The organism is Variovorax sp., assembly GCF_965279555.1.
Taxonomy (GTDB): Bacteria; Pseudomonadota; Gammaproteobacteria; order Burkholderiales; family Burkholderiaceae_C; genus Variovorax.
Genome location: NZ_OZ257247.1, coordinates 1,949,439 through 2,057,050 on the forward strand (window position 1 = coordinate 1,949,439; position 107,612 = coordinate 2,057,050).

At 66.8% G+C, this 107,612-nt stretch carries 110 protein-coding genes, 2 tRNA genes and 1 riboswitch (1 of these 113 only partly in view); of the genes, 55 read left to right on the forward strand and 57 right to left on the reverse strand.

Annotation, left to right across the window (positions count from 1 at the left end):
- On the reverse strand, positions 1–468 hold the beginning of the coding sequence (locus tag ACQY8B_RS09430) for a GNAT family N-acetyltransferase (protein ID WP_422086457.1). Its footprint begins 687 nt before the window's first position; the window shows 468 of its 1,155 coding nt (coding positions 1–468); the start codon lies at positions 466–468; its stop codon lies off the left edge, out of view.
- A 20-nt stretch (positions 469–488) separates the two neighbouring features.
- On the opposite strand from ACQY8B_RS09430, the gene ACQY8B_RS09435 reads away from it, so the two are divergent.
- Positions 489–2,186: an NAD+ synthase gene (locus tag ACQY8B_RS09435; RefSeq protein WP_422086458.1), complete on the forward strand. Its 1,698-nt coding sequence runs from the start codon at positions 489–491 to the stop codon at positions 2,184–2,186.
- Positions 2,183–2,521: a P-II family nitrogen regulator gene (locus ACQY8B_RS09440; RefSeq protein WP_106934316.1), complete on the forward strand. Its 339-nt coding sequence runs from the start codon at positions 2,183–2,185 to the stop codon at positions 2,519–2,521. The genes ACQY8B_RS09435 and ACQY8B_RS09440 overlap by 4 nt, the downstream gene beginning before the upstream one ends.
- A 47-nt stretch (positions 2,522–2,568) precedes the next feature.
- On the opposite strand, the gene ACQY8B_RS09445 is transcribed toward ACQY8B_RS09440, so the two are convergent.
- The 6 genes from ACQY8B_RS09445 to ACQY8B_RS09470 all read right to left on the reverse strand — a co-directional run bounded on the left by ACQY8B_RS09445 (position 2,569) and on the right by ACQY8B_RS09470 (position 5,999).
- The gene (locus tag ACQY8B_RS09445) at positions 2,569–3,159 is read right to left on the reverse strand and encodes a TIGR00730 family Rossman fold protein (protein WP_422086459.1); all 591 of its coding nucleotides are present in this window, start codon (positions 3,157–3,159) and stop codon (positions 2,569–2,571) included.
- A 31-nt stretch (positions 3,160–3,190) separates the two neighbouring features.
- Positions 3,191–3,598 (reverse strand): diacylglycerol kinase, encoded by a 408-nt coding sequence (locus ACQY8B_RS09450; RefSeq protein ID WP_422086460.1) that lies wholly within the window; start codon positions 3,596–3,598, stop codon positions 3,191–3,193.
- Entirely contained in the window at positions 3,595–4,161 is a 567-nt protein-coding gene (locus ACQY8B_RS09455) for an RDD family protein (protein WP_422086461.1), read from the reverse strand. The genes ACQY8B_RS09450 and ACQY8B_RS09455 overlap by 4 nt, the downstream gene beginning before the upstream one ends.
- Before the next feature lie 14 nt (positions 4,162–4,175).
- On the reverse strand, positions 4,176–4,820 hold the full coding sequence (locus ACQY8B_RS09460; protein WP_422086462.1) for a DUF3106 domain-containing protein: 645 nt from the start codon (positions 4,818–4,820) through the stop codon (positions 4,176–4,178).
- Positions 4,821–5,013: 193 nt separating this feature from the next.
- A complete protein-coding gene (locus tag ACQY8B_RS09465; RefSeq protein ID WP_422086463.1) occupies positions 5,014–5,436 on the reverse strand; it encodes a DUF3619 family protein in 423 nt (140 codons plus the stop codon).
- Positions 5,433–5,999, reverse strand: coding sequence for an RNA polymerase sigma factor (locus ACQY8B_RS09470; RefSeq protein ID WP_422086464.1), 567 nt, complete (start codon positions 5,997–5,999; stop codon positions 5,433–5,435). The genes ACQY8B_RS09465 and ACQY8B_RS09470 overlap by 4 nt, the downstream gene beginning before the upstream one ends.
- Before the next feature lie 281 nt (positions 6,000–6,280).
- On the opposite strand from ACQY8B_RS09470, the gene ACQY8B_RS09475 reads away from it, so the two are divergent.
- From ACQY8B_RS09475 to ACQY8B_RS09505, 7 genes are all read left to right on the forward strand, one after another.
- The gene (locus ACQY8B_RS09475) at positions 6,281–8,065 is read left to right on the forward strand and encodes an acetolactate synthase 3 catalytic subunit (protein ID WP_422086465.1); all 1,785 of its coding nucleotides are present in this window, start codon (positions 6,281–6,283) and stop codon (positions 8,063–8,065) included.
- Positions 8,066–8,169: 104 nt separating this feature from the next.
- Complete coding sequence (gene ilvN / locus ACQY8B_RS09480) at positions 8,170–8,661, forward strand: acetolactate synthase small subunit (protein ID WP_081266310.1); 492 nt, start codon at positions 8,170–8,172, stop codon at positions 8,659–8,661.
- A gap of 53 nt (positions 8,662–8,714) precedes the next feature.
- The gene (locus ACQY8B_RS09485) at positions 8,715–8,978 is read left to right on the forward strand and encodes a DUF4282 domain-containing protein (protein WP_081266311.1); all 264 of its coding nucleotides are present in this window, start codon (positions 8,715–8,717) and stop codon (positions 8,976–8,978) included.
- A 53-nt stretch (positions 8,979–9,031) separates the two neighbouring features.
- On the forward strand, positions 9,032–10,048 hold the full coding sequence (gene ilvC, locus ACQY8B_RS09490) for a ketol-acid reductoisomerase (protein WP_081266312.1): 1,017 nt from the start codon (positions 9,032–9,034) through the stop codon (positions 10,046–10,048).
- Between the two features lie 183 nt (positions 10,049–10,231).
- Positions 10,232–11,056 (forward strand): CDP-diacylglycerol--serine O-phosphatidyltransferase, encoded by an 825-nt coding sequence (gene pssA, locus ACQY8B_RS09495; protein WP_081266313.1) that lies wholly within the window; start codon positions 10,232–10,234, stop codon positions 11,054–11,056.
- A gap of 212 nt (positions 11,057–11,268) precedes the next feature.
- The gene (gene leuA, locus ACQY8B_RS09500; protein ID WP_422086466.1) at positions 11,269–12,972 is read left to right on the forward strand and encodes a 2-isopropylmalate synthase; all 1,704 of its coding nucleotides are present in this window, start codon (positions 11,269–11,271) and stop codon (positions 12,970–12,972) included.
- Positions 12,973–13,030: 58 nt separating this feature from the next.
- Positions 13,031–14,569 carry a 2-isopropylmalate synthase gene (locus ACQY8B_RS09505; RefSeq protein WP_422086467.1) on the forward strand — a complete coding sequence of 513 codons (1,539 nt, stop codon included), beginning with the start codon at positions 13,031–13,033 and terminating at the stop codon, positions 14,567–14,569.
- Here ACQY8B_RS09505 and ACQY8B_RS09510 read toward each other — a convergent pair.
- Positions 14,566–14,868 (reverse strand): hypothetical protein, encoded by a 303-nt coding sequence (locus ACQY8B_RS09510; protein ID WP_428745011.1) that lies wholly within the window; start codon positions 14,866–14,868, stop codon positions 14,566–14,568. The genes ACQY8B_RS09505 and ACQY8B_RS09510 overlap by 4 nt on opposite strands.
- On the opposite strand from ACQY8B_RS09510, the gene ACQY8B_RS09515 reads away from it, so the two are divergent.
- Complete coding sequence (locus ACQY8B_RS09515) at positions 14,852–15,898, forward strand: serine hydrolase (protein ID WP_422086468.1); 1,047 nt, start codon at positions 14,852–14,854, stop codon at positions 15,896–15,898. The two genes, ACQY8B_RS09510 and ACQY8B_RS09515, sit on opposite strands and share 17 nt — an antisense overlap.
- 74 nt (positions 15,899–15,972) lie before the next feature.
- Here ACQY8B_RS09515 and ACQY8B_RS09520 read toward each other — a convergent pair whose 3' ends face one another.
- The 3 genes from ACQY8B_RS09520 to aat are packed head-to-tail and all read right to left on the reverse strand — an operon-like array spanning position 15,973 to position 18,335.
- Entirely contained in the window at positions 15,973–16,794 is an 822-nt protein-coding gene (locus ACQY8B_RS09520; RefSeq protein ID WP_422086469.1) for an IclR family transcriptional regulator, read from the reverse strand.
- Positions 16,795–16,824: 30 nt separating this feature from the next.
- Entirely contained in the window at positions 16,825–17,574 is a 750-nt protein-coding gene (locus tag ACQY8B_RS09525; RefSeq protein ID WP_422086470.1) for an arginyltransferase, read from the reverse strand.
- Complete coding sequence (aat, locus tag ACQY8B_RS09530; protein ID WP_422086471.1) at positions 17,571–18,335, reverse strand: leucyl/phenylalanyl-tRNA--protein transferase; 765 nt, start codon at positions 18,333–18,335, stop codon at positions 17,571–17,573. The genes ACQY8B_RS09525 and aat overlap by 4 nt, the downstream gene beginning before the upstream one ends.
- Positions 18,336–18,569: 234 nt before the next feature.
- Here aat and ACQY8B_RS09535 point away from each other — a divergent pair, with 234 nt between their 5' ends.
- From ACQY8B_RS09535 to ACQY8B_RS09545, 3 genes are read left to right on the forward strand one after another with little or no spacing between them, the layout of a single operon-like run.
- The gene (locus ACQY8B_RS09535; protein ID WP_422086472.1) at positions 18,570–20,900 is read left to right on the forward strand and encodes a xanthine dehydrogenase family protein molybdopterin-binding subunit; all 2,331 of its coding nucleotides are present in this window, start codon (positions 18,570–18,572) and stop codon (positions 20,898–20,900) included.
- A 34-nt stretch (positions 20,901–20,934) separates the two neighbouring features.
- The gene (locus ACQY8B_RS09540) at positions 20,935–21,834 is read left to right on the forward strand and encodes a helix-turn-helix domain-containing protein (protein WP_422086473.1); all 900 of its coding nucleotides are present in this window, start codon (positions 20,935–20,937) and stop codon (positions 21,832–21,834) included.
- A gap of 13 nt (positions 21,835–21,847) precedes the next feature.
- Entirely contained in the window at positions 21,848–22,252 is a 405-nt protein-coding gene (locus ACQY8B_RS09545; RefSeq protein ID WP_422086474.1) for an SRPBCC family protein, read from the forward strand.
- On the opposite strand, the gene pobA is transcribed toward ACQY8B_RS09545, so the two are convergent.
- Positions 22,249–23,430, reverse strand: a complete 1,182-nt coding sequence (gene pobA, locus ACQY8B_RS09550) for a 4-hydroxybenzoate 3-monooxygenase (RefSeq protein WP_422086475.1) — start codon at positions 23,428–23,430, stop codon at positions 22,249–22,251. The two genes, ACQY8B_RS09545 and pobA, sit on opposite strands and share 4 nt — an antisense overlap.
- Positions 23,431–23,572: 142 nt before the next feature.
- On the opposite strand from pobA, the gene ACQY8B_RS09555 reads away from it, so the two are divergent.
- The 5 genes from ACQY8B_RS09555 (at position 23,573) to ACQY8B_RS09575 (ending at position 28,346) form a co-directional block, all read left to right on the forward strand.
- On the forward strand, positions 23,573–24,343 hold the full coding sequence (locus ACQY8B_RS09555; protein WP_422086476.1) for an IclR family transcriptional regulator domain-containing protein: 771 nt from the start codon (positions 23,573–23,575) through the stop codon (positions 24,341–24,343).
- Between the two features lie 65 nt (positions 24,344–24,408).
- On the forward strand, positions 24,409–25,068 hold the full coding sequence (locus ACQY8B_RS09560; RefSeq protein WP_237674498.1) for a response regulator: 660 nt from the start codon (positions 24,409–24,411) through the stop codon (positions 25,066–25,068).
- A complete protein-coding gene (locus ACQY8B_RS09565; RefSeq protein WP_422086477.1) occupies positions 25,065–26,393 on the forward strand; it encodes an ATP-binding protein in 1,329 nt (442 codons plus the stop codon). The genes ACQY8B_RS09560 and ACQY8B_RS09565 overlap by 4 nt, the downstream gene beginning before the upstream one ends.
- A 100-nt stretch (positions 26,394–26,493) precedes the next feature.
- On the forward strand, positions 26,494–27,981 hold the full coding sequence (locus ACQY8B_RS09570) for a DegQ family serine endoprotease (protein WP_422086478.1): 1,488 nt from the start codon (positions 26,494–26,496) through the stop codon (positions 27,979–27,981).
- A gap of 23 nt (positions 27,982–28,004) precedes the next feature.
- The gene (locus ACQY8B_RS09575) at positions 28,005–28,346 is read left to right on the forward strand and encodes a hypothetical protein (protein WP_422086479.1); all 342 of its coding nucleotides are present in this window, start codon (positions 28,005–28,007) and stop codon (positions 28,344–28,346) included.
- Between the two features lie 6 nt (positions 28,347–28,352).
- Here the strand turns inward: ACQY8B_RS09575 and ACQY8B_RS09580 are convergent, their stop codons facing one another.
- The 5 genes from ACQY8B_RS09580 to ACQY8B_RS09600 form a co-directional block, all read right to left on the reverse strand.
- Positions 28,353–30,215 (reverse strand): ATP-binding protein, encoded by a 1,863-nt coding sequence (locus tag ACQY8B_RS09580; RefSeq protein ID WP_428745012.1) that lies wholly within the window; start codon positions 30,213–30,215, stop codon positions 28,353–28,355.
- A 1-nt stretch (position 30,216) separates the two neighbouring features.
- The gene (locus tag ACQY8B_RS09585; protein ID WP_422086481.1) at positions 30,217–30,903 is read right to left on the reverse strand and encodes a response regulator transcription factor; all 687 of its coding nucleotides are present in this window, start codon (positions 30,901–30,903) and stop codon (positions 30,217–30,219) included.
- A complete protein-coding gene (locus ACQY8B_RS09590; protein WP_422086482.1) occupies positions 30,900–31,877 on the reverse strand; it encodes an alkaline phosphatase D family protein in 978 nt (325 codons plus the stop codon). The genes ACQY8B_RS09585 and ACQY8B_RS09590 overlap by 4 nt, the downstream gene beginning before the upstream one ends.
- A 147-nt stretch (positions 31,878–32,024) precedes the next feature.
- Positions 32,025–32,924: a CsgG/HfaB family protein gene (locus ACQY8B_RS09595; protein WP_422086483.1), complete on the reverse strand. Its 900-nt coding sequence runs from the start codon at positions 32,922–32,924 to the stop codon at positions 32,025–32,027.
- A gap of 306 nt (positions 32,925–33,230) precedes the next feature.
- The gene (locus ACQY8B_RS09600; protein ID WP_422086484.1) at positions 33,231–33,632 is read right to left on the reverse strand and encodes a GreA/GreB family elongation factor; all 402 of its coding nucleotides are present in this window, start codon (positions 33,630–33,632) and stop codon (positions 33,231–33,233) included.
- A gap of 355 nt (positions 33,633–33,987) precedes the next feature.
- On the opposite strand from ACQY8B_RS09600, the gene ACQY8B_RS09605 reads away from it, so the two are divergent.
- Positions 33,988–34,305 (forward strand): YnfA family protein, encoded by a 318-nt coding sequence (locus tag ACQY8B_RS09605; RefSeq protein ID WP_081266380.1) that lies wholly within the window; start codon positions 33,988–33,990, stop codon positions 34,303–34,305.
- A 5-nt stretch (positions 34,306–34,310) separates the two neighbouring features.
- Here ACQY8B_RS09605 and ACQY8B_RS09610 read toward each other — a convergent pair whose 3' ends face one another.
- The 8 genes from ACQY8B_RS09610 to ACQY8B_RS09645 all read right to left on the reverse strand — a co-directional run bounded on the left by ACQY8B_RS09610 (position 34,311) and on the right by ACQY8B_RS09645 (position 40,910).
- Positions 34,311–35,174 (reverse strand): AraC family transcriptional regulator, encoded by an 864-nt coding sequence (locus tag ACQY8B_RS09610; protein WP_422086485.1) that lies wholly within the window; start codon positions 35,172–35,174, stop codon positions 34,311–34,313.
- A gap of 133 nt (positions 35,175–35,307) precedes the next feature.
- Positions 35,308–35,383, reverse strand: a tRNA-Asn gene (locus ACQY8B_RS09615).
- Positions 35,384–35,535: 152 nt separating this feature from the next.
- Positions 35,536–35,611 (reverse strand) — tRNA-Asn (locus tag ACQY8B_RS09620).
- Positions 35,612–35,694: 83 nt separating this feature from the next.
- Positions 35,695–37,848, reverse strand: coding sequence for a TonB-dependent siderophore receptor (locus tag ACQY8B_RS09625; protein WP_422086486.1), 2,154 nt, complete (start codon positions 37,846–37,848; stop codon positions 35,695–35,697).
- A 5-nt stretch (positions 37,849–37,853) separates the two neighbouring features.
- Positions 37,854–38,795: a thiamine phosphate synthase gene (thiE, locus tag ACQY8B_RS09630; protein WP_422086487.1), complete on the reverse strand. Its 942-nt coding sequence runs from the start codon at positions 38,793–38,795 to the stop codon at positions 37,854–37,856.
- On the reverse strand, positions 38,792–39,607 hold the full coding sequence (locus ACQY8B_RS09635; protein ID WP_422086488.1) for a thiazole synthase: 816 nt from the start codon (positions 39,605–39,607) through the stop codon (positions 38,792–38,794). The genes thiE and ACQY8B_RS09635 overlap by 4 nt, the downstream gene beginning before the upstream one ends.
- A gap of 17 nt (positions 39,608–39,624) precedes the next feature.
- Positions 39,625–39,822, reverse strand: a complete 198-nt coding sequence (thiS, locus tag ACQY8B_RS09640) for a sulfur carrier protein ThiS (protein WP_422086489.1) — start codon at positions 39,820–39,822, stop codon at positions 39,625–39,627.
- Positions 39,819–40,910 (reverse strand): FAD-dependent oxidoreductase, encoded by a 1,092-nt coding sequence (locus tag ACQY8B_RS09645; protein ID WP_422086490.1) that lies wholly within the window; start codon positions 40,908–40,910, stop codon positions 39,819–39,821. The genes thiS and ACQY8B_RS09645 overlap by 4 nt, the downstream gene beginning before the upstream one ends.
- 44 nt (positions 40,911–40,954) lie before the next feature.
- Between ACQY8B_RS09645 and thiD the strand changes: the two genes are divergently transcribed.
- A complete protein-coding gene (gene thiD, locus ACQY8B_RS09650; protein ID WP_422086491.1) occupies positions 40,955–41,803 on the forward strand; it encodes a bifunctional hydroxymethylpyrimidine kinase/phosphomethylpyrimidine kinase in 849 nt (282 codons plus the stop codon).
- Here thiD and ACQY8B_RS09655 read toward each other — a convergent pair.
- Positions 41,748–43,064 (reverse strand): purine-cytosine permease family protein, encoded by a 1,317-nt coding sequence (locus ACQY8B_RS09655; RefSeq protein WP_422086492.1) that lies wholly within the window; start codon positions 43,062–43,064, stop codon positions 41,748–41,750. The genes thiD and ACQY8B_RS09655 overlap by 56 nt on opposite strands.
- A gap of 76 nt (positions 43,065–43,140) precedes the next feature.
- A riboswitch (TPP riboswitch) is annotated at positions 43,141–43,241 on the reverse strand.
- A gap of 222 nt (positions 43,242–43,463) precedes the next feature.
- On the opposite strand from ACQY8B_RS09655, the gene ACQY8B_RS09660 reads away from it, so the two are divergent.
- The gene (locus ACQY8B_RS09660; RefSeq protein WP_422086493.1) at positions 43,464–45,359 is read left to right on the forward strand and encodes an adenylate/guanylate cyclase domain-containing protein; all 1,896 of its coding nucleotides are present in this window, start codon (positions 43,464–43,466) and stop codon (positions 45,357–45,359) included.
- Here the strand turns inward: ACQY8B_RS09660 and ACQY8B_RS09665 are convergent.
- A complete protein-coding gene (locus ACQY8B_RS09665) occupies positions 45,343–46,080 on the reverse strand; it encodes a TetR/AcrR family transcriptional regulator (protein WP_422086494.1) in 738 nt (245 codons plus the stop codon). The genes ACQY8B_RS09660 and ACQY8B_RS09665 overlap by 17 nt on opposite strands.
- Positions 46,081–46,177: 97 nt before the next feature.
- Here ACQY8B_RS09665 and ACQY8B_RS09670 point away from each other — a divergent pair, with 97 nt between their 5' ends.
- Entirely contained in the window at positions 46,178–47,482 is a 1,305-nt protein-coding gene (locus ACQY8B_RS09670; RefSeq protein WP_422086495.1) for an aspartate aminotransferase family protein, read from the forward strand.
- Here ACQY8B_RS09670 and ACQY8B_RS09675 read toward each other — a convergent pair.
- From ACQY8B_RS09675 to ACQY8B_RS09705, 7 genes are all read right to left on the reverse strand, one after another.
- Positions 47,479–48,555, reverse strand: a complete 1,077-nt coding sequence (locus ACQY8B_RS09675; protein ID WP_422086496.1) for an NAD(P)/FAD-dependent oxidoreductase — start codon at positions 48,553–48,555, stop codon at positions 47,479–47,481. The genes ACQY8B_RS09670 and ACQY8B_RS09675 overlap by 4 nt on opposite strands.
- Entirely contained in the window at positions 48,513–48,842 is a 330-nt protein-coding gene (gene fdxA, locus ACQY8B_RS09680; RefSeq protein ID WP_093123335.1) for a ferredoxin FdxA, read from the reverse strand. The genes ACQY8B_RS09675 and fdxA overlap by 43 nt, the downstream gene beginning before the upstream one ends.
- Before the next feature lie 42 nt (positions 48,843–48,884).
- A complete protein-coding gene (locus ACQY8B_RS09685) occupies positions 48,885–50,225 on the reverse strand; it encodes a sulfate adenylyltransferase subunit 1 (protein ID WP_422086497.1) in 1,341 nt (446 codons plus the stop codon).
- Positions 50,226–50,341: 116 nt separating this feature from the next.
- Positions 50,342–51,283 carry a sulfate adenylyltransferase subunit CysD gene (cysD, locus tag ACQY8B_RS09690; protein ID WP_422086498.1) on the reverse strand — a complete coding sequence of 314 codons (942 nt, stop codon included), beginning with the start codon at positions 51,281–51,283 and terminating at the stop codon, positions 50,342–50,344.
- Between the two features lie 51 nt (positions 51,284–51,334).
- Positions 51,335–51,967: a phosphoadenosine phosphosulfate reductase family protein gene (locus tag ACQY8B_RS09695; RefSeq protein WP_422086499.1), complete on the reverse strand. Its 633-nt coding sequence runs from the start codon at positions 51,965–51,967 to the stop codon at positions 51,335–51,337.
- Between the two features lie 20 nt (positions 51,968–51,987).
- The gene (locus ACQY8B_RS09700; RefSeq protein WP_422086500.1) at positions 51,988–52,383 is read right to left on the reverse strand and encodes a DUF934 domain-containing protein; all 396 of its coding nucleotides are present in this window, start codon (positions 52,381–52,383) and stop codon (positions 51,988–51,990) included.
- Between the two features lie 55 nt (positions 52,384–52,438).
- Positions 52,439–54,244, reverse strand: a complete 1,806-nt coding sequence (locus tag ACQY8B_RS09705; RefSeq protein ID WP_422086501.1) for a nitrite/sulfite reductase — start codon at positions 54,242–54,244, stop codon at positions 52,439–52,441.
- A gap of 313 nt (positions 54,245–54,557) precedes the next feature.
- Here ACQY8B_RS09705 and ACQY8B_RS09710 point away from each other — a divergent pair, with 313 nt between their 5' ends.
- The gene (locus ACQY8B_RS09710; RefSeq protein ID WP_422086502.1) at positions 54,558–55,124 is read left to right on the forward strand and encodes a DUF3237 domain-containing protein; all 567 of its coding nucleotides are present in this window, start codon (positions 54,558–54,560) and stop codon (positions 55,122–55,124) included.
- On the opposite strand, the gene ACQY8B_RS09715 is transcribed toward ACQY8B_RS09710, so the two are convergent.
- The 8 genes from ACQY8B_RS09715 to ACQY8B_RS09750 all read right to left on the reverse strand — a co-directional run bounded on the left by ACQY8B_RS09715 (position 55,121) and on the right by ACQY8B_RS09750 (position 64,680).
- Positions 55,121–55,939, reverse strand: a complete 819-nt coding sequence (locus tag ACQY8B_RS09715) for a M55 family metallopeptidase (protein WP_422086503.1) — start codon at positions 55,937–55,939, stop codon at positions 55,121–55,123. The genes ACQY8B_RS09710 and ACQY8B_RS09715 overlap by 4 nt on opposite strands.
- Before the next feature lie 19 nt (positions 55,940–55,958).
- Entirely contained in the window at positions 55,959–57,032 is a 1,074-nt protein-coding gene (locus tag ACQY8B_RS09720; protein WP_422086504.1) for a P1 family peptidase, read from the reverse strand.
- A 34-nt stretch (positions 57,033–57,066) separates the two neighbouring features.
- Positions 57,067–57,996, reverse strand: coding sequence for a glutathione ABC transporter permease GsiD (gene gsiD, locus ACQY8B_RS09725; protein ID WP_422086505.1), 930 nt, complete (start codon positions 57,994–57,996; stop codon positions 57,067–57,069).
- A gap of 10 nt (positions 57,997–58,006) precedes the next feature.
- Positions 58,007–58,927 carry a glutathione ABC transporter permease GsiC gene (gsiC, locus tag ACQY8B_RS09730; protein ID WP_422086506.1) on the reverse strand — a complete coding sequence of 307 codons (921 nt, stop codon included), beginning with the start codon at positions 58,925–58,927 and terminating at the stop codon, positions 58,007–58,009.
- A gap of 80 nt (positions 58,928–59,007) precedes the next feature.
- Positions 59,008–60,561, reverse strand: coding sequence for a glutathione ABC transporter substrate-binding protein GsiB (gene gsiB / locus ACQY8B_RS09735; RefSeq protein ID WP_422086507.1), 1,554 nt, complete (start codon positions 60,559–60,561; stop codon positions 59,008–59,010).
- A gap of 131 nt (positions 60,562–60,692) precedes the next feature.
- The gene (locus ACQY8B_RS09740; RefSeq protein ID WP_106934348.1) at positions 60,693–62,570 is read right to left on the reverse strand and encodes a dipeptide ABC transporter ATP-binding protein; all 1,878 of its coding nucleotides are present in this window, start codon (positions 62,568–62,570) and stop codon (positions 60,693–60,695) included.
- A 158-nt stretch (positions 62,571–62,728) separates the two neighbouring features.
- A complete protein-coding gene (locus tag ACQY8B_RS09745; RefSeq protein WP_422086508.1) occupies positions 62,729–63,703 on the reverse strand; it encodes an isoaspartyl peptidase/L-asparaginase family protein in 975 nt (324 codons plus the stop codon).
- The gene (locus tag ACQY8B_RS09750; RefSeq protein ID WP_422086509.1) at positions 63,700–64,680 is read right to left on the reverse strand and encodes a MurR/RpiR family transcriptional regulator; all 981 of its coding nucleotides are present in this window, start codon (positions 64,678–64,680) and stop codon (positions 63,700–63,702) included. Before ACQY8B_RS09750 ends, ACQY8B_RS09745 begins: the two co-directional genes overlap by 4 nt.
- A 208-nt stretch (positions 64,681–64,888) precedes the next feature.
- Here ACQY8B_RS09750 and ACQY8B_RS09755 point away from each other — a divergent pair, with 208 nt between their 5' ends.
- Positions 64,889–66,046 (forward strand): acyltransferase family protein, encoded by a 1,158-nt coding sequence (locus ACQY8B_RS09755; RefSeq protein WP_422086510.1) that lies wholly within the window; start codon positions 64,889–64,891, stop codon positions 66,044–66,046.
- A 51-nt stretch (positions 66,047–66,097) separates the two neighbouring features.
- Here ACQY8B_RS09755 and ACQY8B_RS09760 read toward each other — a convergent pair whose 3' ends face one another.
- Positions 66,098–66,970, reverse strand: a complete 873-nt coding sequence (locus ACQY8B_RS09760) for a class I SAM-dependent methyltransferase (protein WP_422086511.1) — start codon at positions 66,968–66,970, stop codon at positions 66,098–66,100.
- Positions 66,971–67,043: 73 nt separating this feature from the next.
- Between ACQY8B_RS09760 and ACQY8B_RS09765 the strand changes: the two genes are divergently transcribed.
- Positions 67,044–67,517, forward strand: coding sequence for a helix-turn-helix domain-containing protein (locus tag ACQY8B_RS09765; protein WP_422086512.1), 474 nt, complete (start codon positions 67,044–67,046; stop codon positions 67,515–67,517).
- On the opposite strand, the gene ACQY8B_RS09770 is transcribed toward ACQY8B_RS09765, so the two are convergent.
- The 3 genes from ACQY8B_RS09770 to ACQY8B_RS09780 form a co-directional block, all read right to left on the reverse strand.
- Positions 67,495–67,947 carry a GNAT family N-acetyltransferase gene (locus ACQY8B_RS09770; protein ID WP_422086513.1) on the reverse strand — a complete coding sequence of 151 codons (453 nt, stop codon included), beginning with the start codon at positions 67,945–67,947 and terminating at the stop codon, positions 67,495–67,497. The genes ACQY8B_RS09765 and ACQY8B_RS09770 overlap by 23 nt on opposite strands.
- 9 nt (positions 67,948–67,956) lie before the next feature.
- Positions 67,957–68,880, reverse strand: coding sequence for a methylglyoxal synthase (locus ACQY8B_RS09775; RefSeq protein WP_422086514.1), 924 nt, complete (start codon positions 68,878–68,880; stop codon positions 67,957–67,959).
- Positions 68,881–69,010: 130 nt separating this feature from the next.
- The gene (locus tag ACQY8B_RS09780) at positions 69,011–69,904 is read right to left on the reverse strand and encodes a LysR substrate-binding domain-containing protein (RefSeq protein ID WP_422086515.1); all 894 of its coding nucleotides are present in this window, start codon (positions 69,902–69,904) and stop codon (positions 69,011–69,013) included.
- 56 nt (positions 69,905–69,960) lie between these two features.
- Between ACQY8B_RS09780 and ACQY8B_RS09785 the strand changes: the two genes are divergently transcribed.
- The gene (locus ACQY8B_RS09785; RefSeq protein WP_422086516.1) at positions 69,961–71,133 is read left to right on the forward strand and encodes an NAD(P)/FAD-dependent oxidoreductase; all 1,173 of its coding nucleotides are present in this window, start codon (positions 69,961–69,963) and stop codon (positions 71,131–71,133) included.
- Between the two features lie 10 nt (positions 71,134–71,143).
- Here the strand turns inward: ACQY8B_RS09785 and ACQY8B_RS09790 are convergent, their stop codons facing one another.
- Positions 71,144–72,481: a DUF3443 family protein gene (locus tag ACQY8B_RS09790; RefSeq protein WP_428745013.1), complete on the reverse strand. Its 1,338-nt coding sequence runs from the start codon at positions 72,479–72,481 to the stop codon at positions 71,144–71,146.
- A 34-nt stretch (positions 72,482–72,515) separates the two neighbouring features.
- A complete protein-coding gene (locus tag ACQY8B_RS09795; protein ID WP_422086518.1) occupies positions 72,516–73,076 on the reverse strand; it encodes a DUF2844 domain-containing protein in 561 nt (186 codons plus the stop codon).
- Between the two features lie 173 nt (positions 73,077–73,249).
- Here ACQY8B_RS09795 and ACQY8B_RS09800 point away from each other — a divergent pair, with 173 nt between their 5' ends.
- Genes ACQY8B_RS09800 through ACQY8B_RS09825 form a run of 6 tightly spaced genes read left to right on the forward strand, consistent with a single transcriptional unit; the run spans position 73,250 to position 79,110 of the window.
- Positions 73,250–74,287: a class I fructose-bisphosphate aldolase gene (locus ACQY8B_RS09800; protein WP_422086519.1), complete on the forward strand. Its 1,038-nt coding sequence runs from the start codon at positions 73,250–73,252 to the stop codon at positions 74,285–74,287.
- Positions 74,288–74,341: 54 nt separating this feature from the next.
- Positions 74,342–75,640: an acetyl-CoA hydrolase/transferase family protein gene (locus ACQY8B_RS09805; RefSeq protein ID WP_422086520.1), complete on the forward strand. Its 1,299-nt coding sequence runs from the start codon at positions 74,342–74,344 to the stop codon at positions 75,638–75,640.
- A gap of 34 nt (positions 75,641–75,674) precedes the next feature.
- Complete coding sequence (locus tag ACQY8B_RS09810) at positions 75,675–76,895, forward strand: helix-turn-helix domain-containing protein (RefSeq protein WP_422086521.1); 1,221 nt, start codon at positions 75,675–75,677, stop codon at positions 76,893–76,895.
- A gap of 43 nt (positions 76,896–76,938) precedes the next feature.
- Entirely contained in the window at positions 76,939–77,604 is a 666-nt protein-coding gene (locus tag ACQY8B_RS09815) for a hypothetical protein (RefSeq protein ID WP_422086522.1), read from the forward strand.
- A gap of 38 nt (positions 77,605–77,642) precedes the next feature.
- The gene (locus ACQY8B_RS09820) at positions 77,643–78,434 is read left to right on the forward strand and encodes a DUF899 domain-containing protein (protein WP_422086523.1); all 792 of its coding nucleotides are present in this window, start codon (positions 77,643–77,645) and stop codon (positions 78,432–78,434) included.
- A gap of 31 nt (positions 78,435–78,465) precedes the next feature.
- Entirely contained in the window at positions 78,466–79,110 is a 645-nt protein-coding gene (locus tag ACQY8B_RS09825) for a hypothetical protein (RefSeq protein WP_422086524.1), read from the forward strand.
- On the opposite strand, the gene msrA is transcribed toward ACQY8B_RS09825, so the two are convergent.
- The 4 genes from msrA to ACQY8B_RS09845 form a co-directional block, all read right to left on the reverse strand.
- Positions 79,107–79,808: a peptide-methionine (S)-S-oxide reductase MsrA gene (msrA, locus tag ACQY8B_RS09830; protein WP_422086525.1), complete on the reverse strand. Its 702-nt coding sequence runs from the start codon at positions 79,806–79,808 to the stop codon at positions 79,107–79,109. The genes ACQY8B_RS09825 and msrA overlap by 4 nt on opposite strands.
- A 102-nt stretch (positions 79,809–79,910) precedes the next feature.
- Positions 79,911–80,207 carry a pentapeptide MXKDX repeat protein gene (locus tag ACQY8B_RS09835; RefSeq protein WP_422086526.1) on the reverse strand — a complete coding sequence of 99 codons (297 nt, stop codon included), beginning with the start codon at positions 80,205–80,207 and terminating at the stop codon, positions 79,911–79,913.
- 104 nt (positions 80,208–80,311) lie between these two features.
- Positions 80,312–81,103 carry a molybdopterin-binding protein gene (locus ACQY8B_RS09840; RefSeq protein WP_422086527.1) on the reverse strand — a complete coding sequence of 264 codons (792 nt, stop codon included), beginning with the start codon at positions 81,101–81,103 and terminating at the stop codon, positions 80,312–80,314.
- 7 nt (positions 81,104–81,110) lie between these two features.
- Positions 81,111–81,758 (reverse strand): cytochrome b/b6 domain-containing protein, encoded by a 648-nt coding sequence (locus ACQY8B_RS09845; protein ID WP_422086528.1) that lies wholly within the window; start codon positions 81,756–81,758, stop codon positions 81,111–81,113.
- 98 nt (positions 81,759–81,856) lie between these two features.
- Here ACQY8B_RS09845 and ACQY8B_RS09850 point away from each other — a divergent pair, with 98 nt between their 5' ends.
- The 3 genes from ACQY8B_RS09850 (at position 81,857) to ACQY8B_RS09860 (ending at position 85,100) form a co-directional block, all read left to right on the forward strand.
- Positions 81,857–82,582: a response regulator transcription factor gene (locus ACQY8B_RS09850; RefSeq protein WP_422086529.1), complete on the forward strand. Its 726-nt coding sequence runs from the start codon at positions 81,857–81,859 to the stop codon at positions 82,580–82,582.
- Complete coding sequence (locus ACQY8B_RS09855; protein WP_422086530.1) at positions 82,579–84,078, forward strand: HAMP domain-containing sensor histidine kinase; 1,500 nt, start codon at positions 82,579–82,581, stop codon at positions 84,076–84,078. The genes ACQY8B_RS09850 and ACQY8B_RS09855 overlap by 4 nt, the downstream gene beginning before the upstream one ends.
- Positions 84,079–84,155: 77 nt before the next feature.
- Positions 84,156–85,100 (forward strand): crotonase/enoyl-CoA hydratase family protein, encoded by a 945-nt coding sequence (locus tag ACQY8B_RS09860; protein ID WP_422086531.1) that lies wholly within the window; start codon positions 84,156–84,158, stop codon positions 85,098–85,100.
- Positions 85,101–85,122: 22 nt separating this feature from the next.
- Here ACQY8B_RS09860 and ACQY8B_RS09865 read toward each other — a convergent pair whose 3' ends face one another.
- Both ACQY8B_RS09865 and ACQY8B_RS09870 read right to left on the reverse strand, forming a co-directional pair.
- Positions 85,123–86,655 (reverse strand): alpha/beta hydrolase family protein, encoded by a 1,533-nt coding sequence (locus tag ACQY8B_RS09865; protein WP_422086532.1) that lies wholly within the window; start codon positions 86,653–86,655, stop codon positions 85,123–85,125.
- 196 nt (positions 86,656–86,851) lie between these two features.
- On the reverse strand, positions 86,852–87,751 hold the full coding sequence (locus ACQY8B_RS09870; RefSeq protein ID WP_422086533.1) for a transglutaminase family protein: 900 nt from the start codon (positions 87,749–87,751) through the stop codon (positions 86,852–86,854).
- Positions 87,752–87,874: 123 nt separating this feature from the next.
- Between ACQY8B_RS09870 and ACQY8B_RS09875 the strand changes: the two genes are divergently transcribed.
- Positions 87,875–88,207, forward strand: a complete 333-nt coding sequence (locus ACQY8B_RS09875; protein WP_422086534.1) for an antibiotic biosynthesis monooxygenase family protein — start codon at positions 87,875–87,877, stop codon at positions 88,205–88,207.
- A gap of 22 nt (positions 88,208–88,229) precedes the next feature.
- Here the strand turns inward: ACQY8B_RS09875 and mnmC are convergent, their stop codons facing one another.
- Positions 88,230–90,071 carry an FAD-dependent 5-carboxymethylaminomethyl-2-thiouridine(34) oxidoreductase MnmC gene (mnmC, locus tag ACQY8B_RS09880; RefSeq protein WP_422086535.1) on the reverse strand — a complete coding sequence of 614 codons (1,842 nt, stop codon included), beginning with the start codon at positions 90,069–90,071 and terminating at the stop codon, positions 88,230–88,232.
- Positions 90,072–90,191: 120 nt separating this feature from the next.
- The gene (locus ACQY8B_RS09885) at positions 90,192–90,464 is read right to left on the reverse strand and encodes an oxidative damage protection protein (RefSeq protein ID WP_012748083.1); all 273 of its coding nucleotides are present in this window, start codon (positions 90,462–90,464) and stop codon (positions 90,192–90,194) included.
- Between the two features lie 137 nt (positions 90,465–90,601).
- Between ACQY8B_RS09885 and ACQY8B_RS09890 the strand changes: the two genes are divergently transcribed.
- The 19 genes from ACQY8B_RS09890 to ACQY8B_RS09980 all read left to right on the forward strand — a co-directional run bounded on the left by ACQY8B_RS09890 (position 90,602) and on the right by ACQY8B_RS09980 (position 106,627).
- Positions 90,602–91,654: a sulfate ABC transporter substrate-binding protein gene (locus tag ACQY8B_RS09890; RefSeq protein ID WP_422086536.1), complete on the forward strand. Its 1,053-nt coding sequence runs from the start codon at positions 90,602–90,604 to the stop codon at positions 91,652–91,654.
- Between the two features lie 128 nt (positions 91,655–91,782).
- Positions 91,783–92,367 (forward strand): NADPH-dependent FMN reductase, encoded by a 585-nt coding sequence (gene ssuE / locus ACQY8B_RS09895; protein WP_422086537.1) that lies wholly within the window; start codon positions 91,783–91,785, stop codon positions 92,365–92,367.
- Between the two features lie 123 nt (positions 92,368–92,490).
- Positions 92,491–92,628 carry a hypothetical protein gene (locus ACQY8B_RS09900; RefSeq protein WP_422086538.1) on the forward strand — a complete coding sequence of 46 codons (138 nt, stop codon included), beginning with the start codon at positions 92,491–92,493 and terminating at the stop codon, positions 92,626–92,628.
- Positions 92,629–92,659: 31 nt separating this feature from the next.
- On the forward strand, positions 92,660–93,616 hold the full coding sequence (locus ACQY8B_RS09905; protein ID WP_422086539.1) for a sulfonate ABC transporter substrate-binding protein: 957 nt from the start codon (positions 92,660–92,662) through the stop codon (positions 93,614–93,616).
- Positions 93,616–94,785, forward strand: coding sequence for an FMNH2-dependent alkanesulfonate monooxygenase (gene ssuD, locus ACQY8B_RS09910; RefSeq protein WP_422086540.1), 1,170 nt, complete (start codon positions 93,616–93,618; stop codon positions 94,783–94,785). Before ACQY8B_RS09905 ends, ssuD begins: the two co-directional genes overlap by 1 nt.
- A 13-nt stretch (positions 94,786–94,798) precedes the next feature.
- Positions 94,799–95,644 carry an aliphatic sulfonate ABC transporter permease SsuC gene (gene ssuC, locus ACQY8B_RS09915; protein ID WP_422086541.1) on the forward strand — a complete coding sequence of 282 codons (846 nt, stop codon included), beginning with the start codon at positions 94,799–94,801 and terminating at the stop codon, positions 95,642–95,644.
- 10 nt (positions 95,645–95,654) lie between these two features.
- Positions 95,655–96,629 (forward strand): aliphatic sulfonate ABC transporter substrate-binding protein, encoded by a 975-nt coding sequence (locus tag ACQY8B_RS09920; RefSeq protein WP_422086542.1) that lies wholly within the window; start codon positions 95,655–95,657, stop codon positions 96,627–96,629.
- A 5-nt stretch (positions 96,630–96,634) separates the two neighbouring features.
- Positions 96,635–97,477 (forward strand): ATP-binding cassette domain-containing protein, encoded by an 843-nt coding sequence (locus ACQY8B_RS09925; protein ID WP_422086543.1) that lies wholly within the window; start codon positions 96,635–96,637, stop codon positions 97,475–97,477.
- A gap of 38 nt (positions 97,478–97,515) precedes the next feature.
- Positions 97,516–98,823 carry an O-acetylhomoserine aminocarboxypropyltransferase/cysteine synthase family protein gene (locus ACQY8B_RS09930; RefSeq protein WP_422086544.1) on the forward strand — a complete coding sequence of 436 codons (1,308 nt, stop codon included), beginning with the start codon at positions 97,516–97,518 and terminating at the stop codon, positions 98,821–98,823.
- Positions 98,820–99,416, forward strand: coding sequence for a malonic semialdehyde reductase (locus tag ACQY8B_RS09935; RefSeq protein ID WP_422086545.1), 597 nt, complete (start codon positions 98,820–98,822; stop codon positions 99,414–99,416). The genes ACQY8B_RS09930 and ACQY8B_RS09935 overlap by 4 nt, the downstream gene beginning before the upstream one ends.
- 75 nt (positions 99,417–99,491) lie before the next feature.
- On the forward strand, positions 99,492–99,707 hold the full coding sequence (locus tag ACQY8B_RS09940) for a TOBE domain-containing protein (protein WP_007829250.1): 216 nt from the start codon (positions 99,492–99,494) through the stop codon (positions 99,705–99,707).
- A gap of 280 nt (positions 99,708–99,987) precedes the next feature.
- The gene (locus tag ACQY8B_RS09945) at positions 99,988–100,653 is read left to right on the forward strand and encodes an N-acetylmuramoyl-L-alanine amidase (protein WP_422086546.1); all 666 of its coding nucleotides are present in this window, start codon (positions 99,988–99,990) and stop codon (positions 100,651–100,653) included.
- Positions 100,650–101,204, forward strand: coding sequence for a hypothetical protein (locus ACQY8B_RS09950; RefSeq protein WP_422086547.1), 555 nt, complete (start codon positions 100,650–100,652; stop codon positions 101,202–101,204). Before ACQY8B_RS09945 ends, ACQY8B_RS09950 begins: the two co-directional genes overlap by 4 nt.
- Positions 101,205–101,247: 43 nt before the next feature.
- The gene (locus ACQY8B_RS09955; protein ID WP_422086548.1) at positions 101,248–101,811 is read left to right on the forward strand and encodes a hypothetical protein; all 564 of its coding nucleotides are present in this window, start codon (positions 101,248–101,250) and stop codon (positions 101,809–101,811) included.
- Positions 101,812–102,016: 205 nt separating this feature from the next.
- Positions 102,017–102,502: a rhodanese-like domain-containing protein gene (locus ACQY8B_RS09960; RefSeq protein WP_422086549.1), complete on the forward strand. Its 486-nt coding sequence runs from the start codon at positions 102,017–102,019 to the stop codon at positions 102,500–102,502.
- A gap of 42 nt (positions 102,503–102,544) precedes the next feature.
- On the forward strand, positions 102,545–103,462 hold the full coding sequence (epsC, locus tag ACQY8B_RS09965; RefSeq protein ID WP_422086550.1) for a serine O-acetyltransferase EpsC: 918 nt from the start codon (positions 102,545–102,547) through the stop codon (positions 103,460–103,462).
- Positions 103,459–103,728, forward strand: coding sequence for a helix-turn-helix domain-containing protein (locus ACQY8B_RS09970; RefSeq protein ID WP_422086551.1), 270 nt, complete (start codon positions 103,459–103,461; stop codon positions 103,726–103,728). Before epsC ends, ACQY8B_RS09970 begins: the two co-directional genes overlap by 4 nt.
- Positions 103,729–103,792: 64 nt before the next feature.
- Complete coding sequence (locus ACQY8B_RS09975) at positions 103,793–104,725, forward strand: family 2A encapsulin nanocompartment shell protein (protein WP_106934382.1); 933 nt, start codon at positions 103,793–103,795, stop codon at positions 104,723–104,725.
- 66 nt (positions 104,726–104,791) lie between these two features.
- On the forward strand, positions 104,792–106,627 hold the full coding sequence (locus ACQY8B_RS09980; RefSeq protein ID WP_422089171.1) for a family 2A encapsulin nanocompartment cargo protein cysteine desulfurase: 1,836 nt from the start codon (positions 104,792–104,794) through the stop codon (positions 106,625–106,627).
- On the opposite strand, the gene ACQY8B_RS09985 is transcribed toward ACQY8B_RS09980, so the two are convergent.
- On the reverse strand, positions 106,600–107,577 hold the full coding sequence (locus ACQY8B_RS09985; RefSeq protein WP_422086552.1) for an alpha/beta hydrolase family protein: 978 nt from the start codon (positions 107,575–107,577) through the stop codon (positions 106,600–106,602). The genes ACQY8B_RS09980 and ACQY8B_RS09985 overlap by 28 nt on opposite strands.
- Positions 107,578–107,612: the final 35 nt, after the last annotated feature.

The window sequence follows — 107,612 nt, forward strand, 5'->3', positions numbered from 1 at the left end:
GGCGATGTCTTCGTCGGCACCGAACAGCAGGTGCAGCGACGAAAGTTCTTCCTGCTTGCACAGGGCCACCAGGCCCTGCACCAGCAAGGTGCGGCTTTGCGCGTCCCGGGCCAGCAGGCGCGTGCCGGGCACGGGCGTGAAGGGCACCGCGACCACGGCCTTCGGGTAGTAGGCGAGCCCATGCTGCTCGTAGGCGTTGGCCCAGGCCCAGTCGAAGACGTACTCGCCGTAGGAATGGTCCTTGATGTAGAGCGGGCATGCGGCCTGCAACTGCTTGCCGCGCCACAGCGTGACGAACTGCGGCATCCAGCCGCTCGCAGGCGTGGCGCTGCCGCTTTCATGCAGAGCCGAGAGGTATTCGTGGCGCATGAAAGGCGAAGGCTCTGCCTCTGTGGCGAGCAACGCGTTCCATGCCTGCGGGCTCACGTCCGACGGCGACGACAGAACCCGAATGACATAATCGTTCAAGCCTTTTTCTTCCTTCTGTAATGACGCTCAAGCTCGCCATCGCGCAACTCAATTTTGTGGTGGGCGACCTCGCCGGCAACGCGAAAAAGATCGTCGATGCCGCGCGCGAAGCCTATTCGCAAGGCGCGCGCCTGCTGCTGACGCCCGAACTCTCAATCGCCGGTTATGCGGCAGAAGACCTGTTCCTGCGGCCCGCCTTCACTCAAGCCTGCGATGATGCCGTGAAAGGCATTGCCGCCGCTCTGGCCGACCTCAAAGACATGGTCGTGGTGGTGGGGCATCCGACCGGCGGCAGCCTGCGCAGCCGCTCGGTGGCGGTGCAGCTTCGCCACAACGCGGCCAGCGTCATCAAGGAAGGCCGCATCCTCGAGACATACGCCAAGCGCGAACTGCCCAACTACCAGGTGTTCGACGAGCGCCGCTACTTCACGCCGGGGCAGGATACCTGCGTGTTCGAGGCGGGCGGCGTCTCGGTCGGCCTGCTCATCTGCGAGGACGCCTGGTTCGACCAGCCGGCCGAACTGGCCCGAGAAAGTGGCGCCGAGGTGCTGGCGGTGATCAACGCCTCGCCATACCACGTGGGCAAGGAAGGCGAGCGCGTGGCACGCATGGCGGACCGGGCGCGTGCCGTAGGGCTGCCGCTGGTCTATGCGCACCTGGTGGGCGGGCAGGACGAAGTGGTGTTCGACGGGGCTTCCTTCGCGCTGCAGGCCGACGGTACCGCGGCGATGCAGGCCGAGAGCTTTCGGGAAAAGCTGGTCTTCGCCCAGCTCGAACGTTCGCCGCAGGGTGGCGTGGGCTTCGTTGCCGAGCCGGGGGGCATTGCCGCGCCGCGCGACGCCGAGGCGCAACTCTGGGACGCACTGGTGCTCGGCGTGCGCGACTACGTCGGCAAGAACGGCTTTCCGGGCGCCATCCTGGGGCTTTCGGGCGGCATCGACTCCGCCCTGGTGCTCGCCATCGCGGTCGACGCACTGGGCAAGGACAAGGTGCGCGCGGTCATGATGCCTTCGCCTTACACCGCCGACATCAGCTGGATCGATGCGCGCGACATGGCCGGCCGGCTGGGCGTGCGCTACGACGAAATCTCGATCAGGCACACCTTCGAGTCCTTCAAGGACGCCCTGGCCGAGGAGTTCAAGGGCAAGCCCGAGGACACGGCTGAAGAGAACATCCAGGCCCGCATCCGCGGCACGCTGCTGATGGGGCTGTCGAACAAGTTCGGCTCCATCGTGCTCACCACCGGGAACAAGAGCGAAATGGCCACCGGCTATTGCACGCTCTATGGCGACATGGCGGGCGGTTTCGCGGTCATCAAGGACCTGCTGAAGACCACGGTGTTCGCGCTGGCGCGCTGGCGCAATGCCCACGACCCCTGCGGCACCGGCGCCGAGCCCATTCCCGAGCGGATCATCACGCGCCCCCCCAGCGCCGAACTGCGGCCCGACCAGACCGATCAGGACAGCCTCCCGCCCTACGACATCCTCGACGGCATCCTGGCACGCTACATGCAGGACGACGAAGGCATCGACGAGATCATCGCTGCCGGCTACGAGCGCGCGGTGGTCGAGCGGGTTGCGCGGCTCATCAGGATCAACGAATACAAGCGGCGCCAGGCGCCGGTAGGCATTCGGGTCACCCATCGAAGCTTCGGCAAGGATTGGCGTTACCCTATCACCAGCAAATTCAACGAAACCGCCGGAGCACGAAAACCATGAAGCAGATCACCGCCATCGTCAAACCCTTCAAGCTCGAGGACGTGCGCGAGGCCTTGGCCGAAGTGGGCGTTACCGGCCTGACAGTCACCGAGGTCAAGGGCTTTGGCCGCCAGAAGGGGCACACCGAGCTGTACCGCGGCGCCGAGTACGTGGTCGACTTCCTGCCCAAGATGAAGGTCGAAGTGGTCGTCAACGAGGCCGATGTGGAGCGCTGCATCGAGGCCATCGTCAATTCCGCGCGCACCGGGAAGATCGGCGACGGCAAGATTTTCGTCACCGAGGTGGAGCGCATCGTGCGCATCCGTACGGGCGAAGAGAACGAAAACGCGGTCTGAAGCAAAAAAGCCTCCGGTAGCGGAGGCTTTTTGCAGATGGACGGGCGTCAGAGGTTTTCCGACAGCCTGTCTTCCCGCGGGTGGAGTGGCACTTCGGCGCGCAACGCGGCCAGAAGCTCGGGCACCTCGGTGCCGGTGCGGATCAGCTCCATTTGCCACTCGCCCATGAAGCCTTCGCGCACGCTGTGGGCCAGGAAGGCCAGCAGGCCGTCGTAGTAGCCGGCGGTGTTCAGGATGCCGGTCGGCTTGTCGTGGTAGCCAAGCTGGCGCCAGGTCCAGATCTCGAACAGTTCCTCGAAGGTGCCGATACCGCCCGGGAGAGCGACGAAGGCGTCGGCGCGTTCCCCCATCATGGCCTTGCGTTCGTGCATGGTGTCGACCACATGCAGTTCATCGCACAGCGAGTTCGCCAGTTCCTTGTCGACCAGCGCCTTGGGGATGATGCCGACCACGCGGCCGCCGGCCAGTCGGGTGGCCTCGGCCACCGTGCCCATCAGCCCGGTGCGACCGCCGCCGTAGACCAATTGGCCGCCGTGCTTGCCGATCCACTGACCGACCGCTTGCGCGGCCTGGGAAAACTCGGGGCGCTCGCCGGGACGCGAGCCGCAATACACACAGATCGAAAATTCAGGATTCATCCTGCCATCATGCCGCAGCCGGCATGCCTTCTCATGACAGGAAGCGCTGCCACAGCGCGGCGGCCCAGATGCCGCCGCAGAGCGTGAGCGACAGCAGCACGGCGGCGCTGCCCATGTCCTTGGCGCGCTTGGACAGGTCGTGCCATTCAGGGCCGATGCGGTCGATTGCGGCTTCGACGGCGGTGTTGAGCAGTTCAACGATCATCACCAGGAGAGCGCTGCCCGCGAGCAGGGCCACTTCGACCCAGCTGCGGCCGAGCCAGAAAGCCGCCGGGATCATGACGATCGACAGGATGGCTTCCTGGCGGAAGGCGGGCTCGCTCCAGCCGGCGCGCAGGCCGTGCAGCGAGATGAGCGTGGCATGCCATACGCGCTCGAAGCCCTTGCGGGCCTTCTGCGGGTTGACGGCGGGATCGGGAAGATTGGGCAAGGCACTCATCGGCGACTCATCGGCTTGGAGGTGATGAGCCGCGTACCGGCCCAGGCGTCGTGCCAGAACTGGCGGTCGGGGTGAAAACGTGCAAGCAGGGCCCAGACGGCAACCCAGCCGAAGATCAGGAGGGTCGATTCGCCGCCCGAGAGCTTGAAAGGGGCAAGGGCGGCCAGCGGCGGCAGGAACCAGATCCAGCTCAGCAGGTAACGTGCAAGCGCTCGGCGCTGGCTGATGGGCCGGCCTTGCAGATCGACGATGCGGATGTTCCAGGTTTTCATGGCGAGCGTCTGGCCCTTGGTCCAGAACCAGACGAAGTACACGCCAAAAACGACGAAGAGGAAAGCCTGGAACAGGTGGCGCCGCGAATCCATGGCGTCGCGCATCTGCCCCAGCGTGCTGAAGAGCCAGCCCGAGACAAACACCACCGCGAACAGCAGCATGCCTTCATAAAGCCAGCAGGCCATCCGGCGCCACAGGCCGGGCACTGTAGAGACGGGAGCGCTGCTTGCTGGTGAGACGGGCGAGGCCGGGTGATCGGATCCCGAGACTTCGGGAGTACTGGAAACCATCGAGGCCCTTGTGGTCAGGGAGAGGTGGTGGCCGGTTCGGCCGTGGCCGACGAGGGCGCCGGCACTTGTGCTTCAGCCGGTACTGGCGGCGCCGAGATGCTGGCGGGCGGCGGCGCTGCTGGGGTGACCACGACAGCCGGCGTTGTCGAAGGCGAGCGTTCCGGTGGGGTGGCGACCAGGAGTGTAGCGGGGGGCGACGGCGGGGCAGGCGGCGGCGTCAGCAGGATCCTCGGCGTGTGCTGCACGCCGGGCGTGACCGCAGGTACGGGCACGAGCTTCTGCGAGGAAACAGGCCTCACCGGGATGGCGGCACCACGGGGCTTGGTGGGAGCGCGTTCGGCCAGCTTTCGCTTTTCTTCCTCGCTCAGGGCTTGGTACTGCTCCCACTTGGCCTTGCGCTCGTCAGCCGGAATGCGCTTGACCTCCGCAAAGTTCAGGCGAGCCTGAGTACGTTGCTGGTTGCTCAGCGCGGCCCATTCGATCATGCGGCTGTGCAGGGTCGTCTTGTCCTCGGCCGACATTTCCGCGTAATTGCGCGACAGCGCCAGCCATTTGCGCTTTTGCCCGGTGTTCAGGGTGTTCCAGTGGGGGCCGAGCGGCGCGAGGGCCTGTTGCTGCCCCGGGGTGAGTTCGCTCCAGAGCGGCTTGGTCGTCGACACGGCCTTGGGGCTGCTGACACCTGCGATGTTTGCGGCGGTCTCTGCACGGGGCTGTGCGCCGGCAGTCGTCAGGCCAAAGGCCGCGACCGCAAGCGCACTCGCCCAAACGACCGCGCCCGCCTGAAGCGGGCGCAGCGGGCGGGAGGAGTTCGCGCTAGGAGAAGGGCGGCGTCGCATTCGGTCAGTGAAAAGTTCAGTCGGAGGCGCTGTCGGCCTTCAGGAATTGAGCAAAACCGGGGTCGGTATAGGCGGCGGGCGGCAGGTCGCCGGTGAGCAGTGCGGAATCGACTTCGGCGAGTTCGCTGGCGCGGTCGTCGTCCTGCATCACGCTGATGGTGATGAGGCCGGCCACGAGTGCAATGAGCGGCACCACCGAGCCGATGCGGGTCCACCAGCTGCCACCCAGTATTGCCGTGTGGCCCGACTGCACCACCACGGGCGCCGCCCGCAGTTGCGGGGGCAGCTTGCGCGCAGCCACGGCCTGCGCACGAGCCACGCGGAGCCGTTCGCCAATGTCGTGCGACAGTTCCTTGTTGCCGGCCGAAAGGCGTGCAGCAAGGCGCTGTCCGAACTCGTCTTCGGCGGCGAATGAGGAGGGTGAAACCTTAGTATTCATAGCGATATTCCCTTGGCCTTGAGCGCTTTGCTCAGAGCGTGAACGGCTCGCGAGCAATGGGTTTTGACGCTGCCTTCGGAACAGCCCATCGCTGCGGCCGTCTCCGCGACGTCCATTTCCTCCCAGTAACGCATCAGGAAAGCCTCGCGTTGACGGCCCGGCAATGCCGCGATCTGTTCCTCGATCTCGTGAAAGACCTGGGCGCGGCGGGTAGTGTCTTCGGCGCTCTCCGTTTCCCTAGAGTCGGTCGGCGAGACGAAGTTCTCCAGCAGGTCGAAATCGCCGTCGTCGTCGACCGAGTCGAAGTCGCTGAGGTTCGAGAACAGGGCGCGGCGGGTCTTCTGGCGCCGGAACCAGTCGAGCGTGCAGTTCGACAGGATGCGCTGGAACAGCATCGGCAGTTCGTCGGCCGGCTTGTCGCCGTAGTGCTGCGCCAGCTTCATCATGCTGTCCTGCACGATATCGAGCGCCGCTTCTTCATCCCGCACGTGATAGACCGAGCGCTTGAAAGCGCGTCGTTCGACGCTTTTCAGGAAGTCGGAGAGTTCTAGTTCAGTGGCCAAGCGAGAGGGGGGCGCAGGTCGCGCCGCGTGGGAAGAGGGGTCTAGCGATCGCGTATGTTTACCGCCGCGGATTATGCCTTTGTCGCTTTACACAAGTGCTGAAGCGAATCTGAACGCCCGGAAATGTCATAATCCGCGCTGCAAGTCAAAAGGCAAACGGGTCACGGTCCGGCGGAACATCAGTCCGCTCATGGCTTTGGCCTCAAGTCCTGGCGCGGCCTCACAAGGGTTGGCAAGGGGCACCCAAGGTATTTCGTTCCCGAAATAAACAAAGGTTGATCATGGAAATCTCCAAGGCGGAAATCCTCTCCGCTGCCGCCGCGTCCTCGAACGCCGGCAACGCCACGCAAGAACTCATGGGCGCTGAAGTGCTGGTCAAGGCACTGCAGGCCGAAGGCGTGCAATACGTCTGGGGTTACCCCGGTGGCGCCGTTCTCTACATCTACGACGCGTTCTACAAGCAGGACACCATCCAGCACGTTCTGGTGCGTCACGAGCAGGCAGCCGTGCACGCGGCTGACGGCTATGCGCGCGCGACCGGCGAAGTCGGCGTGGCGCTGGTCACTTCCGGCCCGGGGCTGACCAACGCGGTTACCGGCATTGCCACGGCGTACATGGACTCGATCCCGATGGTGATCATTTCGGGCCAGGTGCCGACGGCCGCCATCGGCCTCGACGCCTTCCAGGAATGCGACACGGTCGGCATCACCCGCCCCATCGTCAAGCACAACTTCCTCGTCAAGGATCCCAAGGATCTGGCCATGACGATGAAGAAGGCCTTCCACATCGCACGCAGCGGCCGTCCGGGTCCGGTGGTGGTGGACGTGCCGAAGGACGTTTCCTTCAAGAAGGTTCCCTACGCAGGCTATCCCGACAAGGTCGAGATGCGCTCGTACAACCCGGTGCGCAAGGGCCACGGCGGCCAGATCCGCAAGGCGCTGCAGTTGCTGCTGGCCGCCAAGCGCCCATACATCTACACCGGTGGCGGCGTGCTGCTGGGCAACGCCACCAACGAACTGCGCACGCTGGTCGACATGCTCGGCTACCCGGTCACGAACACGCTGATGGGCCTGGGCGCCTATCCGGCCAGCGACCGCAAGTTCCTCGGCATGCTGGGCATGCACGGCACCATCGAAGCTAACAATGCGATGCAGAACTGCGACGTGCTGCTGGCGGTGGGCGCGCGCTTCGACGACCGCGTCATCGGCAATCCCAAGCACTTCGCACAGAACGAACGCAAGATCATCCACATCGACATCGACCCGTCGAGCATCTCCAAGCGCGTGAAGGTCGACATCCCGATCGTCGGCGACGTGAAAGACGTGCTCACCGAGCTGATCTCGATGATCCGCGAGAGCACCGCCAAGCCCGACGCCGGTGCGCTGGCCGACTGGTGGAAGACCATCGAGGCCTGGCGCTCGCGCGACTGCCTCAAGTACGACCGTGGCAACAAGGACGTGATCAAGCCGCAGTACGTGGTCGAGACCCTCTGGAACATGACCAAGGACGCCGACGCGTACATCACGTCGGACGTGGGCCAGCACCAGATGTGGGCCGCCCAGTACTACCGCTTCGACGAGCCGCGCCGCTGGATCAACTCCGGCGGCCTGGGCACCATGGGCGTTGGCATTCCCTACGCCATGGGCATCAAGCTCGCCAAGCCCGATTCGGAAGTGTTCACCATCACCGGCGAAGGCTCGGTGCAGATGTGCATCCAGGAACTCTCCACCTGCCTGCAATACAACACGCCGATCAAGATCTGCTCGCTCAACAACCGCTACCTGGGCATGGTGCGCCAGTGGCAGGAGATCGAATACTCCGGCCGCTACAGCCACAGCTACATGGATGCACTGCCGAACTTCGTGAAGCTCGCCGAGGCCTATGGCCACGTCGGCATGCTGATCGAGCGTCCACAAGACGTGGAGCCCGCGCTGCGCGAGGCACGCAAGCTCAAGGACCGCACGGTGTTCATGGACTTCCGCACCGACCCCACCGAAAACGTGTTCCCGATGGTGAAGGCCGGCATGGGCATCACCGAAATGCTGCTGGGTTCCGAAGATCTCTGATCCGCGGAACATTCGCTCAACTCTTTACTGACGAATCTATTGCCCGCCGAGCCCGCGCATTACCGTGCGCGGGGGAGGGCGGCGAAAAGAGGAGTCATGCAAACATGAAACACATCATTGCAGTGCTGCTGGAAAACGAGCCGGGTGCTCTTTCCCGCGTGGTGGGTCTTTTCTCGGCCCGTGGCTACAACATCGAATCGCTGACAGTCGCGCCGACCGAGGACTCGAGCCTCTCGCGCATGACCATCGTCACGACCGGCTCCGACGACGTGATCGAGCAGATCACCAAGCACCTGAACCGCCTGATCGAAGTAGTGAAGGTCGTCGACCTGACCGAAGGCGCCTACACCGAGCGCGAGCTCATGATGGTGAAGGTGCGCGCGGTCGGCAAGGAGCGCGAGGAAATGATGCGCATGGCGGAAATTTTCCGTGGCCGCATCATCGACGTGACCGACAAGAGCTACACCATCGAACTCACCGGCGACCACGGCAAGAACGACGCTTTCCTCGAAGCGATCGAGCGTAGCGCTATCCTCGAAACTGTCCGCACCGGTGCCAGCGGCATCGGGCGCGGTGAGCGCATCCTGCGCGTGTAGGGGGTGCAGATCCCCTCAGTTTCATCGTTTCATCGACACACGAGGAGAACGTGATGCAAGACTTGCTGGGATTCGACAAGATGGTGACGCCCATCATCATCCGGATACTGTATTTCCTTGGATTGCTGGCCGTGCTCGCAATGACCGCCACGGCGCTGTTCCAGGGACGCATCCTGGTCGCCATCGGGGTCCTGGTTTTCGGCGCGATCATCGTTCGCGTCTACAGCGAATTGCTGATCCTGCTGTTCCGCATTCACGACAACCTCGTGTCCATCAATCAGCAAATGAAGGCCCGGAATACTTCCGGCCCACTGTGAGTGAACGCATCCCCGCTGTTGGGAGTGCTTGAGATTAAATAGGAAAGACGCATATGAAGGTTTATTACGACAAGGACGCGGACCTCAGCCTCATCAAGGGCAAGACGGTCGCCATCATCGGTTACGGCTCGCAAGGCCATGCGCACGCGCAGAACCTGAACGACAGCGGCGTCAAGGTCGTGGTCGGCCTGCGCAAGGGCGGCGCCTCGTGGCCCAAGGTCGAAAAGGCCGGCCTGAAGGTCGCTGAAGTCGCCGACGCCGTGAAGGCCGCCGACGTCGTCATGATCCTGCTGCCCGACGAGCAGATCGCGAACGTCTACAAGAACGACGTGGCCCCGAACATCAAGGAAGGCGCTTCGCTGGTCTTCGCGCACGGCTTCAACGTGCACTACGGCTTCGTGCAGCCGCGCGCCGACCTCGACGTGTGGATGGTCGCTCCCAAGGCCCCTGGCCACACCGTGCGCAGCACGTACACCCAAGGCGGCGGCGTGCCCCACCTCGTGGCCGTGCACCAGGACAAGACCGGCAAGGCGCGCGACCTCGCGCTGAGCTACGCCACCGCCAACGGCGGCGGCAAGGCCGGCATCATCGAGACCAACTTCCGCGAAGAAACCGAGACCGACCTGTTCGGCGAACAAGCGGTTCTGTGCGGCGGTACCGTCGAGCTGATCAAGGCCGGTTTCGAAACGCTGGTGGAAGCCGGCTACGCGCCCGAAATGGCGTACTTCGAATGCCTGCACGAACTCAAGCTGATCGTCGACCTGATCTATGAAGGCGGCATCGCCAACATGAACTACTCGATCTCGAACAACGCCGAATACGGCGAGTACGTTACCGGCCCGCGCGTCGTGACCGAAGAGACCAAGAAGGTCATGAAGCAAGTGCTGAAGGACATCCAGACCGGCGAATACGCCAAGAGCTTCGTGCTGGAAAACGCTGCCGGCGCTCCCACGCTGATCAGCCGTCGTCGCCTGAACGCAGAGCACCAGATCGAAGTCGTCGGCGAAAAGCTGCGCGCGATGATGCCCTGGATCAAGAAGAACAAGCTGGTCGACCAGACCCGCAACTGATCTTCCAGTTGAAGGGCGCTTCGGCGCCTTTTCCCGAGGGCCACCCGTCGCGGTGGCCCTTTTGTTTGAAGGGGGTCGAAGATGTCCCCTGAACTACACTGCGAGCCATGCGATTCACAGATCAAGATGCTATCGATTGGATAGCTGTACGTGGCGTGCCCATGAGGGACGGAGGCAATTTCAATGCATGACGATACGGTTCCCGACGACGTGCAACCGCGCAAACGCCGCAAGGGCATCTACATACTGCCGAACCTGTTCACGCTGGCGGCGTTGTTCGGCGGTTTCTATTCGGTCGTCATGGCCATGAACGCGCGCTTCGATCTTGCGGCGCTCGGCGTGTTCGCCGCGATGGTGCTCGACAGCCTCGACGGTCGCGTGGCCCGCATGACCAACACGCAGAGCGCATTCGGCGAGCAGATGGATTCGCTGTCCGACATGGTGTCGTTCGGCGCCGCGCCCGCTCTCATCGCTTATGAATGGTCGCTCAAGGGGTTGGGGCGCTGGGGCTGGATTGCCGCCTTCGTGTATTGCGCCTGCGCGGCGCTGCGGCTGGCGCGCTTCAACGTGAACACCGGCGTGGTCGACAAGCGCTGGTTTCAGGGGCTGCCGTCGCCGGCGGCGGCGGCACTGGTGGCCGGCTTCATCTGGCTGGTGAACGAATGGGGCAAGCGCGGCGGCGACGTGCTGTACCTTTCATGGACGCAGATCACCTGGGTCACTTTCGCGTTCACGCTGTATGCGGGTCTGACAATGGTCACGAACGCGCCGTTCTACAGCTTCAAGGACATCCAGATGAAGAAGAGCGTGCCCTTCGTGGTGATCGTGCTCATCGCGCTGGGCATTGCGGTCATCAACATCAATCCGCCGACAGTGCTCTTCGGCCTGTTCGTCGCCTATGGCCTGAGCGGCTACGTCGTGTATGCCTGGCGCAAGGCCAAGGGCCAGCCGGCAAGCGTGATCAGCACCTCTACCGAAGAGCCCGACGAGCGCGGACTGCATAACTGAGGCTCGGGCAGGCCTTCACAGGCCCGCGAAGGCTGTGCTACATTCGTAACCCTCATGACCAAGATTTCGCTGCTGGCTCTACTAGCCCTCCCTCACGGGCGGAGACGGTAGCGCACGCGCAAATCCCTCACCACGGCCCGTTCGCACCAGCAACGGGCCGTTTGTTTTTTTGGGGTTGCTGGTCGATTACCAACCATCACAGAGAAATCGACATGCTCAAGCAACCTCAAAGCAAATATCGCGCATTCGCCCCGATCGGCCTCAAGGACCGTACCTGGCCCGATGCCGTGCTGACCAAGGCGCCCATCTGGCTGTCGACCGACCTTCGTGATGGCAACCAGGCGCTGGTCGAGCCCATGGACATCGCGCGCAAGATGCGCATGTTCGAAACCCTCGTGGCCATCGGCTTCAAGGAAATCGAAGTCGGTTTCCCCTCGGCATCGCAGATCGAATTCGACTTCGTGCGCAAGCTCATCGAGGAAGACCGCATTCCCGAAGACGTGACAATCCAGGTGCTGACGCAGGCACGCGACCACCTCATTGCACGTACCTTCGAGTCGCTGCAAGGCGCGCCGCGCGCCATCGTTCACCTCTACAACGCCGTGGCCCCGGTGATGCGCCGCGTGGTGCTCGGCATGAACGAAGACCAGATCGTCGAGCTCGCGACCACACACGCGCGCATGTTCAACGAGTTCGCGGCGAAGCAGCCGAACACCCAGTGGACCTTCCAGTATTCGCCCGAAATGTTCTCGGGCACCGACGTGGCGTTTTCCAAGCGCGTGGTCGATGCGGTAACGGAAGTATGGGCACCTACGCCGCAGCGCAAGTGCATCGTCAACCTGCCGACCACGGTCGAGCATTCCACGCCGAACATCTTCGCGGACATGATCGAGTGGATGCACCGCAACCTCGCGCGCCGCGATTCGATCGTGCTGTGCGTGCATCCGCACAACGACCGCGGCACCGGTACCGCGGCCGGTGAGCTGGCCCTGATGGCCGGCGCCGAGCGGATCGAAGGCTGTCTCTTCGGCAACGGCGAGCGCACCGGCAACCTCGACCTCGTGAACGTCGCGCTCAACCTCTACACCCAAGGCGTTTCTCCGGAACTCGATTTCTCGAACATCGACGAGATCCGCGCCACGGTGGAGCACTGCAACCAGATCCCCGTGCATCCGCGCCACCCTTACGTCGGCGACCTGGTCTACACCTCGTTCTCCGGCTCGCATCAGGACGCGATCAAGAAGGCCTTCGCGGCGCGCAAGGAAGGCGACATCTGGGACATGCCTTACCTCCCCATCGATCCGAAGGACGTGGGCCGCAGCTACGAAGCCGTGATCCGCGTGAACAGCCAGTCCGGCAAGGGCGGCATGGCCTATCTGCTCGAGAGCGAATACGGCATCGAAATGCCGCGCCGCCTGCAGATGGAGTTCATGCAGGTCGTGCAGCGCGTGATGGACGTGGCCGGCAAGGAGCTCACCGCGGCCGACCTCTGGGACCTGTTCGTGCGCGAATACGGTATCGAGACGGCGCAATCGCTGCAGCATCGTGTGATCGAGGAAGAAGGCGAGGGCGCCAGCGCTTCCGTGGTCCTGCGCGGCGATCTGCCGTGGGACGGCGAAGTGCATGCCGTCGAGGGCCGCGGCAACGGCCCGATCGACGCCTTCACGCAGGCACTGAGCAAGGCCACCGGCCACACGGTGCGCGTGATGGACTACCACCAGCATGCGATTGGCGCCGGCGCCGATGCGAAGTCGGTGGCCTACCTGGAACTGCGCGTGGATGAAAGCCAGACGCTGTTCGGCGTGGGCATCGACGCGAACGTGATCTCCGCATCGCTGAAAGCGATTGTTTCGGGTGTCCAGCGTTCGCGGGCCCGGGGCGCGCACAGCGCACAATCGGTGGTTGAAATCGCCTGACGTCGCGCGCGGATCCGCGCAGTGCTCGGCAGGTGGTCGCGAACCAAGGAGAACCACGATGACCGAGCAACTCATAATTTTCGACACCACCTTGCGCGACGGCGAGCAATCGCCGGGCGCCTCGATGACGCGCGACGAGAAGATGCGCATCGCCAAGCTGCTGGAGCGGCTGAAGGTCGACGTCATCGAGGCCGGCTTTCCCGCCAGTTCGAACGGCGATTTCGAGGCCGTGAAGGCGATTGCCAACACGATCAAGGACTCGACGGTGTGCGGCCTGTCGCGCGCCAACGACCGCGACATCGCACGCGCCGCCGAGGCCCTGAAGGGCGCAGCCCGCGGGCGCATCCATACCTTCATCGCGACCTCGCCGCTTCACATGGAAAAGAAGCTGCGCATGTCGCCCGACGAGGTGCACGAGCAGGCCAGGCTGGCGGTGCGCTTCGCACGCAACCAGATCGGCGACGTCGAATTCAGCCCTGAAGACGGCTACCGCAGCGACCCGGACTTCCTGTGCCGCGTGCTCGAGACCGTCATCAACGAAGGCGCGACCACCATCAACGTGCCCGACACCGTCGGCTACGCCATTCCCGAGCTCTACGGCAACTTCATCAAGATGCTGCGCGAGCGCGTGCCCAACAGCGACAAGGCCATCTGGTCGGTGCATTGCCACAACGACCTCGGCATGGCCGTGGCCAACTCGCTGGCCGGTGTGAAGATCGGCGGTGCGCGCCAGGTGGAGTGCACGATCAACGGGCTGGGCGAGCGCGCCGGCAACTGCTCGCTCGAGGAAGTGGTCATGGCGGTCAAGACCCGCAAGGACTATTTCGGCCTCGACCTGCGCATCGATACCCAGCACATCGTGGCCGCGAGCCGCATGGTGAGCCAGACCACCGGCTTCGTGGTACAGCCCAACAAGGCGGTGGTGGGCGCCAATGCCTTCGCGCATGCTTCGGGCATTCACCAGGACGGCGTGCTCAAGGCCCGCGACACCTACGAAATCATGCGTGCCGAGGACGTCGGCTGGACGGCCAACAAGATCGTGCTGGGCAAGCTCAGCGGCCGCAATGCCTTCAAGCAGCGACTGCAGGAACTGGGCGTGGCCATGGAGAGCGAAGGCGAGATCAACGCCGCCTTCCTGCGCTTCAAGGAACTGGCCGATCGCAAATCCGAAATTTTCGACGAAGACATCCTCGCGCTCGTCAGCGCGGAGGAGGTCTCGAACGTTGGTGAGCGGTTTGCTTTCGTTTCTCTCTCCCAGCACAGCGAAACCGGCGAACGCCCCCAGGCCAAGGTCGTTTTCACCGTTCAGGGCAAGGAAGTGACCGGCGAATCCGACGGGAATGGCCCGGTCGATGCTTCTTTGAAGGCGATCGAGTCCCACGTCAAGAGTGGCGCCGAGATGGTTCTTTACTCTGTAAACGCCATCAGCGGCTCGACGGAAAGCCAGGGAGAAGTTACAGTCCGGTTACAAAACGCAGGGCGGGTGGTCAACGGTGTGGGCGCAGACCCGGACATCGTGGTCGCTTCGGCAAAGGCTTATTTGAGTGCGCTCAACAAGTTACAGAGCCAAGCTGAGAGAGTTGCGGCACAAGGTTAGGTTTTCAGGCGATCCTTGGTATTCGATTGAAGAAGAGGATGCAAGTAACTGATATTGCGTGTCTTTTTTGATTTCGATACACTGCGGTCCTCGTTTGTCGCCGCTGGAGATTTATTAATGCCTGAAGCCCGTCTCCGCCGAGTTTCCAGCCAGCGGTTTCTACCCGCATTCAAATTCATCGCCGTCGCGTTTTGCGCCACGGCGTTTTTGCTGCCTGGCGCCCAGGCCGCGAAAAAAGAAAAGCCCGTTGCCGCCAGGACAGCCGCCGCCAAGAAGGGCGTGGTGCCGGTCGAGGTCAAGCGCACCGCGTCGTCCAAGACGGCTCGCGGCGCCGCCGTCGCCAGTCGCGGCGGCCGGGCCGAGAAGAACGAAAAAGTAGAAAAGGTCGTTCGTGGTGGCCGCAATGTGGTTGCTACCCTTCACAAGAAGAACGGCAAGACCGTGGTGGCCGTCCAGCGCCGCTCGGTGGTTCGTGTCGAACAGCCTGCGCGCCAGTCCTTCGGTCAGATGGCAGGCCTGCACGGCACCGAAGATTCGCTCGACCTGAAGTCGAGCGTCGCGCTCGTGATCGACCAGGACACCCACGAAGTGCTGTTCAGCAAGAATGACCATGCCGTGCTGCCGATCGCATCGCTCACCAAGCTGATGACCGGCCTGCTCATCAGCGAGGCGCACCTGCCGAATGAAGAGCTCATCACCATCACCCAGGACGATGTCGACACCGAAAAGCGCAGCAGCTCGCGCCTGACTGTCGGCACGACGCTGTCGCGCGGCGAACTGCTGCACCTGGCGCTGATGTCGAGCGAAAACCGTGCGGCGCACGCGCTGGGCCGTACCTATCCGGGCGGTCTGTCGACCTTCGTGAGCATCATGAACGCCAAGGCCAAGATGCTCGGCATGAAGGACACGCGCTACGTGGAGCCCACGGGCCTGTCGAGCCGCAACCAGTCCAGCGCGCAAGACCTGGCGCTGCTCGTCAATGCAGCCTATTCCGATGCCACGGTGCGTTCGCTCTCGACTTCGCCCGAATACCAGGTGGAGGTGGGCAACCGCGTGCTGCAGTTCAACACCACCAACCGCCTCGTGAAGAGCCCCGATTGGGAAATCGGCGTGCAGAAGACCGGCTACATCTCCGAGGCCGGCCAGTGCCTCGTGATGCAGGCCAAGGTGGCCGGGCGCAAGCTGATCATGGTGTTCCTGGATTCGGCCGGCAAGTTCAGCCGTATCGCCGACGCAGAGCGCGTTCGCCGCTGGGTCGAGGCCACGCACTCGATCTCCGGCACGCCGGCCGCGTCTTCGCGCAACGTGGGCTATCAGGTCGCTGGCTGATATCTCGCCAGCCGCTCCAATGAAAACAGGCCCCAAAAGGGGCCTGTTTGCTTTGGGGCCTTGGCCCTGCCGGGTCAGGCGCCGACCGAGGGGCCGCCGTTTGCCGGAGTTGCCGCGACCCCGTCCTTGAACCCCAGTGCCCCCGAGATCTCGTTGGCCGTGGCCTGCAGCTTGGGCAGCCAGCCTTCGTCCAGCCGATCGGCCGGGGCCGAGATTGACAGGCCCGCCACCAGCTTGCCCTGGTCGTCGTAGATACCGGCAGCCATGCAGCGCACGCCCAGTTCCAGTTCTTCGTTGTCGCGGGCGATGCCGTACTGGCGTGCCTTCGACAGCTCGCGCTCGAGCGCGGGCAACTGGGTGATGCTGTTGCGCGTATGGCCGGCCAGCCCGGTACGGGTGGCGTAGCTGCGCACCCGCTGCGGATCGTCGGCCGCCAGGAACAACTTGCCGGTGGAGGTGAGGTGCAGGGCGGCGCGGCCGCCGATGGCGCGCACCACCTGCATGCCCGAGCGTTCGCTGTACGAGCGCTCGATGTACACGATCTCGTCGCCCTGGCGCATGCTCAGGTTGACCGGCTGCTGCGTGAGCTTGTGCAGCTCGCGCATAGGCCCCAGCGCTGCGTCGCGCACGTTGAGCCGGCCCTTGACCAGGTTGCCCAGTTCCAGCAGGCGCATGCCGAGCCGGTAGCTGCCGGCCTCGGGCCGGTCGACGAAGCGGCCGACGGCCAGGTCGTTGAGGATGCGGTGCGTGGTCGACGGGTGAAGACCGGTCTTTTCGCTGATCTCCTTCAGCGAGATCGCCTCTTCGCGGGATGCCAGGACATCGATCAGCGCGAACATGCGCTCGATCACCTGGATCACGGGAACGGCGGGAATGTCTGATTGGTTTTTTCTCATGGCGCTATGCGGTGATGACCGGGCGCCATTTTACCTTGTGAAATCGTCGGGCGCTTGCCAGCGACCGTCCACCAGCACTTCGTGCGGGGAAAAGCGCGCCTTGTAGTTCATTTTCGGGCTGTGCTCGATCCAGTAGCCCAGGTACACGTGCGGCAGGCCCAGCTTGCGGGCCTGCTCGATCTGCCAGAGCACGCTGTAGGTGCCGTAGCCGGCGCTGGTGTCGGGCTCGTAGAAGGTGTAGACGGCCGAGATGCCGTCATTCAGCACGTCGAGGATCGACACCATCTTGAGAGAGCCGGCGCTGCCGTCGGGCAGCGTTTCGCGAAATTCCACCAGCCGCGAGTTGACCCTGCTCTGCAGCAGGAACTGGGTGTACTGGTCGATGCTGTCGTGGTCCATGCCGCCGCCGGCATGGCGGCCGTTCTGGTAGCGAAGGTAGAGCTGGTAGTGCTCCGGCACGAAACAGAGCTTCAGCACGCGCGCCTGCAGGTCGGCATGCTGTTTCACCGCGCGCCGCTGGCTGCGCGTGGGATGGAAGCTGTTAGCCAGCACCCGCAGCGGAATGCACGCGCGGCAGCCGTCGCAGTAGGGGCGGTAGGTGAACATGCCGCTGCGCCGGAAGCCGCTGAGCACCAGGTCGGAGTAGGCGTCGTTGTGGATCAGGTGGCTGGGCGTGGCCACCTGCGAGCGGGCCTGGCGATCCGGCAGGTAACTGCAGGGATAGGGCGCCGTCGCGTAGAACTGCAGGGTGTGAAGCGGAAGGTCCTTGAGGTGCGTCACGTCGTCACATCGGGAGAATGAGGTCGCGCGGAAAGGAGTTCGGTCCAGTATACGGGCTCGAAACGCCACTGTGGCCCCTCTTCCTGCCGGGCCTGGGCCACGTGCGCGACAAAGCGGCTGCGCGGCATTTCGCGGGCGCCGAGGCTCGCGAGGTGGGCCGTGTTCTGCTGGCAGTCGATCATGCGCACGCCGGAACGCCTGCAAAGCGACACCAGCGCCGCCAGCGCGATCTTCGATGCGTCGGGCCGGCGGGTGAACATCGACTCGCCGAACACCGCGCGGCCCAGCGCCACGCAATAGAGGCCGCCCGCCAGCTTGCCGTCGATCCAGGTCTCGACACTGTGGGTGTGGCCGGCGCGGTGCAAGTCCGTATAGGCCCTCACCATGTCCGGAACGATCCACGTGCCCGACTGGCCCACCCGTGGCGAGCGCGAGCAGGCCTCGATGACGGCGCTGAAGTCATGGTCGATGCGCACCTCGCAGCCGGGCGTTTCCGCAAAGCGCGCCAGGGTCTTGCGCAGCGATCGGTGCAGCTTGAAGTCAGCTACCTGGAGCACCATGCGCGGGTCGGGGCTCCACCAGAGGATCGGCTGGTCTTCGCTGAACCACGGGAAGACGCAACTGCCGTAAGCCTGCATCAGAGTATCGACATCAAGCGCCCCGCCGGCCGCGAGCAGGCCGGGCACCGGGTCGCCGACGCCCCATGCCGATGCAGGATCGGGCAGCGCGTCTCCGGGTTCGAGCCAAGGCAGTTGTTGCATGTTCACAGGTATACACGGCTTATCGAAAACCAAATCCAGTTGAGGGAAAATTGCGTACGTCCCAGGTCTGCCCATCAGGCAGAGGCCCGGGACGCAGCGACCACTGGCACGACACACCCACAAGACCCGTCGAAGACCATATAGTGCACAGCTTGCATCCGCCACGGTACACCCTGGTACCAGCGGATCCGGCTGGCAACTGTTTTGCGCCGGGATCAGCACAAGAGGACCACGTTGACCACTGAATCCAATCCCACACGCTTCGGCAGCGGCCAGGCGGTGCGCAGACTCGAAGACGAAAGCCTGCTGGCCGGGGCCGGACGCTATACCGACGACGTCACGTTGCCGGGCCAGGCGCACCTTGTCTTCCTGAGGTCTTCCTATCCCCACGCACGCATACTTTCCGTGGACACCAGCACAGCAGCTGCGATGCCCGGCGTGCTGCGCGTGATCACCGGGGCCGACATGGCGCAGGCCGGCGTCAAGCCGATGCCTGGCGCCGCGGGCTTCAAGCGCGCGGACGGCAGCGACAGCGCCAGCCCGCCGCGCTACGCAATGGCGCATGAACGTACGCGCTTCGTCGGCGAAGCCGTGGCGCTGGTGGTGGCCGAAACCTTGCAGCAGGCGCGCGACGCCTGCGAAGCCATCATGGTCGACTACGAAGACCTGCCGATGGTGGTCGACCTCGCCAGTGCCACCGCCGAAGACGCGCCGCAGCTGTGCGAAGAGGCCTCCGGCAACATCGCCGCCGAAATGCGCCACGGCAGCAGCGAGGCCGCCACCGCCGCCTTTGCCAAGGCCAGCCATGTGGTGGCGCTCGACGTGAACAACCAGCGCGTGGTCGCGTTGACCATCGAGCCGCGTTCCGTGCTCGCCGCGCAAGACGCCGACACGGGCCGCCTCACCATCCGCATGAGCACGCAGATGCCTTCCGGCGTTCGCGATTCGCTGTGCGCGGCCATCGGCCTGCCCAAGGAAAAGGTGCGCGTGGTCGTGGGTGATGTCGGCGGCGGCTTCGGCATGAAGACCGGCGCCTACCCTGAAGACATCGCGGTCGCGTATGCCGCGCTTCAGGTCCGTCGTCCGGTGAAATGGGTGGCGGACCGCAGCGAAGAGTTCCTGTCGAGCGCGCACGGCCGCGACATCGAGGCCCGCGCCGAAATGGCGCTGGACGCCGACGGCAAGATCCTGGCGCTGCGCATCAAGACACTTGCCAACGTGGGCGCCTATGCCACCGGCACGGGCGTTGCCATCCAGCTGCTCATCGGCCCCTGGGTGCAGACCAGCGTCTACGACATCCAGACCATCGACTTCCATTTCAAGGCGGTGCTCACCAACACGGCGCCCACCGGGGCCTACCGCGGTGCGGGCCGTCCCGAGGCCATCTTCACCATCGAGCGGCTGATGGACGAGGCCGCGCGCCAGACCGGCATCGACCGCATCGCGCTGCGCCGGCGCAACTTCATCCGCCCCGAGCAGATGCCGTACAAGAACCCGATGGCGCAGACCTACGACACCGGCAACTTCGAGTCGGTGATGGACCAGGCGCTGGTGCTGGCCGACTGGCAGGGCTTCGAGGGCCGCGCCGCCGTCTCCGCCAGCCAGGGCAAGCATCGCGGCCTGGGCATTGCCACTTTCCTCGAATGGACGGGCGGCAATGTGTTCGAGGAGCGCGTCACCGTTTCCGTGCAGGCCGAGGGCGTGATCGAAGTCTTCTCCGCCGTCAACGCGATGGGGCAGGGCATCGCCACCTCGCTCGCGCAACTGGCCGTGGACGCATTTGGCGTGCCCATCGACAAGGTGCGCGTGGTGCTCGGCGACACCGATCGCGGCGACGGCTTCGGCAGCGCCGGTTCGCGCTCGCTGTTCACTGGCGGCTCTGCCGTGCGCATCGGCGCGGAACGCACCATCGACAAGGCGCGTGAACTCGCGGCGCAGGAGTTCGAGGCTGCCGTCGACGACATCATCTACACGCGCGGTGTCTTCATGGTGGCCGGCACCGACCTGGAGCTCGACCTGTTCACGCTCGCCAGCAAGCAGCCCGAGCGCGAGATCTTCGTCGACTCCACCAGCACCGTGGCCGGCCCGACCTGGCCCAACGGCTGCCACATCTGCGAGATCGAGATCGATCCGCCCACGGGCGAGATCAGCGTGGTGGCCTACAGCTCCGTCAACGACGTGGGCCGCGTCATCAACCCGATGATCGTGCGCGGCCAGCTCGAAGGCGGAGCGGTGCAGGGCATCGGGCAGGCGCTCTACGAGCAGGTGGTGTACGACCACGACACCGGCCAGCCCGTCACCGGCAGCCTGATGGACTACGCCGCGCCGCGTGCAGACATCGTCGACACCATGTTCAACATGGAAATGGACGAATCCACACCCTGCAAGAACAACCCGCTGGGCGTGAAGGGCGTGGGGGAGCTGGGCACCATCGGCGCCACGCCGGCCATCGTGAATGCGGTGGCCGACGCCTTCGCACGCAACGGCCTCGCCACCCGTGCGCCGCGGCTGCACATGCCGCTGAGCCCTGCACGTGTCTGGCAGGCGATGCAAACGGTCGATTAAGCAATCGTTTCCGTGGGACAGAAAGGCGCCTGCCATGCTCGTCACCACGGAAGTGCAGACCGACGCTATTGGCATCGCCAGCTACAGCTGCGACGCAGGGCCTGACGCGCAGCCCTTTGCCGAACTGCACGAGGGTTACTCGGTCTCGTACGTGCGCAAGGGCAGCTTCGGCTACCGCACGCGCGGCCGGGCCTACGAACTGGTGACCGGCTCGGTGCTGGTCGGTCGCCCCGGCGACGAATACGTCTGCACGCACGACAACCATGTGTGCGGCGACGAGTGCCTCGCGTTCCACCTGTCGCCCGGCTTCGTCGACCTGATCGGCGGAGATTCGAATGCCTGGCGCGCCGGCGGCCTGCCTCCGCTGGCCGAGCTCATGGTGATCGGCGAACTGGCCCAGGCCGCGGCCGAGGGGCAGGGCGATGCGGGCCTGGACGAATTGGGCATGTGGTTCGCAAGCCGTTTCGTCGAGGTCGTGTCCGGGCGCCGGAAGTCCGCGCCGCCGTCCACGGCTGCGGCGCGAGACCGCCGTCGCGCGGTCGATGCCGCGGTGTGGATCGACGCCAACTCCCGGCACGACATCGGCCTCGACGGTGCGGCGGCCGAGGCCGGATTGAGCTCCTTCCACTTCCTGCGGCTGTTCTCCCAGGTGCTGGGCGTCACGCCGCACCAGTACCTCGTGCGCTCGCGGCTGCGCCGTGCCGCGCGCCTGCTGGCCGAAGATGATGGCCGGCCCGTGACCGAGGTCGCGCTCGACGTGGGCTTTGCAGATCTCAGCAATTTCGTGCGCACCTTCCACCGCGCGGCCGGCGTGTCGCCCAGCGGCTTTCGCAAGGCGGCACGCGGCGATCGCAAGATTTTCCAAGACCGCATCGCAGCGCTTCTCGATGATGAGCGCCTGATCCAGCCATCGGGCCGGATCGCGTCACTTTGAAGCGAGGCAAGGCATGGCCACCATCTGCAAGGAATTCATCGTCGAGGCGGACGCCGCCCGTGTGTGGGACGCGCTGCGCGACTTCAACGCGGTGCACGTGCGGCTTGCACCGGGCTTTCTCGGCGGCTGCACTATTGACGCTGACGGCGCCCGCGTGCTGACGTTCGCCAACGGTCTCGTGGCGCGCGAGGTGCTGGTGGGCATCGACGACACGCGCCGCCGTCTCGCCTATACCGTCGCCGGCGGCAAGGCCAGCCATCATCACGCATCGGCGCAGGTGTTCGCGGAAGGTTCGGGGCGCTCTCGCTTCGTGTGGATCACCGATGTGCTGCCCGATGCCATGGCTGCCTACATCGAGCCGATGATGGTGCAGGGCGCCGCCGCGATGAAGGCGGCGCTCGAAGGGCGCACCGACTAGAAGTCTTCCAGCGGCAGGCCGACGTAGTTCTCCGCCAGCGAGGTGGAAGCCGCGTGCGAGTGCACCAGGTAGTCGAGTTCCGCTTCCTGGATCTTCTGGCCGAAGGCGCCCGTTTCGGGAAAGCGGTGCATCAGCGAGGTGAACCACCACGAGAAGCGCTCGGCCTTCCACACGCGGCGCAGGCACAGGTCCGAGTAGCGGTCGAGCGCGGAGGCCGACTTCTCGCTGTAGAAGATTTCCAGCGCGCGCGACAGGTAGCCCACGTCGGCCGTCGCGAGGTTCAGGCCCTTGGCGCCGGTCGGCGGCACGATGTGCGCCGCGTCGCCCGCCAGGAACAGCGAGCCGAAGCGCATCGGCTCGGCAACGAAGCTGCGCAGCGGCGCAATGCTCTTCTCGATGGACGGGCCGGTCACCAGCCGTTCGCGCGCCTCGGGGTCCAGGCGTGCGCCCAGTTCGTTCCAGAAGGCCTCGTCGCTCCAGTTTTCCACGCGCTCCTCGGTGGGCACCTGCACGTAGTAGCGGCTGCGCGTGGCGCTGCGCATGCTGCACAGCGCGAAGCCGCGCTCGGTGTTCGCATAGATGAGCTCGTGCGACACCGGCGGCACGTCGGCCAGCACGCCGAGCCAGCCGAAGGGATAGATCTTTTCGTAGGTCTGGATCGCATCGGGCGGCACGCTCGCGCGGCTCACGCCGTGGTAGCCGTCGCAGCCGGCGATGAAGTCGCACTCGATCTCGTGCGTCTGGCCGTCCTTCTCGTAGCGCACGAGCGGCTTGTTCGAGTCGAAGTCATGCAGGCTGACGTTGGCCGCGCTGTAGATGGTCTTCAGGCCTTCGGCTTCGCGTGCTTCCATGAGGTCGCGCGTGACCTCGGTCTGGCCGTACACCGTGACCTGCTTGCCGCCCGTGAAGCCGTGCATGTCGATGCGATGGCGCGCGCCCTTGAAGAGCAGCTCGATGCCTTCGTGCGGCAGGCCTTCGGCCTTGGCGCGAGCGTCGACGCCGGCGCGCGCCAGCAGATCCATCGTGACCTGTTCGAGCACGCCGGCGCGGATGCGCCCGAGCACGTAGTCGCCGCTCTGGCGTTCGACGATGACGTTGTCGATGCCTGCCTTGTGCAGAAGCTGACCGAGCAGAAGGCCGGCGGGGCCGGCGCCGATGATCGCGACCTGGGTGCGCATGTTCGTGTCTCCGAGATGGTTTCGTGGAGCGTAGGGCGCGGTCGCCCGTCTGTGGCGCCGGCGCGAGATGCTCTGTGCGATCATGCGAACGCGTGCGCGATGATCGCGCAACACTTCGACCAAACGACGACCCCGACGACGAATGACCATTGCCAGAGCCGACTTCATCGAGGGCATCGCCAAGGGAATGGCGGTGCTCGAGAGCTTCGACACCGAGCGCCAGCGGCTCAACGCCACGCTGGCCGCGGAGCGCGCCGGCCTCACCCGCGCCGCGGCCCGCCGCCACCTGCTGACGCTGGCGCACCTGGGCTACCTGGAAACCGACGGCAGCTATTTCTGGATGGCGCCGAAGGTGCTGCGCTTCTCGGGCAGCTACCTCGCGTCATCGCGGCTGCCGCGCGCCCTGCAGCCCACGCTGAACCGGCTGGCGGCACAGACGGGCGAGTCTTTCTCGGCGGTGGTGCTCGACGGCGAGGAGGTGGTCATCGTTGCGCGCAGTGGCAGCTACGGCACGCCGACGCGCGTGCTGGCCTACGGCCTGCACCTGGGCGCACGGCTGCCGGCCCATGCCACATCGACCGGCCGCGTGCTGCTGGCCGCGATGGCGCCCACCGTGTTCACGCAATGGCTCAAGGGCCGCCACCTGGCGCGGCTAACACCCCACACCGTGACCCAGGCGCGCGGCCTGCGCCAGCTGGTTGCCCGTGCCCGCAAGGACGACTATTGTTTTGCCAGCGAGGAACACGAACTGGGCGTGCAGGCGCTGGCGGTACCGCTGCGCGACATGCAGGGCCACACGGTGGCGGCGCTGAACATGGTGCTGTCGGGCACGCGCTACCAGGAAGAAGCACTGCAGCGCGAAATGCTGCCGCTATTGTTCGAGGCAGCGCGGGAAGTACGTTCGTTGCTGTGACGCTCCCCCCGATCTGAACTTTAGCGAAGGCCCGCGCCTCGAATCCCCGAAACGGACACACAACCATGCGACTCCTCCTCCTCGAAGACGACGTGATGATCGGCGAAGCCGTGCTCGACCTGTTGCGTGCCGAGCAGTACGCGGTGGACTGGGTGAAAGACGGCGAGGCCGCGGAGTCGGCGCTGCGTACCCAGCAGTACGACCTGGTGATGCTCGACCTGGGCGTGCCGCGCCGCGACGGGCTAGAGGTGCTGCGCAACCTGCGCGCGCGCAAGCAGCGCATGCCTGTGCTGATTGCCACCGCGCGCGACTCGGTGCAGCAGCGCATCGAAGGCCTCGACGCCGGCGCCGACGACTACGTGCTCAAGCCCTACGACCTCGAAGAGCTGCTGGCCCGCATCCGCGCCTTGCTGCGCCGCGCGGCGGGCCGCGCCGAGCCGGTGTACGAACACATGGGCGTGAGCATCAACCCGGCCACGCGCGAGGTCTCGGTGGCCGGCCAGCCGGTTGTGCTGTCGGCCCGCGAATGGGCCGTGCTGGAGCCGCTGCTCGCACGGCCCGGCATGGTGCTGTCGCGTGCCCAGCTCGAGGAAAAACTCTACAGCTGGAAAGACGAGATCAGCAGCAATGCCGTGGAGGTGTACGTGCACGGCCTGCGCAAGAAGCTGGGTGCCGAGTTGATCCGCAACGTGCGCGGCGTAGGCTACATGGTGCCGAAGGTATGAGGCGCAGGCTGACCGGTTCCCTGCGCGCGCGGCTGCTGTGGTTCCTGCTCGCGGCCATCGTACTGGCGGCGAGTGCGCAGGCGCTGGTGGCCTACCGCACGGTGCTTGCCGAAGCCGACGACATCTTCGACTACCACATGCAGCAGATGGCGATGTCGCTGCGCGCCGGCCTGCCGCCGAGCGCCACGGTCGGCGGCATCGGAACTGGCGAGCAGAACTTCGACTTCGTGGTGCAGGTGTGGACCGCCGACGGCGTGCGCATCTTCGAATCCGCCGAAGAGGCGGCACTGCCGCAACTCGCCGTGCTTGGCTTTGCCGACGTGCATGCGCGCGGCACCACGTACCGTGTGTTCTCGATGCAGACGCGCGGGTTGGTGATCCAGGTGGCGCAGGACATGGCGGCGCGGCGGCACATGGCCGGCTCGCTCGCGTTGCGGACCATCGCGCCGGTGGCATTGATGGCGCCGCTGCTGATGCTGGTTGTGTGGTGGGTGGTGAGCCGCTCGCTCGCGCCGGTGGCGCGCGTGCGCAAGCAGGTGGCCTCGCGCCAGGCCGACGACCTGTCGCCGGTGAGCGAGGAAGGCCTGCCGGAAGAAGTGCGCCCGCTCGTGCAGGAGCTGAACCTGCTGTTCGACCGGGTGCGCCACGCCTTCGATGCGCAGAAGCACTTCGTCGCCGATGCCGCGCATGAACTGCGTTCGCCGCTGGCCGCCTTGAAGCTGCAAGTGCAGGGGCTGCAGCGCGCGCCCGACGATGCTTCCCGCGACCTGGCCGTGAGCCGGCTGGTGGCGGGCATCGACCGCGCCACGCGCCTCGTCGAGCAGATGCTCGCTCTGGCGCGCCACGAGGCCAGCATGGCCGCAGGCGCCACGCCGGAGCCGGTCGATCTTTCCGAGGTGGCGCGGCTCGCGGTGTCCGACGCGGTGGCCGCCGCGCAGGCGCGCGGCATCGACATCGGCATCACGCACGCCGACGCCGCGGTCGTCAGCGGCCAGTCGGAGGCGCTGCGCATGCTGCTGCGCAACCTGCTGGAGAACGCCGTCAAGTACACGCCCGTCGAGGGCCGCGTCGACATTGCCATCGCCAGGCGCGACGACGCCGTCGAACTCAGCGTCGACGACAGCGGCCCCGGGCTGCCCGAGACGGAGCGGGAACGCGTGCTCGACCGCTTCTACCGCTCGGGTGAGACACAGGCGCCCGGCAGCGGCCTGGGCCTGGCCATCGTCAAGTCGATCGCCGAGCTGCACGGCGCGACGGTGGCGCTCGACGCCTCGCCCAGCCTGGGCGGCCTGCGGGTGCTGGTGCGCTTTCCGGCTCACGCCTGAGCCCTTCCTTGCGGGGAGCGTCGTTTAAGCGGTGCTTAAGTCAGGGCGGCGACATTCCTTTCATCGTGTTGCGTGCATACGCCTTGAAAGGAACCGACAAATGAACTCCCGTCTGACTTCGCCCCGCGCCCTGGTGATTGCCTTGGCGACCGCGGGTGTGATCGGTGCCGTCGGTGCCGGTGCCTACACCAGCGCTCGCGCCGTGGGCGCACCGGCCACCACCAACGCAGTCGCCACGGCGCCCGCGGCCATGGTCACGCTGCCCGATTTCTCGACCATCACCTCGCGCGACGGCCCGGCCGTGGTCAACATCAGCGTGACGGGCACCATGAAGGCGTCTGATGACGAGGCCGCGGCCGAGATCCAGGGCATCGACCCCGATGACCCGATGTTCCAGTTCTTCCGCCGCTTCCAGGGCCAGATGAACCCGCGCGGCCAGCAGCAGCAACGCGACGTGCCGATGCGTGCGCAGGGCTCGGGCTTCATCGTCGACCCGAGCGGCATCATCATCACGAACGCGCACGTCGTGAAGGACGCGAAGGAAGTCACCGTCAAGCTGACCGACCGCCGCGAGTACCGCGCCAAGGTGCTGGGCTCCGACGCCAAGACCGACATCGCGGTGCTGAAGATCGACGCCAAGAACCTGCCGGTGCTCGCACTGGGCAACACCAAGGACCTGAAGGTCGGCGAATGGGTGCTGGCCATCGGCTCGCCCTTCGGCTTCGAGAACACGGTGACGGCCGGCGTGGTGAGCGCGAAGGGGCGCACGCTGCCCGACGACAGCTACGTGCCGTTCATCCAGACCGACGTGGCGGTGAACCCCGGCAATTCGGGCGGCCCGCTGCTCAACACGCGCGGCGAAGTGGTCGGCATCAACTCGCAGATCTACAGCCGCAGCGGCGGCTACCAGGGCCTGTCGTTCGCGATTCCGATCGACGTGGCGATCCAGGTGAAGGACCAGATCGTCGCGACCGGCAAGGCCACGCACGGCCGGCTCGGCGTGGCGGTGCAGGAAGTGAACCAGGCCTTTGCCGATTCGTTCAAGCTCGACAAGCCCGAAGGCGCGCTGGTCTCGAACATCGAGAAGGGCGGCCCTGGCGACAAGGCCGGCCTGAAGGCGGGCGACGTGATCCGCAAGGTCGACGGCCAGCCGATCGTTTCGTCGGGCGACCTGCCCGCGGTGATCGGCCAGCAGGCCCCGGGCAAGAATGTCACGCTCGAAGTGTGGCGCCAGGGCGAACGCCAGGAACTGCAGGCCAAGCTCGGCGACGCGAGCGACAAGCCGGCGAAGGTCGCCAAGGCCGATGCCGACGTGGGGCAGGGCAAGCTGGGGCTGGCGCTGCGTCCGCTGCAGCCGCAGGAAAAGCGCGAGGCCTCGGTCGACAACGGCCTGCTGATCGAAGACGCCGCCGGCCCCTCGGCCCTGGCGGGCGTGCAGGCTGGTGACGTGCTGCTGGCCATCAACGGCACGCCGGCGCAGAGTGTGGAGCAGGTGCGCGAGGTGGTGGCCAAGGCCACCAACAAGTCGGTGGCGCTGCTGATCCAGCGCGGCGAAGACAAGATCTTCGTGCCCGTTCGCATCGGCTGAACGGCCTCGAAGGCGACGGCTGGATGACGCCGCCCGGAAAGCCGCCGCGAGAAGTGGGCGATGGGCGCGCGACGGGCGGTGGCCTGTCGGCGCACATCCTGCCCACGTCGGCCACGATGATCGGCGTGTGCATGACGGTGATGTCGATCGGGCACCTCGGGCCGCGCGACGACATGCGGCTGCTCATCGACCGCCTGCTGGCCGTGGACGCGCTGGTCTTCCTGGCCAGCGCGTTGCTGTCTTTCATCTCGATGCGTTCGCGCGGCTCCGGCGCCCGGCTGGAGAGCTGGGGCGAGGCCGTGTTCATTGCCGGCCTTGCGCTGCTGGCGCTCGGCGCGGTCACGCTGGCGTTCGCGCTTCGCTGAGGCAGCTCAGGCCAGCGTGCAGGGCCAGTCCATCAGCACGCGGGTTCCCCCGGTGCGCTCGTCCGCGGTTTCTATCTGCAGCTTGGCGCCTATCGACTGGGCGCGCGCCCGCATGTTCGAGATGCCGTGCCCCGGCGGCCGGCCGCTGTCCGGCGTCTTGGGCAGGCCCCGGCCGTTGTCGGTGAGCATGATGCGCACCAGTGGCGGTGTCTCTCCGCCGTGCCAGCTCGCATGCATCACGATGCGCGTGGCCGACGCATGCTTCAGCACATTGGTGAAGGCTTCGAGCAGGATGCGCTGCAACTGCAGCGCGGCCTGCGCGGCGAAGGGGGCCATGGGCGGAATCACGGCCACGTCCCATGCCAGTTCGATGCCGGCCGCATCCAGCCGCGGCTGCAGCCGGTAGCGCAGCGTGGCCAGCACGGTGGGCAGGTCGTCGTGGGTGGGTTGCAGGGAGTCGACGGCCATGCGCATCTCGTCGAGCGCGAGCTTCACATGCTCCTCGACCACTTTGCGATCAGGCGCGGGCTGCGTCACCACGTTGAGCAGGCCGACCAGCTGCGAGCCCACGCCGTCGTGGATCTCCCGCATGATGCGCTGGCGCTCCAGCAGCACGGCCTGCTCCTGCTGCTGCTGGCGCAGCGTGTCGAAGGCGCCGCGCAACTGCGCCTCGCGTTCGTCGATGCGGGCCGCGAGATTGGCGTTGAGCGCCCTGTAGTCGGCCACGGTGCGGCTGTAGCGCTCGACCACCAGGCCGGCCAGGATCATCACGAAGAAGAACATCGCGTGCGCGGTCAGCGTGTAGTCGGCGCCGCCGAACAGCCCCATGCGCACCAGCAGCAGGTCGTGCGCGCCGGCCAGAATGGCGAGTGAGCCCGCCGCCATCAAGACCTTCGCGATGCGGCGGCGCTCCACCAGCGCGCCGTACACCACATAGGGCAGGCAGACGATGCTCGTCAGCTGCAGGATGACGAGGCCGCCGGTCCAAAGCTTCGGCAGCGCGAAGGCGAAAGAGGCGCAGGCCAGCGTGACCGTGGTTGCCAGCGCGGTGTAGATCGCACGCACCAGCCACGGCGGATTGCGCTCCAGCACCAGCAGCACGAAGCGGGCGATGAGTCCGATGTGGCACGCATAGCAGACCGCGACCACTGCGCCCCACAGCGGCCAGGGCACCGGCACTTCGGGCCAGACACGGTCGAGGTTGCGCGCCACGCCCGAGAGCGCGGCCAGCGCGAAGCAGCCGTAGAGCGCGTCGCGCTGGCGCAGCCACAGCCCGCCGGCCATGCCGCCCATCAGCAGCAGGCTGACCGCATAGACGATGGCCGAGGTGTTGCGCCAGTTCTGCTGTGCGCGGTAGATGGGCGCGAGCGCCGCCTCGGTGCCGTATTGCACGGTGGCCAGCCCCGCCCCGCGCTGTCGCTGGATGGTGGTACGCACGACCAGCACCTGCGGCTGGCCTTCGCGGTGCAGCGCCGCCGCGACATGCACCAGGTGGTTGCCCTTGGAGGCCTCGTAGCCGGGGTCGCCCAGCGTGCCGTAGCTGGCCACCAGCGCATCGTTGAAAGACACGGCCACCTGGTTGCCCACGCCTGTCATCAGCAGCGCCGAAGGGGCGCCCGCCGGCACGGCGGCGGCGGGAAGCTCCATGCGGTAACTGGCCTTGCCGCCGCGCCCGGGAAACTCGTGGTCCCAGCGAAAGGGCAGCGGCACGCGGCGTATCTGCGGCGGCAGGCCTTCGGGCTCGAGAGTCGCTTCGACGAAGCCGACCTCCATCGGATCGGCGGTTGCCGCGTGGGCGTGGAGCGCCGCCGCGAGCAGCGGCAGGCACAGCACCGCCAGCAGCCAGCGGTGCATCCTCCGGGCGATCACGCTAGGGAAGCCAGCCGAGGTTGCGCGCCTCGAATACCGCTTCCGATTTGTTGTGCACATCCAGCTTGCCGTAGATATTGCGGATATGGGTTTGGACCGTCGACGCCGAGACTCCCATCTGCGTGCCGACTTCGACATAGGTGAAACCACGAGAGACGAGGTCGAGCACCTCGAACTCGCGCGGCGACAGGCGCTCAGGGCGGATGCTGCCACCGAAGGGCGAGGGGGCGGCCAGCTTGGCCGGGGCCGCGGTGCCGGCGCGGGCCTGCCAGCGTCGCAGCAACTGCCGCGCGATCACCGGAGACATGGGCGAGCCGCCCGCGCGCAGGTGGCGGATGTGGGTGGCCAGTTCCGTCTCGGTGCCGTCCTTCAGCAGATAGCCGCTGGCGCCGGCCTCGAAGGCCTGCACCATGTTGGCCTCGTCGCCGAAGATCGACAACACCATCACCGCACAGGCCGGCTGCATGGAGCGGCACTGGCTGATCACTTGCAGCCCGGGGTGGTCTGGCAGGCCGAGGTCCACCAGCAGCACGTCGATGGGGTTGTCGTTCAGCCACGCGAGGATGTCGGCTGCATTGGAAGCACTGAAGGCCAGGCTCAGCGACGGGTCAGCGTCGACGACACGCGCGATGCGCTCGCGCATGCCGGTGTCGTCCTCGACCAGGGCAACCTGCGTTGCCTGCGTCATGCGCCAGCCTGCTGCGTCACCCAGCGCCAGGTCTTGCGGTCGATGGTTTGCGGCAGGGTGGCCGGGTCTTTCTGGAAGACCTGCACGGTGATGCGGTCGGCATCGATGTCCAGCAGGCCCCAGTTGCATTGCAATGCGCCCAGCGTGACCAATGTGCATATCGCCGCGCCTGATGCGGTGGCCTCGAACAGCAGCCGTCCGCGTTCGGTAGGGTACTGGGTGATCTTGTTGTGGTGGACGTCGCCGCTCAGGATGAGGATGCGGTACTTGTCGGCCAGCGCCAGCAGGCGTTCGTGTTCCGCGGCGCAGCCGAGCCAGGTTTCGCCGCTGTTGGCCTCGAACACCACGCCCGAGGCCAGCAGGTGAACCGTATCGGACGATGCGCTCGCGCAGGCCGCCTCGAAGTCGTCGAGTTGCTTGCTGCCCATCAGCGCCTTGCGGCCACGCGACGACTTGAAGCTGCGGCCGTCGGTGAGGTGGAGCAGCACGTCATTGGCAAGCGGCACGTTGCTGTAGCCGGGCGGCGGCACGTCGGCGGCCCATGGCGGCGGCACCTGGGGAAAGCTGCCGGGCGCGAACCGGGCGGCCAGTGCCTTGCGATAGCGCGCGAACACCGCACGCGTCGGCGCCAGCAGGTGGCTGTACTGCGGCTGTCCCTCGATCTGCGCGCCGCATGAGCCGTTCCAGAGAAAGTCGTGGTCGTCCCAGATGGCGTGCGTGCGCAGCGTGGGGCTCTTCACGAGCGCGGAGAAACCGGGGTGGCTGACCTGCTTGTAGAGGCGCCGATGCGCATGCAGGGCGAAGGTGTTGGCGTCCATTGCCTGGATGGCGGCGGTGCTCTGGCCGTCCGCATCGTAGTAGGCCGAATCGCCCAGAAGCACCAGTTCGTCGCATTGAGCCTGTGCAATCTGGTCCCACACCGGCTGGTCGGGGAAGCTGTACGCGCTCATGCAGGACGTGAAGGCGATGCGCATGGTGAAGAGAAACCCTCGGAGGCTGTTTTCGAATCACGCCGAGGGTATGGGGCGGGGGTGCCCCTGCACATCCTATATACGGGGGAGGCGCGACGCGGCTTTTGCCGGCTGGTTGTGCGGTGCCTGAAACCGCGCGCGCCTGACCCGTTACTTGCTGCGGCGTCGCGTGGACGCCGGCTTCTCGGCGGGCACATAGGTCTGCGACGGTGCCGCGCCGCCGTCCACCCCCAGGCGGCCACCACCGCCGAGGCCCTGGCCGCGCACCGTCTGCGCCTTGTAGTTGCGCAGCGAGCGAACCATCTGGTTGAAGGCGTCCATGAACGCTGCGGCAATCACCTTGCCTTGGGGCGTGCGCGTGTAGCCGCCGATGCCGCCGGCGGCAGAAAGGCCGCTCAGGTTGCCGAAGCCGCCGAAGTCGGTCTTGGAGGCGCTGCCTTCCGCGGCCGCGACCTGCACGCCGGAGCGGTTGTCGATGAGGGTCAGCAGCGCGCTGGCTTCCTTGGTCTGCATGCTTGCGCCGAGCTGCGCAATGGCGCGGCCACGGCCACCGCCCACCAGGCCGCCGAGCGCACCGCCCAGGCCGCCCGCGTCGCTGTTGCTGAACACGATTTCAGGCGACAGGCCGTAGTCGGAAGCGACCATCTGGCCGCGGCCGAAGTTGCTGCCGCCGCGCATTTCGCCCGACTGCTGCAGCGCGCGTTCACGCGTCATTGCGTTCATGCCGGCCGCGCCGCGCTCGACCACGATGAAGCAGTTCGATTGCTGCACCAGCAGGCGCAGCAGGTTGGCGGTGGGCGGCAGCTTGTATTCGCCCGTGAGCACCGTGTACCAGCCCGCGCTCTGGTTCTCGATCAGCGAGACCGTGCCCAGCGGGGAGTCGCAGCGCTCGAGCTGGCTGCTTTCGCCGGATGTCGCGCCGCCCGCGGCGCTGCCGGTGGCCACGGTCTTGGCCGACTGGCTGCCCATTTGCATGTCCATGGTCTGGCAACCCGAAAGGGCCAGCAGGCCGGCGAGTGCGCTTGCGAGAGAAAGTTTGGAAAAAGCCATGTCCCGATCTGTCAAGTGAAAACAAAGCAGCGCGCCCGGGGAGGCGCCACCTGTCTCAATCGAAGATGGGGACCGCATGGCCTGTTGTGACCTCCCTGCTCGTCGCGCCAGCGACCGCGCGACGATACGGGCCGACCGGTAGGCACACCAGTGCCAAAAGTCATGTGTATGCGTGCGCGTTGCTTCCCGCCGCAGCGCCGGAAGAAGAGGGCTGCGGCTGGCAAAGCGGGGGCGATTATTACTCGGTAAACGTTTTAAAACAGACGGCCTGGCGATAGTTTTGACCAATTGGTCTGCGCGGGCGCATCAGGCCAGATAGTTGCCGTTTGCTTCAGGCTGGAACAGCACAGACACCACGCGCGCAGCGCCTTCCGCACCGTTGGGCATGTGCCAGCGTGCGAGCGCGCCGGCACGCTGGCCGAGTAGCCCGATGCCGACGGGCGACAGCACCGATACGCAGCCCGTGCCGGGCTGTGCGTCGCCGGGGTAGCAGAGGGTGATCTTCTGCGTCTGGCGGGTGGCCGGGTCTTCGATTTCGACCTGGGAGTTCATCGTGACGATGTCCGCGGGCACGTCACGTGAGGGCAGGATTTCTGCCGTGTCGAGCAAGTCGGACAACGCCGGCGGGATGGCGCCTCCAGCCAGTTTGCCGAGGCGGACGAAGTCGAGTTCGGTGAGCGTGCGCTCTCCGTGAATGGTTGCAGGCATGAAGCACTCCAGTTGAATGCGACACCGCCCATTGCCGTGGAAGAGCAGGCGAAGTCGCTACCGCGCGGCGTGGTGCCCGGCGGTCAATGGTTCGCGCATCAAGAAAGAAGGTAGCGGACCGCCGGGCTCAGGAAAGTGCGGAGGTGCGTCGCAAGACCGTCGTGATCGCCGCAACGACGACGCCTGCGCCACGGCCAGCCGCTGCCTGGGGCAGGGCTGCGCGCGCAGTGCGGTTGCGGGACATGGACGAGGGGGCCATCGACCGAGTGTAGGTGCGAGGGTGGCCGCCATCAAGCGAATGGCCTCACGTGCCTTGCCGTTAAGGGTGGACATGGCTGCTATGCACAATCGCGCGATGCGCACTTTTCTTCTGTTCGTCGCGACGGCTCTCGCGGAAATCATCGGCTGCTATCTGCCTTATCTGTGGCTCAAGCAAGACCGCTCGGCATGGCTGCTGGTGCCTGCGGCGATCAGTCTCGCGGCCTTCGCATGGCTGCTCACCTTGCATGAAACGGCGGCGGGCCGCGTATACGCGGCCTACGGCGGCGTGTACATCGGCGTGGCCATCGCGTGGCTGTGGGCGGTCGACGGCATCCGGCCGAGTGCGTGGGATATCGCCGGTGTCGCGGTGTGTCTCGCAGGCATGGGGCTCATCGCGTTCCAGCCGAGGTAGGCCGCCTACGACGAGTTCGTTTGGCGAATCGGAATCAGCAGATCGGTGCGCAACTCGGCTTGCTGCACCGTGCGCGGCGAATTCAGGTAGTGCTCCAGCGTGGGCCGGTCGTCGGGCTCGTAGCCGCTGCCCGGCAGCCATCGCGCGTAGAGCGATTGCACGGCGGCATTGATGCGCGCATAAGGGCCGGCCAGGCGATGCACGGCGTAGCAGCCGCCCGGGATGTCGAGCAACTCGACGCCTGAGTCATCCTCCGGCCAAGGGTCGGGAGACGCAAAGGCTGCGTAATACCTGAAGCCGTCGATGTCCTCGGGGGCGCTGAAGGACGCGCCCCAGTGCTCTGACAGCACCCGTGTGCCTGCCTGAAGGCGCAGCCGCCGATGTGTGTGGGGAATGGTCGCGAACGATCCCTGGTGCCGCAGCGCATGCAGCCGCTGCGCGGGGCGTTCGACGATCCGCACGGCGGGTGGCGCGCCCCTGTCGTTGCCGGCCTGCGGCATTGCGTCGACATCGAGCACCGCGCGGACCATCTGCCGCTGGAACTCGCGCGGCGACTGGCCGGTGAACTGCCCGAAGGCGCGCGTGAAGGCCTGTGGGCTCTCGTAGCCCACCGCTAGCGCAACCTGCGTGATGCTCTGGTCGCCGGCTTCGAGCAGTTGCGTCGCGAGCGCGAGCCGCACACGGCGGACCGTGGCGGCCACGGTCTCGCCGGCCACGCTGGCGTAGACGCGATGGAAATGAAAGGGTGAGAAGTGCGCGAGCCGCGCGAGGTCTTCGAGCCGGTGATCGGCCATCGGGTCCGCGACGATGGCCGTGACCGCGCGTGCCACGCGGGCCCGGTAGTCCTGCTCGGTTCGACGGCTTTCCATGCGCGTCAGTGTGCGCCCTTTGCGGGCTGCGTACTTAGCTGGCTTTGCTGAAGTCGCGAGCTTGCACGCCGCCAAAGAAAAAGCCCGCTGTTCGTGAAAACAGCGGGCTTCTCAGAGGCCTTGCGGCTTGATTTGGCTCCTCGACCTGGGCTCGAACCAGGGACCTACGGATTAACAGTCCGGCGCTCTACCAACTGAGCTATCGAGGAACAAGCCTTAAATTATATGCAATGGATTTGCCGATTTTGACTGTGACAGCCTGATTTTTTTATGGTCGATGCATCGACGCCAACAAGGCCCAAATGAAAATGCCCCGCTACTTTATGAGTAGCAGGGCATCCAGTTGCCTTGCGGCTTGTTTTGGCTCCTCGACCTGGGCTCGAACCAGGGACCTACGGATTAACAGTCCGGCGCTCTACCAACTGAGCTATCGAGGAACAAGCCTTAGATTATAGCGTGATTTTTTGTGCCTTCTCAACCGCGCATATCTTCATCGATAAATTTGTGAGGCTCACCACACTCACAACGCGATGCTTACGCCAAGACGCAGCGTGCGCGGCGCACCGGGAAACAGATACACGTGGCTGAACTGGTACGGCGACTCCTTCCAGTAGCGACGGTCGAACAGGTTGTCGACAGCGAGCGTCCAGCTTGTGTTCACGCCACGCAGCCTGGTGTCGTAGCGCAGCACCGCATCGACCCGCGTCCACGAGGGCAGGGTGATCGATCCATCGGGAAGCACGTTGCGCCGGCCTTCGTACGAAAGCTGGCCTGCGATCTCCAGCCCCGGCACCGACGCGACGCGATACGCGGCCTGTGCACGCAGCACTTCCTTGGGCACGTTCGTCGGCGACTGTCCGTTGAGCGCCGGGTTCTCGGTGCTGCCGCGCCGCTTGGCGTCGATCACCGCGATGCTGCCGCCGAGGCGCCACGGCCCCTGGTTCCATTGCGCGCCGGCCTCCAGCCCGCGATGCACTGCGCGCCCGTCGTTGCGCACTTCGCAGTAGCCGCTGCACAGGTCGAGGTTGGTCGTCGGCCGCGAGATGTCGAACCACGCGACTTGCCAGTTGAACGCATCGTTGCCGCCCTTCAGGCCCAGTTCCCACTGGCGCGAGGTCAGCGCGGGCAGGGCCTGCCCCGCGTTGATGTACTGCGAGATCCTGTTCGGCACGACCTGCGATTCCACGCCCTTGCCCCAGCTCGCATAAGCCAGCAAGCCCGGCTGAATGGCGTAGCTCGCGGCGATCCAGGGCGTGGTCACGTCCTGCTTGTAGCCGGTGGGGTTCGAGCCGTCGTTGCCGATGCTGCTGCGGTCGAGCCGCGTGTGGCGCACGCCGAGCCAGGTGGTGAAGCGGTCGTTCCAGCGGATGGCGTCCTGCACCGACAGCTCGGTCGAGCGTTCGTCGCGGTTGGTCTGCGGCGTGGTGGCGTCGGGGTTGGCCGGCACCATGGCCGTGCCCCAGATGTTGCCGGTGCCCGCGTAGTTGTAGGCCTGGTCCTGGAAGCGGTTGCGCACGCGGCTTTGCAGCAGGCCGAAGCCCAGCTCGTGCTTCACGCTGCCCGTCGTCACGTTGCCCTTGAGGCTCAGGCTGCCGGCGGTCTGCGTGCGGCGCTCGTTGTCGCTGCGGAAGTCGTAGACGTCGAAGGTGCCATCGGAGCAGTAGCGGTCGTAGTTGCCCTCGGCGCTGCAGCCGAAGGCGTAGGCCAGTCGGTCGTCGCTCTTCAGGCGCTGCTGGCCGATCTGCGCGCTCCAGCGCCAGTCGTTGTTGATTGCCTGGCTGAAGCGCACCGTGCCCGTCAGCGCCTTGAACACCGACGGCTGCGACCACGGCTGGTTGTTGAGGTTGATGCGCGGATCGACCGGCCTGGGCAGCACGCTGCCGAGCAGGCTGTAGCCGGCCTGGCTCGGCTGCGTCTTGCGGCTTTGCTCGATCTCGAATTCCAGCACCGAGTCGCGCGTGATGCGCCAGTCGGCCGCGAGCGAGAACAGGTTGCGGTTGCCGTCGAGGTCGTGCGTGATCGGCTTGAGGTTTTCGCTCGCCACGTTGATGCGGTAGCCGAACTCGCGGTTCTCGCCCAAGCGCCCGCCCAGGTCGATGGCGCCCAGCAGGCTGCCGCGGCTGGTGGTCTCGATGCGCACCGTGCGCAGGTCCTGCTCGGTAGGCCGCTTGACGACGTAGTTGACCAGCCCGCCTGGTGCACTGGTGCCGGCCTGGATGCCGCTGGTGCCGCGCAGGATCTCGACGCGCTCCTTGTTGTCGAGCGGGATCGACGTCTCGGCGCTGATCGGCAGGCCTTCGCGCCGGTAGTTGAAGCGGTTGTCGAGCACGAAGCCGCGCACCGTCAGGTAGTCCCAGTAGCCGGCGGAGTTGTAGGCGTCGGTGACAGAGGCGTCGAACTGCGTGAGGTCCGCGAGCCGGCGCGCGCCGCTGGCTCGCAACTGCTGGCTGTCGATCACCGTGGCCGAGAGCGGCAGTTCGCGCAGCGGCACGTCGCCGAAGCCGCTGATGTCGGCTTGCGGCGCGGCAGTGCTTTCGTTGACGGTGACTTCGCGCAATGCGGCCTGCTGCGCCTGAGCGCCGCAAGCAGCGGTGACGAGAACGACCGCCAGCGCACGCGAGACGGGCGAAAGCTGCCATGCGGAAGAAGAAAGAGGGGGCTTGGGTTGGTTCATTCTGTTCAGTTGCCGACGGCGTTGCTGTTCATCGCCGCCATCCATTGCCTGGCCGTGGCCTCGGGGTCTTCGGCCGCGACCAGGGCGCGCACCACGGCGACGGAGCCGACGCCCGTGGCCAGCACTTCGGGCAGGCGCACCGCGTCGATGCCGCCGATGCCCACTTGCGGATAGCCGCGCAGCAATCGTGCATAGGCGGCGAGGCGAGCCACGCCTTGCGGCGCGGTCGCCATCTTCTTGAGCGTGGTCGGGTAGACGGCGCCCATCGCGATGTAGCTCGGGCTCACCTTGTCGGCGCGCACCATCTCGGCATAACCGTGCGTGCTGACGCCGAGCCGCGCGCCCGAAGCACGCAGCTGCGCCAGCTGATCGGGCGAGAGTGCGTCGAGGTCTTCCTGGCCCAGATGGATGCCGTAGGCGCCCGCCGCGATGGCGACCTGCCAATGGTCGTTGATGAAGAGCAGCGCATCGGTGCCGCGCACTGCTTCGACGGCTGCCTGCACTTCGCGCTCTATGGCCGCCGCGTCGTCCGACTTGAAGCGCAGCTGCACAGTCGGTACGCCGGCGCGCGCCATGCGCCCGACCCATTGCGCATCGGGCAGCACGGCGTAGAGGCCGAGGCGTTCGGGGCAGGGTGGAAAGGCATCGTCGCGCGCGGCCGGCGGGAACGGGCGCATGCCGAAGTCGGCGGGTGCATCGGGCCACAGCGCGGCGTCGAAGTTGCTCAGGCGCAGTGTCTGTGCGCGCCAGGCGTGGGCGAGGCATTCGGCGTCGATCTCGATGAAGCCCAGTGCCGAGCAAGCCTGCTTGGCGCCGCGGTACACCGGGTCGTCCGACGAGAAAACCGGCGCGCTCACGGGCGCGGCGGTGATGGCGCCGAAGCGCAAGCCGTGGGCCGCGACGATGGCTTGCGCGATGGCGCGGGCGTCGTTGATTGCTGCTGTCATGGTGCGTGATGCCAGAAGGGCGTGCCGAGCACCGGCGTACTGGGTTGCGCCGCGTCTTGCGCGGCCATTGCGCCGGCGCGATGTGCGGTGCGGCCGGCCTGCACCGCGTCGGCAAATGCGCCGGCCATGGCCACCGGGTCTTGCGCCAGTGCAACGGCCGTGTTGAGCAGCACGCCGTCGTAGCCCCATTCCATCACCTGGCAGGCATGCGAAGGCAGGCCGAGGCCCGCGTCGACCAGCATCGGCACCTTCAGCCGGTCGCGCAGCACCTGCAGCGCATAGGGGTTGACCGGTCCGCGGCCGGTGCCGATGGGCGCGGCCCACGGCATCACGGCCTGGCAGCCCACGTCGACCAGCCGCTGGCACAGCACCAGGTCTTCGGTGCAATAGGGCAGCACCTTGAAGCCGTCGCGAATCAGCTGCGAGGCCGCGTCGACGAGATTCAGGGTGTCGGGCTGCAGCGTGTAGTCGTCGCCGATCAGTTCGAGCTTGATCCAGGGCGTGTCGAACAGCTCGCGCGCCATCTGCGCGGTGGCGACCACCTCTTGCACGCTGTGGCAGCCGGCAGTATTGGGCAGCACCGGCACCCCGAGGCGGCGCAGCAGTTCCCAGAAGCCGTTGCCGAGGTCGCTGTTGCCCGAGCCCTGGCTGGCGGTCTGCCGGCGCAGCGAGGCTGTGAGCATCGCGGGCCGGGCGCGCTTCACCGCGGCTTCGAGCAGGTCGGGCGAGGGGTAGCGCGCGGTGCCCAGCAGCAGGCGGCTCTGGAAGGTTTCGCCGTAGAGAACCAGCGGGTCGTCGTGGGTGGTGTTCATCTTGTCGTCTCCATCATTCAGCCGCCCGTCACGGGGCGGATCACTTCGATGCGGTCGTCGAGCTGCAGCGCGCGCGCGGCGTATGCGGAGCGCGGCACGAACTCGCGGTTCACCGCCACTGCGAACGGCGGCGTGGCGTCCAGCGCGGCCAGCGCATCGGTCAGCGTGGCATGGTCGGGCAGGGTGAAGGGCTTGTCGTTGATCAGGATGTTCATGCGTGTGAGGTCTCCATGCCGAAGCTTTCCGCAAGCGTCGAGCGGCCGTGCGCAAGCAGTTCCATCGCGGCGTCGAGCAGCGCGGGCGCGATCATGAAACCGTGGCGGTAGAGCCCGTTGATGCGCAGCACACGCGGCTGCGGCTGCTCGATGGCGGGCAGGTTGTCGGGCAGCGTGGGCCGGCACTGCGTGGCGATTTCGACGATGCGCGCCTCGGCAAAGCCGCTGTGCACCGCATACGCGGCGCTCAGCAGTTCCAGCGTGGAGCGCACGCTGGCGGGCGACATGTCGTCCGATTCGATCTCGGTCGCGCCGATCACGAACAGGTTGCCCGGCTTGGGCGCGATGTAGAGCGGGTAGCGCGGATGCACCAGGCGCGTGGGCCGCTGCAGCGTCACTTCGGGGGCGTGCACCCGAATGACTTCTCCGCGCACGCCGCGCAGCGCATTCCTTTGGGGCCGGGCACCCAGGCCCCGGCAGTCGATCACCCGGTCGGGCTGGCCCGCTGTGCCGGGCGTGAAGTCCGAAGGTGCGCGCGCCGAATGCCAGTGCAGCGTCACGCCGGGGCTGGCTTGCAGCGTGGCAAGCAGGGACGCGAGCAGCGCGCGGTTGTCGAGCTGGCCTTCGCCCGGCAGGAACAGGCCCTGCGCGAACCGCTGGCCGAGCGAGGGCTCAAGTGCGGTGATCGCCTTGCCGTCGAGTGTTTGCATCGGCGCAAGCTCAGGCACCTGCGTGCCGGTGCTGGCGAGCACGCGCGCCAGGCGTGCGGCTTCTGCGGCGTCCTGCCGGTGCCAGAGAACCAGCGTGCCTTCGCGCTGGAAGAACACGGGCTGCGCCAGCGTCGCCAGCAGCGCGGGCCAGCGCGACAGCGCGTGCTGCCCCATGCGCACGACCGACACCGGCGCTACCGCCGATTCGGCCAACGGCGCGAGCATGGCGGCGGCCACGCGTGCGGCAGCGCCTTCTGCATCGGGGCCGCCCGCTTCGAACAGGCCGACCTTGCAGCCCGCCTGCGCGAGCGTGACGGCCATCAGCCGGCCCATCAGGCCCGCGCCAAGGATGGCGGCGGATTGAAAAGGAAGGCTCATGGTCTCGCTCCTTCCGACCTTCGATACCGCCGATAATTTTCGGCATGACCCAAGCACCCACCCAGCGCTACGCACGCGTGCTCTCCATTGCCGGTTCCGACAGCGGCGGCGGCGCCGGCATCCAGGCCGACCTCAAGACCTTCGCGGCGCTCGGCTGCTATGGCATGACCGCCATCACCGCGCTCACCGCGCAGAACACGCTCGGCGTCTCGGGCATTCACGGTGTTCCGCCCGACTTTCTCAAGGCGCAGATACAGGCCGTGGTGGAAGACATCGGCGTCGATGCCGTCAAGCTCGGCATGCTGCACGCGCCCGAGGTGGTGGAGGTGGTGGCCTGGGCCATCGACCGCTACCAGCTCAGGAACGTGGTGCTCGACCCCGTGATGGTCGCGACCAGCGGCGACCGACTGATCGCGGCCGAGACGGTGCAGGTGCTGGTGCGCGAACTGTTCCCGCGCGCGCTGGTGGTCACGCCCAACCTCGACGAAGCCGCGTTGCTCATCGGCCACCCCATCGACGGTATCGATGCGCTCGACAGCGCTGCCGACGAACTGCTGGCGCTCGGCGCGAAGGCCGTGCTGCTCAAGGGCGGCCATCTGCCGGGCGACGACGTGGTCGACGTGCTGCTGCGGTCCGGCGGCGAGCGCACGCGGCTGGCTTCGAAGCGCATCGACAGCCCCAACCTGCACGGCACCGGCTGCACGCTGTCGTCCGCCATCGCCGCGCACCTGGCGTTGGGCGCGGCGCTGCCGGAGGCTGTCGAGCGGGCGCGTGCGTACATCCTTGGCGCGATGGCCGCCGGGGCGGATGTGAAGATCGGCGCGGGTCATGGTCCTCTCAACCACGGCTTTGCGCCAGTGCCGACGCACCGCTTTGCGCTGAAGGCCGGCTGAGCCACGCGAGCGCGAAGGTCGCGGCCAGCGTCGGCAGCGCTGAGCCGAACTGCGGCGCCCACTTGGCCAGCGCGTGATACGCGGCAATGCCCGCGATCCAGATCAGCGCCGCGCCGAAATCGATCTTCCGCGCACCGCCGGCCGACACGGACTGCCCGCTGCCAAGCCGCCCGATGATCACGCCGTAGAGCGGCACGAACACCGAGCTCAACAGCAGCAGGAAGGGCTCCAGCGTGTGCATCGGCAGCACCAGTGCAAAGCCGATGCACAGCGCGGCCAGCAGCAGGCCCCAGCGCTTCACGCTCCAGCGCGGCAGCAGGCTGTGCGTGGACACCGAACCCGAGTAGAGGTCGCCGTAGGCGTTGTCGAGTTCGTCGATCAGGATCAGGCCCAGCGCCAGCAGGCCGCCTTGCGCGAGCAGCAGCGCCGTGACCAGCTCGGTGCCCGGCTCGGCCACGCTCACCACCATCACGCCGAGCGCATAGCACCAGATGTTGGCCAGCGCATAGCCGAGCCAGGTGCCGCTGAAGGCGCTCCCCAGGCCCCGGGTGCCGCGCTTGCCGTGACGTGCGTAGTCGGCCACCAGCGGCAGCCATGACACCGGCATCGCGATCACCAGGTCCAGCGCGCCGAACATGCCCATGCTGCCGTCGCCCGGTCGCGCCCAGAAGGCGTCGAGTCCCTTGGCATGCAGCCGCGTCGCGAACTGCCAGCTGAGCCACAGCAGCGACAACACCACCAGCGGCAGCCCGAAGCGGCTGACGAAGCGCCGCACCAGCTTGACCATCGAGCCCGCGAGCAGGGCCAACAGCACAGCGCCCCAGAGCAGCGTCGTCAGCACGCCGCCCCATGCCGAGCCGATGGACGGCCCGAACGCCGCCTGGCCTATGGCCTGCGTGCCCTCGCGCATGACGACCAGCTCGAAAGTGGTCCAGCCCATCAGTTGCACGATGTTCAGCAGCACCGGCAGTCGCGCGAAGGCGCTGCCGTAGGTGGCGTGCATCAGGCCGGCGCTGGCAAGGCCGCTTTCGCAGCCGAGCCGCGCGGTCCAGGCCAGCAGGCCCGCGCCTATGCAGGAACCCAGCACGATGGCGATGGCCGCGTCCCGCGTGCCCACCGCGGGCACCAGGTAGGCGCCGATCTGCATCACCAGCAGGCCGACTCCCAGGCTGAACCACAGCGCGGCGTGGTCGTGCCAGCCGAAGACGCGCTGCGACATGGGCAGCGGTGTCAGCGCTTCGTTGTTGTTGTCGTGTGCCATCCGTTTGCTCCAGTGCAAAAGGTTTGGCAGGTGGGCGGGGCCCGAGCGACACGGTCGTCACGCGAGACAACGTGAGCGGCCACCGGACCAGCTTCCCTGCGCGAGGATTACCTCAATCAGGTTCAAAGGGACTTTCTCAGCCGAACGGCAAGCCGCCCAGCACCCCTAGCAATTGCGCCGCGGGGAACCCACGGCGCGGGCAGCAGTTTATCCGCTGCCGGGAAGCCGCAACGGCAGGCGTGCCTTTGCTGGCAGGGGGAAACCCTCGGGCCGCCCCCTTGCTGCGCGAGAATCCCCGCGCCCTGAAGAAAAAGCAGAAGAGAACAGAAGAAAACAGAAGAAAAGGGCGCGTGTGCCGATAAGCAGGCAGGAAGAACAAAGAAAGGGAGAGGGATTCGCATGGCCGATGAGGATTTCAAGGGCGCTCGCCTGCGGCGTTTCAGGGTCGACGTAGGCACCATCATCTGTGCCGTCGCGCTGGTGCAGTCGCTGTTGCTGGTGGCCTTCGGCTACTGGGCGGCGGAGAAGCTGGTGTCCAAGGTGGGCACGACCGCGCACAAGACCAACCACGACCGGGTCGAGGACAACGTGCTGGCCTTCCTCGCCAAGACCGAGGGCGTCATCCGCGCCATCGCCGATTCGCCCAGCGTGCATGCGACCGGCGAGGACGGCGAGCAGACAGCCGAGATGCTCTGGACCATGCTGGAGCAGAACCCCGAGCTCGACAGCATCAACGTGGCCACCGACGACGGCCATGTGCTGATGGCCGTTCGCTACCCGGTTCCGGCCATCCGCCAGGTGCTGCGCGGCCCGGACTTCAGCACCGAGACCTGGCAATACAAGAGCTCGCCGGACCTCGAAGGCGGCGACGCCAGGCAGCGTTTCGCGACGACCTCCATCTCCTCTTACCGCAGCGACTTCGACCCCGAGAAGCGCACCTGGTACCGGGAGGCGGTGAAAGCGAAAGGCCCGGTGTGGACCGAGCCCTTCCTGATGAGCGACGCGCAGGAACTCGCCATCGGCCACGCACGCCCCTCCAGCCGCGTCGACGAAGAAGGCCGAAGGCGCGGGCTCGTGGTCGACGCCAATGTGTCGCTGGGGCATCTGTCGAGGCTCGTGCGTATCTTCGGCGCGCTGGGCAACGGCGAGAGCGCCTTGCTGAGTTCCGACCACCACGTGATCGCGCGCAGCGACCATCCCGACCCGGTGCGCCAGCTCGAATCGCCCGACACCGGCGTGCTCGGCGCCATTCATGCGCACATGCTCGCGGCCAGCACGGCGGGCGGTGCCGACGACCTGGCTTTCTCACTCGAGCATGAAGGGCGCAACTACCTCGTGCAGACCTCGCACATGCCGCACACGCGGTGGCAGCTCGTCAGCTGGGAGCCCGAGGAGATGCTGCTCGGCGGCCTGCAGCGCTCGGTGTTGTGGTCATTGCTTTTGACGCTCAGCTTCCTCGGGCTGGCGCTGTTCATTTCGCTGCGGCTGTCGAAGCTGGTGACCGGGCCCATCGAAAACCTCTCGCGCGTCGCGCGCCGCATCGGGCGGCTGGAGCTGGACAACCTGCCGCTGGAGCCGAGCCGGGTGCTGGAGGTCCAGCACCTCAACCAGGCGCTGGACGAGTCGGCGCGCAGCCTGCAGGCCTTCAGGAAGTTCGTGCCGGTGGACATCCTGCAGCAACTCGTGGCCAAGGGGCACGCGCTCACGCCCGGCGGCTCGCCGCGCCGAGTCACCGTGATGTTCACCGACGTGGAGGGCTTCACCAGCATCTCGGAATCGATGCAGGCCGACGTGCTCGTGAGGCAGCTGACCGAGTACTTCAACCTCGCGTCCGGCATCTTCGCGCGGCATGGCGGCGTGGTCGACAAATTCATGGGCGACGGCATCATGGTGCTGTGGGGTGCGCCGGCCGACCTGGAAGATGCGGAGTACCGCGCCTGCCTGGCGGCGCTGGAACTGCATGGCCGGATGAAAGCGCTCAACGACAAGTGGCGCGCGGAAGGCCTGCACGAGTTTCGCACGCGCGTCGGCATTCACACCGGCCCCGTGATCGCCGGCGTGCTCGGCTCCAGCAACCGACTGTCGTACACCGCAATCGGCGACACGATCAACGCGGCGAGCCGTATCGAGGCCGCCAACAAGGAGCTGGGCACGCGCACGCTGATATCGCAGGAGACCTTCGACGGGCTGGGCGGGCGCCTGCCCACGCGCCGCATCGAGGAACTGGCGGAACTGCGCGGCCGGCAGACGCGCATGGTGCTGTACGAGCTGCTCGAGACTACGCCGCCGGCCTGACCCTGCGCGCGAAGGCTTCGAGCCCGTCGATGGTCATCTGGATGTGGCGCTCGAAGCTGCTGTCCAGCGGCACCGTGGTGCCGTTGTCCCAGCGCACGATGAAGGCCTTGTTGGCCAGCAATGGCAGGTTGCGCGTAAGCACCGGGTGGTCGAGCGGGCGGATGGTGTGCACGCGTTCGCGCAGTTCCTCGGCCCAGGCCTGGGTGTTGTCGGCGGGCAGGGGTGAGAACTCCATCGTCAGGAAACCCAGCATCGCCGCGATCACGCAGTTGTAGGCCTCCAGCAGAGGTTCGCCCTCGAAGCCCGCCTCGGTCAACGCGGCCAGGACGCCTTCGACCAGCTCCGTCGGCAGGCTGCCGTTGGACACCAGTTGCGCGCCCAGCAGTTGCGCCACGTTCGGGTGGCGCCGCACGGCGTCGCGGCAGCGGCGGAACAGTGCCGCGATCCATGCCTGCCATTCGAGCTTGCCCGCAGGCGGCGCAACGCTGGCCATGACGACAGCCGCCACTTCGGCCAGCAGGGCTTCGCGCGTGCTGACGTGCCAGTGCACCGTGGCCGGATACACGCCGAGCCGCGCCGCCACCTCGCGCATGCTGAACGCGCCGAGGCCGAACTCGTCGATCAGTGCCAGCGCGACTTCGGCGATGCGCTGCTTCGTCAGCTCGCCGCCGCCGGCGGGGCGGCCGACGGAGCGGGGCTTGGGTGGCGGGGTCGTCTTCATGGTCGATGCCATTGTGCGGCAGCTCAATTGATCGTATAAACAATTTTAATTGTTCACTGATCAATTAATCCCTGTCTGCAAACCAAGGACATCCGCCATGACCCATGCCGCCATCGACCAGGCCCTTGCCGATGCGTACCAGCGCTTCACCGACGCCAACCCGGCCAGCCAGCGCCAGTTCGAAACACAGGCGCGCTACATGCCCGGCGCCAACAGCCGCTCCGTGCTGTTCTACGCGCCGTTCCCCCTGACCATCGCAAGGGGCGAGGGCGCCGCGCTGTGGGACGCAGACGGCCACCGCTATTCAGACTTCATCGCCGAGTACACGGCCGGCGTATACGGCCACTCCGCGCCGGAAATCCGCGAGGCCGTCATCGAGGCGATGCAAGGCGGCATCAACCTCACGGGGCACAACCTGCTCGAAGGCCGGCTGGCCCGGCTGATCTGCGAGCGCTTTCCGCAGATCGAGCAACTGCGCTTCACCAACTCGGGCACCGAGGCCAACCTGATGGCGCTCACGGCGGCCCTGCACTTCACCGGGCGCCGCAAGATCGTCGTTTTCTCGGGCGGCTACCACGGCGGGGTGCTGGGCTTCGGCGCCAGGCCTTTGCCGACCACCGTGCCGTTCGACTTTCTCGTGCTGCCCTACAACGACGCCCACACCGCCCGCGCGCAGATTGAGCAGCACGGCCCCGAGATCGCCGCGGTATTGGTCGAGCCGATGCAGGGCGCGAGCGGCTGCATTCCGGGGCAACCCGACTTCCTGCAGGCCTTGCGCGAATCGGCCACGCAGGTGGGCGCGCTGCTGGTCTTCGACGAAGTCATGACCTCGCGGCTGGCGCCGCACGGGCTGGCGAACAAGCTCGGCATCCGTTCGGACCTGACCACGCTGGGCAAGTACATCGGCGGCGGCATGTCTTTTGGCGCCTTCGGCGGGCGCGCCGACGTGATGGCACTGTTCGACCCGCGCACCGGCCCGCTGGCCCATTCGGGCACCTTCAACAACAACGTGATGACGATGGCGGCAGGCCATGCCGGGCTCACTAAGCTGTTCACGCCCGAGGCGGCCGGCGCGCTGGCCGACAGGGGCGAGGCGATGCGGGCGCGGCTCGACGCGCTGTGCGCGAAGGAGGGCGTCGCCATGCAGTTCACCGGCATCGGCTCGCTGATGAACGCGCATTTCGTGCAGGGTGAGGTGCGCAGTACCGACGACCTGGCGGCGGTCGACGGGCGGCTGCGGCAACTGCTGTTCTTCCACCTGCTGAACGAGGGCATCTACACCTCGCCGCGCGGCTTCGTCGTGCTGTCGCTGCCGCTGACGGATGGGGACATCGACCGCTACGTGGCCGCCATCGGCAGCTTCATCGGCGAGTACAGGGCGCTGCTGCCCCGCGCGGATTAGGCCTTGCTCACGCCCAGCAGATCGTGCAGCCGCGTGCTGGTGGTCGTGTACTGCAGCGGCACCGCCTTGCCCGGAAACACGATGGAGGTTGCACCCCAGGCGGCCAGCGTGGCCTCGTGGAAGCCGCAGACGATGAGCTTCTTCTTGCCCGGGTAGGTGTTGATGTCGCCCACAGCGAACACGCCGCGTTCGCGGGTTTCGTATTTCTCGGTGTCGACCGGCACCTGCTTGCGCTCCAGTTCCAGCCCCCAGTCGGCGATGGGGCCGAGGCGCGGGGAAATGCCCAGGCAGGCGATCAGTGCGTCGAGCGGCAGGTCGAGCGTGGTGGCGTCGGGCGTGACGATCTGGAGCTGCTTGCCGTCGAAGGCGCCGGGTTGGCCGACCTTGAAGGCCAGCTTGCCCTGCGCCACGAGCCGGCGCATGGCCGCGACCGTGGCCTCGTCGGCCTGGAAACCGTCGCGGCGATGGACCAGCGTGACATGCGAGGCCGTGCCAGTCAGCGCGATGGCGGTTTCCAGCGCAACGCCGTCGCCGCCGTTGACCACCACGGTCTGCCCCGCGAAGCGGTCCAGCGAATCGGGGTGATAGAAAAGAGACGTGCCCTCGAAGCGCTCGATGCCTTCCAGCGCAATGCGCTTTGGCACGAAGGCCCCGACGCCCGCCGCGATGAACACGGTCTTCGCCAGGAAAGCCTTGCCGGCCGAGGTGGTCAACAGCAGCCGGTCGTCCGGTTGCCGGGCCAGCGTGGCTACCTGCTCACCGAAGTGGAACTGCGGCTTGAACGGCGCCACCTGCTGCAACAGCGACTTTGCCAGGTCGCGCCCGCTGGTCACTGGCGTGCCGGGAATGTCGTAGATCGGCTTGTCGCCATACAGCGCCACGCACTGGCCGCCCGCGGCGGGCAGTGCGTCGACGATGTGGCAGGAGATTTCGAGCAGGCCCAGCTGGAAGGCCTGGAACAGCCCCACGGGGCCGGCACCGACGATCAGGGCGTCGGTCTCGATGGGCGCGGCGATGGCGGCCGGCTGGTTCAGCGGATCAGCTCCCCGACCTTGTCCGTCTTGTCTTTCCATTCTTCGGCATCAGGCAGCGCGGGCTTGCGCTTGGTGATGCTCTTCCAGCCGTCGGCCAGGGCCAGCTCGGCGTTGATCTTGATGAAGGCGATCTGGTTGGCCGGCAGGTCTTCCTCGGCGTAGATGGCGTTGACCGGGCACTCGGGAATGCAGACCGCGCAGTCGATGCATTCGTCCGGGTCGATCACCAGCATGTTGGGACCTTCGCGGAAGCAGTCGACGGGGCAAACGTCCACGCAGTCGGTGTATTTGCAACGGATGCAGGCTTCGGAGACGACGTGGGTCATTTGTCTTTTTGCGTCAGAAGTGGTCGGGAAAAACCCTAGATTTTAGGCCTTTGCGGCGGCGGGCTGCACGAGCACGGCGGCAGCGGTCTTGTGGGAGGCCGTATCGACCAGCACCAGCGAGCCCAGCGCACGCGATTGCGTGAACGGCAGCACTGCCAGCGGCTGCTGCAGCGCGAGCACCACGTCACCGATGGAGTTGGCTTCCAGCTGCGTTGCAGGCTCCGATTCGAGCGTGGTGATGTTCACCCGGTCGACGATGCGCGCCACCTTGGCCTTGACCCAGCGGTGGCCTTGCAGCGCCCAGTACACGCGGCCCGCGACCAGCGGCTCGTCGTCGAGCCAGGCCACGGTGGCGGTGATCTCGCGCACCGGCTCGAAGGCGCCGGGCGCCAGCAGCCAGTCGCCGCGCGACACGTCGACCTCGCGGTCGAGCACGATGCCGGCGCTGTGGCCGGCGTGCACCGACTTCGGCTGGCGCGTGTGGCTCAGCACCTGCGCCACGGTGGCGGTCTGGTTGCTCGGCAGCACGGTCACGCGCTGGCCTGGCTCCACATGGCCCGAGGCGACACGGCCCCAGAAAACGCGGCGGCCTTGCGAGGTGTCGGCGGAGGCCGAGAACTTCTCGACCCACTGCACCGGGAAGGCGAAGGGCACGGCCTCGTCCTGCGCGGTCACGGGCAGCTCTTCGAGCAGCTCGAGCAGGCTGGGGCCTTCGTAGCCGACCCAGTCGGCATGGCGCGTGGCCACGTTCCAGCCCTTGAGCGCCGAGATCGGCACGATGGCGGCCACCTGCACGCCGGCCGCTTCGGCGAAGGCGTTGAGTGCGGTCGAGATGCGTTCGAACGCTAGGCCGGCATCGGCAATGGCGTCGAGCTTGTTCACCGCGAACACGATCGACTGCACGCGCAGCAGATGGCACAGCAGCGTGTGGCGGCGCGTCTGCGGCAGCAGCTCGCGCTTGACCACGGTGCCGTCTTCCACTTCGGCGGCCCAGGCCAGCTTGGTGGCGTCGACCAGCACCACGGCGGCGTCGGCAGCCGAGGCGGCGGTGACCATGTTGCGCGTGTACTGCTCATGGCCCGGCGCGTCGCCAATGATGAACTTGCGCTTGGCGGTCGAGAAGTAGCGGTAGGCCACGTCGATCGTGATGCCCTGTTCGCGCTCGGCCGAGAGGCCGTCGGTCAGCAGGGCGAGGTCGGTTTCGCCGCCGCGCTGCACGCCGGCCAGCTGGTCTTGCAGCACGGTCTTGCTGTCGACCAGCAGGCGGCCGATCAGCGTGCTCTTGCCGTCGTCGACCGAGCCGCAGGTGATGAAGCGCAGGGCGGTGCCGGTGTCGCCGTGGACTTCGGCGGGCGAGGCGTTTGAAATGGCAGCAGCGTTCATTGAGTGATTCTCCAATTCGTGGAACACCGCGGAACCGGGTCTGCCGGGCCGCTGGTGTTGCCCCCTTCGAGGGGCTGGGCGTAGCGACACGAAGTGCGCGAAGCCTTGGGGGTGGGTCAGAAGTACCCGTCTTTCTTTCGTTTTTCCATCGAAGCCTCGGACGTCATGTCGTCCATCCGGGTGGCGCCGCGTTCGCTGACGTCCACCGACAGGGTCTCGAGCACCACGTCGTCGGCATCGGCCGCCAGGCTTTCCACCGGGCAGGTGGTGGTGATGTCGCCCACGGTGCGAAAGCGCACGTCGCGCACCTGCACCGTTTCGCCGTCGCGCGGCGGTGTCAGTTCGGTCACGGGCACCAGCAGGCCGCGGCGTTCCACCACTTCGCGCTTGTGCGTGTAGTAGATCGAAGGCAGTCCGACTTCCTCGCGGGCGATGTACTGCCACACGTCGAGTTCGGTCCAGTTCGAGATCGGGAACACGCGGAAGTGTTCGCCCGGGGCCAGGCGGGTGTTGAACAGCGTCCACAGTTCGGGGCGCTGGTCCTTGGGCTGCCACTGGCCGAAGCTGTCGCGGTGCGAAAAGATGCGCTCCTTGGCGCGCGCCTTTTCCTCGTCGCGGCGGGCGCCGCCGATCAGCGCGTCGAATCGGAATTCCTCGATGGCTTCGAGCAGCGTCACCGACTGGTGCGCGTTGCGCGACTCGCCCGGATGGGCCAGGCGCACGGTGCCGCGCTTCATGGAGTCTTCGACGCTGCGCACGATCAGCTCGGCGCCCAGTTCCCTGGCGCGCTGGTCGCGATAGGCCGTCACTTCAGGGAAGTTGTGGCCGGTGTCGATCATCAGCAGCGGATAGGGGATGCGGCCCACGCCGAAGGCCTTTTCCGCGCACTTCAGCAGCACCAGCGAATCCTTGCCGCCCGAGAACAGCAGGGTGGGGCGCTCGAAGGCGGCCGCCACTTCGCGCAGGATGAAGATGGTTTCTTCCTCCAGCGCATCGAGGTGCTTGTTGGACAGGTGTGCCGGCGGCAGCAGCAGATCGGTTTCGGTACGGGCGTTCATCGGATGGGGTGCTTGCTGAATGCTGGGAATCGGTAGGGCGTTGGCGCTCGCTCAGTGCGCGAGATGCAGGCCGCACTCGCGGTTGTCTTCGCCCTTGGTCGGGTCCACGTAGTCGAAGTTGTTGGGCAATCCGTGTTTCACGCAGTACTCGTGAAGATCCTTGGACGACCAGTGCAGCAGCGGAGCCACCTTGATGAGGCCGTCGGGGTTCACGCTGACCGGGTCCATCTGCGCGCGCACGGCCGTGTCGGTGGCCCGCAGCGCGGTGAACCAGGCCTTGGGCGCCGTCTCGCGCAGCGCGCGGGCAAAGGGCTCCAGCTTCACTTCTTCGGTGAAGGCGGCGTGGCGCGGATCGTCCAGCGCCGGTGTCGGGCCTTCCACGGCTTCGCGATGCGCACGCGAGCGGCGCGGCAGGTAGATGTGCAGGTCCAGGCCCAGCTGCTTCGTCACTTCGTCGGCAAAGCGGTAGGTGGCTTCGGTGTTGTAGCCGTTGTCCATCCACACTACGGGAACATCGCGCTTCACGCGCGTCACCATGTGCAGGATCACGGCCTCGAAGGGACGGAAATTGGTGGTGACGATGGCGCTCTGGCCCAGGCCTAGCGCCCAGTCCACCAGGCCCTCGGCGTTGCGGCCGAGTTCGGTGTTGATGCGTGCGAAATCGATGTCCGTGGCAATGCTCATGTCGAAGTTTTCCTGCGTGCTCAGGCGCCGGCCGCGAAGTGCGGGGCGGTCTGCACCGCATCGCCCTGGTAGAAGGCGTTGAAGCGGTCGAACTGGCGTTGTGCGTCGGAAGCGTCCACGCCTTCCTTGAGCACGGCGCTGGAGAAGCCGGTGCGTTCCATCTGCACCAGCTGGTCGATCAGCACGTCGCCCGTGGCGCGGATGTCGCCCGTGAAGCCCAGGCGGCGGCGCAGCAGGAAAGCCTGGCTGTAGGCGCGGCCGTCGGTGAACTTGGGAAAGTGCAGGTCGATGCGTTCGATGTCCGCCAGGCACACCTCGATGGCGAGCGGGTCGGCGTCGTTGGCCAGTTGCAGGACCTTCGGGTCGCCGTCGTCGATGTGTTCTTCGGCCGAGAGGATGTTCAGGGTTTTTTTCATTAGGAAACCTCCGCGCGATGCGCTACGGTATTCGCCTTGGGAGCGGCCCGGCGGCTCATGCCGCTTCCTCCACCTTGAAACGCGCACCGTTGGCGGCGGCCTTGAACGGGTCCGGGCCCACGCGGCGCAGGGTGTCGATGAAGTTCTCTCCGTTCTCACGGGTGTCGCGGTAGGTGGTGAGCACGGCCTCGATCACGCCCGGCACTTCGGCCGCCGAGAACGAGGGGCCGACCACCTTGCCGGCCTGCGGCGCGCCGCTGAGCGCGGAGCCGTCGGAGCCGCCGAGCGTGACCTGGTACCACTCCTTGCCGTCCTTGTCGACGCCCAGGATGCCGATGTGGCCGCTGTGGTGGTGGCCGCAGGAGTTGATGCAGCCGCTGATGTGCAGGTCGATCTCGCCCAGGTCGTCGAGCTCGTCGAGGTCTTGATAGCGCTCGGTGATGGCTTCGGCGATGGGGATGGAGCGCGCATTGGCCAGCGCGCAGAAGTCGCCGCCGGGGCAGGCGATCATGTCTGTCAGCAGGTGCACGTTGGCGCTGGCGAGGCCGGCGGCGCGGGCGGCGAGCCACAGCGCGTGCAGGTCTTCGGCATGCACCCAGGGCAGCACCACGTTCTGGTCGTGCGTCACGCGGGCTTCGCCGGCCGAGAAGCGGTCGGCCAGCTCGGCGAGGGTGTCGAGCTGGTCGGCCGATGCGTCGCCGGGCGCCTGCTTCAGGCGCTTGAACGACAGCGTGACGGCGCGCAGCGCGGGGTTCTTGTGCGGCGCCACGTTGCGGGCGAGCCAGCGGGCGAACTGCACGTCGTCGGCGGCGTGGGCGCGCAGTTCGGCGTCGGTCTTCTCGGCGCTCTGAAGCACGCGGGTGGCCAGCGTCGGTGGCACGAAGGAGGCGGCCACGCGGTCGAACTCGGCCTGAGTGATGGTGTGCGGCGCGCCGTCGTGCTCGAGGATCTGCTTGTACTCGGCGTCCACGTCGTCGATGTAGCGCTGGCCTTCGGCCTTCACCAGGATCTTGATGCGCGCCTTGTAGATGTTGTCGCGGCGGCCGTAGCGGTTGTAGACCCGGATCACCGCTTCGAGGTAATTCATGATCTGCTGCCACGGCAGGAACTCGCGCAGCACCGTGCCCACGATGGGCGTGCGGCCCATGCCGCCGCCCACCTGCACGCGGAAGCCCACATCGCCAGGGGCGATGTTTTGTGATGCATCGCCGGCTTCATGCTTCACGATGTGCAGGCCCACGTCATGCCAGCCGGTGGCGGCGCGGTCTTCGGTGGCGCCGGTGATGGCGATCTTGAACTTGCGCGGCAGGAACGCGAACTCGGGGTGCAGCGTGCTCCACTGGCGCATGATTTCGGCGTAGGGGCGCGGGTCGGCGATCTCGTCGACGGCGATGCCGGCGCGCTCGTCGCTCGTGATGTTGCGGATGCAGTTGCCGCTGGTCTGGATGCCGTGCATGTCGACCGAAGCCAGCAGGTCCATCACGTCGGCAGACTTGGCCAGCGGAATCCAGTTGAACTGGACGTTCTGGCGCGTCGAGAAGTGGGCGTAATGGGTGGGCAGCTTCTGGCTGCCGAGCAGGCCTTGCGTTTCGATGGCCTTGCGGTAGACCTCGGCTTCGGGCTCGTCGTACTCGCGGGCGATGCGGGCCAGCACGCGGATCTGGCGGCTGGAGAGCTCGCCGTAGGGCACGGCCACGCGCAGCATGGGCGCGTAGCGCTGGACGTACCAGCCGTTTTGCAGCCGCAGCGGGCGGAACTCGTCTTCGTGGAGGCGGCCCTTCTGCCAGCGCTCGAGCTGGTCTCGGAACTGGGCGGCTCGTTGATGAACGAACTGGCGATCGAATTCTGTGTATTGGTACATCGTGCGTGTGTCTTGAAGAAGTGCGGTGCCGCACGTACAACGGGGCGCCCCAGCAAGAAGCCGAGATTCTGGAAGCGCGGCTTATGGAAACAAACTATTTTTTGGTTCGCGCCTTATGCGGATAAGCTTATTCGCCAGTATCCATGCGGGTTTCCAGGCGGTTTGATGCTTATTCCGGATAAAGCGAAAGCGCCTACTGGTCGTCGCCATGCCGACTGCCGGTGAATGAAACAGCAAGGGTAAATGCTGACGCGGCGGCCGCTGTACGGCGTTGAAATGATTATCCCGAATAATCAAATCGACGCAGGACGCAATGAGCTCCCAGCCTTCTTCGACCTCGCGCCGCGGCGCGCTGATTGCCGGAATCACCGCCGTGGCCACGCTTGCCGATGCGAGGGCGGCCGGCGCGCCGCCATCGGCCATCGCCACCCCGACCAGCGAGCGCATTCCCGTCGTGCTGCCGCGCACGGAATTCGTCTATGAAGCCATCGTCGACATCGCCGCGCCGATGACGCTGGGCGCCTCGCCTTTCGGCGAGCGCTTCATGGTGCCGATCACGGGTGGTTCGTTCGAGGGCCCGGGCCTGCGCGGCACGGTACTGGCGGGAGGTGCCGACCGCCAGCTGCTGCGCCGCGACGGCGCGAAGAACCTAGATGCCGTGTACGAGCTGAAGACCGACGACGGCGTGGTGATCTCGGTGCGCAACACCGTGTTGTCGCGCAGCCCGAAGAATGCGCCGCGCTATGTGTTCTCCACGCTGCAGATCGTTGCGCCCGAGGGCAGATACGGCTGGCTCAACGACTTCGTCTACGTGGGCACGCTCGATGCGCTGCGGCCGCAGCGCGAGGCCGTGGTGATCCGCGTCTACAAGGTTGTCTAGCGCAGCATCGTCGACATCGCCGAGCAGCAGTTCAGCATGCGCACTGCTGCCTCCACCGTAGGCGCGGTGAAGCGCAGCGTCACGCCGTCGACGCGCTCGAAGCTCGGCCACTGGCAGAACAGGTCGGCCAGCGCGGGCGTCTGGCAGCGAAGCGTGACCTGTTGCGGCCCCTTGAACACCAGCGGCTGTGCGTTCGCGCGCGCAGCCAACGCTTCTTCCACCCCTGCGCGAATCGCTCGGCGCGACTGCTCGGGCGACAGCGACACGCCACTGTTGTTGCCCGTGGCCCGCTTGGTCTGCACGAAGGTCGCGTGTGGAAACAGGGGGCGGTTCTCGGCGATGAACACGTCGTCGCCGCTGCCCATCACCACAGGCGCGCCGTATTCGCCGGCCAGCGCGCCGTAGACGCCGGCTTCGCCCAACTCCTGCTCGCCGAACCAGATGCCGCCGAATGCAAAGCCGTTGATCGTGTGCGCGAGGATGCCGCGCCCATGTGCGCGCGAGTGGTAGCCCACCATGCAGACCGCGTCCACGCCTTCGTCCACGCCGGCCACCATGCTCAGGTAGCGTGGCTTGCCTTGCACCACGCGGGCGCGCGGATCCAGCACATCGGGTGGCATGTTGCGGAAACCGCCGTGCGAGTCGTTCACCAGCACCTCGGTGGCGCCCGCGTCGAAGGCGCCGGCGATGGCGGCGTTGGCCTCCTGCGCCATCAGCAGGCGTGCGCGTTCGTACTCGGGGTTGCCCTGGCGCGTCTGCTCGGGGTGGTAGACGCCTGCGACGCCTTCGATGTCGGTGGAGATCAGGACTTTCATGGGCGCAATGTGATCGGAATCAGGAAGAAAGAGAAAGGGCCGGCAGCAGGTCTCGGAGCGAGGCGCGGTGGTTGCCGTCGCGTCCGGTCACGGCCGTGGCGTGCCACAGGGCATGAATGATCGCCTGTTCCGTGCTGTCGGCGGCGGCCTGGAACAGGCCGTCGAGCAGCCCGTCGTGCAGCATCGCCACGGCGGGCATCGGGCGTTCGACGCTGCCGGGCACGGTGTAGGCGGTGGAAAAGGCCAGCACGATGTCGCCGCTGCCGTGGCCGTAGACCGAGCCGGTGCGGGCCAGTCCGGCGCCCGCGCGCAGTGCCAGCCGGCCCAGTTGGCGCGCGTCGAGCGGCGCGTCGGTCGCGACGACGATGATGATCGAGCCCTTCTCGGGCTCCGTCGATGCCGGTACGCCGCGCACGGCCTGCAGCTGCGCCAGCCGGTCGCCGATTGCATGGCCCGCCAGCAGCAGTTGCGGCTGGCGTCCGTAGTTGGCCAGCACCAGCGTGCCCACCGTGTGCAGCCCGCGGCCGCGCGCCGACACCCGGCGCGACGCGCTGCCGATGCCGCCCTTGAGCTGGAAGCTCGACATGCCGCGCCCCGCGCCGACCGAGCCCTGTGCGAAGTCGGCTGCGGCGCTGTCGTGCGCGCGCAGGTAGTCGGCCTCGCTCACCGCCAGCCGCTGGATGTCGTTGAGGAAGCCGTCGTTGCACTCGAACACCAGCGGGTTGACCGTGGGCAGCGAGCGCCCGGTCTCGGGGTTGGCTGCCGCGCACTGGCGGATCTGTGCCGTGGCCACAGTGCCGACCGAGAAGGTGTTGGTCAGCGCGATCGGCGTCTCCAGCACGCCCAGCTCCGCCAACTGCACCAGCCCCACGCTCTTGCCGAAACCGTTGAGCACCACGGCGGCGGCCGGCACCTTGTCGCGGAACGGGTCGCCCTGGTGCGGGCGGATCACCGTCACGCCGGTCTGGATGCCGCCGTCGTCCAGGGTGCTGTGGCCGACGGTGACGCCGGCCACGTCCGCGATGGTGTTGCGCTCGCCCTGGAGCAGGGTGCCGATGAACGGCGGGGCGGTGGGCTGCATCGGGGAGGACATGGAAGGCATCGGAGAAATCGAGGCGAGAGAAGGACTACTGGCGGTCGATCTTGGGATCGAGCGCGTCGCGCAGTGCGTCGCCCAGCAGGTTGAAGGCGAGCACGGTGAAGAAGATGGCCAGGCTGGGGAACAGCGCCACGTGCGGCGAGGTCACCATGTCGGCGCGGGCCTCGCTGAGCATCGCGCCCCACTCGGGCGTCGGCGGCTGCGCACCCATGCCCAGGAACGACAGGCTGGCCGCCGTGATGATCGAGGTGCCCACGCGCATCGAAAAGTACACCACGATCGACGAGATGGTGCCCGGCAGGATGTGCCGCACGATGATGGTCCAGTCCGACGCGCCGATGCTGCGCTCGGCCTCGATGTAGGTCTGCTGCTTGAGCACCAGCGTGTTGCCGCGCACCAGGCGCGCGAAGGCCGGCACGCTGAACACCGACACCGCCACCACCACGTTGGTCATGCTGCTGCCCAGGATGGCCACCACGCCCAGCGCCAGCAGGATGCCGGGGAATGCGAACAGCACGTCCGACACGCGCATCACGATGCGGTCCCACCAGCCTTCGTAGTAGCCCGCCAGCAGGCCGAATGCGGTGCCGACGAAGCCGCCCACCAGCACCGACAGGAAGCCCGCCATCAGCGAGATGCGCGCGCCCATCAGGATGCGGCTGAAGATGTCGCGGCCCAGCGGGTCGACGCCGAACCAGTGCGTGGCCGAGGGGCCGCTGTTCAGCATGTCGTAGTCGAAGAAGTTCTCCGGATCGAAAGGCACGATCCACGGCGCGAACACCGCGACGAACACCAGCAGCAGCACGAAGGCCGCGGCAATGATGCCCACGGGCTGCTTCTTGAAGCGGCGCCAGCATTCGCCCCAGGGCGTGCGGACCTTGCCGGCGGTTTGCACCGCGGCAACGGGAGACAGTGGAACGATGGATTCGGCAGGCACGCCGGAAGCTTGTTGCGTCATGGCTGCTTGCTCACTTGTATCGGATGGTGGGGTTGATGTAGCCGTACAGCACGTCCACCACCAGGTTGATCAGGATGAATTCGAGCGAGAACAGCAGCACCAGCGTCTGGATCACGGGGTAGTCGCGCATCTGCACGGCGTCGACCAGCAGGCGGCCGAGGCCGGGCCAGTTGAACACCGCCTCCACCAGGATAGAGCCGCCCAGCAGGAAGCCGAACTGCAGGCCCATCATGGTGACCACCGGGATCAGCGCATTGCGCAGCGTGTGCTTGAACACCACGCTGGTTTCGCGCACGCCCTTGGCGCGCGCGGTGCGCACGAAATCTTCCTGGATCACCTCGACGAAGGAGGCCCGCGTGAAGCGCGCCATCACGGCGGCCACCGCCGCGCCCAGCGTGATCGAGGGCAGGATGTAGTGTTTCCAGCTGCTGGCGCCCACCGTGGGCAGCCAGCCGAGCTGGACCGAGAAGATCTGCATCAGCAGCATGCCGAGTGCAAATGCGGGAAAGGAGATGCCCGACACGGCGAGCGTCATGCCCAGCCGGTCAGGCCATTTGTTGCGGTACACCGCCGAGACGATGCCGATGCCCATGCCGAAGATCACCGCCCACACCATGCTGGTGATGGTCAGCATCACCGTCGGGAAGAAGCGCTCGCCGATTTCCACCGACACCGGCCGCCGCGTGCGGATCGAGGTGCCGAAGTCGCCTTGCAGCATGTGGGTGAAGAAGTTCACGAACTGCTGCGGCAGCGGCTTGTCGAGGCCCAGCTCCGCGCGGACCATGGCCACGGTCTGCTCGTCGGCTTCCTGGCCGGCGGCAAGGCGCGCCGGATCGCCGGGCAGCATGTGGACGAACAGGAACACCAGCACCGCCACGATGAGCAGTGTCGGGATCAGGCCCAACAGTCGTTTGAGAAAGTAGTTCAGCATGGGGTGCGGTTGCCGCGAGCGGGCGACGGCGGCATGCCATCGCCCGTCGGGCATTCAGTCAGGAAACGAAGAGCCGGCGATCAGTTCGACACCGCGATGGCGTCGATGTTGATGTTGCCGTCGGGCATCACGAACACGCCCGAGAGGCGCTTGGCGTGCGCCGACAGGTTCTGTTCCGTGATCATCGGCACGCGGGGCAGGTCCTTGCGGATTTCTTCCTGCGCGGTCTTGTAGAGCGCGGTGCGTTCCTTTTCGTCGACAGTCACCAGCGCCTTGGCCAGCGCGTTGTCGACCACCTCGCTCTTGTAGAACGACATGTTGTTCAGCTTGGGCGCCCAGGCTTCCGAGGCGAACAGCGGGCGCAGGCCCCAGTCGGCTTCACCGGTCGACGACGACCAGCCGGTGTAGTACATGCGGACCTTGGCCGTCTTCGGATCCGGCCATGCGTCCACCTGCTCGGTGCGCTGGCCCACTTCGAGCGCCTGCACCTGCAGCTTGATGCCGATCTGCGCGAGCTGCTGCTGCACGAACTGGATCGTCTTCTGGCTGGTCGTGTTGTTGTAGGCGCTCCACAGCACCGACTCGAAGCCGTCGGGGTAGCCGGCTTCCTTCATCAGTTCCTTGGCCTTCTTCAGGTCATAGGGGATGGGGGCCATCTTCTCGGCGTACTTCACGCCCTGCGGCAGCACGCCCTGCGCGGGGAAGGCATAGCCGCCGAACGCGACCTTGGCCAGCGCTTCCTTGTTGATGGCGTAGCCGATGGCTTCGCGCACCTTGGGATTGTCATAGGGCTTCACGAGCATGTTGAATGCCAGGAAGCGCGTGATGATCGACGGCGTGGCCACCACTTCGAGCTTCTCGCTCTTCTTCAGCAGGTCGGCCTGCTCATAGGGAATGGGGTACGCGAAGTCGGCTTCGCCGGTCTGCAGCATCGCTGCGCGCGTGTTGTTCTCGAGCACCGGCTTCCATTGCACCGTGTCGACCTTCGGGTAGCCCTTCTTCCAGTAGCCGTCGAACTTCTTGGCCTTGACGGCTTCGGTCTGCTTCCACTCGACGAACTCGAAGGGGCCGGTGCCCACGGGGTGGAAGGCGATGTCCTTGTTGCCCCACTTCTTCAGCGCGGTGGGCGAGATCATGGCGGCCGATGCGTGGGCCAGCGAGTTGATGAAGGGGCCGAAGGGCTCCTTCAGCGTGATGCGCACCGTGCCCGGGTTCACCGCTTCGACCTTGCTCACGCGGTTGAACTGGTTGTAGCGCAGCAGCTTGTTGTCCTGGTTGAGCACGCGGTCGAGTACGAACTTCACGGCTTCGGCGTTGAAGTCGGTGCCGTCGTGGAACTTCACGCCGGTGCGCAGCTTGATGGTGTAGACCAGGCCGTCCTTCGACACGTCGTAGCTCTCGGCGAGCACGTTCTGCACCTTCAGGTCCTTGTCGAACTGGAACAGGCCTTCATAGAAGGTCTTGGTCACTGCCGTGGTGATGGTGGTGTTGGTGTTGTACGGGTCCAGCGTTTCCGGCTGGTAGCCGATCGACAGAACCACGTCTTTCGCGGCCAGTGCGGTGCCCGAGGCGGCCAGCGCGGCCAGGCCCAGCAGCGCGGATGCCCAGCGCAGGGAGGAAGAAGATTGCTTCATGGAAGAACTCCAGTCGGTTCGAGGAAAAAAGCAGGAGGGGGCCTGCGGGTTGAAAAAATTCTGTGATCCGGAATCAGAAGGCGCCGCCGATGGCATCGAACTTCAAAATGCCCCGCCGATGGCGTCAAACTTCAAAATGCCCCGCCGATGGCGTGGCGTGCCACGAAGTGGCCGGGCGCGACCTGCACCAGCGGCGGCACGTCGGGCTCGTCGCCCACCGCGCGGATCGGGCTTGGAATCTCGCCTTCGAGCAGCGCGCGCGGCTTGTGGCGGCGCGACGGGTCGGCCACCGGCACGGCCGCCATCAGCTTGCGGGTGTAGGCGTGCTGCGGCGCTTCGAACACCGCGCGGCGCGGGCCGATTTCGACAATCTGGCCCAGGTACATCACGGCCACGCGGTGGCTGATGCGCTCCACCACCGCCATGTCGTGCGAGATGAACAGGAAGGCCACGCCCAACTCGCGCTGCAGGTCGAGCATCAGGTTCACGATCTGCGCCTGGATCGACACGTCCAGCGCGGACACCGATTCGTCGGCCACCACCACCTTGGGGTTCAACGCCAGGGCACGTGCAATGGCAATGCGCTGGCGCTGGCCGCCCGAGAACTCGTGCGGATAGCGCTGCGCAACCTCGGGCGGCAGGCCGACCTTCTGCAGCAGCCAGTCGACGCGCTGCTGCGCCTCGGCGCCCTTGGCGATGCCGTGGATCAGCAGCGGCTCCATGATCGAGAAGCCCACCGTCACGCGCGGGTCGAGCGAGGCGAAGGGGTCCTGGAATATGAACTGGATGTTGCGGCGCAGCGCCTGCAGCTCGCGCGTGGGCAGCTCGCGGATGTTCTGGCCGCCGAATTCGATGGCGCCGCTCTGACTCTCGACCAGGCGCAGCAGCGAGCGGCCGGTGGTCGACTTGCCGCAGCCCGATTCGCCGACCAGTGCCAGCGTTTCGCCGGGGTACAGGTCGAAGCTGATCTTCTCCACCGCGTGCACGCGGCGCTTCACTCGGCCGAAGAGGCCGCTGCGCACGTCGAAGCGCGTCACGAGGTCGCGCACGCGAAGAATCGGGCCGGCGTCGGCGCGCACGGTGTCCTGCGGCGTGGCGGGTTCGGGCGGGGCCGCGTCGGCCGGGCTTTCGGTGCGCAGCAGTTCGAACTTGGCCGGCAGGTCGGTGCCCTGCATGGCGCCCAGCTTGGGCACGGCGGACAGCAGCGCGCGGGTGTAGGGGTGCTGCGGCGCCGCGAACACGGTGTCGGAGCTGCCGGCTTCGACCTTGTCGCCGCGGTACATCACCAGCACGCGATCGGCAATTTCGGCCACCACGCCCATGTCGTGCGTGATGAAGAGCACGCCCATGCGCATCTCTTTCTGCAGCTCGCGGATGAGCTGGAGGATCTGCGCCTGGATGGTCACGTCGAGGGCCGTGGTGGGCTCGTCGGCAATCAGCAGCTGCGGCTTGCACGACAGCGCCATCGCGATCATCACGCGCTGTCGCATGCCGCCCGACAGCTGGTGCGGGAAGCGGTCGAGCACGTTGCGCGCTTCCGGAATGCGCACCAGCTCCAGCATGCGCAGCGCTTCGGCGCGCGCGGCCGAGTCGCTCTTGCCCTGGTGGATGCGGATGGCCTCGGCGATCTGGTCGCCGGCGGTGAACACCGGGTTCAGCGACGTCATCGGCTCCTGGAAGATCATCGCGATGTCGGCACCGCGGATGCCGCGCATCGCGCTGTCGCGTGCCTGCGCCAGGTCGAGCACCTCGCCGTTGCGGCGGCGGAACATCATGCTTCCGTTGAGGATGCGCCCGCCGCCGTGCTCCACCAGCCGCATCAGCGCGAGCGAGGTGACCGACTTGCCCGAACCCGATTCGCCCACCACCGCGAGCGTTTCGCCGTGGTCGACGTGGAAGGACAGTTTCTTGACGGCATCGACCGTGCGCTCGGAAGTCGAGAAGCGCACGGTGAGGTCGTCGACGGCGAGGACGCGGCCGTCCGGCAGGGCGAGGGCAGGGGTGGACATGGGAGGCGAGTGAAGATTGCGTTGGCGTTCGGCTTATTGACCGTGGGTCGCTTTTTTTCGCGGGACACCGTGGAACCGGCTTTGCCGGGCCACAGGTGTCGCCCCCTGCAAGGGGGTTGGCGCAGCGACACGAAGTGCGCGAAGACTGGGGGTTTGCTTCATGCTGCGAAGATGGCTGTCTGGGGCTCTTCGTTGCCGCGCGCGTGGCCGCGGTACATGCCTTCGGTGTTGAAGGCCAGGCTCAGGTTGCCGTGGCGGTCGACCGCAATCAGGCCGCCCGTACCGCCGATGGCGGGCAGCGACTGCTGCACCACGGCGTGCGTGGCGGCCTCGAGCGTGGCGCCGGCGTAGGCCATGCGCGCGCACACGTCGTAGGCGGCGGCGACGCGGATGAACATCTCGCCGCTGCCGGTGCAGGACACGGCGGCTGTGCGGTCGTCGGCATAGGTGCCGGCGCCGATGAGCGGCGAATCGCCCACGCGGCCGACGCGCTTGTTGGTCATGCCGCCGGTAGAAGTGGCGGCGGCGAGGTGGCCGTGCATGTCGAGCGCCACGGCGCCGACGGTGCCGAACTTCCTGTCTTCGTCCAGCGGGGCGGCGGGCGCGGCCGTCATGGACGCGCCTTCATGGTCGGTCACCACCCGGCCGGTGCCGCGCACGCGATAAAGCTGCTCGCGGCGCGCTTCGGTAGAGAAGAACGAGGGGTCGACCATCTCCAGCCCGTGTTCGCGCGCGAAGGCTTCGGCGCCCGCGCCTGCCAGCAGCACATGGGCGCCGTCTTCGAGCACGGCGCGCGCGGCACGCACCGGGCGGCGGATGTGGCACACACCTGCAATCGCGCCGGCGGCGAGCGTGGCGCCGTCCATCACGGCGGCGTCGAGTTCATGGGTTTCGTCGTGCGTGAACACGGCGCCGTGGCCGGCGTTGAACAGCGGGCAGTCTTCGAGCAACTCGACGGCCAGGCAGGCGGCATCGAGCGCGGAGGCGCCCTTGAGCAGCGCCGACTGCGCGGCGGCCACGATGCGATTCAGAGCGTCGTGGTAGGCCTGCGCCTGTTCGGCGCTGGTCGTTGCGGCGCTGATGGTGCCGGCGCCACCGTGGATGGCGATCACGGGCACATGGGTCTGGGTCATCGGGGAGCTTTCTTCTTTTTGGGGCCGGCGCCGTTCGGGGCGGCGGCATCGGGTGCGGTGGTGGGGTTCGCGCCGTTCGCGCCGTTCATGCGCAGGAGTCCGTTGGCGCCGTGCAGCCACGGGCGCACGGCCTGCAGGATGCGGCCCGCGGACTGAACCGGATCGGGCGCGCGCAGGGCCACGGCGCTGGTCAGTGCCTCGACCAGCGCGAGCACGCTGGTCTCGCAGTTCGGGCGGTAGCTGGTTTCGGTCTGGCAGTACAGCACCACGTCGGCCAGCGGCGCGAGCGGCGAACTGGGGCGGTCGGTCAGCGCGAGCAGGGCACAGCCCTGGCTGCGCGCAATCTGCGCCAGCGCCACGGTATCGGTCAGGTAGCGCGGGAAGGTGATGCCGATGAACAGGTCCTGCGGCCCGGCATGCATCAGCGTGCGCGCGGAATGCGTCACGCCGCTCACGCCGGAGAGCAGGCGCACGTCGCTGCAGCTGCCGTCCAGTCCGTGCTGCAGCAGGCCGGCGAGCCAGGCGCTAGCGCCGAAGCCGGCGATGTAGATCGAGCGCGCCTTGCCGATGCGCTCGACCGCGGCTTCGCAGGCGGCGTAGTCCAGCGTCTGGCGCGTGGCTTCGATGTTGCGGCGGCTCTCGTCGAGCGCGGTGGCGAACACCTCGGCCACCGTGGTCGGGCGCTCCAGGTTGCCGCGCATGCGCTCCACCGGCGCCACCAGCGGCTCGAAGCCGCGCACCAGCTCCGCGCGGAAGGTGGCGTAGCCGTCGAAGTCCAGCGCGCGCGCGAAACGGTTGGCCGTGGCGACCGACACGCCGACCGCGGCGGCCAGTTCGTCGATGGGCAGCGTCGCGACCTGCAGCGGGTGCTCGAGCACGTAGTCGGCCACTTGGCGATGCGAGCGCGTCAGCCGTGGCAGCGCTTGCGCGATGCGCTGTGCCACGGTGGTGCCTTGGGTGTCGACGGTGCTGTTCATGAAAGGTGCGGAGCGCCCGAAAGTGTGCTTTTTTTGAAAACCAGTTTACAAATATAAGTCAAACAAGAAAATTTTCTGTCATTTCTGACCGTGGATGCAAATACCAGGCCAGCGACGAAGGGGTTTGGCCAAGGTGATTTCGAGGCTTATTTCCCTCGGATGGCGCGCGTTTAAGCTCGTCGGAGTGCTGCTCCTAGGTGTTTTCCCGATGTCGTTGCTTTCCAGTCCGCCCGTCCAACCGCGAAATTTCAGGATCGACGTCCTGCGCGGCATCGCCATCTCGCTGGCGCTGCTGCTGCACTTCCACCTGTCGTACTCGCTGGTGGACAGCCCGCTGGCTGCCGTGCTGCCGGCCGTTTTCATCAAGTCCCTGGCGGTCAACGGCAACTACGGCGTCACCATGTTCTTCGCGGTGTCGGGCTACCTCATCACCTCGACCACGCTGAAGCGCTACGGCAGCCTGGGCGACGTGGACGTGCGCGGCTTCTACGCCTTTCGCTTCGCGCGCATCGTGCCGTGCCTGGTGGTGGCGCTGGCGGTCATCGTCGGGCTCGGCCTGCTCGGGCAGCCGGCGTTCATGAACATCGCCAAGCCGGGGTGGCCGCAGGTCGGCTATCCGGTGGCGGTGCTGTCGGTGCTGACCTTCTGGCACAACCTGCTGATGCAGCACGCGTGGTACTTCAACTACGCGATGAACATCTACTGGTCGCTCTCGGTGGAGGAGGTGTTCTACCTCGCGTTCCCGCTGCTGTGCTTCGGGCTGAAGCGCCAGTGGGCCATCGTGGCCGTGTGGCTGGTGGCGATCGTCGCGGGGCCGGTCTACCGCAGCTTCCACGCGGGCGACGAGATCTACTTCATGTACGGCTATCTCGCATGCTTCGACGCGGTGGCCTTCGGTTGCTGCGCGGCGCTGATCGCACAGCGGTTCAGCCTTGGCGGATGGGCCGGCCGCCAGTTCCAGCTTGCAGCGGCCTGCCTCGTGGCCGTGACTTACCTGCGCGGAATCCACGGCAACGAAGTCTTCGGCTTCACCGCCATCGCCGCCGGAACCGCAGTGCTTCTGGTCGGCGCGCACAACGAGAAGGTGCCGGCCTGGGCGCTGCGCAACAGGGCGCTCGCGGGCCTGCGGTGGCTGGGGCGGCACAGCTACGAGCTGTACCTGTTCCACATCGTCGTGCTGGGGCTGATGCGCGGCGTCGTGGCGCGCGGGGAGATGCCTTCCGAGTGGAAGCTTCCGGCGATGGTGTTCTTCGTTGCGGCGTCGGTGGCGGTTGCGTGGGCCATTGCGCGTTTTTATTCGGAGCCGATGAATGCGTGGCTGCGGCGCAGGTTGTCGGGGGCGAGCCAGCGGCCCACCAGCGCTTAGTCGAGCGAGGGCATGCGGATCAGCCCGGCGCGCAGCGCGAGTTCGATCGCGTCATTCCGTATTCCCGCCCCGCAACGGCGCATGCGCCGCGACCATCCAGCAGGCCGCGGTGAAGCGGACTTCATCGCCACGCACATACGGCTCGAAAGCCGAGCGGACGGCCGTGATGACGCGGGTGCGCGTCTGCTCGTCCTCCTCCTGCAACTGCTTGCCCACAGGGCCGAGCTGGCTCAGGTAGTGCAGCAGGCCTTTCTCGGGCAGCGAGCAAGCCACGTCGATCGGGCGGATGTCGATGCCTTGCCAGCCGCTTTCTCGCAGGATGCGTTCGATGCGCTCCCGGTCCGCAAAGGCGAATTGCCCCGGCGCACCCGGCTTGCGGGGCGGCAGGTTCGGCAGCAGCGGTGCCGCCGCGCGCTCGGCGGTCGTCATGAACGGGTTTTCCGCCGCACCGCGCCAGGCGATGAACCGGAGCCCGGCGCCATCCGTCGCGGCATGCCGCAGGTTGATGAAAGCCCTCACCGGATCGTCGAAGAACATCACGCCGAAGCGCGAGATCAGCAGGTCGAAGCTGGCGGCTCCGAAGGCGTGCGTCTGCGCATTGGCGCAGATGAAGCGGGCTCGCGAGCCTTCCTTCTCGGCCCGGCTTCGCGCCGCCTCGATCATCGGCGCCGAGATGTCGATGCCGACGCACAGGCTTTCCTGTGCGCCCTTCAGCCGCGCGACGGCGAGAGTGGTGGCACCGGTGCCGCAGCCGATGTCGAGCACCCGGCCCGCGGGCCGGTGCGACGCCGCTTCGACGAGCAGGTCCGCGAGCGGCTCGAACATGCGGTCGAGCGTGGCCTGTGTCTCGACCCAGGCGCGCCCGGCGTGTCCGTTCCATAGCCTGGCCTGCTCGTCGCCGTCGTGCTGCGTGATGACTTCCATGATGGTTTCCTTGCTTGCCTTCGAGAGGCGGAAACTGCATTATTGAAATTCAAGTCGACTTGAGGTCAAGAGCATGAAGGAAATGGACATCACCGAAGTGGCGCAACGCTCCGGCGTGCCGGCCTCCACATTGCGCTACTACGACGAAAAGGGGCTGATCGTCCCCATCGGCCGGCGCGGCCTGCGCCGCCTGTTCGACGCGGGCGTGCTCGAGCGGCTGGCGCTCATTGCGCTGGGGCGCACGGCGGGCTTCTCGCTGGACGAGATCGCGCGCATGTTCGGCGCCGACGGGCGTCCGCAGATCGACCGGCTGATGCTCACGGCCAAGGCCGACGAACTCGACAGGACGATCCGCAACCTCAGCGTGATGCGCGACGGCCTGCGGCATGCCGCCGTGTGCTCCGCGCCGAGCCACATGGAATGCCCGAAGTTCCGGCGCATCCTGCGGGCGGCGGGCTCGGGTGCGATCGGCGGGAAGAGCAGAGAGAAAAAGAACGCGCCTAAGCCGCCCAAGGCCGAAAAAGCTAGGCCCGCGCCTTCTGCATGAAGACGCTGAACGGATCCGGGCCGTAGCTGCCGAACGGGCCTCGTGGCTGATAACCCGAACGTGCATAGAGCGCGATGGCTTCGGGCTGGCTCGGTCCGGTTTCCAGCATGAAGGTCGTGCAGCCCTTCGCCGCCGCTTCGCTCTCCAGAAAATTCAGCACCCTGGCCGCAATGCCTTGCCCCCGGTTTTCGGGCCGCACGAACATGCGCTTGAGTTCACCGAATTCCGGGCCGACGACGATGGCGCCGCAGCCGACGGCCTTGCCTTCGCCGTCGCGCGCGACGGCGAACAGCACGTTGGGTGCGGATAGCGCCGCGATGTCGATGCCGTGGTGGCTCTCCGGCGGATAGAGCGGCTTCTGGTACGCGTCGAGGTCGTCGATGAGCTGGATGACGTCTGGCTGGGCGGGGCTTTCGAGGGAAATCTGCATCGGTCGATGTTACTGAGCCGGCAACGCCACGCGCATCGCCTGCGCCCATCGCTCGGCCATTGCCGGCGAGTTGAAGCAGGTGGTTTCCTCGGTCGCGCTGCAGACGGCGCGTTCGAGCAGTTGGATGTCCGCTTCATGCTGCCGGGCCACATGCGGATCCTCGAAGAAGATGACCTTGTGGCAGCGGCGGTCCAGCACCAGTTCGGCGATCTGCGCATCACCGCCCAGGGGACCGCTCTGGTAGCGGCTGACCCACGGCACATCCGCCGGCCATCCGCGCGACCACGCCAGCTCGTTCAGCAGGCCACCTGTCGTGCCGGTCGCCACGCGGTTGCGGAAGCTGGAAAGAAGATCGAAATGAAGCGCGGCAAACGCCACCATCCGCTGCTTCAGTGCATCGTGCGCAATGAGCGCGACGGTCTGCTCCCCGCAGGGCGCGAATGCGTTGCCGGTGGCGTGGCCGGCCAGTGCCAGCTCGATCGCGATCCATTCCCTTGCGCCGGCCGCCGTTGCAAGAAAAGGCTTGCCGTGAATCACGCATTGGCGCTTCAGCGCCTGGGCCTCGGGGTAGAGGGAAGAAGGATCGACCGGATCGATGAAATAGATCACACCGTCGATTTCATCGGCCGGCACCAGGCCGCCGGAGATTCTCGACACGAGCCGCATCAGGCCCCCGTCGGCACCGTGCGGCAAGCGCACGAGCGGTGCATGGCCTGCGAGCAGGCCGTCGCGCAACAGGGCGTCGTGCGTGCCGCCCACGGCAAGAAGGCTCAGGTTCAGGGTGCGGATGCCTGCCTCGCAGGCCTCGGCCCAGCGACCCAGCACTCCGACGCCTTCCTGCCGGTGCAGGCGGTTGGCCACGAGGCCGAAGCGCCTGGGGGCGGCGCGAGGCGCTTGTGCCGGGGGCTGCTGAAGAAGTTGCGATGCGTCCATGTGTCTGTTCACCTTTGACCGAGCTGCATGCCGTATTCGACCACGCCAGAGTGGCACTTTGGAATGCCTTCATCTGGCATCTGCTCGGCCTGCAGCAGCAGGGCTTTCTCGAACGCAACCCGAACGCCGTCTAGGCCGGCGTCAACCCGAGCACCCACCGCTTGAAGTGCTCCAGCGCCCCGGAGGCCGGCCGGCCTTCGGGGTAGGCGAAGTAGTAGCCCTGGCGCACGTCTAGGTGCCGGTCGACCGGGATCACGAGTTCGCCGGTCTTCAGTTCATGCTCGACCAGGATGCGCGGCGCAAGGCCGACGCCCATGCCGGCGGCCGTGGCCGCCACCACCATGGTGAACAGCTCGTAGCGCGGCCCGCGCGATGCATGCACCGTGTATTCCCAGCCTTGCTGCGCATACCAGTCGCGCCAGGCGTGGGCGCGCGTGCTCAGGTGCACGTGGCGGCAGCGCTCGAAGCCGGCCTCGTCCCACGGCCCGTTGGCGTCGCGGAAGGCAGGGCTGCAGATGGGCACCATCTCGCCTTCGGCAAAGATCAGCCCGCCGCGCGTGTTCGGCCAGAACTGGTCGCCGAAATAGATGGCCGCGTCGTAGGCGTTCTCCTGGAAGGAAAAAGGCTGCGAGCGTGCCGACAGGTTGACGGTGATGTTCGGATGCAGCTCGCTGAACTCCGGCAGGCGCGGAATGAGCCACTGCGTGGCGAAGGTGGGCACCACGGCCAGTTCCAGCACAAAGCCCATCTCGTGGCCGGCGCTGATTTCCAGCGTGTCGCGGCGGATCTGGTCGAGGTGGCGGCGGATGCGCGCGGCGTATTCGCGGCCCACGTCGGTCAGCGTGAGCCGCCGCCGCACGCGCGAGAACAGCGGCACGCCCAGCCGCTGCTCGAGCATGGCCACCTGCCGCCCGACGGCGCTTTGCGTCAGCGCGAGTTCGGCGGCCGCGCGGGTGAAGCTCCCCAGCCGCGCCGAGGCCTCGAAGGCCTGCAGCGCGCCGAGGTTGGGAATGTCTTTTCTCATCGGCGCTATTCTGAAGGGCATGCGTGCGGTCGCACGGGCGGCAAGAAAGGCATTTCATGCGTCGTGTGGTGATCATCGGCGGCGGGGCGATCGGCTCGGCCATCGCGTACTTCCTGACCCTCGACCCGAAGGAGGAACCCTTCGAGGTTACGGTGGTCGAGCGCGATTTCTCGTACCGGCAGGCGTCGTCGGCGCTGTCGGCCAGCTCCATTCGCCAGCAGTTTTCCACCGCGATCAACATCGAGATGTCGCTCTATGGCATCGACTTCATGCGCTCGATCGGCCAGACCCTGCGGGTGGGCGACGAGGTGCCCGACATCGGCCTCGTCGAGCCCGGCTACCTGTACCTGGCCTCGCCGGCTGGCGTGGACGTGCTGCGCGAGAACCATGCGATGCAGAAGGCGCACGCGGTCGACGTGGCGCTGCTGACGCCCGGCGAGCTGAAGACGCGTTTTCCGTGGCTATCGACAGAGGGCGTCGCACTCGCCTCGCTCGGGCTGTCGGGCGAAGGCTGGTATGACGGCTACAGCCTGCTGCAGGCCTTTCGACGGAAGGCGGTATCGCAAGGCGTGCGTTATGTGCAGGCGCACGCGACGGGGCTGCGCCGCGACGGCCGGCGGCTGACCGGCGTGCAGCTCGGCAACGGCGAGACGCTGGATGCCGACGTGGTCGTCAACGCCGCGGGCGCGTGGGCCGCAACGGTTGCGGGCTGGGCCGGCATCGAGTTGCCGGTGCGCGGCCGCCGCCGCAGCGTGTTCAGCTTCTCGTGCCCCGACGCGCTGCCGGGCTGCCCGCTGGTCATCGACACATCCGGCATATGGCTGCGGCCCGAAGGCCGGCAGTTCATCTGCGGCTTCGCGCCGCCCGAGGCGCAAGACCTCGACGACCAGCCGCTGGACGTGGAATACGAGGCCTTCGACAGCTTCATCTGGCCCGCGCTGGCCGAACGCGTGCCGGCCTTCGAGGCTATCCGCATGACTGGGGCATGGGCCGGCTACTACGAGATGAACGTGTTCGACCACAACGCCATCCTCGGCCTGCACCCGGATTGCGACAACCTGTACTTTGCGAACGGCTTCTCCGGCCACGGCCTGCAGCAGTGCCCGGCGGCGGGGCGGGGCGTGGCGGAGCTGATCCGCTTCGGCGGCTACCGCAGCCTCGACCTGGACGCGGTGTCTTTCGCGCGCATCCTCGAGAACAGGCCGCTGCTCGAGAAGAACGTGATCTAGCCGCCTGGATTCAAGGCGACGCCAATGCGGTGAACGGCCCCTGCTGGCCCAGCGCGGACTGCCCCTCGTTGAGCACCGCGACGAGCCTGCCGTAGAAGAACGGAAGGCCGAAGTCGATGGCGCTGCCGATGCTCGCGGCGGCCACGTTGTTGACCGCCACCGCGCCCGGATTGCTCGTGAACAGCGACTGCGCGTTCGCGATGGCAAAACTCTGGCTCAGCGCGGGCCCGGTGGCCGCCGTGAAACTGGCGCTCAGGTCCAGCGAACTCGGCGGGCAATAGAAGCCCTGATAGGTGCTGCCCTTGGCGCACTGGGCGATCGTCGAATCGTTCAGGAAGAAGAAGTTCGATCCGCTGTCCAGGAAGCTGTCGGGGAAGCTGCTGTTCTTGTAGGTGGCCGAGACGCGCAGCGTGCGCGGGTTCGTCTGCAGCACCGTCGCGCCGGTCATGGCGTTGTTGGCCTGCGTGGCAACGCCGAAGTAGAGCGTGCCGACGGTCACGCCCTGGCCCGCCGAGGAAATCGCGGGCAGCCCGAGCACCACGCCGTTGTTGTCCTGCGCGAAGCTGGCGACGATGTTCTGGGCCTGCTGGGCGAGCGGCACCGCCGTGTTCTGGCACTGCGCTCCTGCCTGGCAGGTGTAGTAGGTGGCCGCGACCGCCTTCTGCGCGCATGCGCTGCCGCAGTCCTGCAGGAACGCGGCCACGCCGATGATGCCGTTCGTTCCCAGCTCGGCCGGGGTGTTTTCCGCCTGCAGCGTGCCGTTGTCGGAGCATGCGCTCGGCACGGCGCCCGCCGCGGTGTCGCCCGTGACCTGCAGCGGTTGCGCCGCCGCCGACTTCGGCCCCAGCGTGACGTCGGCCGTGCGCATGGTTCCCCATGTATAGCCGTCGAGGAATTGCTCGCAGGCGTTCAGCGGCGCGCCGCTCACCGACTCCTGCGGCAGCGCCGCCAGCATCGACGAATTGAGCGCGGAGGCGGCGATGCGGATGCCGGTGGAGCCGGTGTCGACCAGGACGTTGTCGATCGTCTGGCAGGTGCCGGTTCCCGGTGCGCAGATTTTCACGCTGACCTGCGGAAGATTGACGCCGCTCGTGTCCGTTCCGCGCGACACGGTAAGGGACATGGAGTTCTGCGAGGTGGTCGTGGGTGCGGGTGTCGGCGCCGGGGTGCTGGTGGTGGTCGGCAGCAGCGCGATCGGCAGTGCGCCGCCGCCTCCGCCACCCCCGCCACCGCCGCAGGCAGCGAGTCCCAGCAGGCTTGCGGCGCATGCCGCGATGGCCGCCGCTCTGAGAATCAGGGTCCGGGCGCCGGCGGCAGCGCGTGGGCTGCCTGCTTGTCGTGGTTCCATGGGCATGGTGGCTGCTTGCGGGAGGGTGGGTTGGTCAGGAGTCTTGCGGGACGGACAACGTGTCCGGATCGAGCCCGGGCGGCAGCAGCCGTGGCAGCCAGGCGATGCCCGTCGACGAGCGCTGGTGTGCCGAGGCATGCACCGCGAACGTGTCGTCCACCTGCGAGGTGGAGCCGTGGGAGCCCCGGCCCTGCTGGCGCAACTCGCGTGCCTTGCGGGACATCTGCGTGGCGTACTGCGTGCCCAGCAGCACCGAGAGTTCAGGCCGGTGAGAGCCGCGCCACGCCACCGCGAAGACGACGCCGTCCGAGTTCAGGTATTCGCGCTCGACCAGCCCGTCAGGCAGCGTGGTCTCTCGCATGGTCCAGTTGTTCGCCGTGCTGGCCGTGCCCGCGTCGGCGGCCGCAGCGGCCGCGGGGGCCGCGGCCTTGCGCGATGCGTTGGCGACCCGCTGGGACGGCCCCATGGTGGGGGCGCCGCCCAGTTCCGCGAACGCGCAGGGCGTTGCGAACACGGCGGCGGCAAGCGCGATGCCGGCCAGCAAGGTGGCCGCGTTGGCGCGGCGTGCATGACATTCTTGTGACCTGCTGTTCATCCTGAGTTCCTTTCCGTCCCGACGCGCGAAGGTTAATGCCCGTTCGCGTCGCCTTGGCAAAGACCCGGAGCGCCGCATTGGCTGCAATGCCAAGTCGGCCAGCGATCAGGTTGGCGGTGTTAACGAGTGGCCGGGGAGGGCGTAGGATGGCCGCCAGAGAGGTGTCACCACTCATGACCGCACAGACATTGATCGATACCGCCAGCGCGCTCGTCGCCGGCGACAAGGGCCTGCTCGCCATGGACGAGAGCAACGCCACCTGCAACAAGCGCTTCGCCGCGCTGGGCATTGCGCAGACCGAGGCGGCGCGGCGCGACTGGCGCGAGCTGATAGCCACCGCGCCGGGCCTGGGCGACAGCATCAGCGGCGCCATCTTGTTCGACGAGACGATCCGCCAGCGGACCAACGCGGGCAAGCCCTTTGCCCAGGCGCTGTCCGACGTGGGCATCGTGCCCGGCATCAAGGTCGACATGGGCGCCAAGCCGCTGGCGGGGCACCCAGGGGAAACCGTCACCGAAGGCCTGGACGGCCTGCGCGAGCGCCTCGCCGAATACGCCGGCATGGGCGCGCGCTTCGCGAAATGGCGCGGCGTGATCGCCATTGCGGAAGGTCCGGGCGCGGGCCTGCCCACGCCGGCCTGCATCGACGTCAACGCCCATGCGCTCGCGCGCTATGCCGCGCTGTGCCAGGAGGCGGGGCTCGTGCCCATCGTCGAGCCCGAGGTGCTGATGGACGGCGGCCATTCCCTCGCGCGTTGCGCCGAGGTGACCGAAGAAGTGCTGCACCGCACCTTCGCCCAGTTGCTTGCACAGGGCGTGCTGCTCGAAGGCATGCTGCTCAAGCCGAACATGGTGCTGCCCGGCCAGAAGGCCGCCACGCAGGACCCGGTCGACGCGGTGGCCGACGCCACGGTGGCCTGCCTGCTGCGTGCCGTGCCCGCCGCGGTGCCGGGCGTCGCTTTCCTGTCGGGCGGCCAGTCCGCACAGCTGGCTTCGGCGCGGCTGAATGCGATGAACACCCGGCACAAGTCGCGCCTGCCCTGGGCTCTGACCTTTTCGTTCTCGCGCGCGGTGCAGCAGCCTGCGCTCGATGCGTGGAAGGGCGATGCGGCCAACGTCGCGGAGGCGCAGCAGGCTCTGGTGTTCCGCGCCCGCTGCAACCAGGCGGCGCGCCGCGGCGGCTATGACACCAAGCGCGACGCACCCCGTTGACCGGCAACGGACCCGACGGCAAACACAACGAACAGAGACAACACACAAAGCTTCATGACGATCCAGGACCTCTACCAGCGCAAGCTCGTTTCCGCCGCCGACGCCGTACGCCAGCAGGTGCGCGACGGCGACATGATCATCGTGCCGACCGGCGTCGGCGAGCCGCCCACGCTGCTCACGGCCCTGTCGGAGCAGCGCCGCGATTTCCGCGACGTGAAGGTGGCGCAGATCCTGGCGATGCGCAAATACGCCTACATCGACCCGGAGACCGTCGGGCATGTGCGCCATGTCGCGCTGTTCTTCGGCGGTGCCACGCGCGCGGGCGGGCAGGCGGGTTGGATCGACTTCATCCCCAACTATTTTTCGGAGATCCCGGCGCTGATCGAGCGCGGGCAGGTTCCGGCCGAGGTGGTGTTCACCATGGCATCGCCGATGGACGCGCACGGCTACTTCGCGCTGAGCCTGGGCGCCGACTACACCATGGCCGCCGTCGCCAAGGCGCGCGCGGTGGTGCTGGAGGTGAACCCGAACGTGCCCTTTGCCTACGGCGCATGCCATGTGCATGTGTCGCAGGTCGCGGCGCTGGTGGAGAACGATGCGCCGGTGATGGAAGTCGGGCTGCCCAAGATCGGCCCCGTGCAGGAGTCCATCGGCAGATACGTGGCGGAGCTGATCGACGACGGCTCGACGCTGCAGATCGGCTATGGCGGCATTCCCGACGCGGTGGTGATGCAGCTCACCGGCAAGCATGACCTGGGCATCCACACCGAGATGATCGGCGACGGCATCCTCACGCTGGTGGAAAGCGGCGCGGTGACGAACCGGCGCAAGAACTACCTGCCGGGCAAGTCGGTCGCGACCTTCGCGCTGGGGTCGAACAGGCTCTACCGCTATATGGACCGAAACCCGTCGCTGGAGATGCACCCGGTGAACTTCACCAACGACCCCGCGCTGGCGGGGCTCAACGACAACCTGGTGGCCATCAACGCGACGATGCAGATCGACCTGCTGGGGCAGTGCGGCTCAGAGAGCCTGGGGTATGCGCCTTACTCGGGCACCGGCGGGCAATCGGACTTCGTGCGGGCGGCCAATCGCTCGCGCGGCGGCAAGGCCTTCATCGTGCTGCCGTCGACTGCCAAGGGCGACACCATTTCGCGCATCGTGCCGTCGCTGTCGCCGGGCACGCACGTGAGCACCAGCAAGAACGACATCAACTATGTCGTCACCGAGTACGGCGTGGCGCAGTTGCGCGGCAAGTCCGCCAAGCAGCGCGCGCGGGAGTTGATCGCCATTGCGCATCCTGACTTCCGCGCGGAGCTGACCGAGCAGGCCAAGCGGGCGAATCTGCTGTGAGGCCCGGGCGCGACAAGCGCGCGGCGGGCTGTGCATGGATTCGCTGATTGCCGCCTCCGCGCGCGCCCTTGCCGCCGGCGATGCGCTCGGCGCCCTGAAGCGGGTGGCCCTGCGCGACGACCCGCCGGCGCTGGCGCTGCGCGGCATCGCGATGGCCCAGCTCGGCGAGCATCCGCGCGCCCGCGAGTTGCTGCGCCGGGCCGCACGCGATTTCGGCGCGCATGAAGAAACGGCGCGTGCACGCTGCGTGGTTGCCGAAGCCGAAGTGGCGATGGCCATGCGCGATCTCGGCGACTCGCCGCGCGCCTTGGCTGCGGCCGCAGTCACCCTCGAGGCGCGCGAAGACCACGCCAATGCGCTTCAGGCGCGGCTGATCGCGGTGCGGCGGCTGTTGCTGCTCGGCCGTCTGGACGAGGCCGCCGAAGCGCTGGCAAGGCTCGACGCGCGCGGCCGTCCGCCTGCGCTGGCGGCAGTGGCTGAACTCACTTCGGCCGAACTGGCACTGCGCTCGCTGCACATGGGCAACGCACAAGCGGCGCTGGCCCGCGCGCAGGAGGCCGCCGTGCAGGCGCATGTGCCGGCGCTGCTGGCCGAAGTGGCGGAGATGCGCTCGGCGCTCGAACGCCCGGCCGCGCGACGCCTGTCGGCAGAAGGCGAACAGACGCTGCGGCTGGGCGAGGTGGCCGCGCTGCTGGCGTCGGACGCGCTGGTCGTCGACGCCTGTCGGCGCGGGCTGGGTGCGGGCGACAGCTGGCAGCCGCTGGCGCGACGGCCGGTGCTGTTCTCGCTGGCGCGCTCGCTCGCCGAGGCCTGGCCGGGCGATGTCGACCGCGAGGCGCTGATCGAGTGCGCATTCCGCACCCGCCGTCCCGACGAGACGCACCGCGCCCGCCTGCGGGTCGAGATCGGACGGCTGCGCGCGCTCGTCAAATCGCTGGCCGGCATAGAGGCGACGGCGCGCGGCTTCATCCTCAAGCCGCATGATGGCCGCACGGTGGCCGTGCTGGCACCGCCCATCGACGGCGAGCAGGCATCGCTGGTGGCGCTGCTGTCCGACGGCGCGGCGTGGTCGACATCGGCGCTGGCTTTGGCCCTGGGCGCGAGCCAGCGCACCGTGCAGCGCGCGCTGGCCGAGCTGGAGGAAGAGGGCCGGGTCCGCTCCATCGGCCAGGCCAGGGCGCGACGCTGGCTGTCGCCGCCGCTGGCCGGATTCACGACGATCTTGTTACTCCCTTCCGCGCTGCCTATTGAATAAAGTTGTCTCCAGGGCGCCATTTCAGGCGCACCAGGAGCCAACGATGAGCAACAAGACAGGCAGCGCCGCGGTGCATGCGGCAGAGATCGTGCGCGAATACGGACCCTTCGCGGGCTCCGACAAGGTGGCCGGCGTCACGCACGACGGCCAGCGCGTGTGGGCCGCCACCGGCGCCGCGCTGGTGGCCTTCGACCCCGCCAGCGGCGAGGCCACGCGCACGCTAGACGTGGCCTGCGACGCCGGCACCGCCTTCGACGGCACCCACCTCTACCAGATCGTCGATGCGCGCATCGACAAGATCGACCCCGCCAGCGGCAAGGTGCTGGCGTCCATTCCGGCCCCGGGCAAGGGGCTCGACTCCGGCCTGGCCTGGGCCGAGGGCAGCCTGTGGGTGGGCGAGTACCGCAACCGCAAGATCCACCAGATCAACCCCGAGACCGGCGCCGTCGTGCGCAGCATCGAGTCCAACCGCTTCGTCACCGGCGTGACCTGGGTCGACGGCGAACTGTGGCACGGCACATGGGAAGACGACGAGAGCGACATCCGCCGCATCGACGCGCAGAGCGGCGCCGTGCTCGAGCGGCTCGAAATGCCGCGCGGCGTGGGGGTGAGCGGCCTGGAGTCCGACGGCGCGGATCTTTTCTATTGCGGTGGCGGCAACAGCGGCAAGGTCCGCGCCGTGCGGCGCCCGAAGGCGGCCAGGTCCTGATTGCCGCTTCATCACTTTCCAGCAAGGAGCACTGAATCATGAACACAGCCATTGCCGAGCAAACAGCCATCCAGAACCATCCCGTCGTGCCGCGCGACCGCTGGCTCGCCGAGCGCAAGACGCTGCTGGCGCGAGAAAAGGAACTGATGCGCCTGCAGGACCAGATCGCCCGTGAACGCCGCGCATTGCCGTGGGAGCGCGTTCGCAAGAACTACGTGTTCGACACGCCCCAAGGCAAGCGCACGCTGGCCGACCTGTTCGAGGGCCGCCGCCAGCTGGTGGTGCAGCACTTCATGCTCGGCCCGGGATGGGGCGAGGGTTGCCCGAGCTGCTCCTACATGGCCGACCACACCGACGGCATGAACGTGCACCTGGCGCAGCGCGACATCAGCTTCGTGGCCGTCTCGCGCGCTCCCTTGGCCGAGATCGCCCGCTTCCGCGAGCGCATGGGCTGGCGGTTCGATTGGGTGTCGTCCAACGGCAGCGACTTCAACCACGACTTCCACGTCAGCTTCACGCCCGACGAACTGGCCGCGGGCGAGGTCGACTACAACTACGGCAAGCGCTCATTTCCGGCCTCGGAGGCACCCGGCGTCAGCGTGTTCTACAAGGACAAGGACGACGCGGGCGACGTCTTCCACACCTACTCGACCTATGGCCGCGGCGTGGAAGTGATGATGGGCGCCTACAGCCTGATGGACCTCACGCCCCAGGGCCGCGGCGAACGCGACGTGCCGCACAAGATGGAGTGGGTGCGCCATCACGACCGCTATGAGCCGGCGGCGGCCGGGAAGGCGGCTGCGGATTCGTGCTGCTCTCACCGCGCCTGAGCCCGGCGCTGCTTGACCGATCGGGAATGTCATGGCGAACCTGTGGCCCTGGCTGGCCGTCGCCGGCCTCGGCGCCCTTCATGGACTGAGCCCGGCGAACGGCTGGATGTTCGCTGCCGCGTGCGGCGTACAGGCCCGCGACGCGGCGCAGGCGCGGCGGGCCCTGCTGCCGATTGCGGTCGGGCATGGCGTGTCTATCGCCGTGGTGGCGTGGGGCTTCGCCTGGGGCATGTCGGTGGAGCATGCGCGGGTGCAGGGCGTGGCCGGCCTGCTGCTGGTGGGGATGGCGGCCTACCGCTGGCTGCGCGGCGAAGCGTGGCAGGTCGGGCGTAGAGCGTCCGGAATCCGGGCGGGACAGTCAGGCATCGCGCTCTGGTCTTTTCTCATGGCCACCGCGCACGGCGCCGGGCTGATGCTGGTGCCGGCGCTCATGCCGCTGTGCCTGGCCGACAACCCGGCACGCGAGATCACCGCGTCGGGCTCGCTGCTGCTGGCGCTGGCGGCGGTCGGGGTGCACACGGCCGCGATGCTGGCAACGACCGGTGCCATCGCCGCCGGGGTTTGCCGCGGCGTGGCATTGCATCCCCGGCTCATGGGCGAGCGTTTCCAGCGCCACGCCTGGACGCTCGCGCTGGCAACCACGGGCGTGCTGCTGGTCGTGCTGCGCGGAGGCTAGCCGGCTTTCGCGGTCTTCACCAGCGAAGGCGTCGCCTTGTAGACCTCGGGGAACAGCTTCTTCAGATCCTCGATCTTCGGCAGGTCGTTGATCGCGATGTAGGGCTGGTTCGGGTGCAGCGTCAGGTAGTCCTGGTGGTAGTCCTCGGCTGCGAAGAAGGGCTTGGACATTTCGACCGTGGTGGCCAGCGGCTTGCCGTAGGTCTTGGCCTGGTTGAGCTGCGCGATGTATTCCTTGGCGATGCGCGCCTGCTCGGCGTTCTCCGCGAACACGGTCGAGCGGTATTGCGTGCCGGTGTCGGGGCCCTGGCGGTTCAGCTCGGTCGGGTCGTGCGCCACCGAGAAGTAGATCTGAAGCAGCTTGCCGTAGCTGATCTGCTGCGGGTCGTAGGTGATGCGGACCGACTCGGCATGGCCGGTGCGGCCCGAGCCGACGTCTTCGTAGCGGGCCGTCTTGGCGTCGCCGCCGGCATAGCCCGAGACTGCGTTGCTCACGCCCTTGACGCGCTGGAACACACCCTGCACACCCCAGAAGCAGCCGCCGGCGAAGACGGCGGTCTCGGTCTTGGCCGTGGGGGCGGCGGTCAGGTCGGCCGTGGGAGCCGGCACGCGGCGCGAGGTTTCCGCGGACGAGGGCACGGCATACCAGACGAGGGCCGCGGCGGCCAGGGTGCCCGCGGTCAGTGCGAAGGATTTCATTGGCTTTCCTTTCAGGAGGCTCCTGTTGAGTGGCGCGACATTGACGCCCAATCCGCCGTTCGTCAAATGAAGGGGGCGGACCGGGCGACCCGCGCCCGGTGCTTACTTGGACATGGAATCTTTGGACATCGAGTCCTTGGACATGGCGTCCTTGGACATCGAGTCCTTCTTCATGGCGTCCTTGGACATGCTGTCCTTCGCCATCGAATCCTTCTTCATGCCGTCCTTGGACATCGAGTCTTTCGACATGGAATCCTTCGCCATCGAGTCTTTCTTCATGGCGTCCTTGGACATCGAGTCCTTGGCCATGCCGTCCTTGGCCATTTCGTCGGCGGCAAAGGCAGAGGCGCCGGCGAAGGCGATGCAGGTAGCGAGCAGGGTTGCGGTGAGCTTGTTCATTTGGAGTCTTCCAGTTGAGGTGTCATTTTTCAAAAAGATCGGCCTTGGTCCCTTGGAACACGGCCTCGCGCTTTCATCGGCAGTCGAGCGGCTGTGGCAGCCCCTCAGCTCCCTCCGAACCAGTTGTAGCCCTGGTCTTCCCAGTAGCCACCGGAATAGGTGTTGGTGACGAACATCGCCTTGATGTGCTTCGGGTTCTTGTAGCCAAGCTTGGTCGGCATGCGCAGCTTCATCGGAAAGCCGTACTTGGGCGGCAGCGGTTGCCCGTCGTAGGTCAGCGTGAGCAGCGTCTGCGGGTGCAGCGCGGTGGGCATGTCGATGCTGGTGTAGTAGTCGTCGGCGCACTTGAAGCCCACGTACTTGGCGGTGGTGTCGGCGCCGATGCGGCGCAGGAAGTCGGCAAAGCGCACGCCGCCCCAGCGGCCGATGGCGCTCCAGCCCTCCACGCAGATGTGCCGGGTGATCTGGTCTTCCTGCGGCATGGCGCGCAGCTCGGCCAGCGTCCAGGCGTGCTTGTCGGCGACCATGCCGGTCACTTCGAGCCTGTAGCCGGCTTCGTCGACCTCGCGCACTTCGTCTTCGCCGTAGTAGGCGTTGAACGGGAAGGGGCGGGTGATCTCGGCTTCGGTGTAGGTGGGTGCGAGCTGCGTGGGGCTGAAGATCAGGCCCTGCACCTTGTCGTTGAAGCGCGAGATCTTCGTCAGTGCGGCATCGACCTGCGCGTTGTCGCTGATGCTGCAGCCCGTGAGCAGCGACAGGCCGCCGAGCGTGAGCGAGCGTTGCATGAAGAGGCGGCGCGACGGCTGGTCGAGCTTCTTTTCGATCAGCGAGCGGGCTTCGCGCAGCACGGCCTCGCCGTCGATGCCGCTCAGGGTGGGTGCCTTGAAGATTTTCATGGTTGGGTCAGGCCTTGGGCGCACGGCCGCGGAGCATGGTGAGAAGGGTGCGGGGCACCAGGGCCACCATCACCAGGTGCACGACGACGAAGGCCACGATGGCGGCCATCGCAAAGAAATGGATGCGGCGCGCGAATTCGTAGCCGCCCAGCAGGTCGCGCAGCACCGCGAACTGCACCGATTTCCACAGCACCAGTCCCGACAGCACGATCACGATCAGGTCGAGCATCACGAACAGATAGGCCAGCTTCTGCACGCTGTTGTAGCGGCGCGGGTCGGCGTGAGAGAGCTTGCCCTTGAGCGCAGCCAGCGCGTCATGCAGCACGCCGCGCGGCGTGACCGGAAAGAACTTGGCCGCCAGCCGGCCGCTGGCGATGTTCAGCACCAGGTACACCAGTCCGTTGAACACCAGCAGCCACATGGCGGCAAAGTGCCACTGCAGCGCGCCGCCAAGCCAGCCGCCGAGCGTGACCACGGTGGGAATGGTGAACGGGAAAAACGGCGACGCGTCGTAGATGCGCCAGCCGCTCGTCACCAGGATCAGCACCGCCAGCGCATTGAGCCAGTGCGTGATGCGCATCCACAGCGGGTGGATGGGGCGGCGATCTGCCTCGGGGGCCTTGGCGGCAGGAGGAGCGATGGCTGTGCTGTTCATGGGGCGGATTGTTTGGCGCACCCCATGGCCGATTCATCACGCAAACTTCAATTAATCGTGATAACTCCAAATCCCGTATCGCGGGAGAATGCCACCCCATGGACACAGCCAAGCGCGTGCTGATCGTCGAGGACGACGCCCACATTGCCGAACTTCTGCGCATGCACTTGCGCGACGAGGGCTATGCGGTCGAGCATGCCGCCGACGGCCATGCCGGCCTGCGCGAGCTGGAGCGCGGCAACTGGGACGCGCTGGTGCTCGACCTGATGCTGCCCGGCATCGACGGCCTCGAAATCTGCCGCCGTGCCCGCGCCATGACGCGCTACACGCCGATCATCATCATCAGTGCCCGCTCCAGCGAGGTGCACCGCATCCTCGGGCTGGAGCTGGGCGCCGACGACTACCTGGCCAAGCCGTTCTCGGTGCTGGAGCTGGTGGCGCGGGTGAAGGCGCTGCTGCGGCGCACCGACGCGCTGGCCCGCAATGCACGCATGGAGTCGGGCAGCCTCACGCTGGGCAACCTCGACATCGAGCCGCTGGCGCGCGAGGTGCGGGTGGACGGCAAGCTCATCGAACTCACGCCGCGCGAATTCGACCTGCTGTACTTCTTCGCCCGCAACCCCGGCAAGGTGTTCTCGCGGCTCGACCTGCTCAACCAGGTCTGGGGCTACCAGCACGACGGCTACGAGCACACCGTCAACACCCACATCAACCGGCTGCGCATCAAGGTCGAGGCCGATCCGGCGCAGCCGCGGCGCATCCTCACTGTGTGGGGGCGGGGCTACAAGCTGTCGCCCAACGCGAACGGGGAGGACTCGGCATGATGGCCTGGAGCACGCTGTCGCGGCGGCTCTCCGCCGTGTTCGCGGTGCTGCTGCTGGTGTGCTGCGGCGCCTCGGCGTGGCTGCAGATGCGCTCCAACGGCATCCACGAGCAGGAGGTCGTGCAGCGCCTGTCGCTCGGCCTGGCGGCGCACATCGCCGAGAACTCCGAGCTCATGAAGCCCGGCGGACTCAACCAGGAGGCGGTGAAAGACCTGTTCGACAAGCTGATGGCCGTCAACCCGAGCGTGGAGGTCTACCTGCTGGGCCTGGACGGCCGCATCAAGGCACAGGCGGCGCCCCAGGGGCACCTGAAGCGCGACGCGGTCGGGCTGGAGCCGATCCGCAAGCTGCTGGCGGGCGCGCCGCTGCCCATCGGGGGGGACGATCCGCGCAGCCTCACGGCATCAAAGGTGTTCAGCGCCGCGCCGCTGCGCATGGACGGGCGCGACGCGGGCTATGTCTACGTGGTGCTGCAGGGCGAGGACCACGATGCGCTGGTCGCCAACGCGGCAACCGACAACGTGCTGCGCACCACGCTGTGGTCGATGGGGCTGGTGGCATTGCTCGGGCTGCTGGCGGGGCTTGCGGCCTTTCGCCTCATCACCCGGCCGCTGCGCGAGCTGACGGCGGCGGTGAAGCGCTTCGAGACCGAGGGCATCGCCTCGCTCGAAGGAGAGACGCCCACGCTGGAGCGCCTGTCGCGAGGCACCGACGAAATCGCGCAACTGGGCCAGGCCTTCACGCAGATGACGCGTCGCATTGCCGAGCAATGGCGCGAACTCACGCTGCAAGACCAGCAGCGCCGCGAGCTGTTCGCCAACATCTCGCATGACCTGCGCACGCCGCTCACCTCGCTGCACGGCTACCTCGAAACCCTGCTGCTCAAGGCCGGCACGCTCAGCGAGGAAGAGCGCCGGCGCTACCTTGAAATCGCGCTCGGCCAGAGCCGCAAGGTCGGCCGCCTCGCGCAGGAAGTGTTCGAGTTGGCCCGGCTCGAGTACGGCGTGGTGAAGCCCGAGAAAGAAAATTTCGCGCTGGCCGACCTGGTGCAGGACGTGTTCCAGAAGTTCGAGCTGGCGGCCGAGGCGCGCCACCAGCGGCTGAAGCCCGACATCGCGCCGGGCCTGCCGGTGGTATCGGCCGACCTGGGAATGATCGAGCGCGTGCTGACCAACCTGCTCGACAACGCCATCCGCCACACACCGGCGGGCGGAGAGATCGTGGTGCAACTGCGCCAGGAGAACGCCGGCGTGACGGTGCAGGTGAGCGACACGGGCCCGGGCATTCCGGGCGAGCTGCAGAAGTCGCTCTTCATGCGGCCAGTGTTCATGAGCGGCTCGCGCACCGACAGCGCGAGCAGCGGCGGGCTGGGCCTGGTGATCGTCAAGCGCATCCTGCAACTGCACGACAGCGACATCCGCCTGGTGCAGCAGCCCGACAGGGGGGCTGTGTTCCGCTTCCAGCTGGGTGGTGCGGGGAGCGCCGCAGGGGCCTGAGCGGCTGTTTGCCTGTGTTGGGGGGCGATGCTACAAGCGTGGCGCGACCCGTTCCAAAACACAGGAGACAAGAGACCATGCCAGTTTTCGACACCGTCCTGATCGACAAGGACCCGCAGCACCCGCGCATTGCGCGCCTCGTGCTCAACCGCCCCGAGAAGCTCAACGCCATCGGCGAGACCACGCCCTCGGAGATCCGCCGCGCGGTCGAGTGGGCCGAGGCCGACGACGAGGTACACGTCATCGTGGTCGAGGGCGCGGGCCGCGCCTTCTGCGCCGGCTACGACCTCGGCGACTACGCCGAGGGCCACGGCCGCGAGGGGCAGGGCGACCACCCTTGCCGGCAGGAAAAGACGCCGTGGGACCCGATGCTCGACTACGCCGCCATGAAGGGCAACACCGACGACTTCATGGCCCTGTGGCGCAGCCGCAAGCCCACCATCGCCAAGGTGCATGGCTACGCGGTGGCCGGCGGCAGCGACATCGCACTGTGCTGCGACCTGCTCACCATGGCCGACGACGCACGCATCGGCTACATGCCCACGCGCGTGTGGGGCTGCCCGACCACCGCCATGTGGACCTACCGGCTCGGCGCCATGCGCGCCAAGCAGCTCATGTTCACCGGCGACACCATCGACGGCAGGCAGGCGGCCGAATGGGGCCTGTCGAACTTCTCGGTGCCCGCCGACCAGCTCGACGAGGCCACGCTGAAGCTGGCCCTTCGCATCGCGGGCGTGCCGCGTTCGCACCTGATGATGCACAAGCTGGTGGTCAACCAGGTCTGGCATTCGATGGGCTTGGAACAGAGCCAGATGTTCGCCACCGTGTTCGACGGCATCACGCGGCACAACCCGGAGGGCATGTGGTTCCGGCGGCAGGCGGAGGCCGAGGGCTTCAAGAGCGCTGTCGCGTGGCGCGACAGCGGGCGGCCGATTCCCGAAGGCGACGAGGCCCGCGCACGCATCGCGGAACTCGAAGCGAAGCTGGCCACGGCGCGGGCGGCGGTGCTGCCCGCGGGCTGACCAGGCTTTCGCCTGGCTGCGCTCAGACCGGACAGGGGTGCACGAAAGCCGCGGCCGGGCGCGTAGCCTTGCTTGTCTTGCTTTCGTCGACAGTGCCAAGGGGGCGGGTGAACTTGCAGCCATAGTCCGCAGCCGCCACTGTGGCTGGGGTGACTACGTCGTCGCCCAAGGGCTTCGCGCCAGCGGGATCGCGCTCCCACTTGATCATCGCGTCAAAGGCCTCGACCTGCTCCTTCACCGTGAAGTCGCAATGCGTGATGCCGCGCACCGCACGCTGCACCAGCCACTGGCTGTTGCCCTTGGCCGCCACGCGCTTGTTGTAGATCTGTTCCATGCTGAAGGGCACGTACAGGTCGCCGAGCGTATGCAGCGTGACCACGGGGATCTTGAATTCGCCGTTGGCCTTGGGAATCCAGCGCAGCCCGTCGGTACGCAGCCGGTTGGCGTCTGCGGCGGCAGTGAGCTTGAGCACCGACGCGTTCAGCGCGCTCGAACCCGGGATGTCGCCTTCGATCGTGTACGTGAAGCGGTTGGTGTCCAGCGTGTTCTTGTTCAGGATGCCGTTGACCGTGCCGTCACTGCCAAACACGCCCCACACGGCGGCGAAGGCCCCACCCGACTTGAAGCCCATGTCGAACATTGGGCGCTGGCCGCCGGTCAGGTTCTCGATCACCGAGGCGTACCTGGCTCCGGTGGCCGTTGTGTCGATATTGGGCGGATCGGTCGTGAAGTTCATGAACAACGTGGAGCCCACTTGCGCCGAGATGTCCGCCCAGTTGGGCGTCGGGTACTTCGGCAGTCCGGCCAGAGCCTGGGCCGTGACCTGTGCGCCTGCAAAGTAATCGAACAGCTCCGTGTCGCCCACCACGCCGCACATCGGCACCGCGCCGTTGTACTTCACCTTGTGGTTGGCCGTGGCGTAGGTCTCGTCCTCGATGGCAGCCGCCGTGATATGGCCGCCCATCGAATGGCCGGTGATGAATATCTTGGACGGCGCGGCCAGGTTGCGGCCGTTGGCCTTGGCGATCGCATTGAACTGCAGGGCGAGGGCGTTGGTGTCTTCCACGCCGGCGCGCACGTCGTAGTAGTTCTTGCTGTAGCTGGAGGCGGCCCATGCGTAACCGTTCTGGATCAGGTAGCGGCGGATCGTCGGCGTGCCGGCTTGCAGCAGGTTGCCTTCGCCCGCATAGCCGTGCGCATACATCACGAGCTGGCCGTTCCAGTTGGCGGGCACCTCGACGTTGTATTGGGCGCCACCCAGCATGCCGGCCCAGCGGCTGGTCGTGCTGTTGTCGACCGTGTCGCTTGCGTCCGCCGCGAGTGCTGCGAAGGTGGTGGCCGAGGGATCCGCCGGCGCGAACGAACTGCGGCTGTCCTGGAGGCGGGTTTCTTCGGCGACGGGAGCGGGGGGCGGCGCAGGAGGTGGCGGTGCGGCAGGCGCAGGTGCGGGCGCGGGAATGAAGCCGAGGCTGTTGCCGCCACCGCCTCCTCCGCCGCAGGATGCGACCGCGAGGCTGGCTGCCAATGCAAGAAGTGTCAGGCGTGCTGAATGCATGGGGTGTCTCTCTCCGTTCTTGTGAGTTCTTTGAAGAAATAACCGGCGCGGCGCTGCACCCGCGATCGTTCAGAACGACCGTGCTATTTCGCTGGCCGGCGGCGCAGCGTAGAGGCGTTGGGGAATGCGAGGCTGCGGGGTTTCCCGCAACGGCTATCGCCTGCGCGACAGCAACCGTCGGTTGACGGGCGGCGCCTCAGTTCTTGCGGCGCGTGACCACCACCGTCGCCTCGAGGCCTTCATAGGCCTCGGCATCGCCGTACCAGCTGCCGGAGATCGGCGCTGCCTGCGCCGGGTCGCGCGTGACGCCGACGCGGATCAGCTGGCCGCTGCCCATCAGGTTGTTGGTCGGGTCGAAAGCCATCCAGCCGATGCCCGGCAGATAGGCCTGCAGCCATGCATGCGTGGTGCCGGCGCCGGTCATCGAGTCGCCCTTGGCCTGCGCCGCGGTGTCGAGCGCGGCGTCGTAGATGTAGCCTGAGACGAAGCGCGTGGCGATGCCCAGGCGCCGCGCCGCTTCCATCATCAGCAGCGCGTAGTCGCGGCAGCTGCCGCTGCCCAGCGCCAGCGTGGCGAGCGGCGTCTGCGTGCCTTCTTCGTCGCGCGCCTTGTATTCGAGGCTCTGGCCGATGTGCGCGTTCATGCGCGCGAGCACCTCGCGCGTGCTGTTGGGCTTGTCGGTGTGCAGGAACTGGTGGGCCCAGCGGATCAGCGTGCCCTGCGTGTCGTCGTCGTGGTGCGGGCGCAGGTAGTGTTCGAGGTCCAGGCGTTCCTGCACCGAATAGGCGAAGGGCAAGAATTCGGCGGCGGGATCGAGCGCCAGCTGGTCCTGCTGGGCAGGCACATGCTCGATGGTGAAGGAACACACGATGCGCAGCTCGGTCGCCTCGCCCATCGGCTGCACCAGCGCGACGGAGTTGGAGTGCGGGTCCTGGATCAACCGGGTGAAAGCATCCGGGCTCACCTGCAGGTCGGTGGCCAGCACCCGCAGGTCATGGCTGTCGCGCGGACGGAACATCACGCGGTGCAGACCGAAAGTGACCGGCTTGCTGTAGCGGTAGACGGTGGTGTGCTTGATGTCGTATTGGGTGGCCATGCGGTGCATTCTGGGGCCTTCGCGCGACAAGAGGTGGAATGCGGCGGGCACTTGCCGCAGAATCGGCGCCCGCCCGCGCTTCGACGGGCTTTTTTTCGACTTGCCCGGACGTTCCGACTCGCCATGTACTCCGCCACCTTCATCTTTGCCAAGAAGCAGTTCGACGACGAGTTCCACCGCCTCGACCAGACCATTGCCGCCGCAGCGAAGTCGCTGCCCGGCTACCTTGGCGAGGAGACGTGGGAGAACACCGGCAACGGGCTGGTGTCGAACGTCTACTACTGGGACTCGCTGGACAGCCTGCAGGCGCTGATCCGCCACCCCGTGCACCAGCAGGCGAAGGCGGCGCAGGCGAACTGGCTCGACGGGTACAAGGTGGTGATCTCCGAGGTACTGCGCACCTACGGCGACACCCGCATCGACCACATGCTGGCGCCTTCGGGGCAGCCGGGCTGACGAGCAGCCCGAGGGGCGCGGCTCAGAGGCGCTGGGTGCCCAGTGCCTTGGCCAGCGTGGCAGGCAGTGGCAGCGGCTCTGAGTGCCATTGCGCGGCCAGCAGTTCGGCGCACAGCGCGGCGAAGCTCAGGCCGCGCGAGCCCAGCGCGGTGCAGGCCCAGAGGCCCGTGGCAGATCCATCGAGCGGGCCGACCAGCGGACGCCGGTCGCCCGAGGCGCAGCGGATGCCCACCCAGGTGTCGACCTCGCCCCGTGCGAACGAAGGCGCCAGTGCGTCGGCGGAAGCGGGGTGCAGCCGGCTCAGCCGTTCGCGGTTCGCATCGGCGTCGGCCGCCGTCGCTGCGAGGTCGGTGCTGTCGCGGTCGAAGGTCGCACCGGCCAGCCAGATCTGGGCGCCCGCGTCGTCGGGCACATGGGCGATCAGGTGGCCGTCGCCGTTGATCGGTGTGGCGGGCAGGTCGGCGCCATCGGGCATGGGCCCCCAGGCGACCTGGCCGCGCACCGGTTGCAGTGGAAGGGCGGGTGCGAAGCGGCCTGATTCATGGCCGGCGCAGATGACCACGCGGTCCGCCTCGACGAGCAACTGGCCGGCCGGATCGAAGAGCTGCCAGCCGCTGTTCGGCTTCCGCTCCAGCCGCGTCACGCGGCAACCGCCGCGAAACTCGACGCCCTGCTGGCGCAGCCAAGCGGCGATCAGCCGGTGCGGCCGCACCCACGCCGCGCGCCCATGCCAGAGCGCAGCGGTGTCGCTGGACAGGCCGAGGGTGGCCAGTTGCCCGGCATTCGCGGGCCAGGATTCGTTGGGGCCGTTGCCGCTCCAACCATTGGGAACGCGCACGTCGCCGTCCGGCCGGCGCTCGAGCACGCCGCTGGCGCGCCAGTCGCGGCCTTCTTCCAGCAGCCTTTCGAGTTCCATCCAGGTGGCGCGGATGCCGGCGCGCGTGAGCCGCGACAGCAGCGCGTCGTCCGGCGACACATGCGGTGCGAGCATGCCCACGGGCAGCCCCGAAGCGCCGGACGCGGGCCAGTCAGCCGCGTCGAGCACGGTGACCTGCCAGCCGCGCCGCGCCAGGCTCGCCGCCACCGCCGCACCGGCCAGGCCGGCGCCGATGACGGCGCAGCGCCCCGGCGCCTCGATGCGCTCGGGCACGGGTTCGCGCCGACGCACCGTCCAGGCGGGTGCGAACACCCCGCGCAGGCAGTCGCGCTTGGGCGGCAGGCCCTGGTACTTTTCGACCGTGAAGCCGTATTGGCCGAGCGCATCGCGGATCGCCCGTGCGATGGTCCAGGTGGCGACGCGGGTGCCTTGCCGTGCAAAGCGCGACACAGCCTTCAGCGTGTCCGCCGCCCACATGTCCGGGTTCTGCTGCGGGCTGAAGCCGTCAAGAAAGATGCTGTCGGCCTCGAAGCGCTGCGCGCGCAGCATCGGCTGCACGTCGCCGATGCACAGCGTGAGCATCACCCGGCCGTCGTCGAAGGCCAGCCGGTGGAAGCCGGGCAGCAGCCCGTGCCACTGCGCGGCCAGCTCGCCGGCCAGCGCAGCAAGCTCTGGGTAGGCCCCGGCCGCGCGCAGCAGGTCGTCGGCCGCGACCGGATGCGCCTCGATCGAGACGAAATGCAGCATGCGCGGCCGCCCGGGATCCGCGCGCCACGCCTGCCAGGTTGTCAGGAAATTGAGGCCCAGCCCGAAGCCGGTTTCGAGAATCAGCCATTGCGGCTGTCCGATCCAGGCCTCGGGCAGGCCGCAGCCGCCCAGGAACACATGGCGCGATTGCGCCAGTGCGCCGGTTTCGGTGTGATAGATGTCGTCGAAGCGTTCGCTGCGCGGCACGCCGTCGGTACGCCAGGTCACTGGTTCAGCCATGACGCAACGATCCGGGGGGACTCTTCACCAGGGGTAACGCGGAACCGGCTTTGCCGGGCCGCCGGTGCCGCCCCCTGGAAGGGGGTTGGCGAAGCGACACGAAGTGCGCGAAGACTGGGGTCAGTTCGAAGGAGGTACGTAGCCCTGGGCCACGTCTGCGCCTTCGCCGAAGAAGTGCTTTTCCATCTGGCGCGCCAGGTACTGGCGGGCACGCAGGTCGGCCAGGTTCAGCCGGTTTTCATTGACCAGCATCGTCTGCTGCTTGAGCCAGGCGGCCCAGGCCTCCTTGCTGACGTTCTCCCACAGGCGCTTGCCCAGTTCTCCGGGATAGGGCGGGAAGTCGAGCCCTTCGGCCTCTTTGCCGAGCTTGATGCACTGAACCATGCGTGCCATTTCTGTTGCCTCTGGTGGGGAAAGCGGTTGCTTAGTTGATTTCGCTATTTAGAACTGAAAACTTGGTCGTTCCAGTTTCTATATGTCGTATTGAGAATACGCAGCTTCATTGATATGCCTTTTTAGAGCAAGACACCATGAGCCTTCGCCGCGACTTTATCAAGCTTTCCCTGGGTGCCGGCGTGGCCGGTGCCATGGCCCTGTCGGCATTGCCGGCGTTTGCCCAGGGTGGGGCGGGCCCCGTGACGCTGCTGAACGTGTCGTATGACCCGACACGCGAGCTGTACGTGGACTACAACCAGGCCTTCGCCAAGTACTGGAAGGCCAAGACCGGCCAGGACGTGTCGGTCAAGCAGTCGCACGGTGGCTCGGGCAAGCAGGCCCGCTCGATCATCGACGGCATCGACGCCGACGTGGCCACCCTGGCCCTGGGCGGCGACATCGACGCGCTCGTCACGCACGGCGGCCTCGTCAAGCCCGACTGGCAAAAGCGCCTGCCGCACAACTCGGCGCCCTACACCTCGACCATCGTGTTCCTGGTGAAGAAGGGCAACCCCAAGGGCCTGAAGGACTGGGACGACCTCATCAAGCCAGGTGTGCAGGTGATCACCCCCAACCCCAAGACCTCGGGCGGCGCCCGCTGGAACTACCTGGCGGCATGGGAGTTCGCCAAGCGCAAGTACGGCGGCCCGGATGGAGGTAACAGCAAGGCCAAGGAATACATCGGCAACCTGTTCAAGAACGTGCCTGTGCTCGACACCGGCGCGCGCGGCGCGACCATCACCTTCGTGCAGCGCGGCGTGGGCGACGTGCTGCTGGCCTGGGAGAACGAAGCCTTCCTGGCGCTGAAGGAATTCGGCCCCGAGAAGTTCGAGATCGTGGTTCCCTCCATCTCCATCCTGGCCGAGCCCAGCGTGGCGGTGGTCGACAAGGTCGTCGACAAGAAGGGCACGCGCGCCGTCGCCGAGGAATACCTGAAGTACCTGTACTCGGACGAAGGCCAGGACATTGCCGGGCGCAACTTCTACCGCCCGACGTCGGAGAAGGCCAAGGCCAAGTACGACAAGCAGTTCCCCAAGCTCACGCTGGTGACCATCGACCAGGCCTTCGGTGGCTGGGCGAAGGCGGACAAGGAGCACTTCGCGGATGGCGGCTCCTTCGACCAGATCTACGCACCGAAGCAGAAGTAACCCCCCAGGCTGCGCGCACTTCGTGTCGCTTCGCCCACCCCCTGCCGGGGGCGGGCCGGCCGCTTCGGGCGGCCGTGCGCGGCGGCCCTCACGCATTCGCGCTCCTCTTTATCGAACGAAAGTCTCTTGTGTCCGTTCTCCTGATTGCCGGCAGCCCTTCGGCCCCGTCCCGTTCCACCGCCTTGCTCGAAGCGGTGGGTGAGCGGCTGGCCCAGCGCCATGCGCGGATCGAGCGGCTCGCCATCCGCGACCTGCCGGCGCAGGCGCTGCTGCTGGCCGAGTGGAACCATCCGGCCATCGTCGATGCGATCGCCAAGGTGGCCGAGGCCCGCGTGGTCGTGGTGGCAACGCCGGTCTACAAGGCCGCCTACAGCGGCGTGCTCAAGGTCTTTCTCGATCTGCTTTCGCAGAACGCCCTCAAGGGCAAGACGGTGCTTCCGCTGGCCACCGGCGGCAGCCCGCACCACATGCTCGCGCTCGACTACGCGCTGCGGCCCGTGCTGCAGTCGCTGTCGGCGCGCCACATCCTGCCGGGCGTGTACGCCAGCGATTCGCAGATCACGCTGACGCCCGAGAACGCCTACCAGGTGCATCACGATCTGGCCGAACGGCTCAACGAGGCCGTCGAAGTGCTGTCCACCGAAGGCCTGAAGCTGCCCGCGACCCACGGCTTCGAGCCAGTGCCTTTCTCTCGCGTGCGATGTAGCGTCTGAAGCCGGGGCTGCGCGCGAGCCCGGCTCTTTCGACCTCATCCCTGATCCCGCTTTTTGAGAACCGCCTGTGCGCGGCGCGGGAGAGCTTTTGCCCGACGTTTTGCAACACCAAGGAATCCACGCATGAACCCCGTTGCCACCGAAGACTCCGTGCTCGACGCCTCGCCGCGCTCCCTCTGGCACGCGCTGGGCGATCTGGCTGCCAGCGTCATCGTCGTCAGCGCCGTCGCGCTGATCGTGAGTTTCATCGCCGCCGCGTGAGCACGCGGCGCATCCACATCCAAGCATTGCCATGACATTGATTTCCACACCCCGACGCCGGCTCATCCAGGGCGTTGCCGCCGCCGCCGTGCTGCCGTCGTTCGCCGCGCTGGCTCAGGCGCCCGCGCGCCAACTCCGCATCGGCAACCAGAAAGGGCCGCTGAGCGTTCTCAAGGGCCGCGGAACGCTCGAGAAGCGTCTGGCGCCGCTGGGCGTGACCGTGAAGTGGACCGAGTTCACCGCCGGCCCCGTGCAGCTCGAAGCACTGAACGTCGGCTCTATAGACTTCGGCGACGTGGGCGAGGCTCCCCCCATCTTCGCGCAGGCTGCCGGTGCGCCGCTGGCCTACGTGGCTGCAACCGTGCCGCGTCCGAGGGCCGAGGCGGTGCTCGTGCCCAAGGGCTCGGCCATCAAGACCGTGGCCGACCTGAAGGGCAAGAAGATCGCGCTCAACAAGGGCTCGAACGTCCACTACTTCATCGTCAAGCTGTTCGAGAAGCACGGCCTGCCGTACACCGACCTGAACCTGGTCTACCTGCCGCCGGCCGATGCGCGCGCCGCCTTCGAGAAGGGCTCGGTCGATGCCTGGGTCATCTGGGACCCGTTCCTGGCCGCGGCCGAGAAGTCGCTCGACGCGCGCATCCTGGCTGACGCAACCGGCGTGGTGGGCAACCGCGCGTACTACTTCTCGTCGCTCGACTACGTGGCCAGGAACGCCGACGTACTGGCCATCGCGGTCGAGGAAATCAACAAGATCGACGTCTGGGGCGCAGCCAACAAGGGCGACTACGCGGCGGAACTGGCCACCCTCTGGGGCCTGCCGAAGCCGGTGGCCGATCTTTCCGTGGGCCGCGTGGACTACGGCACTGCAGCCATCACCAAGGCCATCCTCGCCGAGCAGCAACAGATTGCCGACACCTTCTTCGCGCTGAAGCTGATCCCCAAGAGGATCAACGTGCTCGAAGCTGCCGGCGCGGGAGTCGCGTGATGCAGATCTTCTGGTTCCTCCCCACGCACGGCGACAGCCGCTATCTGGGCACGAGCGAAGGCGCGCGCCCCATCAATCTGGCCTACCTGCAGCAGATTGCCGGCGCGGCCGACAACCTCGGCTACGAGGGCGTGCTCATTCCCACGGGCCGCTCTTGCGAAGACCCGTGGGTCATTGCGTCGAGCCTGATCGGCGCGACGAAGAAGCTCAAGTTTCTGGTGGCGGTGCGCCCGGGCCTTCACCAGCCCAGCCTGGCCGCGCGCATGGCCGCGACCTTCGACCGGCTCTCCGGCGGCCGCCTGCTGGTGAACCTGGTGACCGGCGGTGACCAGACCGAGCTGGAGGGCGACGGCGTCTTTCTGGGCCATGCCGCGCGCTACGAGCAGTCGGCCGAGTTCATCCGCATCTGGCGCGAGATCATTGCGCGCAGCCACGACGGGCAGGCTTTCGACTACGAGGGCAAGCACCTGAGCGTGAAGGGCGCCAAGCTGTTGTACCCACCCGTGCAGAAGCCGTATCCGCCCGTGTGGTTCGGCGGCTCTTCGGCCGCGGCGCACGAGCTTGCGGCGGAGCAGGTCGATGCGTACCTCACCTGGGGCGAGCCGCCCGCGGAAGTCGCCAAGAAGATTGCCGACGTGCGCGCGCGCGCCGAGCGCAAGGGCCGCAAGGTGGAGTTCGGCATTCGCCTGCACGTGATCGTGCGCGAGACCGAGGACGCCGCGTGGAAAGCCGCCGAAGAACTCATCAGCCGCGTGAACGACGAGACCGTGATCCGCGCACAGGCCGCTTTTTCGCGCATGGATTCCGTAGGCCAGCGCCGTATGGCCGCGCTGCATGCGGGCGGCGCCAAGCGCTCGCGCGCCGACCTCGAGATCGCGCCGAACCTCTGGGCCGGCGTGGGCCTGGTGCGCGGCGGCGCAGGCACGGCACTGGTGGGCGATGCGAAGACCGTCGCCGCGCGCATCGAGGAATACGCGGCGCTCGGCCTCGACAAGTTCATTCTCTCGGGCTACCCGCACCTCGAGGAGGCCTACCGCTTCGCCGAGCTGGTGTTCCCGCTGCTCTCGCGCAAGGCGAAGACGCAGCTGGCAGGCGGCTCGCTCAGCGGCCCGTTCGGCGAGGTCGTCGCCAATCTTGACGCCCCCTCGCGCCTCGTTTCCCAGAGTTGAAGGACCGCATGCCATGACCGAACAAGTTCAGGAACTGCCGGCCGTCGCGCCGGCCGAAAGCGAAGGCAACGTGTTCAAGTCCTTTGCGGTCAGTGTCGCGAAGCGGCTGGTGCCGTGGCTCGTGCCCGTGGGGCTCATCGTGTTCTGGCAGATCGCGTCGTCGCTGGGCTGGCTCAGCACGCGCGTGCTGCCGGCGCCGGTCGACGTGGTCAAGGCTGCATGGAACCTCACGGTGTCGGGCGAGCTGTGGACGCATGTGAAGGTCAGTGCCGGCCGCGCGCTGGCGGGACTGGCCATCGGCGGCGGGGCGGGGCTGGCGCTGGGCCTGCTCACCGGCTCGGTGAAGTTCGCCGAGACGCTGCTCGACTCCACCATCCAGATGGTGCGCAACATTCCGGCGCTGGCATTGATTCCGCTGGTGATCCTGTGGTTCGGCATCGACGAATCGGCCAAGCTGTTTTTGATCTCGGTGTCGGTGTTCTTCCCGATCTACCTGAACACCTTCCACGGCATCCGCAACGTCGATCCGCAACTCATCGAGATGGGCCGCACCTACGGACTGTCGCGCTGGCAGCTGTACCGCGAGGTGATCCTGCCGGGCGCGCTGTCGTCCATCCTGGTGGGCCTGCGCTTCTCGCTGGGCCTGATGTGGGTGATCCTGATCGTGGCCGAGACCATCTCGGCGCAGGCCGGCATCGGCTACCTCACGATGAACGCCCGCGAGTTCCTGCAGACCGACATCGTGCTGGTGGGCATCCTGCTGTACGCGCTGCTCGGCAAGCTGGCCGACCTGTTCGCGCGCGGGCTGGAGCAATGGTGGCTGCGGTGGCATCCCGGCTACCAGCGCAAGGCGAAGTGAGGGCAGGGGAATGACTACGCATTCATCCGACATCTCGCGCCGCGCGGCCATTGCGACGCTGGCTGCGCTGGCCTCGGGCGCGGTGCTCGCGCAGGGCTCGGCCGCGCGGCCCGTTACCGTGCGGCTGGGCTACCAGAAGTCTTCCACGCTGATCGCGGTGCTGAAGGCGCAGGGCACGCTCGAAAAGCAACTGGCACCGCTCAACGTCACGCTGAGCTGGCACGAGTTCACAAGTGGCCTGCCGCTGCTCGAGGCGCTGAACCTCGACAACCTCGACATCAGTGCCGACGTGGCCGACACCGTGCCGGTGTTTGCGCAGGCAGCGGGTGCCGAGCTGACTTTCATCGCGCAGGAAGCGCCGTCGCCCGCGGCCCAGGCCATCGTGGTGCGCGAAGACTCGCCGATCAGGACCGTGGCCGATCTCAAGGGCAAGAAGGTCGGCTTCGCGAAAGCAGCCGGCGCGCACTACCTGCTGATTGCCGCGCTCGGCAAAGCCGGCCTGTCGTTCAGGGACATCGAGCCCGCCTACCTCACGCCCGCCGATGGCCGTGCCGCTTTCGAGAAGGGCGCCATCGACGCATGGGTGGTGTGGGACCCGTTCCTGGCTGCCGCACAGCGCCAGTCGAAGGTGCGCGTGCTGGCCGACGGCGCGGGCATCGCGTCGTACCAGCGCTACTACCTTGCCAGCACCAAGTTCGCGAAGGCGCGGCCCGACGTGCTGCGCGTGGTCTACGCCGAGCTCGAGAAGACCGGCAAGTGGGTCAAGCAGAACCCGAAGGACGCTGCAGCGCTGCTGTCGCCCGTGTGGGGCCTGGATGCCGCGACCATCGAGCAGGCCAACGGCCGCCGCAGCTACGCGGTGCGGCCGGTGGTGGCCGAGGGCCTGACCGAACAGCAGCGCATCGCCGATGCCTTCCTCGCCGAGAAGCTGCTGCCCCGAAAAATCGATGCGCTGAATGTGGCGCTGTTCAAACCCGGAGCCTGAAGCCCATGAGTGCCGTCCTGAAAGACATCGAACCCCAGGCCCCTTCGCAGGCGATCGCCGGCGGCGTGCGCCTGGAAGCGCGCGGCCTGCACAAGCGCTACGGCGCGCGCGAGGTACTGCGCAATACGCGGCTCACCGTCGAGCCCGGCCAGTTCATCGCCATCGTGGGGCGCAGCGGCTGCGGCAAGAGCACGCTGCTGCGGCTCATCGCGGGGCTGGAGGAGCCGACATCCGGCGGGCTCTACACCGACGGCAAGCAAGTGCACGGCCTGCACGACGACACCCGCATCATGTTCCAGGAGGCGCGCCTCTTGCCGTGGCGCCGCGTGCTCGACAACGTGACGCTGGGCCTGCCGAACGACGCCAAGGGGCGCGGCAAGGAAGTGCTTGCGCAAGTCGGCCTGGCCGACCGCGAGAACGAATGGCCGGCGCGCCTGTCGGGCGGCCAGCGGCAGCGGGTGGCACTGGCGCGCGCGCTGGTGCACCACCCGCGCCTGCTGCTGCTCGACGAGCCGCTGGGCGCGCTGGATGCATTGACGCGCATCGAGATGCACCGGCTCATCGAGAACCTGTGGCAGCGCCACCGCTTCACCGCACTGCTGGTGACGCACGACGTGCAGGAAGCCGTGGCGCTGGCCGACCGCGTGATCCTCATCGAGGACGGCCGCATCGCGCTCGACGAGAACATCGCGCTGGCCCGCCCGCGTTCGCAGGGCGACCCGGCCTTTGCCGCAATTGAGAAACGAATCCTCGACAGGGTGCTGCAGAAGCCGGAAGACACCGCGCCCGAGAGCACCGACGCCAGCTGGCTCGGCACACCCGCGCATGCGTTGCGCTGGGCAATCTGAGTCTTTTCCTCCATCAGTCCATCCTGAAAGGCAGTCGCATGTCGCAGAACTGGAAATTCGAAACCCTGTCGGTTCACGCCGGCTATTCGCCCGAACCGACCACCCGCGCGGTCGCGCCCCCCATCTACCAGACGGTGGCGTATGCCTTCGACAGCGCGCAGCACGGCGCGGACCTGTTCGACCTGAAGGTGCCGGGCAACATCTACACCCGCATCAACAACCCGACGCAGGACGTGCTGGAGCAGCGCGTGGCCGCGCTGGAAGGCGGCATCGCCGCGCTCGCGCTGGCCTCGGGCCAGGCGGCCGTAACCTACGCGATCCAGACCATCGCGGAGGCGGGCGACAACATCATCAGCAGCACCGCGCTGTATGGCGGCACCTACAACCTGTTCGCCCACACGCTGCCGCAGTTCGGCATCACCACGCGCTTCGCGGACCACCGCGACCCGTCCAGCTTCGAGAAGCTGTTCGACGACAAGACCAAGGCGGTGTTCGTCGAATCGCTGGGCAACCCGGCGGGCAACGTGACCGACATCGCGGCCATTGCAGAGATCGCACACCGCCACGGCGTGCCGTTGATCGTCGACAACACCGTGCCGTCGCCGTACCTGAGCCGGCCCATCGAGCACGGCGCCGACATCGTGGTGCATTCGCTCACCAAGTACCTGGGCGGCCACGGCACCAGCATCGGCGGCGCCATCGTCGACTCGGGAAAATTCCCGTGGGCCGAGCACAAGCAGCGCTTCAAGCGCCTGAACGAGCCCGACGTGAGCTACCACGGCGTGGTCTACACCGAGGCGCTGGGCCCTGCCGCCTACATCGGCCGTGCGCGCGTGGTGCCGCTGCGCAACACGGGCGCGGCCATTTCGCCGTTCAACGCCTTCCTGATCCTGCAGGGCATCGAGACGCTGGCGCTGCGCATGGACCGAATCAGCAGCAACGCACTTGCGGTGGCGCAACACCTGAAGCAGAGCAAGGCCGTGAACTGTGTGAACTACGCGGCGCTCGAAGACCACCCCGACTACCCGCTGGCGAAGAAGTACTTCGGCGGCCGCTCCAGCGGCGTGCTGACCTTCGGCATCGGCGCGGGCCGCGAGGGCGGGGCGAAGTTCCTCGACGCGCTGAAGCTCTTCACGCGCCTCGTGAACATCGGCGACGTGCGCTCGCTGGCCACGCACCCGGCCTCGACCACGCACCGGCAACTGTCGCCCGAAGAACTGGCACGAGCCGGCGTGACGGAGGACACGGTGCGCCTGTCCGTGGGCATCGAGCACATCGACGACCTGATCGCCGACCTCGACCAGGCCCTTTCCGCTGCATCGAACGAAGACCTTTTGAAGAAATGACCGCACTGCAATCCATCCCTGAAGCCGCGCTGGACCAACTGTTCCGCAAGGCCCGCACCGTGCACGCGTTCAAGCCCGTGCCTGTGACCGACGGACTGATCCACAAGCTCTACGACCTCGTGAAGTGGGGCCCGACCGCCTTCAACGCCCAGCCGGCACGCTACGTGTTCGTGCGCAGCGAAGAGGCCAAGGCGAAGCTGAAGCCGGCGGTGTCTGCGGGGAACACCGCGCAGACGCTGGCGGCCGGCGTGACGGTGATCGTGGCGCACGACACGCGCTTCTACGAGCACCTGCCCACCCAGTTCCCGGCCTACGACGCCAAGCCGCTCTTCGAGAAGAGCGCCGAGGCCGCGCAAGCCACCGCCTTTCGCAACAGCAGCCTGCAGGGCGCCTACCTGATCCTGGCGGCGCGCTCGCTCGGCCTCGACGCGGGGCCGCAGTCGGGCTCCAACGCGGAGCTGGTCGACAAGGCCTTCTTCCCCGATGGCCGCTACAGGGCCAACTTCCTGGTGAACCTTGGCGTGGCCGACCACGCTGGCACCTTCGAGCGCGGCCCCCGGCTGGCGTTCGAAGAGGTGGCCGAGATCGTCTGACGGCAGCCACCACTTCACTCATCTTTTGTCGTGCTTTTCCTGAACGAATTTCCTCAACCCGAAAGAGAAACCATCATGTCCATTCAAGCCATCAACGTCCGCAACCAGTTCAAGGGCAAGGTCCGTGAAATCATCCGCGGCGACGTCGTCTCCGAAGTCGATGTCGAGACCGCCTGGGGCATCGTCACCTCGGTCATCACCACGCGCTCGGTCGACGAACTGCAACTGAAGGTGGGCTCCGACGTGGTCGCGCTCGTGAAGTCGACCGAGGTTTCGATCGCGAAGCTCTGACGGACCCTCGGGCATCTGCGACAACCCGGTGCTGTCATGGCGCCGGGTTTTTTTCGTTTCCGGGAGCGATTTTTTGCAGTTGGTTTTAGTGATTTACAAGTGCCCGGAAATCGAATGTGCTGAATGTCAGGAATCCGATGAATCTTTGAGAACCACGCATCTGCCTTGAAGACACCGCCATAGCATGCGCCGCGAGGTCGTGGCCGTGCCGTGAAACGACGTGCGGCCGCATCTCGCGAAGAGTCGAAAAACCAGACGGAAATCTTCAGGGAGTCACCGCATGCGAGTGGAAATGGATGAGCATGGAATGATCAGTCATGCGCGAGTCAGGCACGCTCGCAGCACCAGGATCGAAAGAGGAAGGAGGACAGCAGCCATCACGGGAATCGTGGTGCATCAGACGGACGCCGATACTTCGGCGTCTTCATTGAACAGCTACAGGCAGCCGGGTGCCAACGGCGCGCACTTTCTCATCGACAAGGATGGGACGATCTATCAGACGGCGGCGATTTATCAACGGACAAATCATGTGGGGCCGTTGAAGGCACGATGTCTGGTAATACCGACGTGCAAAATGTCCGACTTTCCTCCAAGGGTAGGTCCGGCGGAGATGCATCGCATCGAGATGCTCAAGGCGCCTGCCGACCGTTATCCGAGCAATATGGAAGCCATCGGCATAGAGATGGTTGGAAAGGCGACGCTGCCGGTCGGGCTGAAGCTTGTCGGCGAAGAAGCAAAGTGGTCAATGGGAAGATTGAGAGGAGAGCGTGCGATTTTCGAGACGCCAACTGCGGCACAGAATCAAGCACTCTCGTGGCTTGTCGGTGCAATCGTAGATTCGATGCATATGAGCCCAAACGAGGTTTTTCGTCATCCAGTGGTCAGAAGCAAGAACCCAACAGAGGCTAAAGGTGCGAACTGGAATCTCCTCCCTTTGGCACCATGAAAAAGACCGAGATGCTCTTAGCCGGAGCAGTACTGGGCGTTGCCGCAGTAGCGCAGGCCGCAGACAAGCGGTATCCGATTGCCTATGTGCAGAGCGTAGAGATCACGGATCCTTCACGTAGAACTGCATGGGAGGACAAGGATTTCTTGAATTGCGACGATGTTGTATTGACTCAAGAGGATGTTCGCTATGCCCTGCAACATATGCGCAGGATTTCGGAGAAGTCCTACGACCCCGAGAACATGGGATCCACCGGATGCAAGGGGAGTGCGCTTGTTACGTTCAAAAACGGCAGAGTCCTCGCCATGGGCATCGAGCCAACCGGGCGAATCAGCACGGGGGAGTTCGACAGAAAGATGAATCCCACCGCCAGTCCGCCGGGCTTCTACGAATGCCATCCGTGCGGAGAACGCAAGATGGCTCTTCTCAAGGACGCGTTAAATCGCGCTGATGAGCGAAGGCTCAAGAGGCTGGAGGCGGAAGGACAGATGGCCCCTGGCGAGGCGGAGCGCAGGCTGAAAGTGCTGCGAGCCAGTCGCGATAAACCTTGATGCTTGCCGTTCGGGAAGAGCTATTGACCATCAACTCAAGAGAATGAACAAGACCGACGTCCTTGCGGCTGCAGCCGCACTGGCCACCGCTGCGGTGGTATTACCGGCGCAGGCGGCCGACCGGCGATATCCCATTCGCTATGTCAAGAAGGTGGAAGTCACGCATCCTTCACACCGAAGCGCTTGGGAAAACAAAGACTTTCTGAAATGCGACGATGTCGTCCTCACAGAGGAAGACGTTCGATACGCCCTGAAGTACATGCGCAGGATTTCGTGGAAGACCTACGACCCGGAGAAGATGGATACCACGGGCTGCGAGGGGCAAGCACTCGTAACGTTCAAGAACGGAAGAATCCTCGCCATGGGCATCGAGCCCACCGGGCGGATCAGCACCGCAGAGTTCGATTCCAAGATGAAATCTACGGCGAGTCCCCTGGGCTTCTACGAATGCCATCCGTGCGGAAAACGCAAGATGGCTCTTCTCAAGGACGCGTTGAATCGCGCTGATGAGCGAAGGCTCAAGCGAATGGAGGCCGAAGGACGGATCCCGCCTGGCGAGGCAGAAATCTTGCTGAAGAAGACGCGGGCTGATCGTGAAAGGCCGTGACTTGTTTTTCGAGGCTGCATCATTCAGTGGTCGCGCGCTACAGAGCAGCGGGGCGACCAACGCAAAATCTCCACCAATTCCCAGCCTATACAACGGCTGGTTGTTAAGAACGGACTTTTCGGTTGTTTGAGCTTCGGCCCCTGGCTTCTACAGTGGTGCTTATCGCCATCAAGGCGAATGCACCGCACAACAGGAGCCTCATCGCATGCCAGTGGAAGTTGAAGAAGAACTCGTCGCCTTGCCCGAAGCACTTGAACAGGCGCGCGCCAAGGCCGTCGAAAGCAACTGGCCCTATGCCGGCGGCGTGACGCCGCCGGTGGCCTGGGAACTGGTGCAGAAGGGCCATGCAGTGCTGGTCGACGTGCGCTCCGGCGAGGAGCGCAAGTTCGTCGGCCATGTGCCTGACAGCCTGCACGTGGCTTGGGCCACGGGTACGGCGCTCACGCGCAATCCACGATTCGTGCGCGAACTCGAGGCCAAGCTGGCGAAAGACGGCGGCAAGGACGCCGTGGTGCTGCTGCTGTGCCGCAGCGGCAAGCGATCGGCGCTGGCAGCCGAAGCGGCTGCCAAGGCGGGTTTCACGCGGGTGTTCAACGTGCTCGAAGGCTTCGAAGGAGAGATCGATGCGCAGCAGCACCGCGGCGGCTCCGACGGCTGGCGCTTCCACGGCTTGCCGTGGGTGCAGGACTGAATCCAGGCCGAAGAATCAGACTTCCACGGGAGAACAGTACACATGGCCCATTTCGAAGTGAGCGACATCGTCCGCGCGCTGCACGGTGTGCGCGACGAATGGCGCGATTCGCAGCGCCGCTCGCGCGAGCCCGGCGCACGCGAGTTTCCGTCGCGTGACGCGCTCGCGCAGATCGTCGAGTCGCTGAAGGGCGCGCTTTTTCCGATGCGGCTCGGCCCGCCGGACCTGCGCCACGAGAGCGAGGATTTCTACGTCGGCCACACGCTCGATGCCGCCCTGCAGGCGCTGCTGTTGCAGGCGCGGCTGGAGCTCAATTTCAACGCCCGCCACGAGCCGCGCTCCGCGAGCGAAATCGACGATGCCGCCACGGAGGCAGTGCGCCGTTTCGCAACCGCGCTGCCGGGCCTGCGCCGCCTGCTCGACAGCGACGTGCTTGCCGCATACCAGGGCGACCCCGCCGCGCGCAGCGTCGACGAGGTGCTGCTGTGCTACCCCGGCGTGCTGGCGATGATTCACCACCGCCTCGCCCACGAGCTGTACAAGCTCGGCCTGCCGCTGCTGGCGCGCATCGTCGCGGAGCTGGCGCACGGGCAGACAGGTATCGACATCCACCCCGGTGCGCAGATCGATGCGGGCTTCTTCATCGACCACGGCACGGGCGTCGTGATCGGCGAGACGGCGGTCATCGGCAAGCGCGTGCGGCTCTACCAGGCGGTCACGCTCGGTGCCAAGCGCTTTCCGACGGACACCGAAGGCAACCTGCAGAAGGGTCTTCCAAGGCATCCCGTGGTGGAAGACGATGTGGTCATCTACGCCGGCGCGACCATCCTCGGGCGCGTCACGCTCGGCAAGGGCGCCGTCATCGGCGGCAATGTGTGGATCACCGACGACGTGCCGCCGGGCGCGAGCGTCACGCAGGCCAGCCTGCAGAACGCGCCCAAGGCAGGTGGAGCAGCATGAAACCATTCGTCGAAGACTTCGGAGTCACCATTCGCCAGCTGCGCGAGGGCAAGGGCTGGTCGCAGGAGGAACTGGCCGAGCGTTCCGATCTGAACCGCTCCTACGTGGGCGAGATAGAGCGGGGCCGCGTCATCCCGTCGATCGTCACCGCGCAGAAGCTGGCCACCGCATTGGGCATCAACATGGTCGGCTTGCTCATGCGCTGCGAGCAACTGGAGCAATCGCGTCTTGCAAGAAGGATCAACTTGGCGGCTATAGCCTGTTGAGGGAAAACCCGTGGCCGCCGGACACTGGCGTCCACTTTTTCCTCAATCCACGGAGCCCTGATCCATGAGCGCAACAGTTGGTGGTACGACCGCCCTTGGCGACAACGCCGCAAGACAGCTAGCCAATGCCACCAAGACCGTTCCCCAGCTCGAGACCATCAGCCCGCGCTGGCTGACGCACCTGCTGCAATGGGTGCCGGTGGAGGCGGGCATCTACCGCGTCAACAAGGTCAAGAACCCCGAGTCGATCAAGGTCACCTGCACCTCGCGCGAAGAAGAGAACCAGCTGCCGCGTACCTTCGTGGACTACGAAGAGAACCCGCGCGAGCACTACCTCAATGCCGTGAGCACCGTGCTCGACGTGCACACGCGCATCTCCGACCTCTACAGCAGCCCGCACGACCAGATCAAGGAGCAGCTGCGCCTGACGATCGAGACGATCAAGGAGAACCAGGAGAGCGAACTCATCAACAACCCTGACTACGGCCTGTTGGCCCAGGTGACGGAAGAGCAGCGCATCTTTCCGCTGACCGGCGCACCAACGCCTGATGACCTCGACGAGCTGCTGACCAAGGTGTGGAAGGAGCCCGCCTTCTTCCTCACGCACCCGCTGGCCATTGCCGCCTTCGGCCGCGAAGCCACGCGCCGCGGCACGCCGCCGCCGACCGTGAGCCTGTTCGGTTCGCAGTTCATCACCTGGCGCGGCATTCCGCTGATTCCGTCGAACAAGGTGCCTGTGGCCGACGGCAAGAGCAAGATCCTGCTGCTGCGCGTGGGCGACAAGCGCCAGGGCGTGGTGGGCCTCTTTCAGCCGGGGCTGTCGGGCGAGCAGGGTCCGGGCCTGTCGGTGCGCTTCATGGGCATCAACAACCATGCGATCGCGTCTTACCTGATCTCTCTGTACTGCTCGCTCGCAGTGCTGACCACCGACGCGCTGGCGGTGCTCGACGACGTCGAGATCGGCAAGTACCACGACTATCCCGACACCTACAAGTAAGCCGCTGTGAGCAGCACTCCATCGATTCCGGGCGAGGCGCCGTTCGACCCGGCCATCCTCGCTCGCATGGCGAGCGCCATGTTCTCCGAGGTGCCGGGCGCGCAGTTTCCCGCCAACATCGCGCCGCCGGGTTCGCCGCTGGTGAGCCCCGCGGGCTTCGGGCCGAGCGTGCCGGGCACGCCGATTCCGCAGGGGCAGATTCCGGGCGCCAACCTGGTGCCGGCATCGCCCACGCAACTGCCTTCGCTCGCCAACCGAGCGCCGGCCCTACTGCCGCATGCCACGGCGGGGAATGGCGTGCCGGACAGCGTGCTGTCGGTGGCGCCGGCTTTCGAGCCGCGCTCGGGTGGTGCGCTGCTTGGCGTGCCGCAGCAGGTGAATGCGCCTTCGGCAACGCAGGCGGACGCGTCACCGTTCTACTTCCTGAGCAACAGTTTCGGGCATCCGTCTGCCGGCGCGGTCTCTGAGGTGTCTGTGCCTCCACAGAGCGCGGGGTTGCCCCTCACCCCAACCCTCTCCACGGAGGGGCGAGGGGGCAACCCCCAGTTCTATTTCGTCGACGCGGTGCGCCTGCCCAGCGGCTTCTTCACCCCCGCCAAGACCGACCCGCGCGGCCCCGACGCCGCGCCGCTGGCCGGCAGCGGCCAGCATCCGCCGTTCGACGTCCATGCCGTGCGGCGCGACTTTCCGATCCTGCAGGAGCGGGTGAACGGCAAGCAGCTCGTGTGGTTCGACAACGCGGCCACCACGCACAAGCCGCAGTCGGTCATCGACCGCATCGCGTACTTCTACGAGCACGAGAACTCGAACATCCACCGCGCGGCGCATGAGCTGGCTGCGCGCGCAACCGACGCCTACGAGGGCGCGCGCGAACGCGTTCGCCGGTTCATCAACGCGCCGGAAGTCGAAGAGGTGATCTTCGTGCGCGGCACCACCGAGGCCATCAACCTCGTGGCCAAGAGCTGGGGCGGGCAGCACGTGGGCGAGGGCGACGAGATCATCGTGTCGAACCTCGAGCACCACGCCAACATCGTGCCGTGGCAGCAGCTTGCCGCCGCCAAGGGCGCGAAGCTGCGCGTGATTCCGGTGGACGATTCGGGCCAGGTGCTGCTCGACGAATACCGCAAGCTGCTCAACGACCGCACGAAGATCGTCGCCGTCACGCAGGTCTCCAATGCGCTGGGCACCGTGGTGCCGGTGAAGGAGATCGTCGAGCTGGCACACCGCGCGGGCGCCAGGGCGCTGGTCGACGGTGCGCAGTCGGTCTCGCACATGCGTGTGGACGTGCAGGACATCGGTGCCGATTTCTTCGTGTTCTCCGGCCACAAGGTGTTCGGTCCGACCGGCATCGGCGTGGTCTGGGGCAAGCGCGAAGTGCTCGAAGACATGCCCCCGTGGCAGGGCGGCGGCAACATGATTGCCGACGTGACCTTCGAGAAGACCGTGTTCCAGCCGATCCCCAACAAGTTCGAGGCCGGCACCGGCAACATCGCCGACGCCGTGGGGCTGGGCGCGGCGATCGACTACGTCAACAAGGTCGGCATCGAGAACATCGCGCGCTACGAGCATGACCTGCTGGTTTACGGCATGGCGCAGCTCGGCGCGATTCGCGGTGTGCGGCTGATCGGCACGGCGGCAGACAAGGCCAGCGTGATGTCCTTCGTGCTCGACGGCTACACCACCGAAGAAGTGGGGCATGCGCTGAACGAGGAGGGTATTGCGGTGCGCACCGGCCACCACTGCGCGCAGCCGATCCTGCGGCGCTTCGGTGTCGAGACGACGGTGCGGCCTTCGCTGGCGTTCTACAACACCTTCGACGAGGTTGACCGGCTGGTGGCTGTGGTGCGGCGGCTGGCGGGGCAGCGGCGCGCGGGTCAGGGCAAGGGCTTCGGCGCGAGGTGACGCTTGAAAAAGACGACCACCTGGGCGTCAAAGTCCGCGTGGAACGCGACGCGGTCGAAGCCGGGCGCGTCGGTGCAGATCTCCGGCGCGCTTTTCGCCAATGCAGGAGAGCAGGGCGCCAGGAACGCGAAGTGCCCGGCGTTGGCCGCCAGATGCCACTCCGGGGGAATGGGCAGGTCGCGCCGCAGCTCTTCCACGTGGTGCGGCAGCACGCCGTCGCCACCATAGGCGGAACCCCAGAGCTGGATTGGTACCGTCACGTCCTTCAGCCCCTTGGCGTCGAAGGCGCTCAGCGGATCGACGATGACCGCCGCCTTGATGCGCGGGTCGCGTCGCGGCAGTGGCGGCATTTCGTTGCGGCGGATCTCGCCGCACAGCGGAACCTTCGATTCGGGCGGGCAGAGGTCTTCGCGCAATTTGTAGTTAGGAACGGCGCCGATCGCGGCGAGCCCGGTGTAGCCACCGCGTGAGAAGCCGAAGAAGCCGATCCGCTCGGGGTCGAGCTTTGCGCGGCCTGGCCAGGCGGTCAGCATGTAGTCGACCAGCCGCTTCATGTCCTCCGGCCGGGTCGCGAAGGCCGACAGGTAGCCCTGCCGGCTCAGGTCGCGGAAGTTGTCGCCGGGGTGGCTGATGGCCGCGACGACAAGACCCGCGTCGGCCAGCGCGGCGTCGGTGTCGTGGTGCCCCAGAAATGAGCCGCCGGTGCCGTGCGAGACCACGACCAGCGGCAGGGCCGCTCCGGCCACGGGGCAGTTCCTGGCGCCGGCAATGACCAGCGTGTCGAGCGTGATCGTGGCTGCCGGGCCATCGCAGGGCGACCACACGGCGCCTTGGAGGGCCGGCCCGTCCTTGTCGGCCGGCACCTCGATGAAGCTGAACCCCGCGGCGTGCGCAAGGGTGGCAGACAGGCACAGCGTGCCTGCCAGGGAAAGAAGGCGTGGAAGGTTCATGGCCCGAGTCTGCCGCCGGCGCTTGGGCGCCGCTT

What these genes read in the sequence shown, in the direction of transcription:
- ACQY8B_RS09435 (WP_422086458.1), top strand. Translation starts at nt 489, where the DNA reads ATGACGCTCAAGCTCGCCATCGCGCAACTCAATTTTGTGGTGGGCGAC.
- ACQY8B_RS09440 (WP_106934316.1), top strand. Translation starts at nt 2,183, where the DNA reads ATGAAGCAGATCACCGCCATCGTCAAACCCTTCAAGCTCGAGGACGTG.
- ACQY8B_RS09445 (WP_422086459.1), bottom strand. Translation starts at nt 3,159, where the DNA reads ATGAATCCTGAATTTTCGATCTGTGTGTATTGCGGCTCGCGTCCCGGC.
- ACQY8B_RS09450 (WP_422086460.1), bottom strand. Translation starts at nt 3,598, where the DNA reads ATGAGTGCCTTGCCCAATCTTCCCGATCCCGCCGTCAACCCGCAGAAG.
- ACQY8B_RS09455 (WP_422086461.1), bottom strand. Translation starts at nt 4,161, where the DNA reads ATGGTTTCCAGTACTCCCGAAGTCTCGGGATCCGATCACCCGGCCTCG.
- ACQY8B_RS09465 (WP_422086463.1), bottom strand. Translation starts at nt 5,436, where the DNA reads ATGAATACTAAGGTTTCACCCTCCTCATTCGCCGCCGAAGACGAGTTC.
- ACQY8B_RS09475 (WP_422086465.1), top strand. Translation starts at nt 6,281, where the DNA reads ATGGAAATCTCCAAGGCGGAAATCCTCTCCGCTGCCGCCGCGTCCTCG.
- ilvN (WP_081266310.1), top strand. Translation starts at nt 8,170, where the DNA reads ATGAAACACATCATTGCAGTGCTGCTGGAAAACGAGCCGGGTGCTCTT.
- ACQY8B_RS09485 (WP_081266311.1), top strand. Translation starts at nt 8,715, where the DNA reads ATGCAAGACTTGCTGGGATTCGACAAGATGGTGACGCCCATCATCATC.
- ilvC (WP_081266312.1), top strand. Translation starts at nt 9,032, where the DNA reads ATGAAGGTTTATTACGACAAGGACGCGGACCTCAGCCTCATCAAGGGC.
- pssA (WP_081266313.1), top strand. Translation starts at nt 10,232, where the DNA reads ATGCATGACGATACGGTTCCCGACGACGTGCAACCGCGCAAACGCCGC.
- leuA (WP_422086466.1), top strand. Translation starts at nt 11,269, where the DNA reads ATGCTCAAGCAACCTCAAAGCAAATATCGCGCATTCGCCCCGATCGGC.
- ACQY8B_RS09505 (WP_422086467.1), top strand. Translation starts at nt 13,031, where the DNA reads ATGACCGAGCAACTCATAATTTTCGACACCACCTTGCGCGACGGCGAG.
- ACQY8B_RS09520 (WP_422086469.1), bottom strand. Translation starts at nt 16,794, where the DNA reads ATGAGAAAAAACCAATCAGACATTCCCGCCGTTCCCGTGATCCAGGTG.
- aat (WP_422086471.1), bottom strand. Translation starts at nt 18,335, where the DNA reads ATGCAACAACTGCCTTGGCTCGAACCCGGAGACGCGCTGCCCGATCCT.
- ACQY8B_RS09540 (WP_422086473.1), top strand. Translation starts at nt 20,935, where the DNA reads ATGCTCGTCACCACGGAAGTGCAGACCGACGCTATTGGCATCGCCAGC.
- ACQY8B_RS09545 (WP_422086474.1), top strand. Translation starts at nt 21,848, where the DNA reads ATGGCCACCATCTGCAAGGAATTCATCGTCGAGGCGGACGCCGCCCGT.
- pobA (WP_422086475.1), bottom strand. Translation starts at nt 23,430, where the DNA reads ATGCGCACCCAGGTCGCGATCATCGGCGCCGGCCCCGCCGGCCTTCTG.
- ACQY8B_RS09555 (WP_422086476.1), top strand. Translation starts at nt 23,573, where the DNA reads ATGACCATTGCCAGAGCCGACTTCATCGAGGGCATCGCCAAGGGAATG.
- ACQY8B_RS09560 (WP_237674498.1), top strand. Translation starts at nt 24,409, where the DNA reads ATGCGACTCCTCCTCCTCGAAGACGACGTGATGATCGGCGAAGCCGTG.
- ACQY8B_RS09565 (WP_422086477.1), top strand. Translation starts at nt 25,065, where the DNA reads ATGAGGCGCAGGCTGACCGGTTCCCTGCGCGCGCGGCTGCTGTGGTTC.
- ACQY8B_RS09570 (WP_422086478.1), top strand. Translation starts at nt 26,494, where the DNA reads ATGAACTCCCGTCTGACTTCGCCCCGCGCCCTGGTGATTGCCTTGGCG.
- ACQY8B_RS09575 (WP_422086479.1), top strand. Translation starts at nt 28,005, where the DNA reads ATGACGCCGCCCGGAAAGCCGCCGCGAGAAGTGGGCGATGGGCGCGCG.
- ACQY8B_RS09585 (WP_422086481.1), bottom strand. Translation starts at nt 30,903, where the DNA reads ATGACGCAGGCAACGCAGGTTGCCCTGGTCGAGGACGACACCGGCATG.
- ACQY8B_RS09590 (WP_422086482.1), bottom strand. Translation starts at nt 31,877, where the DNA reads ATGCGCATCGCCTTCACGTCCTGCATGAGCGCGTACAGCTTCCCCGAC.
- ACQY8B_RS09595 (WP_422086483.1), bottom strand. Translation starts at nt 32,924, where the DNA reads ATGGCTTTTTCCAAACTTTCTCTCGCAAGCGCACTCGCCGGCCTGCTG.
- ACQY8B_RS09600 (WP_422086484.1), bottom strand. Translation starts at nt 33,632, where the DNA reads ATGCCTGCAACCATTCACGGAGAGCGCACGCTCACCGAACTCGACTTC.
- ACQY8B_RS09605 (WP_081266380.1), top strand. Translation starts at nt 33,988, where the DNA reads ATGCGCACTTTTCTTCTGTTCGTCGCGACGGCTCTCGCGGAAATCATC.
- ACQY8B_RS09610 (WP_422086485.1), bottom strand. Translation starts at nt 35,174, where the DNA reads ATGGAAAGCCGTCGAACCGAGCAGGACTACCGGGCCCGCGTGGCACGC.
- ACQY8B_RS09625 (WP_422086486.1), bottom strand. Translation starts at nt 37,848, where the DNA reads ATGAACCAACCCAAGCCCCCTCTTTCTTCTTCCGCATGGCAGCTTTCG.
- thiE (WP_422086487.1), bottom strand. Translation starts at nt 38,795, where the DNA reads ATGACAGCAGCAATCAACGACGCCCGCGCCATCGCGCAAGCCATCGTC.
- ACQY8B_RS09635 (WP_422086488.1), bottom strand. Translation starts at nt 39,607, where the DNA reads ATGAACACCACCCACGACGACCCGCTGGTTCTCTACGGCGAAACCTTC.
- thiS (WP_422086489.1), bottom strand. Translation starts at nt 39,822, where the DNA reads ATGAACATCCTGATCAACGACAAGCCCTTCACCCTGCCCGACCATGCC.
- ACQY8B_RS09645 (WP_422086490.1), bottom strand. Translation starts at nt 40,910, where the DNA reads ATGAGCCTTCCTTTTCAATCCGCCGCCATCCTTGGCGCGGGCCTGATG.
- thiD (WP_422086491.1), top strand. Translation starts at nt 40,955, where the DNA reads ATGACCCAAGCACCCACCCAGCGCTACGCACGCGTGCTCTCCATTGCC.
- ACQY8B_RS09655 (WP_422086492.1), bottom strand. Translation starts at nt 43,064, where the DNA reads ATGGCACACGACAACAACAACGAAGCGCTGACACCGCTGCCCATGTCG.
- ACQY8B_RS09660 (WP_422086493.1), top strand. Translation starts at nt 43,464, where the DNA reads ATGGCCGATGAGGATTTCAAGGGCGCTCGCCTGCGGCGTTTCAGGGTC.
- ACQY8B_RS09665 (WP_422086494.1), bottom strand. Translation starts at nt 46,080, where the DNA reads ATGAAGACGACCCCGCCACCCAAGCCCCGCTCCGTCGGCCGCCCCGCC.
- ACQY8B_RS09670 (WP_422086495.1), top strand. Translation starts at nt 46,178, where the DNA reads ATGACCCATGCCGCCATCGACCAGGCCCTTGCCGATGCGTACCAGCGC.
- ACQY8B_RS09675 (WP_422086496.1), bottom strand. Translation starts at nt 48,555, where the DNA reads ATGGAAAGACAAGACGGACAAGGTCGGGGAGCTGATCCGCTGAACCAG.
- fdxA (WP_093123335.1), bottom strand. Translation starts at nt 48,842, where the DNA reads ATGACCCACGTCGTCTCCGAAGCCTGCATCCGTTGCAAATACACCGAC.
- ACQY8B_RS09685 (WP_422086497.1), bottom strand. Translation starts at nt 50,225, where the DNA reads ATGAACGCTGCTGCCATTTCAAACGCCTCGCCCGCCGAAGTCCACGGC.
- cysD (WP_422086498.1), bottom strand. Translation starts at nt 51,283, where the DNA reads ATGAACGCCCGTACCGAAACCGATCTGCTGCTGCCGCCGGCACACCTG.
- ACQY8B_RS09695 (WP_422086499.1), bottom strand. Translation starts at nt 51,967, where the DNA reads ATGAGCATTGCCACGGACATCGATTTCGCACGCATCAACACCGAACTC.
- ACQY8B_RS09700 (WP_422086500.1), bottom strand. Translation starts at nt 52,383, where the DNA reads ATGAAAAAAACCCTGAACATCCTCTCGGCCGAAGAACACATCGACGAC.
- ACQY8B_RS09705 (WP_422086501.1), bottom strand. Translation starts at nt 54,244, where the DNA reads ATGTACCAATACACAGAATTCGATCGCCAGTTCGTTCATCAACGAGCC.
- ACQY8B_RS09710 (WP_422086502.1), top strand. Translation starts at nt 54,558, where the DNA reads ATGAGCTCCCAGCCTTCTTCGACCTCGCGCCGCGGCGCGCTGATTGCC.
- ACQY8B_RS09715 (WP_422086503.1), bottom strand. Translation starts at nt 55,939, where the DNA reads ATGAAAGTCCTGATCTCCACCGACATCGAAGGCGTCGCAGGCGTCTAC.
- ACQY8B_RS09720 (WP_422086504.1), bottom strand. Translation starts at nt 57,032, where the DNA reads ATGTCCTCCCCGATGCAGCCCACCGCCCCGCCGTTCATCGGCACCCTG.
- gsiD (WP_422086505.1), bottom strand. Translation starts at nt 57,996, where the DNA reads ATGACGCAACAAGCTTCCGGCGTGCCTGCCGAATCCATCGTTCCACTG.
- gsiC (WP_422086506.1), bottom strand. Translation starts at nt 58,927, where the DNA reads ATGCTGAACTACTTTCTCAAACGACTGTTGGGCCTGATCCCGACACTG.
- gsiB (WP_422086507.1), bottom strand. Translation starts at nt 60,561, where the DNA reads ATGAAGCAATCTTCTTCCTCCCTGCGCTGGGCATCCGCGCTGCTGGGC.
- ACQY8B_RS09740 (WP_106934348.1), bottom strand. Translation starts at nt 62,570, where the DNA reads ATGTCCACCCCTGCCCTCGCCCTGCCGGACGGCCGCGTCCTCGCCGTC.
- ACQY8B_RS09745 (WP_422086508.1), bottom strand. Translation starts at nt 63,703, where the DNA reads ATGACCCAGACCCATGTGCCCGTGATCGCCATCCACGGTGGCGCCGGC.
- ACQY8B_RS09750 (WP_422086509.1), bottom strand. Translation starts at nt 64,680, where the DNA reads ATGAACAGCACCGTCGACACCCAAGGCACCACCGTGGCACAGCGCATC.
- ACQY8B_RS09755 (WP_422086510.1), top strand. Translation starts at nt 64,889, where the DNA reads ATGTCGTTGCTTTCCAGTCCGCCCGTCCAACCGCGAAATTTCAGGATC.
- ACQY8B_RS09760 (WP_422086511.1), bottom strand. Translation starts at nt 66,970, where the DNA reads ATGGAAGTCATCACGCAGCACGACGGCGACGAGCAGGCCAGGCTATGG.
- ACQY8B_RS09765 (WP_422086512.1), top strand. Translation starts at nt 67,044, where the DNA reads ATGAAGGAAATGGACATCACCGAAGTGGCGCAACGCTCCGGCGTGCCG.
- ACQY8B_RS09770 (WP_422086513.1), bottom strand. Translation starts at nt 67,947, where the DNA reads ATGCAGATTTCCCTCGAAAGCCCCGCCCAGCCAGACGTCATCCAGCTC.
- ACQY8B_RS09775 (WP_422086514.1), bottom strand. Translation starts at nt 68,880, where the DNA reads ATGGACGCATCGCAACTTCTTCAGCAGCCCCCGGCACAAGCGCCTCGC.
- ACQY8B_RS09780 (WP_422086515.1), bottom strand. Translation starts at nt 69,904, where the DNA reads ATGAGAAAAGACATTCCCAACCTCGGCGCGCTGCAGGCCTTCGAGGCC.
- ACQY8B_RS09785 (WP_422086516.1), top strand. Translation starts at nt 69,961, where the DNA reads ATGCGTCGTGTGGTGATCATCGGCGGCGGGGCGATCGGCTCGGCCATC.
- ACQY8B_RS09790 (WP_428745013.1), bottom strand. Translation starts at nt 72,481, where the DNA reads ATGGAACCACGACAAGCAGGCAGCCCACGCGCTGCCGCCGGCGCCCGG.
- ACQY8B_RS09795 (WP_422086518.1), bottom strand. Translation starts at nt 73,076, where the DNA reads ATGAACAGCAGGTCACAAGAATGTCATGCACGCCGCGCCAACGCGGCC.
- ACQY8B_RS09800 (WP_422086519.1), top strand. Translation starts at nt 73,250, where the DNA reads ATGACCGCACAGACATTGATCGATACCGCCAGCGCGCTCGTCGCCGGC.
- ACQY8B_RS09805 (WP_422086520.1), top strand. Translation starts at nt 74,342, where the DNA reads ATGACGATCCAGGACCTCTACCAGCGCAAGCTCGTTTCCGCCGCCGAC.
- ACQY8B_RS09810 (WP_422086521.1), top strand. Translation starts at nt 75,675, where the DNA reads ATGGATTCGCTGATTGCCGCCTCCGCGCGCGCCCTTGCCGCCGGCGAT.
- ACQY8B_RS09815 (WP_422086522.1), top strand. Translation starts at nt 76,939, where the DNA reads ATGAGCAACAAGACAGGCAGCGCCGCGGTGCATGCGGCAGAGATCGTG.
- ACQY8B_RS09820 (WP_422086523.1), top strand. Translation starts at nt 77,643, where the DNA reads ATGAACACAGCCATTGCCGAGCAAACAGCCATCCAGAACCATCCCGTC.
- ACQY8B_RS09825 (WP_422086524.1), top strand. Translation starts at nt 78,466, where the DNA reads ATGGCGAACCTGTGGCCCTGGCTGGCCGTCGCCGGCCTCGGCGCCCTT.
- msrA (WP_422086525.1), bottom strand. Translation starts at nt 79,808, where the DNA reads ATGAAATCCTTCGCACTGACCGCGGGCACCCTGGCCGCCGCGGCCCTC.
- ACQY8B_RS09835 (WP_422086526.1), bottom strand. Translation starts at nt 80,207, where the DNA reads ATGAACAAGCTCACCGCAACCCTGCTCGCTACCTGCATCGCCTTCGCC.
- ACQY8B_RS09840 (WP_422086527.1), bottom strand. Translation starts at nt 81,103, where the DNA reads ATGAAAATCTTCAAGGCACCCACCCTGAGCGGCATCGACGGCGAGGCC.
- ACQY8B_RS09845 (WP_422086528.1), bottom strand. Translation starts at nt 81,758, where the DNA reads ATGAACAGCACAGCCATCGCTCCTCCTGCCGCCAAGGCCCCCGAGGCA.
- ACQY8B_RS09850 (WP_422086529.1), top strand. Translation starts at nt 81,857, where the DNA reads ATGGACACAGCCAAGCGCGTGCTGATCGTCGAGGACGACGCCCACATT.
- ACQY8B_RS09855 (WP_422086530.1), top strand. Translation starts at nt 82,579, where the DNA reads ATGATGGCCTGGAGCACGCTGTCGCGGCGGCTCTCCGCCGTGTTCGCG.
- ACQY8B_RS09860 (WP_422086531.1), top strand. Translation starts at nt 84,156, where the DNA reads ATGCCAGTTTTCGACACCGTCCTGATCGACAAGGACCCGCAGCACCCG.
- ACQY8B_RS09865 (WP_422086532.1), bottom strand. Translation starts at nt 86,655, where the DNA reads ATGCATTCAGCACGCCTGACACTTCTTGCATTGGCAGCCAGCCTCGCG.
- ACQY8B_RS09870 (WP_422086533.1), bottom strand. Translation starts at nt 87,751, where the DNA reads ATGGCCACCCAATACGACATCAAGCACACCACCGTCTACCGCTACAGC.
- ACQY8B_RS09875 (WP_422086534.1), top strand. Translation starts at nt 87,875, where the DNA reads ATGTACTCCGCCACCTTCATCTTTGCCAAGAAGCAGTTCGACGACGAG.
- mnmC (WP_422086535.1), bottom strand. Translation starts at nt 90,071, where the DNA reads ATGGCTGAACCAGTGACCTGGCGTACCGACGGCGTGCCGCGCAGCGAA.
- ACQY8B_RS09885 (WP_012748083.1), bottom strand. Translation starts at nt 90,464, where the DNA reads ATGGCACGCATGGTTCAGTGCATCAAGCTCGGCAAAGAGGCCGAAGGG.
- ACQY8B_RS09890 (WP_422086536.1), top strand. Translation starts at nt 90,602, where the DNA reads ATGAGCCTTCGCCGCGACTTTATCAAGCTTTCCCTGGGTGCCGGCGTG.
- ACQY8B_RS09900 (WP_422086538.1), top strand. Translation starts at nt 92,491, where the DNA reads ATGAACCCCGTTGCCACCGAAGACTCCGTGCTCGACGCCTCGCCGCGC.
- ACQY8B_RS09905 (WP_422086539.1), top strand. Translation starts at nt 92,660, where the DNA reads ATGACATTGATTTCCACACCCCGACGCCGGCTCATCCAGGGCGTTGCC.
- ssuD (WP_422086540.1), top strand. Translation starts at nt 93,616, where the DNA reads ATGCAGATCTTCTGGTTCCTCCCCACGCACGGCGACAGCCGCTATCTG.
- ssuC (WP_422086541.1), top strand. Translation starts at nt 94,799, where the DNA reads ATGACCGAACAAGTTCAGGAACTGCCGGCCGTCGCGCCGGCCGAAAGC.
- ACQY8B_RS09920 (WP_422086542.1), top strand. Translation starts at nt 95,655, where the DNA reads ATGACTACGCATTCATCCGACATCTCGCGCCGCGCGGCCATTGCGACG.
- ACQY8B_RS09925 (WP_422086543.1), top strand. Translation starts at nt 96,635, where the DNA reads ATGAGTGCCGTCCTGAAAGACATCGAACCCCAGGCCCCTTCGCAGGCG.
- ACQY8B_RS09930 (WP_422086544.1), top strand. Translation starts at nt 97,516, where the DNA reads ATGTCGCAGAACTGGAAATTCGAAACCCTGTCGGTTCACGCCGGCTAT.
- ACQY8B_RS09935 (WP_422086545.1), top strand. Translation starts at nt 98,820, where the DNA reads ATGACCGCACTGCAATCCATCCCTGAAGCCGCGCTGGACCAACTGTTC.
- ACQY8B_RS09940 (WP_007829250.1), top strand. Translation starts at nt 99,492, where the DNA reads ATGTCCATTCAAGCCATCAACGTCCGCAACCAGTTCAAGGGCAAGGTC.
- ACQY8B_RS09945 (WP_422086546.1), top strand. Translation starts at nt 99,988, where the DNA reads ATGCGAGTGGAAATGGATGAGCATGGAATGATCAGTCATGCGCGAGTC.
- ACQY8B_RS09950 (WP_422086547.1), top strand. Translation starts at nt 100,650, where the DNA reads ATGAAAAAGACCGAGATGCTCTTAGCCGGAGCAGTACTGGGCGTTGCC.
- ACQY8B_RS09955 (WP_422086548.1), top strand. Translation starts at nt 101,248, where the DNA reads ATGAACAAGACCGACGTCCTTGCGGCTGCAGCCGCACTGGCCACCGCT.
- ACQY8B_RS09960 (WP_422086549.1), top strand. Translation starts at nt 102,017, where the DNA reads ATGCCAGTGGAAGTTGAAGAAGAACTCGTCGCCTTGCCCGAAGCACTT.
- epsC (WP_422086550.1), top strand. Translation starts at nt 102,545, where the DNA reads ATGGCCCATTTCGAAGTGAGCGACATCGTCCGCGCGCTGCACGGTGTG.
- ACQY8B_RS09970 (WP_422086551.1), top strand. Translation starts at nt 103,459, where the DNA reads ATGAAACCATTCGTCGAAGACTTCGGAGTCACCATTCGCCAGCTGCGC.
- ACQY8B_RS09975 (WP_106934382.1), top strand. Translation starts at nt 103,793, where the DNA reads ATGAGCGCAACAGTTGGTGGTACGACCGCCCTTGGCGACAACGCCGCA.
- ACQY8B_RS09980 (WP_422089171.1), top strand. Translation starts at nt 104,792, where the DNA reads ATGGCGAGCGCCATGTTCTCCGAGGTGCCGGGCGCGCAGTTTCCCGCC.
- ACQY8B_RS09985 (WP_422086552.1), bottom strand. Translation starts at nt 107,577, where the DNA reads ATGAACCTTCCACGCCTTCTTTCCCTGGCAGGCACGCTGTGCCTGTCT.